This window comes from Buttiauxella sp. BIGb0471 (assembly GCF_024807715.1).
In the GTDB taxonomy this organism is placed as follows: Bacteria; Pseudomonadota; Gammaproteobacteria; order Enterobacterales; family Enterobacteriaceae; genus Buttiauxella; species Buttiauxella agrestis.
In genome coordinates this window covers 115,344-230,686 of record NZ_JANUEU010000007.1, presented here as the reverse complement: position 1 = coordinate 230,686, position 115,343 = coordinate 115,344, and the positions used below count along the sequence as shown (strand labels likewise).

The following is a 115,343-nucleotide window of genomic DNA, read 5'->3' as shown; positions in this document are numbered from 1 at the left end:
GTCTGTTGATGCGCCGCTTCTTTCCGAAACCGCACGCCGCTTTAATGTGAACAGCAATATCATCAGCGCGCAGATGGATTACGCCGGTGGTGTGAAGTTCGGCATTATGCTGTGCGAGCTGCATGGTGAACATCAGGATATGGACGCTGCAATCGCATACTTGCAGCAGCAACATGTAAAAGTAGAGGTGCTGGGTTATGTCTGAGCCGATGATGTGGTTACTCCTTAAAGGAGTGTATGAAACGCTGGCGATGACGTTTGTGTCCGGCTTCTTTGGCTTTGTTCTGGGTCTTCCTGTAGGCGTGCTTCTTTATATTACCCGCCCAGGCCAAATCAGCGCGAACGCGAAGCTTTATAACAGCCTGTCAGCGCTGGTAAATATCTTCCGTTCCATTCCGTTCATTATATTACTGGTATGGATGATTCCATTTACCCGGATGATTGTCGGAACCTCGATTGGTCTACAAGCTGCAATCGTGCCGTTAACAGTAGGCGCAGCACCATTTATTGCGCGTATGGTAGAAAACGCCCTGTTGGAAATTCCATCAGGCCTGATTGAAGCCTCACGTGCGATGGGCGCGACGCCAATGCAAATTATCCGCAAAGTATTGCTGCCAGAAGCACTGCCAGGTTTGGTGAATGCGGCGACCATCACACTGATTACTCTGGTTGGCTATTCTGCAATGGGCGGCGCCGTGGGCGCTGGCGGTTTAGGTCAGATTGGTTATCAATACGGTTATATCGGTTATAACGCTACCGTGATGAATACGGTATTAGTGTTATTGGTGGTATTAGTGTATTTAATTCAATTCTCAGGCGATCGTATCGTCCGGGCTGTAACTCACAAATAATACGTTCAACACAACATCGTTTTTACACATAGTAAGGAAGGGATATGTCTTTTAAATTTAAAACCTTTGCAGCAGTTGGTGCTCTGATTGGTTCTCTGGCACTCGTGGGTTGTGGTCAAGACGAGAAAGATCCAAACCATATTAAAGTTGGCGTCATCGTTGGTGCTGAACAACAGGTTGCAGAAGTTGCAGTGAAAGTCGCAAAAGAAAAATATGGCCTGGATGTTGAGCTAGTGACTTTCAACGATTACGTTCTGCCTAACGAAGCGCTGAGCAAAGGCGACATCGACGCTAACGCCTTCCAGCATAAACCATACCTGGACCAGCAGATCAAAGATCGTGGCTACAAACTGGTTGGTGTGGGTAATACCTTTGTTTACCCAATCGCTGGCTACTCCAAAAAGATCAAATCTATAGATGAGCTGCAAACTGGCGCGCAAATTGCCCTGCCAAACGACCCAACTAACCTTGGCCGTTCACTGCTGCTGCTGCAAAAACAAGGTCTGATCAAACTGAAAGATGGCGTCGGTCTGCTGCCAACTGTTCTGGATGTAACTGAGAACCCTAAAAATCTGAAACTGGTTGAACTGGAAGCACCACAGTTGCCACGTTCTTTGGACGATGCTCAGATTGCACTGGCTATCATCAACACCACCTACGCAAGCCAGATTGGCCTGACTCCAGCGAAAGACGGTATCTTCGTTGAAGATAAAGACTCTCCATACGTAAACCTGATCGTTTCCCGCGAAGACAACAAAGACGCTGAAAACGTGAAGAAATTCGTTCAGGCTTATCAGTCTGATGAAGTTTACGATGCAGCAAACAAAGTCTTCAACGGCGGCGCAGTAAAAGGCTGGTAAGTTTCCATTCTTCTATTTTTGCGTAAATAATCTAAGACGGGCTTATGCCCGTCTTGTTATTTGTACGAGAGCTTGGTTCAATAATCGCGTTTTATCATTCATTGAGGAAAAATTATGCGTGCTTTACCGATCTGTTTATTAGCAGTCATGCTCAGCGGCTGTACGATGCTAAGCAGATCCCCCGTTGAACCTATCAAAAGCACTGCAACACCGCCGAAAGCCGAGCCTGCAAAACCTAAGGCCGTGAAACCAGCACCCGTAAAAATCTATACCAATGCTGAAGAATTAGTCGGTAAACCATTCCGCGATCTCGGTGAAGTCAGTGGCGATTCATGCCAGGTTAGCAATCAGGATTCTCCACCCAATATCCCGACAGCTCGTAAACGCTTGCAAGTTAACGCATCAAAAATGAAAGCAAACGCGGTGCTGTTGCATAGTTGTGATGTGACTAGCGGCACGCCAGGTTGCTACCGTCAGGCGGTTTGTGTTGGGTCTGCGTTAAACGTATCCGCAAAATGACAGCCTTTAGTTTTGAGCAAATTGGCGTTATTCACTCTCCTTATAAAGAGAAGTTTGCCGTTCCCCGCCAACCCGGTTTAGTCACTGATGGCGGTGGCGAATTGCATTTACTGCCCCCGTATAATGTGGCAGATGCCGTTCGCGGCCTTGAAGGCTTCAGCCATCTATGGCTGCTTTTTGTCTTCCACCAAACGATGGAAGGTGGCTGGCGGCCCACGGTACGTCCGCCACGGCTCGGTGGGAACGCGAGGATGGGCGTATTTGCTACGCGTTCCACCTTTCGCCCGAATCCCATCGGCATGTCTTTGGTCGAGCTGAAAGGGATTCGTTGCCAAAAAGATCAGGTCATTTTGCAGTTGGGCAGTCTGGATTTAGTCGATGGTACGCCGGTCGTTGATATCAAACCTTATTTACCATTTGCCGAAGCGATACCAGAAGCCGTTGCGGGTTACGCGCAAAATGCTCCCGTTGCCGATATGTCGGTTTATTTCACGCCAGAAGTACAACAGCGATTATCGTTACTCGATAAACATTATCCGTACATTGAGCGTTTTATCCGCCAGGTACTGGCGCAAGACCCACGCCCGGCCTATCGTAAAGATGAAGACCCAGGTAAAAGCTACGCCGTTTTATTATTAGATTTTAATGTTCGCTGGCGTGTCACCGAGCACGGGTCAGAAGTGTTTGCCGTTGAGAACCGTTAATTTATCGCCCTTCTCTTTTGACATTCCTGCCACACTGGTAAACTAAAACACTTATTTTGCATCAGGCTACTCAGGTAGCCAGTTATCTGCCGTTCAAATGGAACCGTAACAACATGCGTACTAGCCAATATCTGCTCTCCACACTGAAGGAGACACCAGCCGACGCCGAGGTCATCAGTCATCAACTGATGCTGCGCGCCGGGATGATCCGTAAACTCGCTTCAGGTTTGTATACCTGGTTGCCGACCGGTCTGCGTGTCCTGAAAAAAGTCGAAAACATCGTGCGTGAAGAGATGAACAACGCCGGTGCCATCGAGATGTGCATGCCCGTGGTTCAGCCCGCAGATTTGTGGCAAGAAAGTGGTCGTTGGGAACAGTATGGCCCAGAGCTGCTGCGTTTTGTTGACCGTGGCGATCGTCCATTTGTCCTCGGCCCAACTCACGAAGAAGTCATCACTGACTTGATTCGTAACGAACTCAGCTCTTACAAACAGCTGCCACTGAACTTCTTCCAGATTCAGACTAAGTTCCGTGACGAAGTTCGCCCACGTTTCGGCGTGATGCGTTCCCGTGAATTCCTGATGAAAGACGCTTACTCTTTCCATACTTCTCAGGAATCCTTGCAGGAAACTTACGATGCGATGTATCAGGCCTACAGCAAAATCTTCACCCGTATGGGTCTGGATTTCCGCGCGGTAGAAGCGGATACCGGCTCGATTGGTGGTAGCGCTTCTCATGAATTCCAGGTGCTGGCACAAAGCGGTGAAGATGATGTCATCTTCTCGACCGAATCTGATTACGCAGCGAATATCGAGTTTGCAGAAGCGGTTGCTCCGGTTGGCGGCCGTGCAGCACCAGCCGTTGAAATGACGCAGATTGATACCCCGAATGCGAAAACCATCGCTGAGTTGGTTGAGCAGTTCAACCTACCAGTTGAAAAAACAGTCAAAACTCTGATGGTCAAAGCGGCTGAAGGTAGCGCTTACCCACTGGTTGCTTTGCTGGTTCGCGGCGATCACGAGCTGAACGAAGTTAAAGCCGAAAAACTGCCGCAAGTTGCTGCCCCGCTGACTTTCGCAACCGAAGAAGAAATTCGTGCGGTAGTTAAAGCCGGTCCAGGTTCCCTTGGTCCAGTTAATCTGCCAATCCCTGTGGTTGTTGACCGTACCGTTGCTGCGATGAGCGATTTCGCGGCTGGCGCAAATATCGATGGCAAACACTTCGTCGGTATTAACTGGGAACGTGACGTTGCGCTGCCAGAAGTTGCTGATATCCGTAATGTTGTCGAAGGCGATCCAAGCCCGGATGGTAAAGGTACGCTGCTGATTAAACGCGGTATCGAAGTTGGCCACATCTTCCAACTGGGTACCAAATATTCAGAAGCAATGAAAGCCTCTGTTCAGGGTGAAGATGGTCGTAACCAGACACTGACCATGGGTTGCTACGGTATCGGTGTGACTCGCGTAGTGGCAGCAGCCATTGAGCAGAACAACGACGAGCGCGGCATCCTGTGGCCAGACGCTATTGCACCGTTCCAGGTTGCTATTCTGCCAATGAATATGCACAAGTCTTTCCGCGTGAAAGAACTGGCTGAAGAGCTGTACTCCACTCTGCGTGCTAAAGGCATTGAAGTGCTGATGGACGACCGTAAAGAGCGTCCTGGCGTGATGTTTGCTGACATGGAACTGATTGGTATTCCACACACTGTTGTTATCGGCGATCGCAATCTCGATAGCGAAGAAGTTGAATACAAAAATCGCCGTGAAGGTGAGAAGCAGATGATCAAAACCAGCGAAATCATTGATTTCCTGTTGGCCCAGATCCAGCGCTAAAATTTAAGCAGTACAAAATAAAAAGCCCCGCTAGTCACCTGGCGGGGCTTTTTTTATGAAGATTTTATCAGTCGTGGCAGGTTTTCTTCGGCTCGAACTTTGCAGCCCGGTCAGCAACAACTGTTTTTCTCAGTTCGCCACTGTCTGGCGAGGCCTGCAAAGTAAAGTGCGCTTCTACCACCAGCAACACCGGCTGGTAATCTTCCCCGCGAGCTGCTGCGTAGCCACGCTCAAGTTCCGCGTTGCTGGCAACATCAAACGTTTTACCCGTGGCACAATCCTGGAAAATCGCCGCATCAGCCATGTATTTATACATGCCTTTCATGGCCATTGGGGTTGCAGGCAACGCCGCTTTCATTGGCTTCAAGGTGTAATTGAGTTGGGACTCAATAGAATTGCCGGAACGATCCAACATTTCCAGATCATCACCTTTCGGACGGAAGTAGAGCTTTTCACCGTTGCTTTCGGTCAACACTAATTTATCTGCCGTACGCGCCCAACTGCCATATGAGGCAAATACCGCTGGCTCTTTCGCGCCCTCGTAGCGCTGATTCATGACCCACGAGCCATCTTTTTCTAAAAACAGCGACGTTTCAATTCCTGAACAATCCGCACAAGGGAGTACACCTCGATAGCTTTGCTGCATCGGTTGTAGTTCTGCGGCTTGTGTTGGCTGCAAAGTTTGAACTTCAGCCCGGTTATTACAGCCAAAAAGTGCGAACAAGCTGCACACGGCTATAGCTGACAATAGAATCTTTTTCACCATCTCTTCCTTCTGCTGGTCAATTTCTTTGTCGTTAATTATTCGGGACGACGAACTTTTCCACGAAGCGATTTCGTCGTGGATTTTTGGGATTTAGAGGCCAGACGGCGCTCTTTTGACGCTCGCGTAGGGCGCGTCGCTCGTCGGCTTTTCTGCTCAACGGTTAATTCCTGAATCAGCGAAATTAATCTCGCTACCGCGGCTTCACGATTCATTTCCTGGCTGCGATATTCCTGCGCCTTAATCACCACCACGCCATCAGGCGTAATCAGGTGATGACTCGCTGCCAGCAAGCGCTCTTTATAATACTCTGGCAGGCTGGAGGTACGAATGTCAAAACGTAAATGGATAGCCGTTGAGGTTTTATTCACATGCTGGCCGCCCGCTCCTTGCGCGCGGATTGCCGTAATAGTGACTTCATTGTCCGGTATTGCTACCGCCCGGGAGACTTCTATCATCAATGATGCTGCCAGGCCGTAAAGTGAATTTCGAGATTATTCTCAGCATTAGACAACCAGATAGCGCCATCCTGGATGGTGGCCTGCAAGTTCATCGAACGCGTACCGAACTCACACAGTTTTGCCAGTTGTTCATCATCGAGATACCAGATTGAAAGGTTCTGATATTGTTTGAGTTTATTTTGATGCTGCTGCCACCAGATTTCAGCCGCACGGCTATTATAGGTAAACAACGCGACTTCACCTGACTGGCTACAGGCTTTTTTCAGGCGTTTTTCATCTGGCAGACCAAGCTCAATCCACAGGTCGATACCCATGTGATCATTACGCTGCCAGATTTCTGGCTCGTCTTCCGCACTTAAACCCCGACTGAATTGCAGCCGCTCGTTGGCATATTTAATCCACGCCAGTAAACGCAGCATCATACGTTCCTGAGTTTCCGAAGGATGGCGCGCAAGCGTCAGGTTGCTATCCAGGAATTGATTGCGATCGAGATCGGCAACATTCACCATCGCTTTATAAATTGTCGCTTTTAACGCCATCACACTTCTCCGAACTCAATTAGGCGCTCATTGTAACGAAAACCTCGCTAAAACGCTGTTATCTATTCACTCAACCAGAGAGTTGCACTGCTGATATCGGTTTCATCCCTGTGGTATAGTCACCTTGCTAAACAGAGTTTATCTTCGTAGGCTTAACTGCATCCCACAGTTAAGTCTGAGGTCGGGACTCTGAAAGGAGGGCGTGTGGAAAAGTATTGTGAATTAGTACGGCGGCGCTATGCGGAAATAGCCAGCGGAGATTTGGGTTACATTCCCGATGCACTGGGTTGCGTCCTGAAGGTGCTGAACGAAGTGGCTTCCAACGAAGCACAACCAGAATCTATTAGGGAACAGGCGGCGTATGCTGCCGCGAACTTACTGGTGAGCGATTATGTCAATGAATGATGCCTATCAACCCATCAATTGTGATGATTATGACAATCTCGAGCTCGCCTGCCAGCATCACTTATTATTGACGCTGGAGTTAAAGAGCGGAGAAGTTTTCAAGGCGAAAGCCAGTGACCTGGTGTCTCGTAAAAACATCGAATATTTGATTCTCGATGATGCCGGTGCCACACGCGAAGTTCGCCTCGATAAAATAGCCAGCTTCAGCCATCCTGAAATTGGCACTGTCGTAGTTAGCGAGTCTTGATACGCAAAGTATCCGCATAAGTGGGCAGCCCTGGGCTGCCCTTTTTTATGGCTTCATTGTGGCGTAATAAGCGGCAAGATTGCTGATGTCTTCATCTGACAAACCGCTAACGTAGGCTTTCATGATTTCCGCCTGGCCACCACTGCGCTCACCCTTTTTATAGGCGTGCAAAGAGTGCTCCAGATACGCCTCATTTTGCCCCGCAAGATTCGGGTACATTGGCACTGAAACTTTTCCCGCCACACCGTGACATGCCACGCACATCATGGCCTTTTGCTCACCCGCGCTGGCATCACCCTTAGCCAGTACCGGTTGGGCACACAATAAAACGCCCGCTAAAATAATCATCCTCTTCATTGCTTATTCTCCTTTTGCCAGTCGATACGCCAGCATGAGTTTTCCGTTGCTTTTCCATCCTGAGTGACAAAAACGCCCAGGGCGGCAATCAATTTATCGCCATAAAATAGCAGCGGTGTTCTTTCTCGAGCCCAGGGTGGAATGCCTGATTCTTGCCAGATTTTTTTCAGACTCCGGCCACGATCACGTCCCACAATATGAAACTGCCCGGATGCTTTAAAGCGCACGCTTACCGGTTCGTTTTCAAGCGGTGCTCGCACTTCAATCCCATCAACACCTAATTGCAGAATGCCTAAACCTTCTGGCAACGTTAATGGCTTAAAAGGCGCAGGCCACGGGAGAGTTTCATCCCCTAAACCCTGCATGACAGGCAGCCAGTATAATGCGCCCTGGTAACGACGAACTTCATGGTCACCAAATTTCAGGCGTGGATTCGCATCTTCACGGCTCGTTGCCACCTCATCCCACAAACGAACCAACGCGGCCCGCGAGGGCATAAGCGCATGTTGCCGGGCAAACCAGCGCCGCAGTAGGGCTGCACGCCGAATATCACTGAGCGCCTGCATAGGTTCAATGAGTAATGCTCCGTCAGCCCGAACCAGGTCATTAAGTTGCTCTGCCAATAGCTCATCGAGAAGTTGCTCTTGCTCACCACACAACTGCGCGCTGCGGGCCACGCTCTGTGGGAAATGCGGCCATCGCTGCTGGATTTCAGGAAGGATTTGCAGGCGCAAGAAATTGCGATCGTAACTGTCATCCTGGTTACTTTCGTCTTCAATCCACGTTAACTGATGTTCTTCCGCCCACGCTTCCAGCTCTTTGCGAGTTTGCCCCAACAAAGGCCGAATCAACTCCGTCTCACCAAAAGGCAAACGCTCTGGCATGGCCGCTAAACCGGCTGGCCCACTCCCCCGTTTCAGGGCAAGCAAAAATGTTTCGCACTGATCGTCCAGATGCTGTGCAGTGAGCAATACTTCATGCGGGCGTATAGTGTCGGCCAATGCCTGGTAACGCGCAGCCCTTGCATGGGCTTCAATACCTAATCCGTCATCAGCCAGCTTTACGCGTTTTACCTCAAGCGGCACGTTCCATTGCGTGCAAACATTCTGACAATGCAATGCCCATTCATCGGCATTTGAGCTTAACCCGTGATGAATATGCATGGCTCGAATATGAAAATTCGCACCATGATTATCGCGAAGCGTGACCAGTTGATGAAGCAAAACCGTGGAGTCCAGGCCACCACTAAACGCCACCAGCAAATGTGTGTGCGGTTGCAGTAATTTGATGAGAAAAGGAAGTGGCATAGTCAGTAATTAAAATAAGGATTTGCCCGGAACGTTACCGGGCAACATGAAGTGAGGCAAGCGTTACTGTTGGTAAAGTTCTAACGGCAGCCCATCGGGGTCATTAAAGAAAGTAAAGCGCTTATCCGTGAAAGGATCGATACGCACCGGCTCACATTTCACGCCATGCTTTTCCAAATGCGCGATCGCGCTGTCGATATCACCAACACTAAACGCCAGGTGACGCAGCCCGCAAGCTTCCGGGCGACTTGGCCGCGCAGGCGGGAAAGGAAATGAGAACAGCTCAATGACGTATTGACCATTTAACGCCAAATCCCCTTTCCACGAGTCTCGTTCTTCACGATAAGCTTCCGCTAGCAGCGTAAAACCGAGAACATCACAGTAAAAATGCTTACTGGTTGGGTAGTCCGACGCGATGATTGCGATGTGGTGAACTTGCTTTAAACCCAGCATAAATGCTCCTTAATCTTTTCTGCACGGTAACTATCAGGATTCTCTAAATCAAGACGTTAAACCGTTTTTAAGACTCGTACACGATAAATCCCATCCTCACCCAGTTTGGCTCCGTGAATGTCAGTTTCAAAGCCAGGGTAATGCTCACCCACCGAACATAACATCAGCAAGAAATCGAGTACTGCGCGGCTTTCATTGGTGATCATCTCACCCGGCATGACCACCGGCACGCCTGGTGGATACGGCAGAATCATGTTGGCTGACACTCGATTCAACAACTGTTCAATTTCAACGGTTTCAACATTACCTTTCACTTGCTGCTGATAGGCTTTATGCGGCGTCATTTTCATTTCCGGCAGCACATCAAAAGCACGCAACATCAGGTCAGAAAGATTGTGCTGCTTAATTAGCTTGTGAATACCCTGCGCTAAATCCTGAATACGCATATTACGATAAAAATCAGGGTCTTCAGCGTATAAGTCCGGCAGCATATTTTTCACACGCAGGTTGAGATCGTAGGAGCGTTTAAACTCTGTCAAACCACGAAGTAAGCTCAATGCTTTGGTTTTGTCGATACCAATACTGAACAGGAACAGCAGGTTATACGGCCCCGTTTTTTCGACGACGACGCCACGCTCATCGAGGAATTTTGCCACCAGTGCCGCCGGGATCCCCTCTTCTGCCATGCTACCCAGCTCATCCATCCCCGGAGTCAGAATGGTGACTTTTATCGGGTCGAGATACATATGATCGGCGTCAGCATCTTTGAATCCATGCCAGTCTTCTTCGCCAGGAGAAATCGGCCAGCAGGCCGCTTCGTCGATATATTCCGGCTGCCAGATATCAAAGAACCAATCCTCAGATTCTTCGCGCAAGCGTTGAACTTCACGGCGGAAATGCAGCGCTCGCTCCACAGAGCGGTTTATCAAACGCTTTCCCGGATTTCCCCGAAGCATGGCTGCAGCTGTTTCGATAGACGCCACTAGCGGATAGCTAGGCGAAGTGGTGGTGTGCATCATGTAGGCTTCGTTGAACGTCTCCTCGTCGTAATCCCCTTTGATATGGATTAGAGAGGCTTGCGACAGCGCCGCCAGAAGTTTGTGTGTGGACTGAGTTTCATAAATGACTTTACCCGGCACACGATCGCCGCTCATGCCACTTTTCCCCTGATAAATAGGATGGAAGTTGGTATAGGGCACCCAGGCAGAATCGAAATGAATCGAAGGCACATCGAGGGTTTGTTTGATGAACTCGGTGTTATAAAGCAAACCGTCATAAGTCGAGTTGGTGATCACCGCATGCACCGGCCACTGCGCATTTTCCGTCGCAGCGACTTTCTCCTCAATACTCGCGCGCATAAATTCACGCTTCGGGATGCCGCCCAAAATCCCCAGCGCGTTGCGCGTTGGCTTGAGCCAGATTGGGACCAGATCCGTCATCATTAACAAATGGGTCAGCGATTTATGGCAGTTACGATCGATAATGACTGTGCTACCGGAAGGAGCCGCGTACATGCCAACGATTTTATTCGACGTGGATGTCCCGTTGGTCACCATGTAACTCTGTTCTGCACCGAACGTCCGGGCGATATACTCTTCGGCTTCAAGATGCGGCCCGGTGTGATCCAGCAACGATCCCAGCTCAGTGACCGAAATAGAGACATCCGCTTTCAGCGTGTTCGCGCCAAAGAAGTCGTAGAACAAGCAGCCAACCGGGCTTTTCAGGTAGGCAGTCCCCGCCATATGGCCTGGCGTGCAGAAAGTATATTTCCCTTCGTTGACATAATTGAACAACGCTTTAGTCAGCGGCGGTGTGATGTTATCCAGATATTCATTGGTGTATTGACGGATGCGCAGGGCGATATCGTCGGCGGCACTGAGTGCATATTCAAAGAACCACAGCGCCATGCGCATTTCGTTGACGCTGACATCCAGTGAGGAATGCGTATTGATAAATGCATACAGGGGCAAATATTCATTCAGCGCGTTAATTTCACTGCATAAATCCAGGCTGTACTCGTCCCAGTCAAAAATGACTCCACAGATACGCGGATTATGTTCGATGAGTTTAAGCAAGTCGTTGCTGTTGGTGGGATAAATAAGCCGAAAACCTTGTACTTCCAACGCCTGATGCAGCTCTTTGATTGGCTCATCTTTATAGAAAACGCCATGCGCTCCCATGATTGCAATAATATTCAACACTCACCTCCTGGCAAAAAACCTTCAGGTAAGCATAGTTTATTGAAATGGGGTGGAGAACAAGCGCGGAGGTGTAAGGTTTCTTAAAGTGCGCTATTCAGGATGATTCACAGACAATAAAAAAAGGCCAGAATCTCTTCTGACCTTTTTCTTCAATATACCCTGCAGCTTGAAGGATTATGGGTATATCACGCGTAGCCGTAACTCATCAGACGATGATAACGACGAGCCAACAGCTCTTCGGTATTCAACACGTCCAGATCAGCCAGGTCAGCCAGCAGTTGCGCTTTCAGAGAAGCAGCCATCGCATCCACATTACGGTGTGCGCCGCCCAGAGGTTCAGGGATAACGGAATCAATCAGCTTCAGCTCTTTCAGGCGTGGGGCAATGATGCCCATCGCTTCTGCGGCAATCGGTGCTTTGTCAGCACTTTTCCACAGAATCGACGCACAGCCTTCTGGAGAGATAACGGAATAGGTGCTGTATTGCAGCATATTCACTTTATCGCCCACACCAATTGCCAGAGCACCACCAGAACCACCTTCACCGATGACGGTACAGATGACTGGCACTTTCAGACCAGACATTTCACGCAAGTTACGCGCGATGGCTTCTGACTGACCGCGTTCTTCCGCGCCCACACCAGGATAAGCACCTGGGGTATCGATGAAGGTAATGATTGGCATATTGAAACGCTCAGCCATTTCCATCAAACGCAGTGCTTTACGATAGCCTTCTGGTGCTGGCATACCGAAGTTACGGCGAATCTTCTCTTTGGTTTCACGGCCTTTCTGATGGCCAATAACCATCACCGGACGACCATCGAGACGCGCAATCCCACCAACAATAGCTTTATCGTCAGCATACGCACGGTCACCCGCAAGTTCATCGAACTCATCAAAAGCGAGACGCAGGTAATCAAGCGTATACGGGCGCTGCGGGTGACGCGCCAGTTGAGCAATTTGCCATGCTCCTAAATCTGAGAAGATCTTACGTGTGAGTTCTACGCTTTTTTCACGCAGACGCTGCACTTCTTCGTCCAGATTAATATCTAACTTTTCGTCCTGACGGCTAACTGCAGTCAGGGAATCAATTTTCGCTTCCAGCTCTGCAATCGGCTGTTCAAAATCGAGGAAATTCAGACTCATAATATTCCTGTATTAGTCAAACTCCAGTTCCACCTGCTCCGGGCCTATCAGCGAGCGAAGCTCATTGAGCAAACGATCGCTAGGAGATACACGCCATGCTGCGCCAAAACGCAAACGTGCTCGTGCATCCGCTCTCTGATAGTAGAGATGTACTGGAATGGTCCCCGAACGATGGGGTTCCAGAGACTGACGGAGACGGTTCAAAAGCTGGTCATCAATTTGCCTGTCCGTCAGCGAGATAGCAAGCCCACGCGCATACTTTTCGCGGGCCTCGTCTATGTCCATAACTTCGCGAGCGGTCATTTTAAGGCCACCGCTGAAGTCATCAAAGCTGACCTGTCCGCTGACGATCAGGATACGGTCTTTTTCCAACAGATGCTGGTACTTTTCTAACGCATCTGTGAATAGCATCACTTCCAGGCGACCAGAACGGTCATCCAGAGTGCAGATGCCAATGCGATTGCCACGTTTGGTAACCATCACCCGCGAAGCAATCACCAGACCCGCAGCCGTGGTCATTTTACCACGTTCTGTCGGGTGCATCTCTTTCAGGCGCATGCCGCCGACATAGCGCTCGATTTCTTTTAGATACTGAGTGATTGGGTGGCCGGTCAGGTATAAACCTAACGTTTCACGTTCACCATCCAGCACCACTTGTTCAGGCCACGGAGTCACGCTGGCGTAGGATTGTTCAACTTGCTCCGGCTCATCAGCCAGTACACCGAACATATCCACCTGGCCGATAGCTTCGGCTTTCGCGTGCTGATCGGCAGCTTTCAGCGCATCGGGCAGCGCATTCATAAGGGCTGCCCGATGCGGCCCAAGGCGGTCAAACGCCCCGGACATCACTAATTTTTCAAGGATACGTTTATTGAGTTTTTTAACGTCAGCACGCGCACAGAGATCGAACAATTCGCGGAAATAACCGCCTTCGTTACGCGCCTCAATTATCGCTTCAATCGGGCCTTCACCCACACCTTTAATCGCACCAATGCCGTAAACAATTTCCCCGTCGTCATTGACGTGGAAGTGGTATAGCCCGGAGTTAATATCCGGTGGCAAGATTTTCAGGCCCATGCGCCAGCATTCATCCACCAGGCCGACGATTTTCTCGGTGTTATCCATATCCGCAGTCATCACCGCGGCCATGAATTCTGCCGGATAGTGAGCTTTTAACCATAGAGTCTGGTAAGAAACCAGCGCATACGCAGCGGAGTGAGATTTGTTAAATCCGTAACCGGCAAATTTTTCAACCAGGTCGAAGATTTTAATCGCCAGCTCACCGTCAATGCCACGAGACTTCGCGCCATCTTCAAAACCGCCACGCTGCTTCGCCATCTCGACCGGGTTCTTTTTACCCATCGCACGACGCAACATGTCCGCACCGCCCAGCGAGTACCCCGCCAGCACCTGTGCAATCTGCATAACCTGTTCTTGATACAGGATAATGCCGTAGGTCGGTTCCAGCACCGGTTTCAGGCTTTCATGCTGCCACTGAATATCCGGATAGGAAATAGCTTCACGCCCGTGCTTACGGTCAATAAAGTTATCAACCATGCCTGATTGCAACGGCCCAGGGCGGAACAGCGCCACCAATGCAATCATATCCTCGAAGCAGTCGGGTTGCAGACGCTTGATCAAATCTTTCATGCCGCGAGATTCAAGCTGGAACACCGCAGTGGTTTCCGAGCGTTGCAGCATGTCGAAGCTTTTCTTATCCTCGAGCGGGATAGCGGCGATATCTATCGGCTCTAAACCCTGCTTCGCCCGACGCGGGTTGATCATCTTCAGCGCCCAGTCGATGATGGTGAGCGTACGCAGACCAAGGAAGTCAAACTTCACCAGCCCTGCATATTCCACATCGTTTTTATCAAACTGGGTGACCGGGTTTTGCCCCTGGTCATCACAATAAAGCGGCGCAAAATCGGTAATTTTGGTCGGTGCAATAACCACCCCACCGGCATGCTTACCGGCGTTACGCGTGACCCCTTCGAGCTTCCGCGCCATATCAATAAGCGCTTTTACTTCTTCGTCAGCTTCGTAAATTTCAGGAAGCTGCGGCTCAGCTTCAAACGCTTTTGCCAGCGTCATACCCGGATCTGGCGGGATAAGCTTAGAAATACGATCGACGAAGCCGTACGGGTGCCCCAGTACACGGCCCACATCGCGGATAACCGCTTTTGCCGCCATCGTACCAAAGGTAATAATCTGAGATACCGCTTCGCGCCCGTACATTTCTGCCACGTGATCGATAACGCGATCTCGTTTTTCCATACAGAAATCGATATCGAAGTCCGGCATCGAAACACGTTCCGGGTTAAGGAAACGTTCAAAAAGTAGATCAAACTCCAGGGGATCAAGGTCGGTGATCTTCAGGGCATAAGCCACCAAAGAACCGGCACCAGAACCACGGCCAGGGCCAACAGGCACGCCGTTGTCTTTCGACCACTGAATAAATTCCATAACGATCAGGAAGTAGCCCGGGAAGCCCATCTGGTTGATAACTTTAAGCTCAATATCCAGACGCTCATCGTACGGCACTCTTTTTACCGCACGCTCTTCAGGATCTTTGAACAAGAACTCCAGACGATCTTCCAGCCCTTCCTTCGATTTCATGACCAGGAAGTCTTCGGTAGACATTTCGCCCGTCGGGAATTGCGGCAGGAAGTATTCGCCCAGACGCACCGTGACGTTACAACGTTTGGCGATTTCTACACTGTTTTCCAACGCTTCCGGAATATCGGAGAACAGCTCGCACATCTCCTCTTCGGTACGCAGGTACTGCTGTGAAGAGTAATTGCGGGGGCGCTTAGGGTCATCCAGCGTAAACCCATCGTGGATAGCCACGCGGATTTCATGGGCGTCAAAGTCTGTGGACTCAATGAACCTTACGTCGTTGGTTGCAACAACCGGTAAGCCGCGTTCGTCTGCCAGAGCGACGGCGGCGTGCAAATAAGTTTCTTCATCAGGACGACCGGTACGAATCAGTTCCAGATAGAAGCGATCGGCAAAATACTGCTGGTAGAATTCCAGACACAAATCAAGCTGTGCCGTATTCCCACGCAACAAGTTTTTGCCAATATCCCCCATGCGCCCACCAGAAAGCAGGATCAGCCCTTCGTTTAACTCGGCAAGCCAGGTGCGGTCGATAACCGGTCCCGCAGCACCATAACCACGTTGATAGGCTTTCGAGATGAGCAAAGTCAGATTTTGATAACCGACATTATCAACAGCGAGCACGGTTAAATGGCTGAGTTCATCACCCAGCAATTCGTTTGCCACGTTAAAGTCAGCACCAATAATGGGCTTGAGGCCCACGCCATGCGCAGCACCATAGAACTTCACCAGCCCGCAAAGGTTGGTGAAATCGGTGATAGCAATAGCTGGCATCCCCATTTCCGCGGCTTTCTTTACCAGCGGAGCGGTTTTCGCCAGGCCATCAACCATGGAATAGTCACTGTGCACCCTGAGGTGTACGAAACGTGGTTCAGCCATTTCTCATTCCGTTTAGATGTATAACGTACGTCCGCAAATCAGGACGCCAGTCCGAGAGCGCGTTTGACCGGAGCAAAACTACGGCGATGGTGCTCAGTCGCACCATGCTCTGCCAGCTTTTCCAGATGGAAAGCGGTAGGGTAGCCCTTGTGTTGGGCAAAACCATATTGCGGAAAGGAGATATCAAGCTCTGCCATTTCACGATCGCGCGTCACTTTGGCAATTATTGATGCCGCGCTAATTTCTGCAACCCGGCTATCGCCTTTTACCACAGCCAGCGAAGGCATAGGTAATGCAGGGCAGCGGTTGCCATCAATCAATACATACTCAGGAACCACATGAAGGCCTGCAACGGCACGCTGCATCGCTAACATAGTGGCATGAAGAATGTTTAATTGGTCAATCTCTTCCGGCTCCGCACGCCCAAGGCTCCAGGACAGCGCTTTTTCGATGATTTCTTCGTAAAGCGCGTTGCGGCGTTTTTCAGAGAGTTTCTTGGAGTCTGCAAGACCAAGAATAGGTTTTGTAGGATCCAGAATCACCGCAGCAGTGACAACCGCACCAACAAGAGGGCCGCGCCCAACTTCATCAACACCAGCCACCAGGCGCGTGTGAGGATAAATAAATTCAATCATTGGGCAAGCTCCAATACAGCATCTGCGGCTTGTTCATCAGCATTACAACGAATCTGCTGATGCAGGTCGCGGAATGTATCGTGCATTTGATGGCTCTGCGCACCGTCTTCAAGCAGCGGTTCCAGTGCCTTCGCCAACGCGTGCGGCTCACACTCTTCTTGCAACAATTCTTTGACCAGTTCACGGCCTGCCAACAAGTTAGGCAGTGAAACGTAATCGGTTTTTACCAGGCGCTTCGCCAGCCAGAAGGTAAAGGGCTTCATGCGATAGCCCACGACCATTGGGCATTTTGCCAACATGCACTCAAGTGCAGCGGTGCCAGAAGCCAGCAATGCAGCATCACTTGCAACCATCGCTTCGCGCCCTTGCCCATTGAGCAGGTGCATCGTCAGATCGGGTGCCACTTCTGCTTTGATACGCTCAAACTGTTCACGCCGTTTGGCATTAACCAGCGGCACCACAATCTCAAGCCCTGGAAAACGCTCGCGTAGCAATAGCGCTGTTTTAAGGAAATCAGCACTTAGCATTTCAACTTCTGCGCCACGGCTACCAGGCAACAATGCCAGGCATTTAGCATCAGGCGAAATACCGAGTGTCATGCGTGCGGCATTTTTATCGGGATCAATCGGCATGGCATCAGCCATGGTATGACCGATAAAGCGGCACGGGACATTAAATCTATCGTAAAACGCTTTTTCGAAAGGCAGAAATGCGAGCACCAGATCCGTTGCTCTGCCAATTTTGAAAACACGTTTTTGGCGCCACGCCCAAACAGATGGACTGACGTAGTGAATGGTACGAATACCCTGCTTTTTAAGATTACCTTCCAGGGTGATATTGAAATCAGGCGCATCAATACCGACAAAAACGTCTGGCTGCAATTCAGTGAAACGGCGCGTGAGGTCCGCACGAATGTGAAGTAAACGACGCAGACGACCGAGCACTTCAACAATGCCCATCACTGCCAGTTCTTCCATTTCATACCAGGCTTCGCAGCCTTCAGCCTGCATCAAAGGCCCAGCGACCCCCACGAAGCGAGCATCAGGAATCCGGGCTTTGAGAGCACGAATCAGACCTGCACCAAGAATATCGCCGGAGGTTTCTCCGGCGACCAGGGCAATCGTAAGCGGGCGACCTGATTTCATCTAGCGAATCAAACCACGCGTTGAACGAGCGAAGAATTCAACAAATGCTTTCACTTCTGGATGTTGCTCGGCAATTTGAGCAATCTCAGGTTTGGCTTCTTCGAAGGTTTTACCGCTGCGGTAGAGAATCTTGTACGCATTACGCACTGCGTGGATGGCTTCTCTACTGAAACCACGGCGCTTCAGACCTTCGATGTTCACGCCAAATGGCGTTGCGTGGTTGCCCTGCGCAATAACATATGGCGGGACGTCTTGCGCCACGCCGGAACAACCGCCCACCATGACGTGTGCACCAATAATGCAGAACTGGTGCACTGCCGTCATGCCACCGATGATAGCGAAATCATCGACAGAAACGTGACCAGCAAGCGTTGCGTTATTTGCAAGGATACAGCGATTACCTACTGTGCAGTCGTGCGCCACATGCGCATTTACCATCAGCAAGTTATCACTACCCACCTTCGTCAAACCACCGCCCTGCTCTGTTCCGCGATGGATGGTAACGCTTTCGCGAATGCGGTTGCGATCGCCAATTTCCACACGGGTCGGTTCACCAGCATATTTAAGATCCTGGTTAACTTCACCAATGGACGCGAACTGGTAAATCTCGTTGTCACGGCCAATAGTCGTATGACCATTTACCACAACATGAGACTTCAGGACGGTACCTTCACCGATCTCAACATGCGGACCAACAATACAAAACGGACCAATATGGGCGTTAGCACCAATGACGGCACCATCTTCCACAATGGCAGATGGATGAATAAAGGCGGATTTATCAATCACGTATTAGCTCTCCCGGCTGCGGGCACACATCATAGTTGCTTCGCAGACAATTTTACCGTCAACGGTCGCCACGCCTTTGAAGCGAGTCAGACCACGGCGGGTTTTCTCGAAAGTCACTTCCATAATCATCTGGTCGCCTGGCACGACTGGACGTTTGAAACGAGCTTCATCAATACCAGCAAAGTAGTAAAGCTCACCAGGTTCCAGTTTGCCCACGCTTTTAAACGCAAGAATACCGGTGGCTTGCGCCATCGCTTCAAGAATCAGCACACCTGGGAAAATCGGTTTACCAGGGAAGTGGCCCTGGAAAAACGGCTCATTTACTGTGACATTTTTTACTGCACGTAAAAAACGCCCTTCTTCAAAATCCAGCACACGATCAACCAGTAAGAACGGGTAACGGTGCGGCAGAAGTTCTAAAATCTCTTCGATGTGCAGAGTATGAGTGTCGGTAGTCAAGATACTCTTCCTGTCTAAATGTACCAAATGACAATAATAACACGGCCTGCGACTATCTCGGGATAGCTAGCAGGCCGCAAATCAGTAAGCACTAACGCGTCTTGGGCGGGTGACTTTTAGTCTTGTTGATTGATTTTTTTCTCAACGGATTTCAAGCGTTTGCTGATCTCGTCGATATTCATCACCAACGCGGCTGTTTTACGCCACACTTTGTTCGGCTGTAACGGAATACCTGAAGAGTAAACCCCCGGCTCTGTGATTGGGCGCATGACCATGCCCATTCCCGTTACGGTGACTTTATCGCAGATTTCCATATGACCATTGATAACACTGGCACCACCAATCATACAGTAGCGACCAATTTTCAGGCTACCAGCCATAATCACACCACCAGCAACGGCAGTATTGTCGCCAATCACAACGTTATGTGCAATCTGGCATTGATTATCAATGATAACACCATTACCGATAATCGTGTCGTCCAGCGCTCCGCGGTCAATTGTGGTACAGGCACCGATTTCAACACGATCGCCAATGATCACTCGCCCAAGCTGGGGGATCTTCACCCAATTACCGCGATCGTTGGCATAACCAAATCCGTCAGAACCAATGACGGTGCCGGATTGAACCAGGCACTGCTCACCCATCTGGATTTCGTGGTAAATCGACACATTCGCCCACAAGCGAGTGCCAGAACCAATTTTGGTGTTTTTACCAACGAAGCAGCCTGCACCAATGACGACGTTATCACCCAGCACGACACCAGATTCAATAACCGCATTGGCACCAATAGCCACGTTAGAACCCAAGGTCGCAGTCGCATCAACCACCGCACTTGGTGCGATGTTCTGAGCTGGCTGCGGCGTGGAATCAAGAATTTGCGCCATGCGAGCGTAAGTCAGGTAGGGATTCTTCACTACCAATGCTGCGCTATGTGCGAAAGGGAGATCGGCTTCAGTCATTACGACGGCAGAAGCCTGGCAAACAGCCAATTGCTCACGGTAACGAGGGTTAACCATAAACGTAATTTGGCCAGCCTGGGCCGTTTGCATAGATGCAACGCCGGTGATGACGAGTTCGCCATCACCGTGCAATTTTGCATCCAACTGCTGGGCTAAATCAGCCAGTCGAATTGAAGACATTACTTATTTAACCTGTTTCAGAACATCTGAAGTGATGTCTTTAACACTGCTGCCAGCATAAGCAACGGTGTTAGCATCCAGAACTACGTCGTAGCCTTTGTCGTCAGCAACTTTCTTCACAGCACTCTGAATACGAGTAACCAGTTTGGCGCGTTCTTCGTTAGAACGACGACCACGGTCTTGTTCGAATGCCTGAGCTTTGGTCTGGAACTGTTGACGTTGAGCCATCAGGTCTTTTTCCATTTTGCTACGGTCAGCAGCTTTCATGGTAGAACCATCACGTTGCAGCTTTTGCATTTTGGACTGCAGATCGCCTTCCATATTCTGCAATTCGCTCGCGCGGCCTTTAAACTCATTTTCCAGAGTTTTGGACACACCGGTGCTCTGCGCAACCTGTTGGAACAGATTACCCATGTTTACTACAGCAATGCTGTCAGCTGCTTGAACGCTGGCTGATGCAGCCATAGCGAGGCCAAGACCTGCGGCAAATAACCACTTTTTCACAATAAACTCCTTACCATCCCGTATGTGTCCTGAGACACTCTTTTTTACGTGCGCCAGTTCTGCATATTGCGAACTGGCGTCAACGTTTACTGCTTTATGCAGTCCTTTGCACAGAACAATTACCAGGTTTTACCAATGTTAAACTGGAACTGTTCCGCTTTGTCGCCTTCGTATTTCTTGAACGGTTGAGCATAAGAGAACACCAACGGCCCCAGAGGCGACATCCATTGCAATGCGATACCTGCGGACATACGAATGTTGCTTGGGTCACTGTAATCAGGTACCCCTGCATTCTGCATAGCCGTATTGTTATCCCAGTTTGTATCCCAGACTGTACCCATGTCCATGAACACGGAAGTACGGACTGAGTTCGCGTATTTCTCGCTCAGGAACGGCGTTGGTGTGATAAGTTCGAAACTTGCCACTGCCATTGCGTTACCACCGACTGCATCATCAGATGAGCAATAGCCGCCAGACTGGTTACAGTTGTCATTTCCTGGCCCACCAATATAGACCGCTTTCGGGCCGATGTTGTTGGACTGGAAGCCACGCACGGTGCTCGAACCACCGGCGTAGAAGTTTTCATAGAACGGCATCTCTTTGCCGCCAAGGCCATCACCGTAGCCGACGCGAGTACGACCTAACATTACCCAAGTATGATCTTCATCTATTGGGAAGTAGCTCGCCGTATCCAGCGTAACCTTATAGAACTCGTTATCAGAGCCAGGAACGGTCACTTTACCGTTCAGGTTGACGCGGGAGCCTTCAGTTGGGAAGTAACCACGGTCAAGCTTGTTGTACGTCCAGCCGTAGTTCAGCGTGAAGTCATCTGCGGCAAAACCGTTATCATCAGAGCTCGTACTGGCCGTTTGACCAACAGAATCCAGATAACGCCACATCGCAACCTGCGGCTGCATATTGGACAGGTCGTTATGAACATAACCTAAGCCCAGACGCAGTGTGTTGTTTTCGTTAACCGGGAAGCCAAGCGTTCCATCCACACCGTAACTTGTGTTGGTGTAGTCAGAAAGGTCCGCATCGTCTGCTTTAAAGTCGTTGTAGAAGATACGGCCGCCGAGGCTCACCCCATCAACTGTAAAGTACGGGTCGGTTAACGACAATTCAGCATATGTCTGATAATCGTTTTTAGTCCCGTTGATGCCAACAGAGTAACCCGTACCTAACCAGTTATCCTGCTGAACACCGACCTGGAAGCTGATACCACTTTCTGTACCGTAACCGATACCAAAGTTGAAGCTACCGGTGTTTCGTTCTTTAACTTTGTAGACAACATCAACCTGGTCAGGGCTACCTGGTACACGCTGTGTATCAACGTCTACCGTTTCGAAGTAGCCAAGACGGTTCAGACGATCTTTGCCTGAATCGACAAGGTCGCTACCAAGCCAGGTGCCTTCCATCTGACGCATTTCGCGGCGCAGAACGGCATCTTTACTGGTGTCGTTACCTTCAAAGCGAATTTTACGCACGTAGTAACGGTTACCGGAATCAACGTTAACATGCAGTTTTACAGTCTTATCTGCATCATTGATTTCAGGCTGCGTTTGTACACGCGGGTAGGCATAACCATAACGACCCAACAATTTCTTGATGTCGTCTTCCATTTTGGTCACTTTGGTGCCGTTATAAAGCTCGCCGGGTTTTAGTTTAGTCAGCGTTTCAATTTCTGCTGAATGCCCAGCCAAATTACCATTCACCGTCACACCAGCAATCTTGTACTGATCGCCTTCTGTGATGTTGATAGTAACGTAAATATTTTTCTTATCAGGCGTCAGACTTACCTGAGTAGAATCAATATTAAAGCGAGCATAACCGCGATCCAGATAGTAACTGCGCAGGGTTTCTAAATCGCCCGCTAGTTTTTGCTTCTGGTATTTACGATCGCCCACCACGTTCCACCAAGGCACTTCATCACGCAACTGGAAGTGCGAGATCAGTTCATCGGTCGTAAACGCATGGTTGCCAACGATGTTGATTTGCTGAATTTTGGCTGAAACGCCTTCCTGGAATACCAGTTTCAGGTCAACACGGTTACGCGGCAATGGCGTAACAACGGCTTTAACGCTGGCACTGTACTTACCCACGCTGTAGTAGAAATCTTCCAGGCCTTTTTCAATATCGGCAAGGGTTGTGCGGTCCAGAGATTCACCGACACGCACACCAGAAGCCTCAAGGTTCTGTTTCAGCATGTCGTCCTTCACGGACTTGTTACCAGAGAAGGTAATACTCGCGATTGTCGGGCGTTCTTTCACCTGAACAACTAACGTTTCGCCATCACGAAGTACCCGGACATCTTCGAAGTTCCCGGTAGCAAACAGTGAACGGATAGTATTACTGATATCCTCGTCAGAGACGGTATCGCCTACGCGAACCGGCATGCTGAGGAGGGCCGCACCGACGGCGACTCGCTGCAGGCCTTCGAAATGAATATCCTTCACTACGAACCCGTCTGCACCGTATACGGTGGCGCTGCTAAACAGCAGCGACGCTATGAGCAACTTTTTCATCGCCATCGTTGTTATGCGTTCTTCCTAACCTATTCTCTCTAAAACCGAGAGAAATCATTGAAAAGTGCAAGCCCCATCAACAGCACCAGCAATATAGAGCCAATGCGGTAACTAAAGTCTTGAACTCGCTCGGAAACCGGCCCACCTTTCAGTTTTTCAATCGCCAAAAAGAGCAGATGCCCCCCGTCGAGGACGGGTAACGGAAACAGGTTGATAATCCCCAGATTGACGCTAATCAGCGCCAGGAACATCAGATAGTAAATCAACCCAGATTCCGCCGACATACCTGCACCTTGAGCTATGGAGATTGGCCCACTGAGGTTATTTAGCTTGATGTCACCGGTTATTAATTTCCCCAGCATATTGACCGTAAGCTTCATGAGTTGCCAGGTTTTATCCGTGGCTTCTGCAACTGCGGCAAACGGCCCATACTGGCGTACTGTTTTATACTCATCAGGCAGCGGGATAACTTTTGGAACCACACCCGCAAACCCTTCAGGCTTCGCATTACCCGGTTTTGTATCCGGTATCAGCGTTAAAGACAAGAGCGCCCCTTGTCTTTCTATTTCTAGCTCCAGTGGGTGACCTGGATTGTCACGCACCTGACTAACAAATTCTGTCCACTGCGTCAGAGCCGCACCGTTGACTTTAACGATCCTGTCCCCGGCTTGCAAACCTGCTTTATTCGCAGCGGAATTTGGCTGCACTTCTTGTAAAACCGTTTCAATTTGCGGACGGCGTGGCCCGATGCCTAGTGAAGTAATCGGATTCTGCTTTTCTGGCTCAAACTGCCAGTGGCGCAAATCCAGAGTTTTTTCACTGCGCAAATTCGAACCCAGCGGGGCCATTGACACCTTGACACTGTCATCGCCAATCTTCGCCATCAACGCGAGCTGAACTGATTCCCAATCAGGCGTTTCGATACCATCTATCGCTTTAAGTTCCATGCCTGGTGCAATTTGTGCTTCTGCTGCTATCGAGTTGGGCGTAATTTCACCAACAACCGGACGAACACCAGGGACACCAATAATAAACACAAGCCAATAGGCAAACACAGCGAAGATAAAGTTAGCAATCGGACCAGCAGCAATAATTGCGGCTCGTTGAGAAACGGTTTTGTTATTGAAGGCCTGGTGACGCAATTCCGGGGCGACTGCCTCGACGCGTTCATCAAGCATTTTGACATAACCGCCCAGAGGGATCAGAGCGATGACAAATTCTGTACCATGGCGGTCAGAACGGCGCCAGAGCGCTTTACCAAAACCAATGGAAAAGCGCTCTACTTTAACGCCACAGCGGCGAGCAACCCAAAAATGGCCGAACTCATGCACGGTAATTAATACACCCAGTGCAACGATAAATGCAGCCAAATTCCAGAGTAAGCTCAGCATATAACCTTCCGTTAAATCGTCCTGAATACCAGCAATAACAGACAGGCAAATACCGGTACTGCTGCTGTAAGGCTATCTATGCGGTCAAGGATACCACCATGACCGGGGATCAAGTGACCGCTATCTTTAATCCCTGCTTCACGCTTAAACATGCTTTCGGTTAAATCACCCAGCACTGATGCCAGAGCGGCGATGACCGAACAAGTCAACAGGATAACTGGCGCCACATCCAGATTTGCCCACATGCCAAACAGCAGAGAGATTATCGCAGAAGTGAACAGACCGCCAAAAAAGCCCTGCCAGGTTTTGCCCGGTGAGACTTTCGGCGCGAGTTTATGTTTACCAAACATTTTGCCAAACATATATGCACCGGAGTCAGCACCCCAGACCAAAACCATCACATATAACAGCCAGATTGAGCCAGTATAATGGTTGATATCATAATGCCAGTTACGCAGTACAATCATGCCCCAGAAGAACGGCACAATCGTTAAAACACCGAATATCAGACGTAGCGTTTTAGAGTTACGCCAGATTGATGCAGAGCCAGGATAGAAAAGCACCAAAAGCAATGCAGCAAACCACCAGGCTAAAGACGCCCAGAGTGATGCTTCAATGAGCGGGATATGGACCGTGCGCTGATATTCGGGTAATGCAAATAGCATCAGAGCCAATAACAACCCACACAAAACAGCAAGCCACACGCGCTGAGAGCGAGCTTTAAAACCTGCTAGTTGTCCCCATTCCCAGGCTGCGAGCATACAAACCACGAGGGTTGTAATGGCAAATCCTACTGGTGGAAGCCAGAATAACGCGGCTATGACCACCGGGATTAAAATAAACGCAGAAAGCAGGCGATACTTCAGCAAAAGTGACCCCCAACAGGCTTACTCACCACCAGGTGCCGTGCCACCAAAACGACGCTCTCGATTTGCAAAAGCATTTAGCGCACCTTCAAAGTCTTGTTCATCGAAATCAGGCCAAAGAACATCAGTGAAATAAAGTTCTGCATAGGCAATCTGCCAAATCAGAAAGTTACTGATACGATGCTCTCCCCCTGTCCTAATTACCAAATCTACGGGAGCCAGTTCATTCATGCAGATTTGCTTGCTCAGCAACTCTTCATCAATCTGCTCAGGACGCAATAAACCTTCCTGAACCTGTTCGGCGAGATGCCGCACTCCCTGAATAATATCCCAACGTCCGCCATAGTTCGCGGCGATATTGAGAGTCAAACCTGTATTGGTACTGGTTAAGGCTTCGGCTTTATTAATACGTTCTTGCAGGCGAGCATTGAACCGGCTGGTGTCGCCGATAATGCGCAGACGGACATTGTGACGATGCAAGCTTTTGACTTCACTATCTAAAGCCCACACAAACAATTCCATCAGCGCGCTCACTTCCTGAGCCGGGCGATTCCAGTTTTCACTACTGAAAGCATAAAGTGTCAGCGCATCAATACCATTATTTGCGGCAAAACTCACAGCCCGGCGAACAGACTTAGCTCCCGCTTTGTGACCGGAAACTCGCATCTTCCCTTGACGTTTTGCCCAACGACCATTGCCATCCATGATAATGGCAACATGACGCGCGCCATGCTCGGATTGTGTTTCGCTTATTTGTTGGTTTGCAGACAACATAACGCGTAATTATTCCCAGATATGGATTAAGCGGTACTCAAAATGATTTCAGCTTTTACATAAAAAAGCCGTGCTATAACACGGCTTACCAATCATTCAGCCAGTTTTTCCTGACTGAAAGATGGCGCAGACTATATCACTGAAGCACAGAGCTAACAAATACAGGTACATCAGCCGAATGAATAATCATCGGGTTGCGATACGTGTCACCAGATTTCGGGCAACCTCGCGCGCTTTTGCATCCACAGCCAGCACTTCTTCTACGCTCTTTGGCTCCGTCAGTTCCACACTATCAAGAACAGCACGGTTTAAGGAAGCAATGTCTGTGAATCGCAATTGCTCTTGCAAGAAAGCCTCAACAACAACTTCATTGGCTGCATTGAGCACGGTTGTCGCGGCCTGTCCTTGCTCAAACGCTTCCATCGCCAGCTTCAAACAAGGATAGCGGTGATAGTCTGGTTCCATAAAGGTGAAAGTCCCAATCTTACAAAAATCGAGCGGTTCCACACCTGACTGCACGCGCTCTGGAAACGCCATGGCGTGTGCAATTGGAGTACGCATATCTGGCGCGCCTAACTGTGCCAGAACGCTTCCATCACGATAGCGCACCATCGAATGGATGACCGACTGCGGATGGATCAGTACTTCCATTTGTTTAGCTGATGCATTGAATAGCCAGCGGGCTTCAATATATTCGAGACCTTTGTTCATCATGGTGGCCGAGTCGACGGAGATCTTACGTCCCATCGACCAGTTCGGATGGCTACAAGCCTGGTCCGGCGTCATTCCCGCAAGCTCGCTCAAAAGCGTCTCACGGAACGGGCCACCTGATCCGGTAAGAATAATCGACGAAACGCCATTACTCTCAAGTTCAGCGTACCCGAGGTTTTGCTGGATTGTTTCCGGTAAACTCTGAAAAATCGCGTTGTGTTCACTGTCGATAGGCAGCAACTGAGCTTTACTGCGTTGCACCGCGTCCATAAACAAACGCCCACACGTCACCAGTGACTCTTTATTTGCCAGTAGGACTTGTTTACCGGCAGCAATCGCAGCAAGCGTAGGTAACAGCCCAGCAGCCCCAACAATCGCGGCCATCACTTGATTCACTTCATCCAGTGCGGCCATTTCGCATGCTGCATGCTGCCCGGACAGAACTTCGGTAGCACTCCCCTGCTCTTTTAGCACACGATGCAAATGGCTAGCAGAAACCTCATCGTCCATCACCGCCCAACGTGGCTTGAACTCCAGGCATTGTTCAGCCATTCGCGTGACATTCTTCCCGGCAACTAATGCCACGACGGAGAATTTTTCAGGGTTATGACGCAAAACGCTAAGGGTACTGGTACCGATAGATCCGGTAGAGCCAAGAATGGTCAGTTGCTTCATGGGGCGCTCTGGAGTTTTAGTATGAATAATCAAATAAAAAACGCCGTAGACAATAATCGTGGCGTGAGCCACGGCTTGTATACGGCGTTTGACCCGTCATATCAACGGATTAGAACTGCATCAACTCAGCTTCTTTCTCAGCCAGAGCCGCGTCTACTTTTTTGATAGCAGCATCAGTCAATTTCTGAACGTCATCCTGGGAACGACGATCGTCATCTTCGCTGATTTCTTTATCTTTCAGCAGCGCTTTAACCTTGTCGTTAGCATCACGGCGAACGTTACGAACCGCAACACGCGCGCCTTCAGCTTCGCCACGTACAATTTTGATCAGATCTTTACGACGTTCTTCAGTCAGTGCAGGCAGTGGAACACGAATGTCAGTGCCGGCAGAGCTTGGGTTCAGACCGAGGTCGGAAGTCATGATCGCTTTCTCAACGGCCTGGCTCAGGGAGCGATCAAACACGTTGATCTTCAGTGTGCGAGAATCTTCAACCGTTACGCTCGCCAGCTGGCGCAGCGGAGTTGGTGTTCCGTAATACTCCACAATGATACCGTCCAGCAGAGATGGAGAGGCGCGGCCGGTGCGGATTTTACTGATTTGAGTTTTGAATGCTTCTACGCATTTTTCCATACGCACTTCGGCATCTTTTCTGATATCACTTATCACGTTACGAATCCTTGAAAACTGGTTTAGGGCAGACCACACTTCACGCTGCGATGCAGACGCTGCGAGCTAAGTATAGCCCTGTTTATTCATGGCGCCCGTTGGGGTTGCCTGCTACTCAATTAATCAGAGTAAGTAAAATCGAATCTTACCCTGATTTAGCATCGACTGAAATTATTCAGTGATCAATGTGCCTTCTTTTTCACCCATCACAACACGGCGAAGCGCACCTGGTTTGTTCATGTTGAAAACACGAATCGGTATTTTGTGATCGCGGGCCAGGGTAAATGCCGCCAAATCCATCACTTTCAGTTCTTTTTCCAGCACTTCGGTATAGGTCAATTGCTCACAAAGCGTGGCGGTAGGATCTTGAACCGGATCCGCAGTAAACACGCCATCTACTTTCGTGGCTTTCAGTACTACGTCCGCTTCAATCTCAATACCACGCAAACACGCAGCAGAGTCAGTAGTAAAGAATGGATTACCGGTACCGGCCGCCAGGATAACGACGCGGTTATTGCGCAGCAGGCTGATAGCTTCTGCCCAGCTGTAGTTATCACACACGCCATTCAATGGAATAGCGGACATCAAGCGGGCGTTCACATAGGCGCGATGAAGCGCATCACGCATTGCCAGGCCGTTCATGACGGTGGCCAACATGCCCATGTGGTCGCCCACAACACGGTTCATACCGGCTTTTGCCAGGCCCGCACCGCGGAATAAGTTGCCACCACCAATCACCACCCCGACCTGAATACCCAATTCAACCAGCTCTTTAATTTCCTGAGCCATACGATCAAGGATGCTTGCATCAATACCGAAGCCTTCGGTACCTTGCAGCGCTTCGCCGCTTAGCTTGAGCAGAATGCGTTTGTAGACAGGTTTTGCATTGGTAGCCATGATTCTTTCCTGGGAACAGTCAACGAATGGGGATGGTTAATTCAGACGACATCATGTCGCATATCAGCAAGTTCTGTATCAGAGCAGACTGATTTTTAAAGCCCGGCTTTTTAAATCCAGAGAAAAAGGAACCGCCAATTGGCGGCTCCCTTAAAAATTAAGACTGCTTGGACATTGCAGCAACTTCTGCTGCGAAGTCAGTCTCAACTTTCTGGATGCCTTCGCCCACTTCAAAGCGGATGAAGCCATTCACGTCGGCATTGTGCTCTTTCAGAATCTGACCAACAGTTTTGCTTGGGTCGATTACGAAAGGCTGACCAGTCAGAGAAACTTCACCGGTGAATTTCTTCATACGGCCTTCAACCATTTTCTCTGCGATTTCTTTTGGCTTGCCAGACTGCATAGCGATGTCCAACTGAACCTGGTATTCTTTCTCTACCACTTCAGCAGACACGTCTTCTGGTTTAACGAATTCTGGCTTGCTTGCAGCGATGTGCATTGCAATTTGCTTAACCAGATCTTCGTCAGCGCCTTTAGCTGCCACCAGAACGCCGATGCGAGCACCGTGCAGGTAGCTACCCAATACGTCGCCTTCAAGTACTGAAACGCGACGGATGTTGATGTTCTCACCGATTTTAGCAACCAGAGCAACACGTTCTTCTTCGAACTGTGCTTTCAGAACTTCAACGTCAGTCACTTTACCAGCAGCAGCTGCGTCCAGTACTTTGTCAGCGAATGCCTGGAAACCAGCATCTTTAGCAACGAAGTCAGTCTGGCAGTTAACTTCCAGAATCACAGCGTAGCCATCAGCAATCTTAGTTTTGATCACGCCGTCAGCAGCAACGTTACCTGCTTTCTTAGCCGCTTTGATCGCACCAGATTTACGCATGTTTTCGATTGCCAGCTCGATGTCGCCATTAGCTTCAGTCAGGGCTTTTTTGCAATCCATCATGCCTGCGCCAGTACGTTCACGCAGTTCTTTTACCAGAGCAGCAGTAATATCAGCCATTCTAAAATCCTCGGTTATCTCGTAGAGAGAGATAAGCCCTGGTTCACCTTAAAGACGAACCCTGGCTCAAAATAAAAAGGGGGCCTGAGACAGGCCCCCTAACCAAACTATTCAATACCTGGTTAATAAGGGCTCAAATAAGAGCGAACCTTATTATTCAGCTTCTACGAAGCTTTCTTCTGCCTGAGAAGCCAGATCCTGAGAACGGCCTTCACGAACGGTAGCAGCTACAGCACCCAGGTACAGGGTTACAGCACGGATTGCATCGTCGTTACCAGGGATAACGAAATCAACGCCATCTGGATCGGAGTTAGTATCAACGATAGAGAATACTGGGATACCCAGGTTGTTCGCTTCTTTGATTGCAATGTGTTCGTGATCGGCGTCGATTACAAACAGAGCATCCGGCAGACCGCCCATATCCTTGATACCACCCAGGCTGTTTTCCAACTTCGCCAGCTCACGGGTACGCATCAGTGCTTCTTTCTTGGTCAGTTTGTCGAAGGTACCGTCTTGAGACTGGATTTCCAGATCTTTCAAACGTTTGATGGACTGACGAACGGTTTTCCAGTTAGTCAGCATGCCGCCCAACCAGCGATGGTTCACGAAGAACTGATCGCAGCTCAGAGCAGCGTCTTTTACTGGTTCGCTTGCTGCGCGCTTAGTACCAACGAAAAGGATTTTGCCTTTACGAGAAGAAATCTTGCTCAGTTCAGCCAAAGCTTCGTTGAACATAGGTACAGTTTTTTCAAGGTTGATGATGTGAACTTTGTTACGAGCGCCGAAGATGAAAGGCTTCATTTTCGGGTTCCAGTAACGGGTTTGGTGACCAAAGTGAACACCAGCCTTGAGCATGTCGCGCATGGAAACAGTTGCCATGATTAAAACCTCTATATAAAAGTATGGGGTTAAGCCTCCACGTATCCCATATTACCGACCCCAAAGGGCACCCCGGAATATGTGTCGATACGTGTGTGTTATTTACACAAAGTGAGAGTGTTGGCTGTATCCGAAAAATCGGAATACAAGTCCGGCGCGCTTTATACCATAAAACACACCAGGACTCCAATAGTTGTTGGTAGATTGTGCGGACATTGATTCTCGATTTGGCACCGATCGTACGCCCTGATAACATTGCCCGACTCACTGCTCAATTATTGTCGATTATCACGACACCTGCGGACAGAATTAATGGCTATTTCAATTAAAACACCTGAAGAAATCGAAAAAATGCGCGTTGCGGGCAGACTTGCCGCTGAAGTGCTGGAAATGATCGAATCCCACGTAAAACCGGGCGTCACCACTGGCGAACTCGACCGTATTTGTAATGATTACATCGTTAACCAACAGCAGGCTGTTTCTGCTTGTCTGGGTTACCACGGCTTCCCTAAATCCGTGTGCATCTCAATTAACGAAGTCGTCTGTCACGGTATTCCTGATGACGCTAAAGTGCTGAAAGATGGTGATATCGTCAACATCGACGTTACCGTGATTAAAGACGAATACCATGGTGACACGTCAAAAATGTTCATCGTGGGCAAGCCGACAATCCTCGGTGAGCGTCTGTGCCGTGTGACCCAGGAAAGCCTGTATTTGTCGCTGCGCATGGTTAAACCAGGCATCCGTCTGCGTACCCTCGGCGCGGCTATCCAGAAGTTCGTTGAAGCAGAAGGTTTTTCCGTGGTTCGCGAGTATTGCGGACACGGCATTGGCCGTGTATTCCACGAAGAACCGCAAGTTCTGCATTATGACGCTGATGACGGCGGCGTGGTGCTGCAACCGGGTATGACGTTCACCATTGAGCCAATGGTGAACGCCGGTGATTACCGCATTCGCACCATGAAAGACGGTTGGACGGTGAAAACCAAAGATCGCAGCTTGTCTGCACAATACGAGCATACTATTGTGGTGACAGATAACGGCTGCGAAATTCTCACATTGCGTAAAGATGACACCATCCCGAATGTGATTTCGCATAACGAGTGATTCGCCTGGCGCAAGTCAGCAATCGAAGCCGGCATATTGCCGGCTTTTTTTATGGATGGCGACATGACACAGAGTTTACCCGAGCAGTACGCGACCACGGTGCTTCCTGAGATTTCCGGGCAACCTGACTACCCCGTCAACTGGTCTGATTCGGATCTTAACTGTGCCCAGATAAAAGCCCGTATCGACCTGTTCCAGCAATGGCTTGGAACAGCATTTGATGACGGTATTTCCGCCGAAAAGCTGATAGACGCGCGCACTGAATTTATCGACCAGCTCCTGCAACGTTTATGGCTCAGCTATGGCTTTGGAGATGTCGCCGAAACCGCACTGGTTGCTGTCGGGGGCTACGGGCGCGGCGAATTGCATCCCTTGTCTGATATTGATTTGCTGATTCTGAGCCGTAAGCGCTTAACCGAAATCCAGGCACAGAAAATTGGCGAGCTGCTCACATTATTGTGGGACGTAAAGCTGGAAGTAGGCCACAGCGTACGCACACTGGAAGAGTGTTTACTCGAAGGCCTGTCAGATTTAACCGTCGCGACCAACCTGATTGAATCGCGCTTATTAATTGGCGATGTCGCCCTCTTCCTCGAACTGCAAAAGCACATTTTTAGCGACGGTTTCTGGCCATCAGCCAAATTCTTTGCCGCCAAAATTGATGAGCAAAACGAGCGCCATCAACGCTATCACGGCACCAGCTACAACCTCGAGCCGGACATAAAAAGCAGCCCGGGCGGTTTACGCGACATCCACACGCTGCAATGGGTTGCACGTCGCCACTTTGGCGCCACGTCGATGAGTGAAATGGTCGGCTTTGGTTTTTTAACCGAGGCTGAACGCAACGAACTGGACGAATGCCAGCATCTGTTATGGCGCATCCGTTTTGCTCTGCACCTTGAAGTAAACCGTTACGATAATCGTCTGTTGTTTGACCGACAGCTCAGCGTAGCACAGCGCCTGAATTACAGCGGAGAAGGCAATCAGCCAGTGGAACACATGATGAAAGATTTTTATCGTGTGACCCGCCGCGTCGGCGAACTTAACCAGATGCTGCTACAGCTATTTGACGAAGCGATTCTTGCGCTCGACGCCAGCGAAAAACCCCGTCCACTCGACGATGATTTCCAGCTGCGCGGCACCTTGATTGACCTGCGCGACGAAACGCTGTTTATGCGCGAACCCCAGGCAATTCTGCGCATGTTTTACATGATGGTGCGTAACCGCGACATCAGCGGAATTTACTCGACCACATTGCGCCATCTGCGTCACGCGCGTCGCCATCTTGTACAGCCGCTCTGTTACATTCCGGAAGCGCGCGATCTGTTCCTCACGATATTGCGCCACCCCGGTGCCGTGAGCCGCGCTTTACTGCCAATGCACCGCCACAGCGTGTTGTGGGCATATATGCCGCAGTGGTCGCATATTGTCGGCCAGATGCAGTTCGATCTCTTCCACGCCTATACCGTTGATGAACACACCATTCGCGTGCTGCAAAAACTGGAAAGCTTCGCGAAAGAAGAAACTCGTCCGAAGCATCCATTATGTGTCGATCTCTGGCCGCGTCTATCGCATCCGGAGCTGATCCTGATCGCCGCACTGTTCCACGACATCGCCAAAGGACGTGGTGGCGATCACTCGGTGCTCGGTGCACAGGACGTTTTAAAATTTGCCGAGCTTCACGGGCTGAATTCTCGCGAAACGCAGCTCGTCGCCTGGCTGGTACGCCAGCACTTACTGATGTCAGTCACGGCACAGCGTCGTGACATTCAGGATCCAGAAGTCATTAAACAGTTTGCCGAAGAAGTGCAAACGGAAAACCGCCTGCGTTATCTGGTTTGCCTGACGGTTGCCGATATCTGCGCCACCAACGAAACCCTGTGGAATAGCTGGAAACAGAGCCTGTTGCGTGAGCTGTACTTCGCCACTGAAAAACAGCTGCGACGCGGAATGCAAAACAGCCCGGATATGCGCGAACGTGTGCGCCACCACCAGCTACAAGCGCTGGCGTTGCTGCGTATGGATAACATCAATGAAGAAGCGCTGCATAATATCTGGCGCCGCTGCCGGGCAAACTATTTTGTCCGCCACACGCCAAATCAAATCGCCTGGCATGCGCGTCATTTGCTAAAACACGATCTCAGCAAGCCGATGATTTTGCTTAGTCCGCAGGCCACGCGCGGCGGTACTGAAATCTTTATCTGGAGCCCGGACCGCCCTCACCTGTTCGCGGCAGTTTGTGCTGAACTCGACAGGCGCAACCTCAGTGTTCACGACGCGCAAATCTTTACCACGCGTGACGGCATGGCAATGGACACCTTTATCGTACTCGAGCCGGACGGTAGCCCGCTTTCCGCCGACCGGCACGATCTCATCCGCCATAGTATCGAACAAGCCATAACGCAGGTGAGCTGGCAGACGCCTCAACCGCGCCGCCAGTCAGCCAAACTTCGCCATTTTACTGTCGATACCGAAGTGAATTTCCTGCCCACTCACACTGACAGGCGCACATTCCTTGAGCTGATTGCACTAGATCAGCCTGGCTTACTGGCGCGAGTCGGGGAAGTGTTCGCTGACCTTGGGATCTCGCTTTATGGCGCAAGAATTACGACAATTGGTGAGCGAGTAGAAGATTTATTTATAATAGCCACCGCCGACCGGCGTGCTCTTAATGATGAGTTGCAACAGGAAGTACAGCAACGGTTGACAGCGGCCCTTAATCCAAACGATAAATAACAGTCTGTTAATTTCGTCACAATCAGGAAAACTTTAACAATGCAGCAGCTACAAAATGTAATTGAAACCGCTTTCGAGCGCCGCGCCGAAATCACTCCGGCAAATGCTGATACCGTTACTCGTGAAGCGGTAAACCAGGTCATCTCCCTGCTCGACAGCGGTGCGCTGCGCGTTGCCGAAAAAATTGATGGCCAGTGGGTGACTCACCAGTGGCTGAAAAAAGCTGTTTTGCTCTCTTTCCGTATCAATGACAACCAGGTTATTGATGGCGCTGAAAGCCGCTACTTCGACAAAGTACCGATGAAATTCGCTAACTACGACGAAGCACGTTTCCAGAAAGAAGGCTTCCGCGTGGTACCACCTGCGGCAGTACGCCAGGGTGCATACATCGCACGTAACACCGTGCTGATGCCTTCTTACGTCAACATCGGCGCATACGTTGATGAAGGCTCTATGGTTGATACCTGGGCAACAGTCGGCTCTTGCGCGCAGATTGGTAAAAACGTTCACCTGTCTGGCGGCGTCGGTATAGGTGGTGTTCTGGAGCCATTACAGGCAAACCCAACTATCATCGAAGATAACTGCTTCATCGGCGCACGTTCCGAAGTGGTTGAAGGCGTTATCGTTGAAGAAGGTTCCGTGATTTCCATGGGCGTATACATCGGCCAAAGCACGCGTATTTATGACCGTGAAACCGGTGAAGTCCATTACGGCCGTGTACCAGCAGGCTCGGTTGTCGTTTCCGGGAACCTGCCGTCTAAAGATGGTAAATACAGCCTGTACTGCGCTGTTATTGTGAAAAAAGTCGACGCGAAAACGCGCGGCAAAGTTGGAATCAACGAGCTGCTTCGCACTATCGATTAATAAAATGTGTAAAAGGCGGTTCACCCCGCCTTTTTAGCATTTCGGGCTAGCGGGAAAGGATTTTTCCGTTAATTATCTATAGGTTAATGGTATCGAAAAAGGTAACACTATGTACGATAACTTGAAAAGTCTGGGTATTACCAATCCTGATGAAATCGATCGTTATAGCCTCCGGCAGGAAGCCAACAACGATATCCTGAAAATCTATTTCCAGAAGGATAAAGGCGAGTTTTTCGCTAAAAGCGTGAAGTTTAAATACCCACGCCAGCGCAAAACTGTCGTTGCCGATGGCGTCGGCCAGGGTTACAAAGAAGTGCAGGAAATCAGCCCAAATCTGCGCTATGTAATTGATGAACTGGATCAACTGTGTCAGCGCGATCGCACTGAAGTCGATCTGAAACGCAAAATCCTCGACGATCTTCGCCATCTGGAATCTGTGGTTGCTCATAAGATCAGTGAAATTGAATCCGATCTTGATAAGCTAACCCGCGGTAAATAATGCCAAAGGGCCGGAATCTCCGGCCCTTTTCTTATCTCTGCTCATCTAACTGCAACGCAACATACAATAGCAATCTGTCGTCAAAATTCCCTAAATCTAACCCTGTTAATTCTGAAATTCGATTCAGGCGGTACTCCAGCGTATTGCGATGAATAAACAACGCCTTAGACGTTGCCAACGGTTGCACATTATGGCGAAACCATGCGCTAAGGGTGCGACGCAATAAGCCATTGTTATCCATTGATTTTAAACGAGCAAGCGGACGTGCCAGCTCGTTCGCCTGCCAGCCGCCGCGCAAACTATCCAGCAACACCGGCAACATCAAATCCTGGTAAAAATAACCCCGACTTTCCGGCATACGCTGTTTGCCGACCATCATGGTGGTACGAGCGGTGCGATACGAGCGCGCAATACTGCCAGGCCCGGTGAAATAGTTGCCGAGTGCGACACGAAAACGTAATTGACCATTCTCTTTCATGCGCAGAATAAGCTGCTCTACGCGTTTACGATGATCTTCTGCATCCCAACGGCCAAACTGGTTGAGCGCGGGTTTCAGGACCACCATTTCCGTTAACGAAATAATCGCTATCAGATTATTGCGCTCCGGAGTTGTCAGCGCAGTTTGCAGCTGTTGCAGCTCTTCCATGGCGCTGTCTACGCCAAGCTGGCCGCTATCGACTTCCACCACCGCTACGACTCGCGGCTGGTTAAGATCAATCCCCAAACGCTGCGCCCACTCACTCAATGCAGGCGTTTGTTCTTCCGCCTGAATCAAGTTCATTACCAGTTCTTCGCGCAGGCGTGTGTCCTGTGCGAGTAAATGCATCAGGCGTGATTGCTCAAGCATCATCTCAGCCGTCATACACACCAGCTCGCCGTATTTACGCAGCGATCCCGGCTCGCCGGTCAAACCAATAACGCCGACAATTTCCCCTTCAATGCGCAACGGCAGGTTAATCCCCTGGCGCACGCCGTGAAGATGACGCGCTACCGCATCATCAATATCTACAACACGTCCCTGAGAGAGCACCAGCAGCGCACCTTCGTGCAATTCACCAATACGTTCTTTATCGCCGCTACCAATAATCCGCCCACGTGCATCCATCACGTTGATGTTGGTATCAATGATGGTCATGGTACGCGCCACAATGTCCTGCGCCATTTTGGTATCAAGATGCCAGCCAGCCATGCTTCCTCCTGAATCGTGCTAATGGCCTAGCATAGGCGAGATGAATCCCCTCAGCATTGTGCGAATGCACAAAGCGCGGATGAAGTGTATGGAGTTGTGGAAAGGCTCACAAAAAAGGGCCGCAATAGCGGCCCTGATAGTGTTGAGATGAACTCGGTAACGATTACTGCATCAGAAGGTAGATGGTGGTATCACCACGCTGAATGTTCAGCGCCATTACTGATGGTTTAGTATCGAGAATTTTGCGCAGTTCAGCGATGTTATTCACCTGCTGTTGGTTCACACCGATGATAATGTCACCTTTTTTCAGGCCAATTCGCGCCGCTGGCGTATTCCCTTTTACGTTATTGACGATAACGCCCTTCTCACCTTTACCGCTGCGGTTGCTCATTTCAGCCCCTTCGATACCGGTAAAGATGGTTGCAGAATCAACCTGAGTCTGGCTGCTCTGTTGCAGTTCCAGGTTTACTGAAACCGGTTTGCCATCACGCAGCAGGCCGAGAGTCAATTTGCTACCCACCGGCATAGAACCGACTTCTGCACGCAATGCTGCGAAGCTGCTGATCGCTTTACCGTTCATCGAAACCACCACATCACCGGCTTTGACACCCGCTTTTGCTGCAGAAGAGTTCGGCATCACCTGGCTTACGAATGCGCCGCGTTGTGCATCGACTTTCATCGCTTTCGCCAGCTCAGAGTTCAGCTCAGTACCCATGATGCCCAGCTCGCCACGTTTAACCTGGCCGAACTCCACCATTTGTGCGGTGAGGTTTTTCACCATGTTGCTCGGGATGGCAAAGCCGATACCAATGTTGCCGCCGTCTGGTGCCAGAATCGCGGTGTTAATACCGATCAGTTCACCGTTGAGGTTAACCAGTGCGCCACCGGAGTTACCCCGGTTGATCGCCGCATCAGTCTGGATAAAGTTTTCATAGTTTTCGATGTTCAGGCCGCTACGACCCAACGCCGAAACAATACCGGAAGTCACGGTTTCACCCAGGCCATACGGGTTGCCGATTGCCACGGTGTAATCACCAACGCGCAGCGCGTCAGAGTCCGCCATTTTAATCGCAGTCAGATTTTTAGGATCCTGGAGCTGCAACAAAGCGATATCAGAGCGCGGATCTTTACCCACGACTTTCGCATCAAATTTACGGCCATCGCTCAGGGAAACCTGAATTTTTGTTGCGTTATCAACAACGTGGTTGTTTGTCACCACGTAGCCTTTCGCTGCGTCAATAATTACGCCAGAACCAAGAGCGGCAAACTTCTGTTGTTGACCGCCGCCCTGAGAGCCATCATCAGCCCCGCCGCCGCCCTGGCAGAATGGAGAACTCTGGAACGGAGAGCCTTCCTGACAGAATGGCGAATTATCACCAAAGAATTGCTGGAAGTTACGCCCCATACGCGGCGTATTTACGGTGGTGCTACCTTCAACGTTAATGCTCACCACGGAAGGCATCACTTTTTCCAGCATCGGTGCAAGGCTTGGAAGCGGCTGTGCAGCGGTAGCAGAAGACGCTGTTTCAGCCGCAATTGCAGATACAGGACCCAGCGCCAAACCCAGGCTAAGAGCCAGCGCGCTCATTGCTAAAGTTGTTTTTTTCATCGATTTAAGTCTCAAGTTAATAAGTCACGCAAAATTGCTGTGTAGGCCCATATAGAGTGACAATTGAGGCGCTAAGTTCCGCCGATAAGTCACTGGAAAAAGTAAAAATTTATTGTCCGTCTTTACAAAACTCAACGAGTCACTTATTCCACAGCCATCAGGCGTCGATACTCATCCCATGCGAATAAGTCCGTCATTCCACTGATATAATCCTGAATCAGGCGGCAGCGGTAGTAATATTCCCACACACCATAATCACTGGCTGACTTATCCAAATCATTGACAGCTTCAATGTACGCAAGCCGGTGTTTTGTCGATAATTTATGGAATAGACGTGTCTCAATTGGCAGACGACGTAAACTTTCTTTCTCCACCAGTTCAGCAAAATCCTCATTTGATATATGGAGTAAGGGACTGTAAATATCAAGTAAGCCACTGATTACACGATACCCCTGCAGTTCGAGCTGTTCGACCTCCGGATGACTAAATACGTGCTTAAACGCCACTTGCTTATAAAGCTCCAGCAAACGCGCAAAAGGGCTGTCGTCTTCAAGCAACGCGTGATTGAACTCGCCGCTATACATCTCAGCAATATTGTCGATGAAACGCTGGGCAGCGTAGGGAACTAATTGGTTTAGCGTGTTGACGCGCAAATACATAAAGAACTGATCTTCTGTACTGCGGCGCATCTGATTAGTACGGGATTTTTCCCAGGCTTCATTCACCACTTGCGCAAAAAGATCGCCGTCACAATGCTCGCCCCAGGCGTCGCATAAGTGCTGATAAAGCTGCTCAACGCTGAATATACTTTTCTCGACAGCGTCTTCCAGATCCGCCACGCAGTAAGAAATATCGTCCGCCGCTTCCATAATCCAGGTCAGCGGAAAACGGCTGTGCTCGCCAAGTTGCAGTTCTGAACGCAAGCGCGCGATATACGACGCTTCAGAAAGATAGTAACCGGGCTTTTTCATCAGATAAGCGTGGCTTTCAGGCGGCTCGCCAACAAACCAGGCAGGACGGGTATACTTGAGAATGCAGCCCACTTGCGCCCAGGTCAGATTCATCCGCAACAGACTGTGTACCAGACGAATGCCCTGCGCGTTGCCCTCAAACTGGCAAAGATCCTGGCGCACTTTACGGCGCAAACCGTTTAACTGATCTTCTCCTTCATGCAGACACAGCGCTGCTACCCTGCAGCGATCGTCACTGCGTGGCTGGCTTCCTGCATCCCCTGGAAACAAACGCTGGCGAAACCAGTCATTTATAGCTGATTCCCCAAAGTGGCCGAACGGCGGGTTGCCGATGTCATGCATCAGACACGCCATTTCAACGATACTTTCAAATGGACCGGTGAGTTCATGCAAGCCATAGCGTTCGAGGTCTTGCTGCTCTTTCAGGCGGCTCAACACTTCTTTGGCGATATAACGCCCCACCTGCTGCACTTCCATGGAATGCGTTAAACGCGTGCGGACAGAGGCATTTCGCTCCAACGGGAAGACCTGAGTTTTCTGCTGTAACCGGCGGATCGCCGGGGAATTGACGATCCGCCCACGATCGCTTTCAAAAATGCGCAGGATCTCATGTTCATTCTTTTGCCCTTCGGGCGAACGGAAACGGCGGTGCCAATTAATTTTCTTACGGAAATCTATTTCACTCATGCCTTCTCCTTCGCCCAGATTAAGAGCGGATTAATCCTTAATGCCTGCCATGATAGACTATGCATCTGATTTAACACTTTAGCGAGTATCACTATGAAAGCAGGCATTATTGGTGCAATGGAAGAAGAAGTTACGCTGCTGCGTGACAAAATTGAAAACCGTCAAACTCTGACCCTGGCCGGAAGCGAAATTTACACCGGCACGCTCAATGGCGTTGAAGTGGCGTTGTTGAAATCTGGCATCGGTAAAGTGGCTGCGGCAATGGGCGCAACGCTTTTGCTGGAACACTGCAAGCCTGATTTTATTATCAACACCGGTTCTGCGGGTGGCCTCGCGCCGACGCTGACAGTGGGTGATATCGTGGTTTCTGATGAAGTGCGTTATCACGATGCGGACGTCACCGCTTTTGGCTATGAATTTGGCCAACTGCCAGGCTGCCCGGCAGGCTTTGCTGCTGATGCAAAACTGATTGCTGCTGCTGAAGAGTGCATTGCCGAACTGAACCTGAATGCGGTACGCGGCCTGGTTGTCAGTGGTGATGCGTTCATTAACGGTTCTGTGGCCCTGGCAAAAATCCGCCATAACTTCCCACAAGCTGTTGCTGTAGAAATGGAAGCAACTGCGGTTGCACATGTTTGCCATAACTTCGGCACGCCGTTTGTGGTGGTTCGCGCTATTTCTGATGTGGCTGACCAACAATCTCACCTGAGCTTTGAAGAGTTCCTGGCGGTTGCGGCGAAACAGTCCACGCTGATGGTTGAAAACATGGTGCAGAAACTGGCCCGTGGTTAATAAGAAACTTTTAGTTAATAAGAAACTCTGGCGCGGGTTCACCGCGCTACTGTTTTGCATCCCGGCGCTGCTCATTGCCGCGCCGCGGGTGATTTCACTGTCACCGAGCAACACCGAACTGGCATTCGCCGCTGGGATCACGCCGGTCGCCGTCAGTGCATGGTCGAATTATCCAGAAGCCGCCAAAAAGATTGAGCAAGTCTCAAACTGGCAAGGGATGAACCTTGAGCGCATCGTGGCGCTGAAACCCGATGTGGTGCTGGCATGGCGTGGTGGGAATGCAGAACGACAAGTCAATCAGATGCAGGCGCTGGGGATAAAAGTTGTCTGGCTTGACCCGACGACGGTTGAAGGTGTAGTTGCAGCCCTGCGTCAACTGAGCCAGTACAGCCCAACTCCGCAAACCGCCCAAAACGCAGCCGATCAGCTGGCGAAAGCATTTGCAGATTTGAAAGCGAAATACGCCCATCGCGCACCGAAAAAAGTGTTTTTGCAATTCGGCCAGCAACCGCTGTTTACCTCAGGACGCGGTTCGATTCAGAACGAAATTCTGGAAGTGTGTGGCGGGCAAAATATCTTCGCAGACAGCCGCGTTCCCTGGCCGCAAGTCAGCCGTGAACAGGTGCTCAGTCGCCGTCCCCAGGCTATTATTATCACCGGCGATGACACCCAAATTCCTCCCGTTGAACAATTTTGGAATACCCAGCTAAAAATTCCGGTTATTGCAGTGAATGATGACTGGTTTAGTCGCTCAGGCCCACGTATTATCCTCGCCGCAAAACAGCTCTGTGAGGAGCTGGCAGAAAAATAACCTTTTTTATGAGGATAACACCCACATGCTCGTCTATTGGCTGGACATCATTGGCACAGCCGTCTTTGCAATATCCGGCGTGCTGCTGGCAGGAAAACTTCGAATGGACCCGTTCGGCGTGCTGGTGCTGGGCGTGGTGACCGCCGTGGGCGGCGGAACCATTCGCGATATGGCACTGGATAATGGCCCGGTATTTTGGGTTAAAGATCCCACTGACTTAGTGGTGGCGATGGTCACTTGTCTGCTGACCATTGTGTTGGTGCGCCAGCCGCGTCGTCTGCCGAAATGGATTTTGCCCGTATTGGATGCCGTCGGTCTTGCGGTGTTTGTCGGGATTGGGGTGAACAAGGCATTTCTGGCAGGTGCCAGCCCGCTGATTGCCATCTGCATGGGCGTGCTGACCGGCGTTGGCGGCGGGATTATTCGTGATGTTTTAGCCCGTGAAATCCCGATGATTTTGCGTACGGAAATCTACGCCACGGCCTGCATTGCCGGTGGTATTGTCCACGCCACCGCGTATTACACCTTCCACGTGCCGCTTGAACAAGCGAGTATGATTGGCATGGTCGTCACGCTGGCGATACGTCTGGCCGCGATTCGCTGGCATCTTAAACTGCCAACATTTGCGCTCGATGACAGGCAATAGAGAATAAAAAAGCCGGATGACGCTTTCGCTTATCCGGCCTACAAATCTTTTTACTATTTAAACCAAATAATTCGAGCTGCAGGAAGGCGACAAAGCCGTAAATCCCCAGGAGCATAGGTAACTATGTGACTGGGGTGAACGGGTGCAGTCAACGCACCTGCAGCTTGAAGTATGAAGGTTTAAACGCTGAAGGAAGAACCACACCCACAGGTGCTTTTCGCATTCGGGTTAGTCACCACAAAGCGCGAACCTTCCAGACCTTCGGTGTAATCCACCGCGCCGCCAACCAGATATTGCAGGCTCATCGGGTCAACAACCAGAGCAACACCTTGCTTCTCGATAGTCATATCGCCGTCGTTTATCTGATCGTCAAAGGTAAAACCATACTGGAAGCCGCTGCAACCACCACCGGTGATGTAAACGCGCAGTTTCAGATTCGGGTTCTCTTCATCCGCGATCAGGTGTTTTACTTTATTGGCTGCTGCTTCGGTAAACTGCAACGGCAGCACTGCTACGTCATCACTCATCATTTGCTCCCAACGAAATAAGAAGTCGGGTAAAGTTTAACCCGATCTTTAGGGCCATTATCTAATACCCGAGTAAATCGTTCAAGTATTCTCCCCGGCTGGGGTTTGCTGCTCTTTCGCCCGCTGTTCGGCTTCTTGTTTTGCCAGCGTGCGCTCAAGAATCGAGGAGTATAGCGGTTTCCCACCGAGAAATTGTGCCAATAGTGTCGCGCCAAGGCAGGTAATAATCATTGGCAGAATGAGCTGATAATTGTCTGTCATTTCCAGAACCAGCACAATTCCTGTCAGCGGCGCACGTACCGATGCCGCAAATAACGCGCCCATTCCGGCAATCGCAAATGTCCCAACTTCAAGGTGATACGCCGGGAACCAGGCGACACTAGCGGCTCCGAAAGCCGTTCCCAGCAACGTCCCCAATGCCAACATGGGGGCGAAGATCCCGCCCGGTGCACCGGATGCGAAACACAATAAGGTGGTAATCACGCGGGCAATAAAAATAAATAGCAGCATGCCGATAGTGTAGTTACCCGCCGCCGCGATAGGTATCAGGTTGAATCCACCGCCAGCAGCAGCCGGCTGAATCAGCCCTAAAACGCCACAAATTCCACCTAACAGGCCGCCGATAATCACCCATTTTTTAAGATTGCCGCCGTGGAAACGCTGAAACATATCCTGAGTACGGAACACCATTGCGTTAAAGAACACGCCAACGATGCCAAAGACCATTCCCAACACCAGATACAGCCATAATGTGTTAACCGGTGCACTAGCCAGTTTCCCGACTTCAATGACGGCACTTTCACCGTTGAAAATACGGAACACCACGCTCGACATAATCACGCCGATAAACACGGCTTTTATCGAAATCAGGTTGTAACGGAACTGCGGGCGCATCTCTTCGATGATGAACAAAATACCCGCCAGCGGTGCGTTAAACGCGGCCGATAAACCCGCTGCGGCCCCCGTCGCCAACAGTGAATGGCGCGCTTCGGCACCGCGCAGCCGGAAAATATCCAGCACCATGCGGCCGATATTGCCCCCCAACTGCACCGTTGGGCCTTCGCGACCCAGCACCATGCCCGCGCCCAGCGTTCCCATACCGCCGATGAATTTCACCGGGATAACGCGCCACCAGCGCACCGGGCGTAACTCCTCGAGCGCACCTTCAATTTCAGGGATACCTGAGCCGCCCGCTTCAGGTGCATAACGGCGCACCAGATAATAACCGAGCATCGCCAAAAGCATTGAACTGATGAATGCCAGCGGCCAGACAATCAGGCTGTAATCCGCCACATGCGCCAGCATCGCAAGGCGATTCTGTTGTACCCAGGTCACTGATTTTTCAAAAGCGACCCCAACTAAACCGGCTAACGTCCCTACTATCGCGGCCATGAAGAGAATAGCGACAGGCGTTTTATCCTGCCTCATAAGGCGACGCACCATGTCGCCCCTGCGTAAGCGCACAACTTGCTGTGCTTCGAAAGAGGGGTGGGAGTGATTCATTAGGCTAATCATTTATTGGTAATACAAATCGAGGGGGCATTCTACTCTCTCGACGCGTTTGGGCAAAACTTTCATAACTTCGAGAGTTTCCCTTAGAATAGCGTGTTGCCACTATTTCCACGAATCAGGAGCCGATTCATGAGTAAGTCTGAAAACCTGTACGCTGCCGCACGCAAAGTCATCCCTGGCGGGGTGAACTCACCGGTTCGTGCCTTTACCGGAGTCGGCGGTGTACCGCTGTTTATCGAACGCGCTGACGGGGCTTACCTGTTTGATGCTGACGGCAAAGCCTATATCGATTATGTCGGTTCATGGGGACCAATGGTTCTGGGTCATAACCATCCGGCTATCCGTAATGCGGTGATTGAAGCGGTGGAACGCGGCCTGAGCTTTGGCGCGCCAACCGAGATGGAAGTGAAAATGGCAGAACTGGTGACTGAACTGGTTCCAACCATGGATATGGTTCGCATGGTGAACTCCGGTACTGAAGCCACCATGAGCGCGATTCGTCTGGCTCGCGGTTTCACCGGGCGCGATAAAATCATCAAATTTGAAGGCTGCTATCACGGCCACGCTGACTGCCTGCTGGTAAAAGCGGGTTCTGGTGCACTCACCCTCGGCCAGCCAAATTCACCGGGCGTTCCGGCTGATTTTGCCAAACACACCCTCACCTGCACCTATAACGATCTCGCCAGCGTGCGTGCGGCATTCGAGCAGTATCCGCAGGATATCGCTTGTATCATCGTTGAGCCGGTTGCGGGCAACATGAACTGCATTCCACCAAATGCCGATTTCCTGCCGGGCTTACGCGCCCTGTGTGATGAGTTTGGCGCCCTGTTTATCATCGACGAAGTGATGACTGGCTTCCGTGTTGCCCTGGCGGGCGCGCAGTCTTACTACGACGTGGAGCCTGATTTAACGTGCCTGGGTAAAATCATCGGTGGCGGTATGCCAGTCGGTGCATTCGGTGGCCGCCGTGAAATCATGGACGCTCTGGCACCAACCGGCCCCGTTTATCAGGCGGGTACGCTTTCTGGTAATCCAATCGCAATGGCCGCAGGTTACGCATGCCTGACAGAAGTCTCTCAACCAGGTATTCACCAGACGTTGACTGAGCTGACTGAAATGCTGGCGCATGGGCTGTTGAAAGCCGCGAAAGAAGAAAACATTTCGTTGGTCGTCAATAACGTCGGCGGCATGTTCGGCTTGTTCTTCACCGATGCAGAGTCTGTGACGAGCTATAAGGATGTGATGGCGTGTGACGTTGAGCGCTTTAAGAAGTTCTTCCATTTGATGCTGGAAGAAGGCGTTTACCTGGCACCGTCTGCATTTGAAGCAGGCTTTATGTCAGTTGCGCATTCGAAAGAAGATATTCAGAAGACGATTGACGCTGCGCGTCGGGTGTTTGCGAAGCTGTAATCTTTTGCCCCTCACCCCGACCCTCTCCCTCAGGGAGAGGGTGAACACAAATCACCGTGTCTGTTTACGCAGCAAATAAACAAAATACGGCGCACCGATAAACGTCGCCAACAACCCGGCTGGAACCTGATCCGGGAACAAAATCATTCTCCCACACCAGTCCGCCGCGACCATCAGCATCCCACCGAATAACGCCGACATAATCAGTTGCGGCATTGCACGCCGGAAACCTAACATCCGGGCGATATGCGGAGCCATTAAGCCGACAAAACTCAACGGGCCAACGGTCATCGTTGCGGCTGCGGTCAACGTTGCAGCCAGCAAAAGCAGCGCAAAGCGTGATGGCGTCAGCGCCATACCAATTGCCCGAGCGGTCGCGCCACCTAATGGCAGAATCATCAACCAACGGCGGCAAAGCGGTGTCAGCGCGAATAAGATAACCATCAGGATCAGCGTTCTGACAGCCTGGTCGCCGGTCACGTTGTACGTTGAACCGGAAATCCAGGTGAGTATTCCCGCCATACGCGGATCGCCGCTTGCCATCAACAGCATCAGCAACATGGTAAACGCGGTACTCAGCGCCATCCCGGCCAGCAACATGCGCTGCGGGGAAAAACCGCCACGGCTGGCAGTGACCATAATCACCAGAAGCGTCACCGCAGCACCCAGACTGCCCGCCGGGAATAACCAGCCAAAGGCATTTCCAGGCACAATAAACAGCATCACCACCACGCCAAATGCCGCACCAGAACTGATGCCCAGGACTTCCGGACTTGCCATCGCGTTGCCGGTTAAACGCTGAATCACGCTCCCGGCGACGGCCAACATCATGCCCGCAGTGAGAGCAGCCAGCACGCGCGGCCAGCGCCACTGCAACAGGTCGTGGAATAACGAACCACTCACCCAATTCCAACCCTGTACGTCGCGCCCCATCGTCAATGCGGTGACGATAACCAACGCTAACACGCCGCTGCCAATCAACCCCCACCAGAGCAGATGCTGACGTTCAACCGGAACGTTATCGCCCTGGTTCATGGCAGGCGTACCCACCGTTCGCAGACGCGGCAGAAGCCAGAGCAGCAACGGCGCACCAATCAAAGCCGTCACAGTGCCGGTAGAAATTTCACGCCATGCGCTGGTGAGCCAGATAACGGATTGATCCGACAGCCAGAGAATTAATGCCCCGATAAGCGGCGCGAGGAATAGCCGAGCCACCAGGCGACGCGCCCCCAGCATTTTCGCCAGAAGCGGTGCAAACAAACCGATAAAACCGATAATCCCCACCGCATTGACCAGCATTGCGCTAATGGCAATCGCCAGCACCAGCGTCGCGAGGCGCACCATGGAAAGCGCCAGGCCAAGATTACGCGCCACGCCATCGTCGAGGCCCATCAGCGTTAGCGGGCGCAACAGCAACAGCGTTAATAACAATCCGCCAACCAGACGCGGCCACAGGCCATTCACGATATCCCAGTCCTGCTGGTTCAACGAACCGGTGCTCCACAGGAACATGTTCTGCAACTGGTCGTGGTGGAAAATCGCGAGTAATTGATTCACCGCGCCGCAATACAGGCTCAGTACCAAACCGGCGAGGATGAGCGTCACAGGTGATAAACGTTTACCCCAGGCGACACCGAATACCAGTAAACCGACGACGCCCGCCCCAACTAAGGCCGCAAATTGTTGCGTCGCGAAGCCACCGGGCAGCGCCCACAGCGTCGCGACAGTAACGCCAAGCTGCGCACCACTCGCCACGCCAAGCGTGGTGGGTTCAGCAAGCGGGTTTCGCAGCACTTGTTGGAATAGCACGCCCACCAATCCCAACCCTGCCCCGACCAATAAGGAAATGGCCAGACGAGGCAACAAGCTGTAGTGGAATAACATCTGATCGATGTCATCGATATTTGGCTGCCACCAGGCGGATACCCACAGGGCAGATGGAAGCTGAGCCTTGAGATTGTGCAGCGTCAACGCGCAGGCCATCACAAACAGCAGCAATAACAAGATCGCCGGGAACAAAGCATGACGATGCTTCACGCCTGGCTCCCTATGGCTTTCGCCAGCGTGTTCGTGAAGCTCATGGCCGAAAGCGTCGCGCCATAAAGCCAGACCGGAGGGACTCGTTGGAAACGATTCTGGCGCACGAAAGGCATCGCATTCCACAACGGAGTGGCGATCACGCGGGCCATTTCCGCGTCATTATTGTGATCAAAACAGATGACGTCGGCGTCTTTCACTTCGGCTAAACGCTCCAGGCCAACCACCGCGCTGCCCCAGAAGTTAGTTTCACCAGACCAGGCATTTTTCACTCCGAGCAAATCCATCACCTGTTGGAACAGGCTATTTTTGCCGATAATCAGCGCATGGCGGGAATCTAATAATGTCATCAGTAAAACGGGTTTATCACCACGCCCGGCAAAGCGGGGTTTCATCTGCTCGATAAACTGGTCAAATTTCAGTAAGTGATCTTTTGCTGCCTGCTGCATCCCCAGTTTTTCGCCCAGTTCTGTCAGAGACTTGCGAGCGACGGTCAGCGGTTTGCCTGAGCCATCGTTAAAACTAAAACCTAGACCGGGTGCGATGCGCGCCATTTTTTCAGGTGCCGGGCCGTAGCCTGCGGAATAGAGAATCAGCGACGGTTTTAGCTGGGTGAGAAGCTCGAGATTAGGTTCAGTTCGCAGCCCAACGTCGATAATGCCATCAGGCAATTTTGGCTCGCCGACCCAGGCTTGATAATTGGCGATATCGGCCATCGCATAGGGTTTTACACCCAGCGCCAGCATCAGTTCAACGGGCAACCATTCCAGCGCCACAATGCGGTGAGAGTCAATTGAAGACGCGTGAGCATTGCCCATTTTGAGCAGTAACGGCGAGAGCGCGAGTGCCGCCAGTAGCTGGCGACGGCTCATTGAAGGATTAATCAATTCACTCATTAGTAAACAAAGCTCACCGGAGCCGCACCCGCAGGATGTGGCAGAATCCCCATAGGAATACCGTAAATCTTCTCCAGCGTTTCGCTTTGCATTAATTCGGCAGGGGTTCCCTGAGCAATCATTTCACCGCCACGCAGCGCCACCAGGTTATCGCAATAGCGGGCGGCCATATTGATATCGTGCAGAACGGCAATCACCGTCAGACCGCGTTCCTGGCTCAGGCGATGGATAAGCGCGAGGACGTCAACCTGATGGGCAATATCCAGCGCCGACGTTGGTTCATCCAACAACAGGCAGCGGCTGTCTTGCGCGACTAACATCGCAATCCATGCCCGCTGGCGTTCGCCACCGGAAAGGCTATCAACCAGGCGATGAGCAAAAGGCTTCAGGCCAACCAGCGTAATCGCCTCATCAACCAGTTCCCTGTCCGCCACGCCAAAACGGCCCAGCGCGCCGTGCCACGGATAGCGACCAATCGCCACCAACTCACGCACGGTCATGCCTTCTGCTGCCGGAAGTTGCTGCGGTAAATAAGCGACTTTGCGCGCAAATTCTTTGCTGCTCCAGCTATCCAGCGGTTGGTCGTTAAGATTAATTTCCCCGGCAGAAGATTTCTGATGGCGGCCCAGCATTTTCAGCAGCGTCGATTTCCCCGAGCCGTTATGCCCAATCAGACCCGTTACTTTTCCAACAGGAAAGGTAATCGACAGAGGATGGAGAAGCGTGCGACCGGGTACGCGGAAGGTAACGTCAGTGAGGCTAAACGTGGTATCGGGATGAAGGTGTTTGTCCTGCATGGGAGCCATCTTTGTTGATGGGCACGGCGAACCGTGCCCGAATACACTTAGAAGCGGAATGTTGCAGTCGCAACAACCTGGCGCTCTGCGCCCCAGAAGCAACCATAGGTTTCAAAGCAGCTGGCAACGTATTCACGGTCAAGCAGGTTGTTCACGTTTACCGCAATGCTTGAACCATTCAGACCGAAACGACCGAGGTCATATTTGACCACTGCGTCCAGCACCGCTGCGCTGCCGACTTTGAAGGTGTTAGCCGGATCGCCGTAGCTTGAACCAATAAAACGACCGCCCGTCCCCAGAGTCAGACCACTCAGCACGCCATCGTTGAAGGTGTAATCACCCCACAGCGAAGCCATGTGTTCTGGCACTTGCGCAGGCGTGTTGCCTTGCAAAGTGGTGTCTTTGGTGTACTCCGCATCGGTATAGGTATAAGAAGCGGTGACGTTGATGTTGGCATTGAGAGCCGCTTTCGCTTCCAGTTCCACACCACGCGCACGAACTTCACCCGCAGGAACCTGGTTCAAAGCATTCGTTGGGTCAGTCATCAGCGTATCAGACTTGGTCAGCTGATAGACCGCACCGGTAATCACCACCGGCATATCTTTCGGTACATACTTCACGCCCGCTTCGTATTGCTCACCTTTGGAAGGTTCATAAGCGACACGTGGCGTGCTGTACAGGCTAAAGGCGTTAGGCTCGAAAGACTGGCTGTAGCTGATGTATGGTGAAATACCGTTATCAAACAGGTAGTTCACACCGCCACGCCAGGTAAATTGTTTGTCGTTACGCTCGATGTAACCATTGTCGCTGCGCACCGTGGTCGCTTGCTTAGACCAGTCGTAACGACCACCCAGCGTAAGCACCCATTTGTCCCACTCAGCCTGATCCTGAACGTAAAGACCGGTTTGCTCGCTTTCGTTCATCTGATAAGGCACAGCTTCGCCGAAATCAACCGGTTCCATTGGCGGCAGATTATTCAAATCCAGCGGAGGAGCATTACCAAACAAGGCGCTGATATCGTTACGCATACGCGAGTAATCCACACCGGTTAACAGGGTGTGCTCAACCGCGCCAGTCGCGAAGTTGCTTTGCAGTTGGGTATCAACGCTAAAGTTTTGCAGACGTTCTTTATCAACAACCGTGCCGCGACCCAAATAATGCGCCTGCTGCTCTGGTGACAATGCCTGACAGTAAACGTTGAAGGCATTCATGCTGTTGTTACACAGCCCGGTGCCGTACGCGCTTTGCTGATCCACTTTCATCTCAGCGAAACGCAGGTTCTGACGCACGGTAAAGGTGTCGTTAAAACCGTGTTCGAAGCTGTAACCGACCATTTTCTGGTTACGGGAATAGCTGTTGTTCGTGGCACCTTCATTGAAATCGGTTGGCAGGTGACCACCGCCTGGCAGTGGTTCCACCGTCCCTTCTTTTGGCAACCAGCCGTAATAACCGGTTTCTGGTTCATTCTGGAAATAGGACAAGAAGGTGAAATTAGTCTTGTCATCCGGACGCCATGAGAAAGAAGGCGCGATAGCATAACGCTGCGATTCTGCACCCTGCTGCTGTTCGTTACCTGAACGCGCAACACCGGTCAGGCGGTAGGAATACACGCCATCGTCGTCCAGCGCGTCGCTGAAATCAAAACCCGTCTGGAACAGGCTGTCTGTGCCCATTTTGAACTGAACTTCATGAAGCGGTTCTGTGGTCGGGCGCTTGCTGACCATAGAAACGATACCGCCCGGGCTGCTTTTTCCGTACAACACGGAAGTCGGGCCACGCATCAGTTCTACACGTTCCAGCATATAAGGGTCGATGACAGCATCATTATAGAAATCGCCCTGCATTTTCAGGCCATCCAGATAGTTGTTCTGGTTCAGGCCAACAGAGGAAAAGCCACGAATGATAACAAAATCATAGGTGTTCGAAGCGCCACGGCTGCTTACTGTCACGCCGGGGGTGTAACCCAGAGCTTCTTTCACCGACTGGAATTGATGCATCTGCATCTCTTCGTTGGTCACAACCGAAATAGACTGCGGCGTCTTTTCGATTGGGGTGTCTGTTTTAGTCGCGGTCGCGCTGCGTTTAGCCGCGATAGTTGGGGACGGGCCCCACGCGCTTTCATCAGCCGCAGCGTTTGCGGAAACGGTGATGGTGTCTTCTTTAGTTGTTGTGTTGTCTGCTGCAAAACTTGATGCACTCACACCGCTCACGGTGGCCGCAACAAAAAATGCAAGTTTACGGAGAGAGGTGTTGACTGGTTGTCCAGTTCTTAAACGCGCCATTATGGTTTCTCTGATGAAGTGACGAATGATAACGTAAACGATAATTATTATTATGCCCGCAGAATAATAGACGAAACGGAAAGTGCATAGCAAGCAGATCACACCCCTAACGAGTGCGAGGGAATAATAATTAACCAGAGTAATTGCATGGACTTAACAAAAAAGAAAAGCCCCCGTTACAAACGGAGGCTTTTTCAGAATACAGCGAGGATTAGTTACCGCCGAACATGTCCTTAATCCACCCAGCAACGCCATCACTTTTTTCTGGCTGTTGCTGCGGTTGTTGCTGTTGTTGCTGCTGCTGCTGCGGCTGCTGTTGTTGAGGCTGCCCCTGCGACTGGCTAAACGGATTGTTGTTTTGCTCAGCCTGCTGGCTTTGCTGACACAAACCGTCTGGATTCGTCGTCCACACTGGCAACGTACGATCGCCACCACCGCCGCACTGGAAGTAACCCGCGCTATCCACACTCATATCGACGATATCTTCCGGTGGATTGAGCACCAACGGAATTGGCGTCTGGTTAGCAAGGTAGCGCTGATACAACGACATCGCACCGCTTGCACCGTACAGCTTAGTCGGCTGGTTGTTATCACGCCCAACCCAGGTAATCGCCACTTCTTTGCCATCAATACCGGCAAACCAGGTATCGACGTTATCGTTGGTCGTCCCCGTTTTACCTGCCAGATGCAGGTTCGGATATTTGCCACCCAACGCACGCCCCGTACCGCGAGCCATAACCTGCTGCATGGTAAACAGCGTCATGTACGCCGCCTGAGGTGGAACAGCTTGTTCCGCCTGCGGGAAGCTTTGATACAACACGGTACCGTCTTCAGCAATCACCGAGCGTAACGCCGACAGCGTTGCGCGATTACCGCCGCTGGCAATGGTCTGGAACGCCTGAGCCACTTCGATTGGCGTCAGGTTCAGCGCCCCCAGCAACATAGCCGGAACCGGGTGCAACTGGTTCTGCGGCACGCCGAGTTTGACCCAGGTATCGGTTACTGCTGGCAAGCCCAGCGCCATACCCAGGTTGACGGTTGGCACGTTCATCGAACGCGTCAGCGCGTCCACGAGCATGACCTTACCACTCTCACTGTAACGACGGTCATCGTTTTGCGGCGACCACACTTGCCCGTTTGGCTGTTTCAGCGCGATTGGCGCATCGGCAATCCAGGTATTCAGACGGTACGCATCCGGCTGGCTTAGAGCCGTCAGATACGTCGCTGGTTTCGCCAGAGAACCAATGGAACGACGGGCCTGCATCGCACGGTTAAAGCCTGCGAATTGCGTTTCTGCCCCGCCGACCATGGCACGAACTTCGCCGGTCGAACGGTCAACAATGACCATGGCCGCTTCGAGATCTTTGAGCTTACGGGAGGCACGCAGTACCGGAACCCCTTCGCTCACCGCTTTTTCTGCCGCATCCTGGGACACGGAGTCAAACGTAGTAAAGATCTTCACCCCAGACAGGTCTTTAACTTTATCGCCAAGTTTTGTCTGGAGTTCATTGCGCACCATCTGCATAAACGCAGGCTGCGGCGAAATCACACCACCACGCGGTTGCACACCCAGCGGGCGAGCACTCAGCATGTCGTACAATTCCTGGTCGATCACCTTCTGCTCTTGCAGCAGGCGCAACACAAGGTTACGTCGCTCCAGCGCCAGTTTCGGGTTACGCCATGGGTTGTAAATCGACGCCCCTTTCACCATCCCCACAAGCAACGCTTGCTGGTCAAGGCTCAGTTCTTCAACCGGGCGACCGAAGTAGTACAGACTCGCCAGTGGGAAACCGCGAATTTCGTTATCGCCGCTCTGGCCGAGATACACTTCGTTCAGGTACAGCTCAAGAATGCGATCTTTGCCGTAACGCGCATCCATGATTAGCGCCATGTACGCTTCGTTCGCTTTACGCCAGTAAGAGCGTTCGCTCGACAGGAACAGGTTCTTAACCAACTGCTGCGTCAGCGTACTCGCGCCCTGCACGGTACGACCGGCAGTGAGGTTCGCCAGCACCGCACGACCAATAGAGTAGAAGCTGATGCCATCGTGCTCATAGAAATGACGGTCTTCAGTGGCAATCAGGGTATCAACCAACAGCTCCGGGAAACCGGTGCGCGGCACAAACAGACGCTGCTCGCCATTAGGCGAAGACAACATAGTGATCAGGCGCGGATCCAGACGGAAGAAGCCGAAGCTACGGTTGTTATCCATATTCTGGATAGAATCCAGATGGTCGCCATCAAACACCAGACGTGCGCGGATCTGCCCTTCTTTACTGTCAGGGAAATCGAACGGACGACGGATCATCTCGATGCTATTGCCCTGCACCGTAAACTCACCAGGACGCGTCATTTTAGTTACCTGACGGTACTGAGTCGCTTCCAGCAGGTTGACCATCTCTTTTTTGCTGTAGGGCATATCCGGCTCAAGGTTCACCATACGGCCATAAACTGCCGCCGGGAGCTGCCAGACTTTGCCATCAATACGCGTGCGAATCTTCTGGTCAAGGTAGACGCCGTAAATCACAAACAGCACCACGAAGACCACAAACAGTTTTACTAAGAACCACAACCAGCGGCGCTTTTTACGTGGCGGACGGCCATTGCCGCTGCCTTTTCCTTTACGTGGCGGCATCGGTTCCTCGTCATCGTAATCATCGTCATAATCCGCGTCGTATTCCTCTTCCCGGACTCGACGACGGCTGACTTTCTCTTTTGCGGGACGTGAAGGTTTGCCTTTACGTCCAATAGGTTCGCGGTCATTCCCCGCCATTGCTTTCTCCACCAAAATAAGGCGCACGGCCTGATTTTCCTTTCTTTCGCTCAACGCAAAAGAGGAAATCTCTCAAAGTTATTGGTACTTTTTAGTGCGCCGCGTTGGCAGCGCATCTGCTGGCGAATCCGGCCAGACGTGCTTTGGATAACGTCCTTTCATCTCTTTTTGCACTTCCCGGTATGCACCGTTCCAGAATGCGGTTAAATCACGCGTTATCTGCAAAGGGCGCTGCGCCGGGGAGAGCAGTTCCAGAACCAGCGGCACACGACCATCGGCAATCACCGGTGTTTGTGCCTCGCCAAACATTTCTTGCATACGAACCGCAAGAACAGGCGGGTTTTCATCGTCATAGCGAATCGCTATCTGGCTTCCGGTCGGCACAGTGTAATGAGTTGGCAGCGCACTATCCAGACGTACGCGCGCGTTCCAGTCGAGCAAGTTCTGTAACGCACGTGTGACATCAATGTTTTTTAATGCCCGCAGCGAGTGTACACCATGCAGTTCAGGTAATAACCAGCGATCTAGCGCTCCGAGCAAGGCGTTATCTGAAACTTCAGGCCATTTCATTTCGGGCAGCCATTTTGCCGCACAGGCCAGACGTGTTCTGAACTGTTGCGCCTGAGGCGACCAATTCAAAACGGCCAAACCTTTATCACGAATGCCGTTAAGCATCGCCTGATGCAGCTCGTCTTCGGAGGGTTTTGCCAGCGGCTGAACTTTCAGCACCAGTTTGCCAATCTGCGTGCGGCGAAATGCTTTGAGGGTGCCTTGCGTTTCATCCCATTCCACGGAGTCGCTTTGCGTTAGCAAAGCCGGACACTGCGCCGCAAGTGCGTCGATGTCCAGAGGAATGGCCTGCAAAATACGGGCGTCGGGCGTATTGCTCCCCTGCAACAATAGCGGCGCTAATAGCCATTCGTAACGCGTTAACGGATCGTCCTGGTTGAGCATCGCCCCCATGCCGTTGGCTAACTGGTAGCGACCATCCAGGCCCCGGCGGCGAGCAATTCTGTCGGGGAAGGCCTGCGCCAATAACGGTGCGGCAAGAGAAAAATCGGCTTCGCCGCCACGACTGTTCAACCTTTTTAACAATTGCCCGCTGCGCTGCTGCCAGTTTTCCTGACGACGGCTAAACGCGTTCCGCAAATCGCTGTCCTGGCCTCGCGGTGGCTCTTCAAGAATCGCCGTCATGCGGGCAGCGGTCGCCTGTTCATCTGCCGTTTTCGCATTGACTAACATGGCGGCAAAACGCGGGTCGTTACCAAGGCTCGCCATTTTCTGGCCTGTGGGCGTAAGCCGGTTTTGGTCATCAAGCGCGTTGAGCTGGCGTAATAAAGTGCGTGCAGCGGCAATGTTGGCGGCAGGAGGCGTATCAAGCCAGGTCAGTTGATTCAGGTCAGAGCAGCCCCATTGCAGTAAATCGAGCAGCAAACCGGAGAGGTCACTTTGCAGGATTTCCGGCTCGCTTTGAGTGCTCGCACGCTCAGCCTGCTCCGCGCTGATAAGATGCAAACAAATCCCCGGCTCCAGACGCCCTGCTCGCCCGGCACGCTGAATCATCGATGCCTGGCTAATGCGCTGAGTGACAAGGCGCGTTAACCCGGTGCGCACATCAAAACGGGCGACGCGCTCTTGCGCGCAGTCCACGACCAGGCGAATGCCTTCGATGGTCAGACTGGTTTCGGCGATATTGGTCGCCAGTACCACTTTGCGCATGCCGTTCTGCGCAGGCAAAATCGCTTTGCGCTGCTCGCCCAAAGGCAATGCACCATATAACGGGCAAAGCTGAACATCGCTTGCGACGCGCTCTTGCAGTTGCTGCGCGACACGCTGAATTTCACCCACGCCGGGCAAAAACAGCAACAACGAGCCTGACTCTTCACGCAGCAAATTCGCCACCGCTATGGCGACGGCTTCATCAAAACGTTGGTGAGTTGAAAACGGGCTGTAGCGACGATCTACCGGAAATGCCCGCCCTTCAGAACTGATAACCGGCGCTTGAGGTAAACAGTGCTGCAAGCGTGAGTTATCAAGCGTTGCCGACATAATCAGGAGTTTGAGATCGTCACGTAAGCCTTGCTGCACGTCGAGTAACAGCGCCAGCGCCAGATCGGCTTGCAGACTGCGTTCGTGGAATTCATCGAGGATAACCAGCGCCACCCCGGTGAGTTCAGGATCGTGCTGAATCATGCGCGTCAAAATACCTTCGGTTACCACTTCAAGCTGCGTATTTGGCCCAACACAGGTTTCGGCACGCATCCGGTAGCCGACTGTTTCACCGGGCTTTTCACCCAATAACTCAGCCAGACGCTGTGCAACATTACGTGCCGCCAGGCGACGAGGTTCCAGCAGTAAAATGCGTCCACCTAAGTTTGCCTGCTGTAAAATCTGCAACGGCAACCAGGTTGATTTACCGGCACCCGTTGGCGCGCTCAGTAAAACCTGCGGCGCGTTTTGCAAGGCGTTAAGAATATCGGGTAGCACTGCGGCAACCGGTAATGACGACACAGACGGCTCCAAACGGGTATGATGCGAAGTTCGCTATTGTAGCATTACGACAAGACATTATTGAGAGAACCAATATGGCTGAGACTCGCCGTCTGTTTTTTGCCCTTGAGCTACCCAAAGAGGTGCAACAACAGATTATCCACTGGCGCGCCACACAGTTCCCTGAAGATACCGGACGCCCGGTGGCCGCCGAAAACTTGCATCTGACGCTGGCCTTTTTGGGTGATATCAGCGCGGATAAACAAAAAGCGTTGAGCCAACTCGCCGGGCGCATTCGACAGAAAGGTTTTACCCTGGCGATAGACGATGCCGGGCAATGGCTGCGCTCGAACGTGGTGTGGATTGGCCCGCGTCACGCACCTTTAGGATTAATTCAACTGGCGAATATGTTACGTTCCCAGGCGGCGCGTAATGGCTGTTACCAAAGCCCGCAGCCGTTTCATCCGCATATCACGCTTTATCGCAACACGCCGCGAGCGGTCACCATCCCACCACCTAATTTTCGCTGGCAGTTTAAGGTCGATGAATTTGCCCTGTATGAGTCTGTATTCAGACAGGGCCGCACTCGTTACCAGGAATTACAACGCTGGACACTAAGTAATAAGGAAGAGTGAATGGAATTTACCCCGCCGTTGCAGCAGGCCACGCTGCTCAAACGCTACAAACGTTTTCTGGCCGACGTCGTTACCTCTTCCGGTGAAGAATTGACGTTACATTGCCCAAACACAGGGGCAATGACCGGTTGTGCAACGCCCGGCGACACTGTTTGGTATTCCACCTCAGATAGCCCGACCCGCAAATATCCTCATACCTGGGAAATAACGCAGACGCAAAACGACGAGTTTATTTGTGTGAATACGTTGCGTGCAAACGCCGTCGTGAAGGAGGCGCTAAGCACAGAAAGCATAACGGAATTAACGGGTTACACCACCATCAAAAGCGAAGTGAAATACGGCGCTGAGCGCAGCCGCATTGATTTTATGTTACAAGCAGATTGCAAGGTTAACTGCTATATTGAAGTGAAATCAGTCACGTTATCACAACAAGGATGTGGCTATTTCCCAGACGCCGTCAGCCTCCGTGGCCAGAAGCATTTGCGGGAATTGATGAGCGTGGTTTTGCAGGGCGAACGCGCGGTATTGCTGTTTGCAGTATTGCATTCTGCTATTACTCAAGTTTCCCCGGCACGCCACATCGACGCAAAATACGCGCAACTGTTATACGAGGCGCAACAGTGCGGAGTAGAAATAATTGCTTATAAGGCCGAACTTTCTGCCCGAGGGCTTACTCTAATTTCGCCGTTGCCTGTCTGTTTATAATTTCTTAATAAAGAGCAGTTAACGTTTGTCTGTTTTGTGTGCTGGCGGCTCGCGTAAATACGCTTTTCTTCACAGGGTTGTCAAGAGAGGAATTTATATAATTGCCATCCTGAAAAGCATCTGCTATTTATAGCGGCCTGATTTTCCCCCGAACAGGGGACCGATAGTGCGTGTTAAGGAGAAACAACATGCAAGAAGGGCAAAAGCGTAAAACATCGTCCCTGAGTATCCTCGCCATCGCTGGGGTGGAGCCATATCAGGAGAAAGCGGGCGAAGAGTATATGAACGAAGCCCAGCTGTCGCACTTCAAGCTTATTCTTGAAGCCTGGCGTAGCCAACTTATGGATGAAGTTGATCGCACGGTGACGCATATGCAAGACGAAGCAGCAAACTTCCCGGACCCGGTAGACCGTGCAGCCCAGGAAGAAGAGTTCAGCCTCGAACTGCGTAACCGTGACAGGGAACGTAAACTGATCAAGAAAATCGAGAAGACCCTTAAGAAAGTAGAAGACGAAGATTTCGGCTACTGCGAATCTTGTGGCGTTGAAATCGGCATCCGCCGCCTCGAGGCTCGCCCGACAGCTGATTTGTGCATTGATTGCAAAACGTTGGCAGAAATCCGCGAAAAACAAATGGCTGGCTAACAGCTCGCGATTTCATCACTTTCAAAGGCGGGAGTCTCTCCCGCCTTATTCATTTCTAGCTCCCTGAAAAATGACCACATCTCACTACATTGGGCGCTTTGCACCCTCGCCCTCGGGTGAACTCCACTTCGGTTCGTTGATTGCCGCACTCGGCAGTTACCTGCAAGCTCGCTCTCAACACGGCCTGTGGCTGGTGCGTATCGAAGATATCGACCCGCCGCGCGAAGTGCCGGGAGCCGCGACCACCATATTGCAGCAATTAGACCATTACGGTTTGCATTGGGATGGCGAGGTTTTATGGCAATCACAACGCCATGAGGCTTATCGTGAAGCCCTTTCGTTTTTACAAAAACAAGGTTTGAGTTATTACTGCACCTGTACTCGCAGCCGAATTCAACAAATCGGCGGGTTTTACGATGGCCATTGCCGCACGCTAAATCACGGGTCAGATAATGCGGCACTGCGTTTTGTGCAACGCCATCCGGTATTAAGTTTTGAAGATAAACTATACGGAACGTTAATTGCTGACGAATCCCTGGCGCGTGAAGATTTTATCATTCACCGTCGTGATGGGTTATTTGCGTATAATCTTGCTGTAGTGGTGGATGATAATTTCCAGGGCGTGAGCGAAATTGTGCGCGGTGCCGATTTAATTGAGCCAACCGTTCGACAAATTTCGCTGTATCAACAATTTGGCTGGAAGGTTCCAGATTACGTTCATTTGCCTTTGGTGCTTAATGAACATGGCGCAAAATTATCGAAGCAAAATCACGCGCCAGCCCTTCCACAAGGCGATCCGCGTCCCGTAATCCATGCTGCGCTAACATTTTTGAATCAGCCGGAAATCGCTCATTGGCAAGATTTGACGTTGAGTGAGTTACTCACTCAAGCGGTCCAAACCTGGTCGCTGAAAGCCATTGTGCCAGGCTCGTCGTGAATACGTCGTTCTCAAATGCCACACACTGAGCTATGATTAGCCGCTGTTTTTTTTGTCCCTATGATTGACACTGCCGAGGTGTACTATTTTTACCCGAGTCGCTAATTTTTGCCGCAAGGTGCTTAACCGCGATGATGTCGTGGTCGAGGAGAATGAAGATCTCCCGCTAATCACGGTAATTCCGCGTGACCAGCACGCTCTGTCCCGCAAAGATATCAGTGAAAATGCCCTCAAGGTGCTCTATCGTCTGAACAAAGCAGGCTATGAGGCTTACCTCGTGGGTGGCGGTGTTCGTGACCTTTTGCTTGGCAAACGCCCGAAAGACTTTGATGTCACCACCAGCGCAACACCGGATCAGGTTCGTAAACTGTTCCGCAACTGCCGCCTGGTTGGCCGCCGCTTCCGTCTGGCTCACGTCATGTTTGGGCCGGAAATCATTGAAGTCGCCACTTTCCGTGGGCACCACGAAGAGCAGAAGTCTGATAAACAGACTTCCCAGACCGGCCAGAACGGTATGTTGCTGCGCGACAACATTTTTGGTTCTATCGAAGAAGATGCCCAGCGCCGCGATTTCACTATCAATAGCCTCTATTACAGCGTGGCTGATTTCTCAGTGCGTGATTATGTCGGTGGCCTGCGTGATTTACGCAACGGCGTTATCCGCTTAATTGGCGACCCTGAAACCCGCTACCGCGAAGACCCGGTGCGTATGCTGCGTGCTGTGCGTTTCGCCGCCAAGCTGAATATGACGATTAGCCCGGAAACCGGCGAGCCGATTCCGCGTTTAGCTACCCTGATTAATGATGTGCCGCCAGCTCGTTTGTTCGAAGAATCACTGAAACTTCTGCAAGCTGGCCACGGTTACGCGACCTACGAATTACTGCGCGAATACCAGCTGTTCCAGCCGTTATTCCCATCCATCACCCGCTACTTTACCGAGCAGGGTGACAGCCCGATGGAACGCATGATCGACCAGGTGCTGAAGAACACCGACAATCGCATTCATAACGATATGCGCGTCAATCCGGCCTTCTTGTTCTCTGCCATGTTCTGGTATCCGCAGCTTGAGATGGCTCAGAAGCTGACTCAGGAAAGCGGCCTTGCTTATATGGACGCATTCGCACTGGCAATGAATGAAGTGCTGGATGAAGCCTGCCGTGCGCTGGCGATTCCAAAACGCATTACCACACTGGTGCGTGATATCTGGGGCTTGCAACTTCGCCTGTCGCGCCGCCAGGGCAAACGCGCATGGAAACTGATGGAGCATCCTAAGTTCCGTGCGGCGTACGATTTACTGGCGCTGCGTGCAGAAGTAGAAAATAACCAGGAATTACAACGCCTGACTAAATGGTGGGGTGAATTCCAGGTCGCGGCTCCCCCTGCGCAAAAAGATATGCTCGATGTGTTAGGTGATGAGCCAGCCGTCCGCCGCCGTCATCGTCGCCCGCGTAAGCGTGCACCGCGCAGCGGTGGAAGTGCATGACGCTTGCGTACATCGCGCTAGGCAGCAACCAGGCGTCTCCGCTTGAGCAAGTGACTCACGCGCTTGACGCCATTGCAACCATTCCGCAAAGCCGGGTGGTTGCCATTTCCTCTTTCTACCGCACCCCGCCACTCGGCCCACAAGACCAACCTGATTACTTAAATGCTGCCGTCGCACTGGAAACTGAACTGTCTGCGGAAGACTTACTGGCTCATACTCAACGTATTGAGTTAGAGCATGGTCGTGTGCGCAAAGCAGAACGTTGGGGGCCGCGTACGCTCGATCTCGATATTATGCTGTTCGGTAATCTGACTATCGCAACACCTATGCTTACCGTGCCGCATTACGATATGAAAAACCGCGCATTTATGTTGGTTCCTCTGCTGGAAATTGCGCCTGATTGCGCGTTCCCTGGTGGACAGCGCGTGGCTGACGTTTTAAAACACCTCTCCCAGGATGGGATTAGTTTGTGGTAACCAGGGATGTGTTCATTTAATTAATATCATTCCGGGACTGCCATGAAACCAACCACCATGTCTCAGTTGCGCCAGTGGAAACAGGCTCAACGCAAATTCGCGACAATCACCGCCTACGATTTCAGCTTTGCAAAACTGTTTGCCGATGAAGGCATTGGCGTGATGCTGGTTGGCGATTCGTTAGGGATGACCGTTCAGGGCCACGACTCCACTCTGCCCGTCACCGTGCAGGATATTGCCTACCACACACGCGCCGTGCGCCGTGGTGCGTCAAATTGCCTGCTGCTGGCCGACCTGCCGTTTATGTCTTACGCCACGCCTGAACAAACCTTTGCCAACTCCGCCGAACTGATGCGCGCCGGTGCCAATATGGTCAAGCTCGAAGGCGGTCGTTGGCTGGCTGACACTGTCAAAATGCTGACCGAGCGTGCCGTACCCGTTTGCGGGCATTTGGGTCTGACGCCGCAATCGGTCAACATCTTCGGTGGCTATAAAATTCAGGGACGTGATGAGGCTGCCGCTCAAACGCTGTTTGATGATGCCGTTGCTCTCGAAGCCGCAGGAGCACAATTGTTAGTGCTGGAATGCGTGCCGGTTGCACTGGCGAAACGCATCACCGAGGCGCTGACCATTCCGGTTATCGGCATCGGTGCAGGCAACGTCACTGACGGGCAGATTCTGGTGATGCATGATGCATTTGGCATTACTGGCGGCCATATTCCAAAGTTTGCGAAGAACTTCCTCACCGGAACCGGTGATATGCGCGCTGCGGTGCGACAGTACATTTCCGAAGTTGAGTCCGGCACCTATCCAGGTGAAGAACACAGTTTCCACTGACAGGAGAAGGGTTGTGTTGATTATCGAAACCATACCGCTGTTACGTCAGCAAATTCGCCGCTGGCGCCAGGAAGGCAAACGCATCGCGCTGGTGCCGACGATGGGCAACCTGCACGACGGGCATATGAAGCTGGTCGATGATGCCAAAAGCCGCGCCGATGTGGTGGTCACCACTATTTTTGTTAATCCAATGCAGTTTGACCGTCCGGACGATTTAACCCGATATCCGCGCACCTTGCAGGAAGATTGCGAAAAACTGAATCGTCGCAAAGTGGATTTGGTATTTGCACCTGCTCCTGCCGATATTTATCCGCAAGGCCTGGATTCTCAGACCTTTGTCGAAGTGCCAGGCCTTTCGACAATGCTTGAAGGCGCAAGCCGCCCTGGGCATTTCCGTGGCGTTTCGACCATCGTCAGCAAGCTGTTTAATATGGTGCAGCCTGACATCGCTTGCTTCGGCGAAAAAGACTTCCAGCAAGTCGCCGTGATTCGCAAAATGGTGGCGGACATGGGCTACGACATTGAAATCATCGGCGTGCCAACGGTGCGTGCAAAAGATGGTCTGGCGCTGAGTTCACGCAATGGCTACTTGACCGCCGAGCAGCGCAAAATCGCACCCGGTCTGCACAAGGTGATGCAATCCCTTGCCGATAAACTGCGTGCCGGTGAGCGTGATACCGAAGAGATGCTGGCGATTGCCGCAACCGAGCTTAACGAAAAAGGCTTCCGTTCCGACGACCTGCAAATCCGCGATGCCGATACCCTGCTGGAGCTGAATGTTGAGAGCAAACGCGCGGTTGTGCTTATGGCCGCGTGGCTAGGCCAGGCGCGTTTGATTGATAATATGCAGGTCGAGCTGGCGCAGTAGACAGCGTCATAAAATCGGGCAATACTGCCCGACTAAATTCCGGTGGCAAGCATTCTGGCTTGCTGCTTACGTAACTCTAGTGATGAAGGTTTAAGCTATGATACGCACCATGCTGCAAGGCAAACTTCACCGTGTCAAAGTGACGCAGGCGGATTTGCACTATGAAGGCTCCTGCGCCATCGATCAGGACTTCCTTGAGGCGGCAGGCATTCTGGAATATGAAGCCATTGATATTTATAACGTCACCAACGGTAAGCGTTTTTCAACTTACGCTATTGCTGGCGAACGTGGTTCTAAAATCATTTCGGTAAATGGCGCAGCGGCACATTGTGCCGATGTTGGTGACATTCTGATTATCGCGACTTACGTCACCATGCCGGATGAGCAAGCGCGTAGCTGGCAGCCAAAAGTGGCCTATTTCGATGGCGATAACGAAATGAAACGCCTGGCGAAAGCCGTACCGGTTCAGGTGGCGTAGCCATTGAGGAATTGTAGGTCGGGTAAGCGAAGCGTCACCCGACATAATTGACGTTTTGGTGGATGACGCTTTCGCTTATCCACCCTACAAAACCATTACACCCTTCAAGACTGCGGCTGGTTACTGATAAGCCGCGACATCGTTTCCAGCGAATCAGTACGCAGAATATAAAGCCGTTTTAGCAAAAACGGATTATCTCCCGGTTTCACCTTCCCGCGCACCGTTGTCACCGCCATATGGAACCCCGCATCATTCGCAGCTTGTACCGCTTTATCGTTGTAGCCGCCAAACGGATACGACAGGTATAAAACATGCGGATTAAACTGGGCCAGCGCGCGTCTTGAATGCTCAAAATCGAGCAGAATATTGCGATAGGTTCGGCGTAGAAGTGTCGGTTGGCGGTTGGCGTCAACGCGATGCAAAAAATGCGTATGCGACTGGATATCAAACACATCCTGACTGCCCTGCAATTCCGAGAGGCTCATAAATTGCAGCGATTTTGGGTTCCAGAGTTGCGGGTGCGCTTTTATGCGCGACGAAATAATAAAGGACGTCGCTTTAAAGCCGTACTCTTTAAGAATCGGGTAAGCGTAGCGATAAACCGATTTCAGACCATCATCAAACGTAATCACCACCGCCCGCGCTGGCAGGTTCATACGGTTACGCACATAGCCTTCAAGCTGGTACATCGTGAGTGTGGTGTAACCCGTATCGCGCAGCCATGTCATTTGGTTGCTGAATGCAACAACCGAGGTAGTGGTTGAGGTATGACGGAAGCGGGTGTTCTCTTCATCGCGCAAGATGTGATGATAGGTGAGCACCGGAATGCCGTTATCGGGCTGTGCATCAAGGCTGCTGACATACCCAAGACGATTGCCAATCCGGATTTGATACCAGGTCTGGTTCAACCTGTCTTTCAGTTTAGCAATAATCGGGTAACGCAAATTATCTGCCAGCGTGCCAAACGGTGCGCTGCCGTTGTCGGGTGCGTTGTATACGGTGACATCGCGGAAAGTGACCAGATTTTGATTACTGAGTGGCTTGTTCAAATCACCCAGTCGGTCTTCGACGCGCTGTTTACCCGACACCGGTTCCAGATGGGTTTTATCAATAAAACCGGTACCAAAACCGAAACTAAACTCATAATAATCCGCGGCAATTGGCACGACGGCCAATATCTGCCCTTCCTCAATTGTGCCAACAGAAATGACTTTGTCCCCAACCTGCGCCCAGATATCGGCGTCTTCGGTGGTCTGCATGTATTGCGCGGGGGTGTGATGGCTGCTGAGCAGGCTGGCATTCGCACTGCTGCCGCAAATTAGCATCAACACGGAAAAAAGAAGGCGAGTTAGCATAACGAGTTTGATTGCACTGAGTGTCTCAATGGCGGAAAGAGTCGCCATTCTAACAAAAGCTCACTCAATACCAACCTCTCAAATCAATATTGGTGGAGTAGGACGAACGGGGGATTCTTTTGTTGTTGATGCCAAAGGCTGGTGATATCACCGCCACCTTGCTCAACAATGCGGTCGCGAAATTGTTCGCTGGTTAGCGTTTCGCGCTGGGCGCGCATCGCAAATAACGTGGGAAGCGTAACGCCAGAAATCACCTCGCAATGAGAATGTTGGTGGCTCATCAGCGCCGCAGTACGGTATGGCGCCGCACCGGTTTGGTCGGTCAGAAAAATAACGCCATCGCCGGAATCGCAGTTATACAACGCATCGCACATCATTCGGCTCAGCATATTGGTGCTCAACCCTTTCCAGTAATTCACCGCGCAGCATTGCGGCTGTGGGCCAAAACGTCGCTCGATCGCATCCAGCATATCCTGAGCATAGTAGTCATGACCGGCAATAACCCAACCTAACATGGCGTTCTCCTTTTCGCAGAGCGCAAGTGTGCCAGAGCGAAAAGTAAGCTCCCTGATGCTAATCAAAACTGAGTAAGAAAATTCTTCGATAACCCCCCATTTCGGGGGGGGTATATGTTAGCTGCGCAGGCCGCGACCGCGTTGAATCAGATACCAGCACAGAATGTAGAAGGCCAGGATAAAGCCCACCAGCACCGCAACGGTAAACAACAGCGGCACGTCATTGATGCCGAGGAAACCATAACGGAAGCCGCTAATCATATACACCACCGGGTTAAGGTGAGACAGCGCTTTCCAGAAAGGTGGCAGCAATGAAAGAGAGTAGAACACGCCGCCTAAATAGGTCAGCGGAGTCAACACGAAGGTGGGAATCAGGCTGATGTCGTCAAAGGTTTTGGCAAACACGGCGTTAAGCAAACCGGCCAGCGAGAACAAAATGGCGGTCAGTAACAGCGTCAACGCGACAAACAGCCACGAGTGAACCTGGAATGGCACGAAGAACAATGAAACTGCCGTCACCAGAATGCCGACACACAGGCCACGCGCCACTCCACCGCCAACGTAGCCCGCGATGATAATGTGCGTTGGAACCGGAGCCACCAGCAACTCTTCAATGTTGCGCTGGAATTTGGCGCTAAAGAATGAAGAAGCCACGTTGGCATAAGAGTTGGTGATCACCGCCATCATGATCAAACCCGGCACGATAAATTGCATGTAGGTGAAACCATGCATGGAGCCGATCTGCGAGCCAATCAGATTACCAAAGATAATAAAATACAACGTCATGGTGATGACTGGCGGCACCAAAGTTTGAATCCAGATACGTGTGAAACGGTGAATTTCTTTGGTCCAGATACTTTTTAACGCGACCCAATAGAGATGCATCATGCCTTTCCTCCTTTCGGGCCGTTAACCAGCGTGACGAACAACTCTTCCAGACGGTTAGCTTTGTTACGCATACTTAACACCTGAACTCCTTGCGAGCTTAACTGGCTGAATACGCTATTAATCCCTTGCTCACGCAGCACTTCCACTTCAAGTGTTGAGGTGTCCACCAGGCGATACTGGTAGCCATCGAGTTTTGGCAGCGGGCTTTTCGGCGCAAGATCGAGAATAAACGTTTCTGATTTCAGCTTTGAAAGTAATGACTTCATCGAGGTGTTTTCTACCAGCTCGCCGTTTTGAATAATGCCGATATTGCGGCAGAGCATTTCTGCTTCTTCAAGGTAGTGAGTGGTCAGAATGATGGTGGTGCCTTTATCATTCAGATCCTTCAGGAAGCCCCACATAGAACGGCGAAGTTCGATATCAACACCCGCTGTTGGCTCATCGAGGATCAGCAGTTTTGGCTCATGCATTAAGGCACGGGCAATCATCAAACGGCGCTTCATGCCGCCGGATAACATACGCGCACGTTCGTTGCGTTTTTCCCACAGATCGAGCTGTTTCAGATACTTTTCGCTACGCGCGATGGCATCCGCACGTTCGACGCCGTAATAACCCGCCTGATGCACCACAATTTGCTGCACGGTTTCAAACGGGTTGAAGTTAAATTCTTGTGGCACCAGTCCGAGCTGACGTTTAGCGTTAACCACGTCTTTTTCCAGGTCGTAACCAAACACACGAACCCGGCCAGAAGTTTTGTTAACCAGCGAACTGATGATACCGATGGTGGTGGATTTCCCTGCGCCATTCGGCCCCAGCAGCGCATAAAAATCACCTGCTTCAACACGAAGATCTATGCCACGCAGCGCCTGAACACCGCCGGGATAGGTTTTCGTTAACTGTTCCAGTTCTAATGCAATTGTCATGGATATACGGTTACCTTGTCCGGTACAAAAAAGTTAAGCTGTTTAAAAATTATTTCAGTTGCACTATCAGTTGCCCTATATTACCTCAACGCACTTCTTCCGTTACAGGTTGTTAACTTCCATGAAAGACATAGATACCCTCATCAGCAATAACCAGGTCTGGTCAAAACTGATGGAGGACGAAGACCCGGGCTTTTTCGAACGTTTGTCTCAAGCCCAAAAGCCTCGCTTCTTGTGGATTGGCTGTTCTGATAGTCGTGTACCCGCAGAGCGTCTGACCGGCCTTGAGCCTGGCGAGTTGTTTGTTCACCGTAATGTCGCAAACCTGGTTATTCATACGGACTTGAATTGCCTTTCCGTTGTGCAGTATGCGGTTGATGTTCTTGAAGTTGAACACATTATTATTTGCGGTCACTACGGATGTGGCGGTGTACAAGCGGCGGTTGAGAACCCGGACTTAGGGCTTATCAACAACTGGTTGCTACACATTCGCGATATCTGGTTCAAGCATAGCTCGCTGCTGGGAGAACTCCCGCCGGAGCAGCGCCTGGACACACTTTGCGAGCTGAATGTGATGGAGCAGGTTTATAACCTCGGTCATTCCACCATTATGCAGTCTGCGTGGAAACGCGGGCAAAAAGTGACAGTTCACGGTTGGGCTTACGGTATTCACGATGGTCGCCTGCGCGATTTAGAAGTCACCGCTACCAGCCGCGAATCGCTGGAGCAAGGTTACCGCAGCGGGATTTCAAACCTGCAAAACTCCCATATCAGCCATAAGAATAGAACACCTTCGCAGTAAGTCAGATAGCAAAAAGGGCCTTAATGGCCCTTTTTTAATGGATGCTATCGACTTATTCGTCCAGCAGAACCACTTTGCCGACGTACGGCAGATGGCGATAACGCTGAGCGTAATCAATACCGTAGCCGACTACGAACTCGTCAGGAATGGCGAAACCAACCCACTCAACATTCACGTCTACTTCGCGGCGTTCCGGTTTATCCAGCAGCGTACAAATAGCCAGTGATTTTGGCTCACGCAGACTCAGGATCTCACGCACTTTGCTCAAGGTATTACCGGAGTCGATAATATCTTCGACGATCAGCACATCTTTACCGCGAATATCCTCATCAAGGTCTTTCAGGATTTTCACATCACGGGTGGTAGACATGCCGCTGCCGTAACTCGATGCGGTCATAAAATCGACTTCGTGGGGCACTTGCACTTCACGGCACAAATCCGCCATGAACATAAATGAGCCACGCAGCAGGCCAACCAGCACCATATCACTACCGCTATCACGATAATGTTCAGTGATCTCACGACCCAGTTCAGCGATACGGGCTTTGATCTCCGCTTCGGGGATCATCACTTCAACAGTATGTTTCATAGTTATAACCATATGATTTAAAAATAAATCATTCGATGTCGGTCAAATATCAGCCAACACAAAATATTCAGGCCAGCAGTATAACAGCAAAACCCATTCCCGTGCCCAATTGGTAAAAAAGCCATTTATGTGATGAATATCACACTTGTTAATAACTATAATGAGTTGCTATCAAACTTTTAAGAGCGTGATAATTGTGAAAACAAATAACAGTGGTTCGCGAGTCATCGCAACCTTAACAGTCCTGTTTGCGGTACTGAGCGGACTGTATTTATTTATTGGCGGGATATGGTTAGTAGCAATTGGTGGGTCCTGGTACTACCCAATTGCAGGCGCGGTGATGCTCATCACCGCATGGTTACTTTGGCAACGTAAAGCTCTGGCACTTTGGATTTACGCCGTATTACTGCTTTGCACCGTCGCGTGGTCTGTCTGGGAAGTCGGTTTCGATTTCTGGGCATTAACCCCGCGTTTAGACGTACTGTTCTTCTTCGGCGTGTGGTTACTGCTGCCGTTTGTGTACCGTCAGCTGATTAAGCCATCAGCGGGTGCGGCTCCGGCATTGGGCGCGGTACTCGTGCTCACCGTGATTGGGCTGGTCTGGGCGGTATTTAACGACCCGCAAGAGATCAACGGCACGCTCAGTGCTGATGCTCAAACGCCTCCGGCGGCGAGCGCCACCATTCCGGATGCCGACTGGCCTGCGTATGGTCGCAACCAGGAAGGCCAACGCTACTCTCCTTTAAAGCAGATCAACGATAAAAACGTCGGTGAGCTTAAAGAAGCGTGGACCTTCCAGACTGGTGATGTGAAACGCCCTACCGATCCGGGTGAAATCACGAACGAAGTGACCCCGATTAAAATCCGCGACACGCTGTACCTGTGTACTGCGCACCAGCAATTATTTGCGCTGGATGCAGCCACCGGTAAGCAGAAGTGGAAGTTCGATCCGCGTCTGGATACCAACCCTTCGTTCCAGCACGTGACCTGCCGTGGTGTTTCTTACCACGAAGCAACAGCGGCTAACTCAAGCCCGGATGTGGTTTCAGACTGCCCACGTCGAATCATTCTTCCGGTGAATGATGGCCGCCTGTTTGCGATTAATGCCGATAACGGTCAGCTGTGCGAAAGCTTTGCTAACAAAGGCATTCTGAATCTACAAACCAACATGCCGGTCACTACACCAGGTATGTATGAGCCGACTTCGCCGCCCATCATCACCGATAAAGTGATCGTGATTGCAGGTGCTGTGACCGATAACTACTCGACGCGCGAGCCGTCTGGTGTGATTCGTGGCTTTGATGTGAACAGCGGCAAGCTGCTGTGGGCATTTGACCCAGGTGCGAAAGACCCGAATACCGTTCCGGGCGATGAACACCACTTCACCATTAACTCGCCAAACTCCTGGGCACCTGCGGCCTACGACGCGAAGCTTGATTTGGTGTACCTGCCGATGGGTGTTACCACGCCAGATATCTGGGGCGGGAATCGCACACCTGAACAGGAACGTTATGCCAGCAGCATTCTGGCGCTGAACGCCACCACCGGCAAACTGGCCTGGTCTTATCAAACAGTTCACCATGACTTGTGGGATATGGACATGCCGTCGCAGCCAACACTTGCGGATATTACCGTTAAAGGCGAAACCGTTCCGGTTATCTACGCGCCTGCGAAAACCGGTAACATTTTTGTGCTCGACCGCCGTGACGGCAAACTGGTGGTTCCGGCTCCGGAAAAACCAGTGCCACAAGGCGCTGCGAAAGGTGATTACGTGACGCCAACTCAGCCGTTCTCGGATTTGAGTTTCCGTCCCAAAAAAGACCTGAGCGGTGCGGATATGTGGGGTGCAACGCTGTACGACCAGATGGTCTGCCGCATTATCTTCCACAAGCTGCGTTATGAAGGCATTTTCACTCCACCTTCCGAGCAAGGCACGCTGGTGTTCCCTGGCAACCTGGGGATGTTCGAATGGGGCGGCATTTCCGTTGACCCGAATCGTCAGGTTGCGATTGCTAACCCAATGGCGCTGCCGTTTGTTTCCAGGCTGATGCCTCGCGGTCCTGGCAACCCGATGGAGCCGCCGAAAGATGCCAAAGGTTCAGGCACTGAAACGGGCATCCAGCCACAATACGGCGTACCGTATGGCGTGACGCTGAATCCGTTCCTCTCTCCGTTTGGTCTGCCGTGTAAGCAACCGGCGTGGGGCTACATTTCTGCGGTAGATTTGAAAACCAACGAAGTGGTGTGGAAGAAACGAATCGGTACTGTTCGCGACAGCTCACCGCTCCCACTGCCGTTTAAAATGGGGATGCCGATGCTTGGCGGCCCAATTTCTACCGCCGGGAACGTGTTGTTTATTGGCGCAACCGCAGATAACTACCTGCGTGCATACAATATGAGCAACGGTGACAAGCTGTGGGAAGCACGTCTGCCAGCTGGTGGACAGGCAACGCCGATGACTTATGAAGTGAATGGCAAACAGTACGTGGTCATTTCTGCGGGCGGCCATGGTTCGTTTGGAACGAAGATGGGCGATTACATCGTCGCTTACGCTTTGCCGGACGACGCTAAGTAAAAAACTGGCGGATGAACAGACTTCTGTTCATCCGCCTTTTTTACGCTACCGTAAACCCAAGCATCATGCCGGTATCTTCATGTTCCAGCAGATGGCAATGCGCCATATACGCCTGATCTTTCGCAGCCGCATGTTCAAAGCGCACTAACACTTCACTACGTCCGCCTTCCACACGAACCGTATCTTTCCAGCCCTGACGATGAGCCTCAACCGGCTTACCATTTTCGCTCAGAATGCGGAACTGCGTGCCGTGAATATGGAACGGGTGCAGCATCATGTCGCCTTCACCGGAAATCGTCCATTTCTCGTACTTGCCTTTCTCGACCGCAAACGCAGGCGTGTTCATATCAAATGCTTTGCCGTTAATCTTATTGGCATTATGGAAATCAAAGCCCTGCTGGCCGTGATTCATACCACCATGATTCATTTTGCCATGGTCCATCTTTCCGTGGTCCATATTGCCCATCATGCTGCCATGCCCGGCCATGTTCATGCCCGCCATCGCCTGCTGGCCATATTTGTCCATCAGCGCTTGCATCCCCATCATGTCCAGCATCGGGTCCATCATCAGCTGTAACCAACGCTCGGTAACACCGTCCAGAGCAGGAATTGCGGGAACGTTAGCCAGCTTGTCAGGCATATCACCGGATGCGGCAATAATCAGCGGTTGAATACGCACCACAGGCTGCGGTTTGTCGAACGGCGCAACCGTCATGCCCATTTGTTTAACCGGCAGTGTGACGATATCGAACGCTTTGCCGTCGCGGGTATCGACCAGCACTTCGAAACGCTCACCCATCAGCATTGGCAGTTCGGTCACTTTTACTGGCTCCGCCAGTAAGCCACCGTCGCTGCCAATCACATAAAGTGGGCGGTTGTCGCTGGCGGCAATATTCAGAGAACGGGCATTACAGCCATTGAGCAGACGTAAACGCAGCCAGCCGCGCGGGTTAGCATGTTGCGGATACACCGCGCCGTTGCACAGCAATGTATCGCCAAACCAACCGACCGCAGCACTCATTACGTCCAGTTGGTAGTCAATTTCACCGTCAGCAGCAAAACGTTTGTCCTGAATAATTAATGGCACATCGTCAATGCCCCACTGTTTTGGCAAACGCAGCGCACGGCTTTCAGGATCGTCAATCAGCACCAATCCCGCCAGCCCCATAGCCACCTGATGGCCGGTTTTGCCATGCTGATGCGGGTGGAACCAGCAAGTGGCGGCACGTTGCTGCGGAGTGAATTTCACGGTGCGTTTGCCACCAGCGGCGATCACGCCTTGTGGCCCACCATCGATATCACCAGGAACTTCCAATCCATGCCAGTGAACCGTAGTTTCTTCAGCAAGTTGGTTATTAATCTCGACCGTGACTTCTTCGCCCTGCGTCAGTTGCAAAGCCGGCCCAAGTAAATTGCCGTTATAGCCCCACGTGGTGGCCGTCTTGCCATTAAAAGTGCTTTTGCCCGCTTGCACGGCTAAACGGATGCTATTCTTTGCATCGGGGGCGAGAATTTCGGGGATCGGTAATGCGGGTCTGTCGGCTGCCAGTGCCGCTTTACTCCAGAGCGGCAGCGCGCTAAAAGCGCCAATAGCAGCAGAATATTTTAGAAAATCACGGCGTTGCATATTCAGTTCCTTTCATTAGCAGGCGTGATAGTGAGCATAAACTCTGCCCTTAGGGGAAGGTCAAGTTTTATACGGGTTGCAGGGCAGATAATAAATCTCGTCGCACCATATTTAACTGTGTTAACGTTTCGTATCTGATAAAAAGTGGTAGATGTGATGAAGATGGGAGTTAGGGCATTAATCCTGGGCTTGTTGATGGCTTTTTCCACCAGCAGTCAGGCACTTAGCGAGTCTGAAGCAGAAGATATGGCCGATCTTACTGCAGTGTTTGTGTTCCTGAAAAATGATTGTGGCTACCAAAACCTGCCGAACGGACAAATTCGCCGTGCACTGGTCTTTTTTGCCCAGCAAAACCAGTGGGATTTGAGCAATTACGACACCTTTAATATGAAGGCGCTCGGTGAAGATAGTTATCGTGACTTAAGTGGTATCGCTATCCCTACCGCGAACAAATGTAAATCCCTTGCCCGTGACTCGTTAAGTTTGCTCGCCTACGTGAAGTAATTCACGCCTCCCAGATATCCAATGGCAAAATAGTCTATAAATATCAGACTATTTTGCCATAGCACAAAATATTTACCCCCTAAATATAAAACACCTTAAATATATTATTAAACAATAATAACAACCCAATCAAACAATGATTAACATAAAACCAATGAATGCATCCCGATCAACCAATGTGATAATTGAATTGATTTAAATCAAAAGTAACAGGAAATTCTTATTTCTCCGGCAAAGAATTGAAAGATCTTATTGGCTGTGATAAAACGGCGAAATTATCATTTTAAATATGCACTCTACATTTTTGGATTAAACATCTTGAAAAAGAACTTACTCAATCATCTGTGTGTCATAGCTATTATTTTATTAGCAGGCTGTAGCTCTAATTCAAACTCACGCACACAGAAATCAGTAGTCAACAAAGCGCCACAGCAACTGGTATCACCACCAGTTGAACAGAAGTTAAAGCAACCAGAAAATATCGATGAGCAAGTTACAGCAATCAATAGTTGCCGTAATGCATTGGATTCTTTAAAACAGATAAATTCAGGCCGCGCACAGAAATATAATGAGAGCTTTAATTCGTTAGTCAATGCCGCCTCTCAGTATAATTCAGTACGTGCACAGATAAGCGATACCACACGCCAGACCGTTGATTCTATGTATCAGTTTAAAACGCTAAAGCTATGCTCAGATATCAATCAGGCACTAATGGATAGCCTGGTTGCCAGCGGAGAGAAAGCAATAAGATGAAACCCCTCACTTTTGCGCGACTGCGAATCCCTTGCGTGCTGATCAGCTTACTCACATTGCCGTTTATAACTAATGCGCAGGAAGATGCCCTGGAAAATGTTACCGCGCGCTCAAACGATAACGATTCTATTCCTGCAATTCTTAATTATGTTCAATCACAAGAAAAAAATGGAAACAATAGCATAGAGCCCAAAACGGTCACTCGTCCGGCACAAAACAATAATGCAGCCCAAAAATTGCGGGCCAAAGTTAATATTCAGAAATCCTGGCTTACGGAAAAGGACGAAACTATTCGCCAATTACAGGCGCAGCTAGACATGAAATCAGCGCGTTTAAATTCAGAATCTGATAATGAAAAAAAATTACATGAACAAGTAAAAGAGTTGCAGGCGAAATTGGACGCAGCAAATTCACATCAACAGACAGCCCAACAAGCTCAGACAAAACTTACAGAGTCGCAACTAAGTATTATCGAACTGCAAAAACAAGCAAAAACTGCAGAAGATAAACTTGCTGAAACCAGTAAAAAACTACAAGACAACCAGCTAGAATTATCGCAACTCGGAAGTGAAAAGCTTCAACTGGTAACCTCACTTGAGGCGTTGAAAGCTGAGCAAAATAAAACCAAAAAACAATTGAACGACAAAGCAGATATTATAACAAAAATTTCCACGCAAAAAGAAGATGCTGTTAAGCAGTTACAAGCTCAGCTGGATATAAAATCCTCCGCCATACAAACCGCGTCCGAAAGTGAAAAAGCATTACGTGAGCAACTCAAACAGTTGCAACTAAAACTGGATTCTGCAGACGCAGGCAAAAATCTGGCATTGCAGACTCAAGAGCAGCTGAAAGAGTCACAACAGAAAGTCATTGATCTGCAAAAGGTTGAAAAATCTACCAACGATGCACTGGCAGATGCCAATAAAAAGCTAAGTGACAATGAACAATTGCTCCTCAAAAGTGGGCAAGAGAAAGAACAGCTAGCTTCATTGCTGGAAGCGCAGAAAAATCAGGGCAGCGAAATTCAAACGCAGTTGGATGCAAAAACCAGTGATATCACCAAACTAACAGAGCAAATCGCGAAGATGCAGAGTGCGGATGCCAATAAAGTCGAGCTCGATCTTAAACAGCCCAAACAACAGCAAGCGTATGCTATCGGTTTATCACTTGGTGATGACGTTCTCCAGGAATTGACCACCCGTGCGGCTCAAGGAGTGCCGATCGAGCGAGACGTGGTGTTACGTGGCATTGAGGATATCTTCGCAGATAAAGTTGCACTTGATGAGGTGTCGCGGAATAAAGCGTTGGAAGAAGCCACTCAAAAAGTCTACCAAAACCTGAATAAGATTGAGCAACAAGCCAGAGATGAAGGCAAAAAATATCAGGATAAGTTTGCCAAACAGAAAGGTGTGGAATTCAAAGATGGTGTTTACAGCAAAATTGATTATGCCGGCCAGGGAGCCATTAAACCTGACGATATTGTCACTATTGTGATGAAAGAAACACTGCCAGATGGCACCATCATTACTGATATGGAAGTGGCAGATAAAGTCTGGTCGCAACCACTAAGCGCTTATCCGCCTATTTTCAAAGGCCCATTACAGCGGTTAGGTAACCACGGTTCGATTACGATTGTCGTACCGCCTGAGCTAGCCTACGGCAGCCAGGGGCAGCCGCCGAAAATTCCACCGGGTGCAACAATGACGTATAACGTCAGGATTGTGGAAGTCGATAATAAGTAACATCAGTCAGACCCAAATGGGTCTGACTTTTTTTAATGGTTACTGACAAAATCCCGATAAGCCGTGATGACCAGCATGAAATCTTCAACGCCGCAGAAGGACAAGCTTTCTTCATCGTAGTAGTTCATCCCCTCTTCCATTTCATCACCTGAAATTTCCAGCTGATTAGCGCGAATCATCACTTCTTCACCATCGAGCAACACAGTGTATTCATGCCCGACACGTTGCCACTGGCGCTCGCTACCTTTGACTGAATTTACCGCCTCTTCGACTTCGTCGAGCAGCCCGAGATTTTCTTTTACTTCTTCATTAAACCAATGGCCCACCACTTCGTGCCCCATCGACATACGCACTTTCACCAACCCGGTGACATCACGCAAAAATTCATATTCCATGGTGTTTTCCTCTACCTTGCCTGGGGAAATGCAGTACCCCTTAGCGTATAGAGTAAGTATCGCAGCAAAGTCGGCGAAAAACAGCGTTCAGGTCCATGGGTGGCAAATAAAAAGGGAGGCCTAAGCCTCCCTTGTCGCAGATTGGGTAAATGTTATACCGCAGTCTGGAAAATCACGCCGTCTGCTTTCTCGGTGTACTGAGAAAGTTTGTCAAAGTTCAGGTAACGGTAAGTATCAACAGCCGTCTTATCAACCTGCGCCATAAAGGTCTGGTATTCGTCAGGCGTTGGCAGTTTGCCCAGCAGTGAAGCCACTGCTGCCAGCTCTGCGGATGCCAGGTAGACGTTAGCGCCAGTACCTAAACGGTTAGGGAAGTTACGCGTAGACGTTGAAACCACGGTTGAACCATCTGCCACACGCGCCTGGTTACCCATGCACAGTGAACAGCCAGGGATTTCGATACGCGCACCGCTCTTACCAAACACGCTGTAGTAGCCTTCCTCAGTCAACTGAGCGGCATCCATACGCGTTGGTGGCGCAACCCACAGGCGAGTCGGCAACTGGCCTTTGTGGCTATCAAGCAGTTTACCTGCCGCACGGAAGTGGCCGATGTTAGTCATGCAAGAACCGATAAACACTTCATCGATTTTCTCGCCCTGAACATCAGACAGCAGACGTGCATCATCAGGATCGTTTGGCGCACACAGAATTGGCTCTTTGATATCGTTCAGATCAATTTCGATGATCTCTGCGTATTCCGCATCGGCATCGGCTTCGAGCAACTGAGGATCGGCCAGCCATTTTTCCATACCCTGGATACGGCGCTCAAGCGTACGACGATCGCCGTAACCTTCTGCGATCATCCACTTCAGCAGCACAATGTTAGAGCTCAGGTATTCTTCGATCGGCTCGCGATCCAACTTAATGGTACAGCCGGCAGCAGAACGTTCAGCGGAAGCATCGGTCAGCTCAAACGCCTGCTCGACTTTCAGCGTTGGCAGGCCTTCGATTTCCAGGATGCGACCAGAGAAGATATTTTTCTTACCTTTCTTCTCAACGGTCAGCAGGCCTTGTTTGATGGCATACAGCGGAATCGCGTGAACCAGGTCGCGCAGAGTAATCCCCGGCTGCATTTTGCCTTTGAAGCGCACCAGCACCGATTCAGGCATATCCAGTGGCATCACGCCGGTTGCCGCAGCAAACGCGACCAGACCAGAGCCCGCCGGGAAGGAAATACCAATTGGGAAACGGGTGTGGGAGTCACCGCCCGTACCGACGGTATCCGGCAGCAGCATACGGTTCAGCCAGGAGTGGATAACGCCATCGCCCGGACGCAGCGACACGCCGCCACGATTCATGATGAAGTCCGGCAGCGTGTGGTGAGTGTTCACATCCACCGGCTTAGGATAAGCGGCAGTGTGGCAGAAAGACTGCATCACTAAATCAGCCGAGAAGCCCAGGCATGCGAGGTCTTTCAGCTCATCACGGGTCATTGGACCTGTGGTGTCCTGAGAACCGACAGACGTCATTTTTGGTTCGCAGTACTGGTTCGGACGGATGCCGTCCACGCCACAGGCGCGGCCAACCATTTTCTGCGCCAGAGAGAAGCCGCGAGTACTGGCGACAACATCTTTCGCCTGCACGAAGACTTCGCTGCGTGGCAGATCCAGCGCTTCACGTGCTTTAGTCGTCAGACCGCGACCGATGATCAGCGGAATACGGCCACCGGCACGAACTTCGTCCAACAGCACGTCAGTTTTCAACTCGAAGTTTGCGATAACGTCGTTGGTTTCGTGGTTACGCACTTCGCCTTTGTATGGATAGATATCAATGACATCGCCCATGTTCAGGTCGTTTACGTCAACTTCGATTGGCAGCGCACCCGCATCTTCCATGGTGTTGAAGAAGATTGGCGCAATTTTGCCGCCGAGCACCACACCGCCGCCGCGCTTGTTCGGCACGTTCGGGATGTCATCGCCCATAAACCACAGCACGGAGTTAGTCGCAGATTTACGCGAAGAACCGGTACCGACAACGTCGCCCACATAAGCCAGCGGGAAACCTTTTTTGTTTAACGCTTCGATCTGTTTGATCGGGCCAACGCTTCCAGGCTGGTCCGGCTCGATACCTTCACGGGCGTTTTTCAGCATCGCTAATGCGTGCAGAGGAATGTCCGGACGTGACCAGGCATCAGGCGCTGGGGACAAGTCATCGGTATTCGTTTCACCGGTGACTTTAAATACGGTAACGGTGATTTTGTCAGCCAGTTTTGGACGAGACAGGAACCATTCGGCGTCAGCCCAGGATTTCAGCACTTGTTGCGCGTGGGTATTACCCGCTTTGGCTTTTTCTTCCACATCGTAGAAGTTATCGAACATCAGCAGCGTGTGGGACAGTGCTTTAGCGGCAATCGCTGCCAGCTTTTCGTTATCCAGCGCGTCAATCAGTGGATGAATGTTGTAGCCACCTTGCATGGTGCCAAGCAGTTCTACAGCTTTCTCTGGGGAGATTAACGGGGAGGTCGCCTCACCTTTAGTGAGGGCAGCCAGGAAACCGGCTTTAACATAGGCGGCTTCATCGACGCCTGGCGGAACACGATTGGTAATAAGATCTAAAAGGAATTCTTCTTCACCCGCTGGCGGGGATTTCAGCAGCTCGACCAGTGCGGCCATTTGGGATGCTTCTAAAGGTTTTGGAACAATCCCATCTGCAGCACGTTCGGCTACGTGCTTACGGTATTCTTCTAGCACGACGGTTCTCCTCGCTCTCATTGTCATTTCGGTTCCGGCTATTCTCTTCACGCTCCTGTGAGACAGCAGTTTGTAGGGTAAATGCCCGGTACCGCGACGGGCAGCATAGCAGGATTTTCAGGGAGGGTGAATGTGTTTACAAAAAAGCAACATTAAATACTTGCTGAATCGTTAAGGACAAAACATTCCTTTTCGATATGACCTAATGACACAAAAAAACGACGTTCAGACCCGAGGTTTTGTACAGAATTTGTATAGCCAGAAATAATATTTCACGGTTTCGGACAACATTTACGGCAAGAATCACCGTTTAAGTCAAAAATTAAACTATCAGCTCCCTATACTCGCCAGACACAGCCGCCTTACGGCATAGCTCTCTACTTCTGAATACCAGGAGAAGTTAAATGAAGTTGCCCTTTAAGCCTCATATTCTTGCCCTCATTTGCAGTGTCGGAATTTTAGCGGCATCTGGCGTTGTGTATGTGAAAAGCCAGACAACGCCTGTAGCAACATCCGCGGCACAGACCACACAACCGGCTCCAGCGGCACCAACTGCTCCAGCTACAACGCCTGCACCGACCGCAGCGGCAGTCGCGCAACCGGCCTACAGCACAGCTCAACTCGACCAATGGGTTGCACCTGTAGCGCTCTACCCTGACCCACTTTTGTCTCAGGTATTAATGGCGGCAACTTACCCTGCGAACGTGGTTCAGGCGGTGCAATGGTCGCGTGATAACCCAAAACTTGAAGGGGATGCGGCGATTCAGGCTGTGGCAAATCAACCATGGGATCCGAGCGTAAAATCTCTGGTCGCCTTCCCGCAGTTAATGGCCTTGATGGGTGAAAATCCGGAATGGGTACAAAATCTGGGGGATGCATTTTTAGCCCAGCCGCAAGATTTGATGGATTCAGTGCAGAAGTTGCGTTTGCTGGCGCAGCAAACCGGCGCTTTAAAAACTACACCACAACAAACAGTCACGAGTACGCCTGTCACGGTAAACCAGAATACGACGGTCGCCGCGCCTGCGAGTTCCGGCTCCTCTTCGTCTTCATCAAAAACCGTCGCAGCGGCTCCAGCGCAGACGGTGATTAAAATCGAGCCGACTGACCCGCAAGTGGTGTATGTCCCGACCTACAATCCATCCACGGTATACGGCACCTGGCCTAATACCGCTTATCCGCCGACGTATCTCCCACCACCTCCGGGGGAACAATTCAGCAACAGTTTTGTGAATGGCCTCGGGTTCAGCCTGGGTGTTGCAACCACCTATGCGATATTCAGCAATATCGACTGGGATGATGACGATTATCACCATCATGATGATTACCATGGTGGCGGCAACGGCAATAACATCAATATTAACAACGTTAATAACTTCAACCGTATCTCCGGGCAAAATATTCAGGATCGCAATAATATTGCCTGGCAACATAACCCGGCTTATCGAAATGGTGTGCCTTATAACAACAGCAATGTTGCCCAGCGCTACCATCAGACCAACGTCGCGGGCGGTTTGAGTTCCACTCAAAGAGCGCCCGTTAACCGTGATGCCCAACGACAAGCAGCAGCCACACAGTTGCAGCAAAACAAGGGGAGAATTGATGCGGCAGCGCCGCAATTAGCTTCTCGTGATGCCCAACGTAAGGCTTCATCGCAACAATTGAATCAGATTGCCCAGCGCAATAATTACCGTGGATATGATTCGCAAAATGCGGATTCACGCCGCAATACTGCGAAGCAACAGTTCAACCAATCCGCGAATCAGCAGCAACGCCGGGACACAGCTAAAACTCAGTTGCACAACCCGACAGCACAGCAACAACAGCGCCGCGATAATGTGAAATCGCAAGAACATCGTCAGACTTCACAGCAGCAGCAACAGCGTCGCGAAACGGCTCAGCAACACCGCAGCAGTAACAATCTCGGCCAGACACAACGTGCGGTATCGCGTCCGAATGCGTTTAGTGGGAATGAAAGCCGCTCTCCTTCGTGGCAGGCGCAAAACCAGCGTGGGCAGCAAAGTCTGAATCGCTCATCGGCTCATCGTGAGCAACGTAGCCCGTCAAGAGAACACAGTTCAGGGCATCGTGAATTTAATCGCCGCTAAAAGGAGGCATCATGAAAAATCGTATGAAGTTAAGTGCATTAGTAATGCTTATGCTGCCTGCTTTCGTTCAGGCACAGCAGTTATTCAACACACCTGAGTTAGCGGCCCAGTCATTTGCCACGGCAGTGATAAGCCAGGATGAAGCGGCGCTGACGGAAGTGCTGGGTGATAACTGGCGGCAATATCTGCCCGATGAAAAAGCCGATCCTGAAGCCGTCGCCCGTTTTGTTCGTGACTGGAAAGTCAGCCACAACATTGAGGAACAAGGTGAAACCGCGCATTTGAATGTCGGACAAGAAAACTGGCAGTTGCCGATTCCGATGGTGAAAACACAGGAGGGCTGGCATTTCGACATGCAGCGAGCGGCAGATGAAATTCTTACCCGCACTATCGGTCTGAACGAACTTTCTGCCATTCAGGCAGTGCAAGCCTACGTTGCGGCGCAGCAGGATTATTATCAGCTAGACCAGCAGTACGCTCAGAAGTTTGTCAGCACCGAAGGCAAGAAAGATGGGTTGTACTGGCCCGCAGTGCCAGGCGAAGCGCCAAGCCCTCTCGGCCCAAGTTTCAGCCCGGTACAACCGGGCATGGGCTACCACGGCTACCATTTCCGGATCCTGACCGCTCAGGGGGCTGACGCTCCGGGTGGTGCTAAGAACTATATTAGCGACGGGAAAATGGTTGAGGGTTTTGCGTTGATCGCCTGGCCTGTTGAATATGGGGAAACTGGCGTCACAACCTTTATGGTGAATAACCAGGGCGTGGTTTATCAAAAAGATTTTGGGGAAGAGACGGCTGAGAAAGTGCAGGAAATAAAAGAATTCAATCCGGATAAAAGCTGGCAGGAAGAGCAACAGTAACCCAATAAAAAACCCGCCTCGGCGGGTTTTTTTACCATCAGGCGATTACTTCTTTTTCGCTTTCGGGTTTGGCAGGTCGGTGATGCTACCTTCAAAGATCTCAGCAGCCAGACCTACAGACTCGTGCAGAGTCGGGTGCGCGTGGATGGTAAGCGCGATGTCTTCAGCGTCACAACCCATTTCGATAGCCAGACCGATTTCACCCAACAGCTCGCCGCCGTTAGTCCCGACAATCGCACCACCGATAACACGGTGAGTTTCTTTGTCGAAAATCAGTTTGGTCATACCGTCTGCGCAATCGGAAGCGATAGCACGGCCAGAAGCAGCCCACGGGAAGGTGGCGGTTTCGTAGCTGATGCCTTTTTCTTTCGCTTCTTTCTCGGTCAAACCAACCCATGCAACTTCTGGTTCAGTGTACGCGATTGAAGGAATCACTTTCGGGTCGAAGTAGTGCTTCATGCCGGCGATAACTTCTGCAGCAACGTGGCCTTCGTGAACACCTTTGTGAGCAAGCATTGGCTGGCCGACGATATCGCCGATAGCGTAGATGTGCGGCACGTTAGTGCGCATTTGCTTGTCAGTACGGATGAAACCACGGTCGTCAACTTCAACACCAGCAGCGCCTGCATCCAGCAGCTTACCGTTAGGTACGCGGCCGATTGCCACCAGAACCGCGTCGTAACGCTGTGGTTCAGCTGGGGCTTTTTTGCCTTCCATGGTGACGTAGATGCCATCTTCTTTGGCTTCAACGGCAGTCACTTTGGTTTCCAGCATCAGGTTGAATTGCTTGCTGATACGTTTGGTGAAGACTTTAACAACGTCTTTGTCGGCAGCCGGGATAACCTGGTCGAACATTTCAACCACGTCAATCTCTGAACCCAGCGCATGGTACACAGTACCCATTTCCAGACCGATGATACCGCCACCCATAACCAGCATGCGTTTTGGTACAGATTTCAGTTCCAGTGCGTCGGTAGAATCCCATACGCGTGGATCTTCATGCGGAATGAATGGCAGCTGAATCGGACGAGAACCCGCCGCGATAATTGCGTTGTCGAAAGTGATAGTCGTTGGACCATTTTCACCTTCAACAACCAGGGTGTTAGCGCCGGTAAATTTGCCCAGGCCATTCACCACTTTAACTTTACGACCTTTCGCCATACCAGACAGGCCACCAGTCAACTGGTTGATAACCTTTTCTTTCCAGGTACGGATTTTGTCGATGTCAGTTTTCGGTTCGCCGAAAACAATGCCGTGCTCAGCCAAAGCTTTTGCTTCTTCGATAACTTTAGCAACATGCAGCAGGGCTTTAGAAGGGATACAGCCAACGTTCAGACAAACACCGCCGAGGGTGCTGTAACGTTCTACAATGACGGTCTCCAGACCTAAATCAGCGCAACGGAAAGCAGCAGAGTAACCTGCCGGGCCTGCCCCAAGTACGACGACCTGAGTTTTGATTTCAGTACTCATCATGACCTCTTTATTATTCTCCGCCTGCAGTCTACAAAATTGTTAACAATTTTGAAACAAAAACGGCAAGCGAATTGTCCTTTGCATCAGATAATCTCGAACTACATCACGAGATTACCAGAAAAAAGCCGACCGAAGGGTCGGCTTTTTGGCTTACATCACCAGGCGGCGAATATCGGCCAGCGTGTTGTTGATGATGGTGATAAAGCGCGCACCATCAGCACCGTCAATCACGCGGTGGTCGAAGGAAAGAGACATCGGCATCATCAGACGCGGAGTGAACTCTTTACCATTCCAGACCGGCTCGATAGCGGACTTGGAGACACCCAGGATGGCCACTTCCGGCGCATTAACGATTGGCGCGAAGTGAGTCGTCCCGATACCGCCGAGGCTTGAGATAGTGAAGCAACCGCCCTGCATTTCGCCAGCAGTCAGCTTGCCATCGCGAGCTTTCTTAGAAATAGCCATCAGTTCACGGGACAGCTCAGAGATGCTCTTCTTGTTCACATCTTTGAAGACCGGAACAACCAGACCGTTTGGCGTATCAACCGCCACACCGATGTTGATGTATTTCTTCAGCGTTAGCTTCTGGCCGTCTTCGGACAGGGAGCTGTTGAAGCGAGGCATTTGCTCAAGAGCAGCAGCTACCGCTTTCATGATGAACACTACAGGAGTGAACTTCACGTCCAGCTTGCGCTTGGCAGCTTCGTCGTTCTGCTGTTTACGGAACGCTTCCAGATCGGTGATATCCGTTTTGTCGAAGTGCGTAACGTGCGGGATCATCACCCAGTTACGGCTCAGGTTCGCACCAGAGATTTTCTGGATACGGCCCAGTTCAACTTCTTCGATTTCACCAAACTTGCTGAAGTCAACTTTCGGCCATGGCAGCATGCCAGGCAGACCGCCGCCCGTTGCCGCAGCTGGTGCAGTTTCTGCACGCTTAACAGCATCTTTCACGTAAGTCTGAACGTCTTCGCGCAGGATACGACCTTTACGGCCAGTCCCTTTCACTTTCGCCAGGTTCACACCGAACTCACGCGCCAGACGGCGAATCAGTGGGGTGGCGTGAACGTATGCGTCGTTTTCAGCGAATTCAGTTTTGCCGGAAGCCGCAGCTGGCGCCGCAGTTGGTTTCTGAGCTGCTGCCGCAGGAGCCGGAGCTGCTGCTTCTTGCTTAGCGGCAGGAGCTGCTGGTGCGGCGCCTTCCACTTCAAAGACCATAATCAGAGAACCGGTAGACACTTTGTCGCCAGTGTTGATTTTGATTTCTTTTACAACGCCTGCGAACGGCGCCGGGACTTCCATAGAAGCTTTGTCGCCTTCTACGGTGATCAGTGATTGTTCAGCAGCAACTTTGTCGCCCACTTTAACCATCACTTCAGTCACTTCAACTTCGTCACCGCCGATGTCTGGCACGTTAACTTCTTTTGAGCCAGAAGCCGCAGGTGCAGCAGCCGGAGCCGGAGCCGCTTCAGCTTTAGTTTCTGTAGCAGCAGGTGCAGCACCCGCTACTTCGAAGACCATAATCAGAGAACCGGTAGACACTTTGTCGCCAGTGTTGATTTTGATTTCTTTTACAACGCCTGCGAACGGTGCCGGAACTTCCATAGAAGCTTTGTCACCTTCAACGGTGATAAGAGATTGCTCTGCTTCTACTTTGTCGCCAACTTTAACCATGATCTCGGTAACTTCTACTTCGTCACCGCCGATGTCTGGCACGTTCACTTCTTTAGCCGCAGCTGCTGCCGGAGCGGCCGCTGGCGCTGCTTCTTTCTTCTCTTCAGCCGGAGCTGGTGCAGCTTGCGCTGCACCTTCGGCGGATTCGAAAATCATAACCAGTTTGCCGGTTTCAACTTTGTCACCAACCGCAACTTTGATCTCTTTGACCACGCCTGCTTGCGGAGAAGGGACTTCCATTGAAGCCTTGTCACCTTCCACGGAGATGATGGACTGGTCAACTTCAACCTTGTCGCCCACTTTCACCATGATTTCGGTCACTTCAACTTCGTCTGCACCGATGTCCGGTACCTTGATTTCGATAGCCATTTTATTCTTTACCTCTTATGCCAGACGCGGGTTGACTTTATCTGCATCGATGTTGAATTTGGTGATAGCGTCTGCCACCACTTTCTTATCGATTTCGCCACGTTTAGCCAGTTCGCCAAGTGCCGCAACAACCACATATGATGCGTCCACTTCGAAGTGGTGACGCAGGTTTTCGCGGCTGTCTGAACGACCGAAGCCATCAGTACCCAGTACGCGGTAATCGCTTGCTGGGATGAAGTTACGGATCTGCTCAGCGAACAGTTTCATATAGTCAGTAGATGCCACTGCTGGTGCATCACTCAGAATCTGAGCAACGTACGGTACACGTGGTTCTGCCGTTGGGTGCAACATGTTCCAGCGCTCACAATCCTGACCATCACGCGCCAGTTCAGTGAAGGAAGTTACGCTGAATACATCAGAGCCAACGCCGTAATCTTTAGCCAGGATCTGTGCTGCTTCACGAACGTGACGCAGGATAGAACCGGAGCCCATCAGCTGAACTTTACCTTTGCTACCTTCAACTGTTTCCAGTTTGTAGATACCTTTACGGATGCCTTCTTCCGCGCCTTCTGGCATGGCTGGCATGTGGTAGTTTTCGTTCAGCGTAGTGATGTAGTAGTAAATGTTCTCTTGCGCTTCACCGTACATACGCACCAGGCCGTCATGCATGATGACTGCAACTTCGTAAGCGTAAGCTGGATCATAAGAGATACAGTTAGGGATAGTCAGAGACTGAATATGGCTGTGGCCATCTTCATGCTGCAGACCTTCGCCGTTCAGAGTCGTACGACCGGAAGTCCCGCCGACCAGGAAGCCACGCGCCTGTTGGTCACCCGCTGCCCAGCACAGGTCGCCGATACGCTGGAAACCGAACATGGAGTAGTAGATGTAGAACGGGATCATTGGCAGATCGTTGGTGCTGTAAGAGGTCGCAGCAGCCAGCCAGGAAGAACCTGCGCCCAGCTCGTTGATACCTTCTTGCAGGATCTGGCCTTTCTCGTCTTCTTTATAGTAAGCAACCTGCTCACGGTCCTGCGGGGTGTACTGCTGGCCGTTCGGGCTGTAAATACCAATCTGACGGAACAGACCTTCCATACCGAAAGTACGCGCTTCATCGGCAATGATTGGAACCAAACGGTCTTTGATAGACGGGTTCTTCAGCATGACGTTCAGGGCACGAACGAAAGCGATAGTGGTGGAGATTTCTTTGTTCTGCTCATCTAACAGAGAGCTGAAGTCAGCCAGGGTAGGCAGTTCCAGTTTCTCGGTGAATTTAGGCAGACGAGTCGGCAAGTAGCCGTTCAGTTTTTCGCGCTGACCATGCAGATATTTGTACTCTTCGCTGCCTTCTTCGAACTTAATGTATGGCAGTTTTTCGATATCAGCATCAGCAACAGGCACATTGAAACGGTCGCGGACATAACGCACGCCGTCCATGTTCATTTTCTTAACCTGGTGCGCGATGTTTTTACCTTCGGCAGTTTCACCCATGCCATAACCTTTAACGGTATGAGCAAGGATTACAGTTGCTTTGCCTTTGGTTTCTTGTGCATTTCGCAGTGCAGCGTAGATTTTCTTCGGATCGTGGCCGCCACGGTTCAGTGCCCAAATCTCATCGTCGGACATATCTTTAACCAGTGCAGCAGTTTCTGGATAACGACCGAAGAAGTGCTCGCGAACGTATGCACCGTTTTTGGATTTGAAGGTCTGGTAGTCACCGTCAACGGTTTCGCCCATCAGTTGCAACAGTTTGCCGCTGGTATCTTTACGCAGCAGTTCGTCCCAACGAGAGCCCCAAATCACTTTAATCACGTTCCAGCCAGCACCCGCGAAGATACCTTCCAGTTCGTTAATGATTTTGCCGTTACCGGTTACTGGGCCATCAAGACGCTGCAAGTTACAGTTGATGATGAAGCACAGGTTGTCCAGTTTTTCACGGGTAGCGATAGTGATCGCACCTTTAGATTCTGGCTCATCCATTTCACCGTCGCCCAGGAACGCGTAAACACGCTGTGCGGAGGTGTCTTTCAGGCCACGGTGTTCCAGGTATTTCTGGAATTTAGCCTGATAGATTGCACCGATTGGACCCAGACCCATAGATACGGTCGGGAACTGCCAGAATTCAGGCATCAATTTCGGGTGCGGATAAGAGGACAGACCATTACCGTGAACTTCCTGACGGAAATTGTTCATCTGGTCTTCAGTCAGGCGGCCTTCAAGGAAAGCACGTGCGTAAACGCCTGGGGAGATGTGGCCCTGGAAGTACACCAGATCGCCGCCATCTTTCGCATTGCGTGCGCGGAAGAAGTGGTTGAAACACACGTCATACACGGTTGCAGAAGACTGGAAAGAGGACATATGGCCGCCCAGATCGAGGTCTTTTTTAGACGCACGCAGGACGGTCATGATGGCGTTCCAACGGATAGCAGAACGAATACGGCGTTCCAGCTCCAGATTCCCCGGGTATTCCGGTTCATCTTCAACGGCGATGGAGTTTACGTACTGGCGGGCTGCAGAACCTGCTGCGATTTTAACTCCACCTTTACGGGCTTCGCTCAGTAACTGATCAATCAGGTACTGTGCGCGCTCAACACCTTCTTCACGGATGACCGATTCGATCGCCTGTTGCCAGTCGCGAGTTTCGATCGGATCCACGTCATTTGGGAAACGTTCTGACATGGGTGGTATTCCTTATCTGTGTCTAATACGTTGATTATCTGGAACCTGTCCCATTGTGCTTTCCTTGGAAAAACACAATAAGACAGGTTCTGCGTTTAGTTGCCGCGCTCTAAAAATTGGCGCTTTTGAGAACCTGAAATTTCAGACTCTTATTCCTTACGTTGCTGTAAGCGCCGCAGAGAACGTTCTCGACGACTCTGTTCGCGGCTGCGATCCAGCAATATTTCTTCGATAAATGCCAGGTGACGGTGCGACGCTTCGCGCGCCTGCTCCGGCTGACGAGCCATAATCGCCGCAAAAATGCTGGCGCGATGGCTGCTCACTTGCGCCAGCATTTCACGGCGCGCATAGAGCAATTCAAAATTCTGACGAACGTTTTGTTCGAGCATCGGTGACATGCAGCGCAACAAGTGTAGTAGCACAACGTTGTGGGCGGCTTCCGTCACGGCGATTTGATACTGCATAACCGCATCGGACTCAGCGTCCAGGTCACCAGATTCTTGCGCTTGTTGAATAGCAAAATGGCAGTCGCCAATACGTTTGAGATCTTCGTCCGTACCACGCAATGCCGCGTAATACGCCGCGATACCTTCAAGTGCGTGGCGGGTTTCGAGCAGATCAAACTGGGATTCAGGATGGTCAGACAGCAGTTCGACCAGCGGGTCGCTTAAACTTTGCCAAAGACTGTTCTGGACAAAAGTACCGCCGCCCTGACGACGAAGCAGGAGTCCTTTCGCTTCGAGACGCTGAATGGCCTCGCGCAGTGAAGGACGAGAAACGTCGAATTGTTTCGCCAATTCGCGTTCTGGTGGGAGTTTTTCGCCGGGACGCAAGGTTCCCTCGAGGATTAGAAACTCCAACTGCTGCTCAATCACATCGGATAATTTTGGTTGGCGGATTTTGCTGTAGGCCATGTGTTCCCTGTTTCTGCCATTAGCGCTTATGCCCTTCAAACTTGAAATTATTCGGGCAAAGTCAATTGGTATGACCAATTTCACATTCTTGACGCTAAAGTAACAAAGTATTCACCTTCTGTCCATATTGGTTTTGATTGAAATCATTAAACCCGGCACATTTTAACAACATTACAGAAATGACGTTTCAAAGTTGTAACCTTGCACAAATGTCACATTTACTCACATGCAGACGCATTTAACTTTTACGAAACAGCCAAAAGTGCCTTTTCTTGCAAATTGAACCGATTCATCAGTTTAAAATATGAATATTAATTCAACGATCTCGCTTAAATTGAAGAAATAACATGCGAAATAAATAACGTGATCGATCTGACGATTGATTTCTTTTTATTCAACTCGTCACGACAGGAATAGAAAGCAGGTGCAAACACTGGCGCTTACCACTATTCTTTGCGCTGCGGAAGTCTGGTTTGCAAAATACTGGAATTGAAAACCGTAAAATAAAGACTACACATTACGGAATCACAAACTTACAGAGGCGCGTTCAGCGCCCTGAATATGACCACATGAGGTTAAACGATGGAACAAGGCGACACGCTTAAACGCGGCCTTAAAAACCGCCATATACAGCTCATCGCGCTGGGTGGAGCAATTGGGACAGGCCTGTTTCTTGGCAGTGCGTCTGTTATCCAGTCCGCCGGACCAGGGATAATTCTTGGTTACGCGATTGCAGGCTTTATTGCCTTCTTGATCATGCGCCAGTTAGGCGAAATGGTCGTTGAAGAGCCTGTGGCAGGTTCATTTAGCCACTTTGCTTACAAATATTGGGGTGGTTTCGCCGGTTTCGCTTCTGGCTGGAACTACTGGGTGCTGTATGTATTAGTTGCCATGGCAGAATTGACCGCCGTCGGTAAATACATTCAATTCTGGTATCCGGAAATCCCAACCTGGGCTTCTGCTGCTGTCTTCTTTGTCGTGATCAACGCCATTAACCTGACTAACGTAAAAGTGTTTGGTGAGATGGAGTTTTGGTTCGCCATCATTAAAGTCATCGCTGTTGTTGCCATGATTGTGTTTGGTGCCTGGTTGCTGTTTGGCGGCCATGCTGGCCCACAAGCGACCGTGCGTAACCTTTGGGAACAAGGCGGGTTCTTGCCACATGGCTGGACCGGGCTTGTGATGATGATGGCAATTATCATGTTCTCCTTCGGTGGGCTGGAACTGGTGGGCATTACTGCTGCCGAAGCCGACAACCCGCAGGTCAGTATTCCTAAAGCGACCAATCAGGTTATCTACCGTATTCTGATTTTCTATGTGGGCTCCCTGGCCGTTCTGCTGTCTCTGATGCCGTGGACTCGCGTTACCGCGGATACCAGCCCGTTCGTACTTATCTTCCATGAACTGGGTGATACTTTTGTCGCAAACGCGCTCAACGTGGTCGTACTGACCGCCGCACTGTCCGTTTATAACAGCTGTGTTTACTGCAACAGCCGTATGCTGTTTGGTCTGGCTCAGCAAGGCAATGCACCGAAAGCACTTCAGAAAGTCGATAAACGTGGCGTGCCGGTTAATACCATTATGGTATCTGCCCTCTTCACCGCGTTGTGTGTCTTGATTAACTACCTTGCACCAGCAGAAGCCTTTGGTTTGCTGATGGCACTGGTGGTCTCTGCCCTGGTGATTAACTGGGCGATGATTAGCCTTGCGCACATCAAGTTCCGTCGTGCAAAACAGCAACAAGGTGTGAAGACTCGCTTCCCAGCGCTGTTCTACCCGATGGGTAACTACCTCTGCCTGCTGTTTATGGCAGCAGTGCTGGTTATTATGGCAATCACCCCAGGCATGGCCATCTCCGTATGGCTGATTCCGGTTTGGGTTGTGATCCTCGGCATTGGATACTTCATCAAACAGAAGAACCTGAAAAGCGTAAAAGCGTAAAAGCGTAAAAGCGTAAAAACTCAGGCGCGTAACGTAGGTCGGATTAGCGTGGCGACATCCGACCTACAAATTCATTCAACAAATTAGTTAACTGCTTCACACTTCTTCGACAATGACAGAATTGTCCATCCCTGCAACGAATTACAGACACGCAATTAATCTCAAACAGCTCAATACTCTTGTCCATATACTGGTCAGGAGCATTTCCAATGGAAAGCGGCAAATTATCAATTAAAGAAAAGATTGGCTACGGGATGGGTGACGCCGGATGCAACATCATCTTTGGCGCCATTATGTTGTTTGTTAACTATTTTTATACCGATATTTTTGGACTCGCCCCAGCGCTAGTGGGGGTTATGCTACTTTCCATCAGGGTGATTGATGCGATAACCGACCCTATTATGGGCGCCATTGCGGACAGAACTCAGACCCGATGGGGGCGTTTTCGTCCATGGATATTATGGATGGCGGCACCCTTTGCCTTCTTCAGTTACCTGATGTTTACCACACCTGACTGGGCTTATAGCAGCAAAGTTATCTATGCCTTCGTCACTTACTTCCTGCTCTCATTAACCTATACCGCAATCAACATTCCCTATTGCTCTCTGGGAAGCGTGATTACCAACGATCCAAAAGAACGCGTGGCCTGCCAGTCGTATCGCTTTGTGATGGTTGGCATTGCGACGCTGATTCTTTCGCTTTCCCTGTTGCCGATGGTTGACTGGTTTGGCGGCGGCGACAAAGCCAAAGGTTATCAGATGGCAATGGGCGTTCTGGCGGTACTGGGCATGTGTATGTTCCTGTTCTGCTTCTCAACCGTCAGAGAGCGTGTTCGCCCGGCAGTACCAAGCAATGACGATCTGAAAGCTGATCTGAAAGATGTGTGGAAAAACGATCAGTGGGTGCGCATCCTGCTTCTGACGCTGTGCAACGTCTGCCCTGGTTTTATCCGTATGGCGGCAACCATGTACTACGTCACCTGGGTCATGGGGCAAAGCACCAGCTTCGCCACCTTGTTTATCAGCCTCGGCGTAGTCGGCATGATGGGCGGCAGTATGCTGGCGAAAGTGCTGACCGACCGCATCTGCAAACTGAAAGTGTTCTTCTGGACCAACATCGTCCTGGCGATTTTCTCCAGCGGGTTCTACTTCCTCGACCCGCATGCCACCACGCTGATTGTGGTGATGTACTTCCTGCTCAACATCCTGCACCAAATCCCATCGCCGCTGCACTGGTCGCTGATGGCTGACGTAGATGACTATGGCGAGTGGAAAACAGGTAAACGCATCACCGGTATCAGCTTCTCCGGTAACTTGTTCTTCCTCAAATTAGGGCTGGCGATTGCTGGCGCAATGGTTGGCTTCCTGCTTTCATGGTACGGCTACGATGCCGGAGCTAAACAGCAAAGCCCTGAATCAATCAACGGTATTGTGATGTTGTTTACCATCATCCCAGGCGTTGGATACCTGATTACCGCAGGCGTCGTGCGTCTGTTAAAAGTTGACCGTGAAATGATGCAACGTATTCAGGCAGACCTTGAAAAGCGTCGCATCAACTACCGCGAATTGAATGAATATCACGACAGCAAACCTGTTGAAGCCAAACTTTAAGGAAGCGTTATGAACCAGGAGCAATGGCCTAATCCCTTTATTGAACAGCGTGCTGATCCGTTTATTTTGCAACATGGCGATGGTTACTACTTTATTGCGTCAGTGCCGGAGTATGACAGGCTTGAGATTCGTTACGCGCCAACATTGAATGAGTTGCCCAATGCGCAACCCTCCGTGGTGTGGCGCAAGCCAGAAAGCGGCCCCATGAGTAAACTGATTTGGGCGCCGGAACTGCATCATATCAACGGCAAGTGGTACATCTATTTTGCCGCGACCCATACGCAAGAGCTGGATAAGTTAAATATGTTCCAGCACCGCATGTTTGCGCTGGAGTGTGCAGATGCAGACCCGATCACCGGGAAATGGGTTGAAAAAGGTCAGGTCAAAACGCAGTTCGACAGCTTCTGTCTTGATGCCACCACCTTTAATCATCAAGGCAAGCAGTGGTATTTATGGGCGCAGAAAGACCCTGACATTGCCGGTAACTCGAATATCTATCTGGCCGAACTGGAAACGCCGTGGGCTATCAAAGGCACGCCGGTGATGTTGAGTAAGCCCGAGCTGGACTGGGAATGCAGAGGCTTTCTGGTTAATGAAGGTCCGGCAGTGGTGGTTCACGGCGATAAACTTTTCGTCAGCTATTCAGCCAGCGCCACCGACGAAAATTACTGTATTGGATTGCTGTGGATAAACCTGAAAGCTGACCCAACCGACCCAGCAAACTGGCATAAATCATCACAACCTGTCTTTACTACCAGTTATGAAAACAAGCAATTTGGCCCAGGCCATAACAGCTTTACCAAAACCAAAGATGGGAAAGATGTGCTGGTGTATCACGCCCGGAATTACACCGAAATTGAAGGCGATCCCCTGTATGACCCGAATCGTCATACACGCCTGAAAACAATCGAGTGGGATGAAAATGGTATGCCGGTATTTGGCATACCGCCTGCAGACAACCGCTAAAATCTTTATCAGTCCCTTCCAAACGGAAGGGATTTTTTGGTTTGAAGTAACCAAAATTGGAGTAATTTCTGTTAGACCAATTTATTCTTGTTATGTGACAACTTTCTCAATCAGTAAAAAACATAACTCCCGGAGCAAATATCACAATAGCGTAATAAACCACCAGTCCATAGAGTGAATAAATAACACACTCAATGCTGGAGAAATAAAATGAGTACAGCAAGGAAACTCTCCGTTGCCGAAAAAATTGGCTTCGGTATGGGCGACGCTGCCTGTGGAATAGTTTATTCCTCAGTCACCATGTTTTTAACGTATTTCTATACTGATATTTACGGGCTATCCGCTGCCGCAGTGGGAATAATGTTCCTGGTTACCCGCGTGCTTGATGCAATTACCGACCCACTTACCGGATTAGTTGCTGACCGGGTGAGAACACGCTGGGGGCATTTCCGACCATGGTTAATTTGGTTTGCGATACCTTATGCGGTGCTGGCGGTATTAACCTTCACCACACCAAATTTTGGTGAATCAGGAAAGCTGCTTTATGCTTATATTACCTATACGTTATTAATGCTTTGCTACACCTTTATTAACATTCCGTATTGTGCACTGGGTGGCGTGATTACCACCGATGAAAAAGATCGTTTATCAGCCCAATCTTATCGCTTCACTATTTCGTCACTCGCCGGATTAGTTGTTTCTATCGCAACATTATTTTTAGTCGACTGGCTGGGTAAAGAAAATAAACAATTCGGCTTTCAGGCGACCATGGCGATTATGGGAACACTCGCCGTCATCATGCTATTTTTCTGCTTCTTTAGCACCTCTGAACGTGTTCGCCCAAAAGTTGAAACCAACAGTAGTATGATGGATGACCTGCGAATTTTACTGGCGAATGACCAGTGGCGTATCGTGGCAGTGATCACCTTTTTCTCAAGTATGGCAGGCGTAATGCGCAGTGCAGCAACATTGTACTACGCTACTTACCTGATGCTCGGTGGCATCGAAAGTGCTGCTGGAACTGCGATGAAATCCGCATTTGTTTCCACAAGTGTGGTTGGCACTATTATCGGCAGCATCGCCGCAGGTTATTTGGCACAACGCTATCGTGCTGTATCATTATTTAAAAATATTAACTTATTGCTGGTTGTTATCGGTGTGGTGATGTTCTTTGTTCCACCAACCTGGCTTGCCGTCGTTTTCCCACTTTATTTCCTGGTGGGATTCTTCCATCAGATGTATCAACCATTCAAATGGAACATGATGGCTAACGCGGCTGATTACGGCGAATGGAAGTTTGGCCGACGAATTACAGGGTTATCGTTCTCCGGAAACCTATTTGCATTAAAAATGGGCATGGCTGTTGCTGGGGCATTTGTCGGTTTCTCCCTCGGATGGTTTGGATATCAGGCGGGTAACCCAACGCAAACAATGCTTGCTACCAATGGTATTATTGGTTTATTAACCATCGGCCCGTCTATTTCCTATTTCATTCTTTACTGGCTAAGCCGCTTCTATACTCTCGATGATAAAATGATGAGTCAAATTCAGCGTGATCTCGCTCATCGTGAACAAGCCGAAGAAATAAACACCCCAGAAGTTACACCCGCTTTAATTTCCACAGGTGCAAATAATCATGGTTAATATCACAACTCGCCCTGGATATTACAAAAACCCAATTCTCCATGCAGATTATTCAGACCCAGATATTGTGCGCGCAGGCGATGATTTTTATATGGTTTCATCGAGCTTTAACCATTTTCCCGCGCTTCCCATTCTGCATTCGAAAGACTTAGTAAACTGGAAAATTATCAACCACGTATTTTCTCGCTTTGATAACAATACTTACGACACCGTGCAACCGGGAAAAGGCGTCTGGGCACCGTCGGTTCGCTATCACGATGGTAAGTTCTGGGTATTTTTCAGCACTCCTGATGAAGGCATTTTCATGTCGTTTACGGAAGATCCCCATGGAGAATGGAGCGCCCCACACTGCGTGAAAGCCGCGAAAGGTTGGATTGATCCCTGCCCGCTTTGGGACGAAGACGGGCGAGCCTGGCTGGTTCATGCTTTTGCCCACAGTCGCTCCGGGAAAAAACATCAATTGCAACTTATTGAGATGTCACCGGATGGCCGTTCACTGATAGGCGATGAGCAAATTGTCTATGATGGCGCACTGGATCTGCCCACGCTTGAGGGGCCAAAGTTCTATAAACGCAACGGCTGGTATTACATCTTTGCTCCCGCAGGTGGCGTAGAAACGGGTTGGCAGTGCGTACTACGCGCGCGAAACCTACAAGGCCCATGGGAAACGCAAATAGTATTACAACAGGGGGAAACTCATGTTAATGGCCCGCACCAGGGCGGCTTTGTTGAACTTGAAAGCGGAGAATGTTGGTTTGTGCATTTTCAGGATGCTGACCTCTACGGACGCATTGTACATTTACAACCCATGCGCTGGCAGAATGATGGCTGGCCAACTATCGGTGAAAAACACACGCTGCATGGAACCTGGCAGCCCGTCATCGAACATCCACTCCCGTCGATTGCAACAAAGCAACAAGGCGTTGAACAGCCACAAACCAGTGATGATTTTACTGATGGAATTCCAGGACTACAGTGGCAATGGCAGGCTCATCCTCAGCAAAAATGGCTACAATCCGCCACAAATATGCTGGCACTAACCTGCCAGATAATGCCGGAATACCAGGGCGTGCAGGCGTTGTACGCTCAGCCAAATCTGCTACTGCAAAAATTTCCTGCACGTGAGTTCTGCGCAACCACCAGACTAGAATCGGCGTTCGTTCAACCGGGTGAACTCAGTGGCCTGATAATTTACGGCGAACGCTACGCGGCGCTGGCGCTTGAGCAGTGTGAAGGAAAGCGCAAAATTACTTTTATCTCCGCCTGGATGAGCGATACCGGCGTACTTCATCAGCAACAACGTGATATTACCAACTGGCCGCAAAACACGCCACTTTGGCTAAAGGTGGATGTAAAACCTGGCGGAATTTGTCATTTCCGTTTTAGCGAAAATGGCACTGACTGGCAAAGCGTCACGCCTTATTTTGCTGCCGGAAAAGGTAAATGGGTTGGCGCAAAAGTGGGGATTTTCGCCGCTTCACGCCAGGCGGTTGCACAACCTGGCGTGGGTTTTTATTCGCACTTTACTATCGAGGTTTAAGTTTGAGAAACCCGGTGGCGTAACACTTGCCGGGAATCCCTTTAAATAAAGAGCATTAAACCAGAGTGCCGTAAATCGTCAGCAAGGCCACCACCACCAAAATCACCATTGATGTTTTCTTCGCCATCGAAACTGCTGCTTTCGGCGTTTTGATTTTATCGAGATGCGGTTCGCGCGCGAGTGAATACTGAGCCAGCTGGGTTAATACCTGATATTGCGAGGTATGCCTGTCCGCCAGGGAAGCAAACCACGCGGGCAACGCTCTTTCACCGTGGCCAAGTAACGCATACGCAACCCCAAACAGGCGTACCGGGATCCAGTCCAGAATATGCAAAATGGCATCAATCCCTGAGTGCAAACGTTCTTGCGGGGAATGGTGTCGAGCAAGCCAGGTTTGCCACGCGCGTAAGAAAGCATAGCCCGTAAGCGTGACCGGCCCCCACACACCGCCTACAATAAACCAGAAAAGCGGAGCCAGATAAAAACGGAAGTTAATCCACAGCAGCGCGTTTTGCAGTTCCTTCAGATATTCACGTTCGTCGCAATCTGGTGGGATCCCGTGAATAAGCGTCAGTTCGCTCGCCATCGCGTCGCGCGCGTGGCTGTCGTCATGACTCGCTGCCTGCAAATAAGCATGGTAATGCAGACGTACCTGGCCTGCGCCAATGCACAACACGCCAAGCGCAATCCAGAAAACTAATAGCGGGACATTAAAGAACAGACCTTGAAGCGCACGGATACACAGGAAAACCACCAGCATACATACAGCGGTCATCAGGATTGTGCGCATCAACGAAAAGTGTTTTACCCGCCGAAAAAGCGCTTCCAGACGGTGATCTAACTGCCAGTGTTCGCCGAGCTTGAACAGCCGCTCCCAAATCATCACCAGCAGCAATGTAAACAGCGTCATTTCATCTCCTTATTTGACGTTACCTCGACCGAATGGCGAAAACGCGCCCAGTCAAATGCAGGACCAGGGTCAGTTTTACGCTCCGGCGCAATATCACAATGTCCCGTCATATGATCAGCAATTACCGGCCAGGCGTGAACCAGGGTATCAGTAATCGCAGTAAGCTGTTGATATTGTTTATCAGTATAGGGCAGCGTATCGGTGCCCTCCAGCTCAATACCAATGGAAAAATCGTTGCAGCGCTCGCGTCCCTGGTACAAAGAAACACCAGCATGCCAGGCTCGCTTATCAAAAGGAATATACTGCACGATTTCACCATCACGGCGAATAAGACAATGCGCTGAAACTCGCAGATGCGCGATACCCGCGAAGTACGGATGAGCTTCAGCGTCCAGTGTTCCAGTAAACAACGCATCAATCCATGGCCCACCAAATTCACCTGGTGGCAGACTGATGTTATGCACCACCAGCAGCGAAGGTGTTTCATCCTCCGGTCGGCAATCGAAATGTGGGGAAGGAACGTGCTTTACACCCACCAGCCAGCCGTTTTTTAGCTGCATTCGCGGTCTCCTTAGAGTGGTACTTGAGGTCGCATCAATGTAGCATGTTTCGACATTAACTAAGCCATTTCGGAGTTTTATCATGCCACCTCGCCGTTACAACCCTGACCGCCGACGTGACGAGCTTCTCGAACGTATTAACCTTGATATTCCGGAAGCCGTTTCCCAGGCTCTGCGCGAAGATCTCGGTGGTGATGTTGACCCCAATAACGATATAACCGCGCAATTGCTGGATGCTGAACATCGTTCTCATGCCGTGGTAATTACCCGTGAAGATGGCGTTTTCTGTGGTAAGCGCTGGGTTGAAGAGGTCTTTACTCAGTTAGGAGGCGACGTAAAAGTTGTCTGGCACGTGGAAGATGGCCAGACAGTGACTGCCGATCAGCCACTATTCGAATTGACCGGCCCGTCACGCGTGCTGTTAACCGGCGAGCGTACTGCGTTGAATTTCGTGCAAACACTCTCGGGCGTTGCCAGCGAAGTACGCACTTATGTCGACTTGCTGGCAGGAACCCAAACGCAATTGCTTGATACCCGAAAAACCCTGCCAGGTCTGCGTACTGCACTGAAATACGCCGTATTGTGCGGTGGCGGAAGCAACCACCGTCTCGGGCTATCGGATGCATTCCTGATTAAAGAAAACCACATCATCTCTTCCGGCTCTATCCGTCAGGCAGTAGAAAAGGCTTTCTGGTTCCATCCGGATGTTCCTGTGGAAGTCGAGGTTGAATCGCTGGAGGAGCTGGAACAAGCGCTGCACGCCGGAGCGGACATTATCATGCTCGATAACTTCACCGTTCAGGATATGCGCCAGGCTGTTGCAATCACTCAAGGTAAAGCGCAGCTGGAAGTTTCCGGTAACGTCACCAAAGAAACTATCCGCAAATTTGCCGAAACTGGCGTCGACTTTATCTCGGTTGGCGCGCTGACCAAGCATATCCGCGCACTCGATCTCTCCATGCGTTTCCGCTAATTCCTGTCAGGCAGAGTACGTAAAAAAACCTCTGCCTTTTTCTTCTTCTTTCGTCACTGCTCGCATTTTCTTTGTGACTTCCTGCAAACCTGTTAACCCCCCTGGAACCCTGCTTCCTGATACCTGAAATCGCCCTCGCCTGAGGGATTTAAACGGAGCAAAGTGCCGCCATCTCAATCAGGAGCGGCACATGAACAAACAACAAGGATTCACACTTATTGAGCTGATGGTCGTCATCGGCATTATTGCGATTCTTAGCGCCATTGGTATTCCTGCGTATCAGGGTTACTTACGCAAAGCTGCGCTCACCGACATGTTGCAAACCTTTGTCCCTTATCGCACCGCGGTAGAGCTTTGTGCAATTGAACGAGGGGGAATCAGTGAATGCGATGCGGGCAGCAATGGTATTCCCTCGCCGAAAACCACGCGCTACGTGAGCGGTATGAGCATTGAACAAGGCGTTATCACACTTACAGGACAAGAAAGTCTGAACGGGCTCACCGTTTCGCTAACTCCTCGCTGGAGTGATGCGGAAGGTGTGGAAGGTTGGTCACGAACTTGTGCAGCAACCAACGGTGGTTCCCTCCAACAAGCATGCGAAGAAGTGTTCCGCTTTGATAACAATCAGGCGGTAAATTAAACCATGATCAATCAGCAGATCCTCGCACTCTGTAACCAGTATCAGGCGTTATTGCTTGCAGAAGACCCAGCGCTACATATCGCTATTGCCCCTAACCCACCGGCTCAGTTCTTTGAAGCTTTACGTTTCATCTGCGATAAACCGGTCAACGTCGAATACTGGCCGACTGAGCAACTCGAAAAAGCCCGGCATTCACGACTGCCAACCAGCCCGGATGAAGCGCAAGAAAACACGGCTCCAGTGGTACAACTGCTCGAGGAAACGCTGCTAAAAGCGATACAACTCAGAGCATCAGATATTCACTTTGAGCCCATGGAGCAAGGGTATCAGATTCGTTTTCGTGTCGATGGTGTGTTGCAATTACAGCCCCTGCTGCCCACGCATCTGGCGGCACCACTAACCGCACGGCTAAAAGTTTTAGGTAATCTTGATATCGCGGAGCGTCGACTTCCGCAGGACGGGCAAATGGCGATAGAAATTGAGCAACATAAATGTTCATTTCGCATCGCAACCTTGCCGGTCTATCACGGCGAAAAAGTCGTCTTACGTTTAATGTCACAGACAGAACAAACTTTTGAGTTAACGCAGTTGGGCATGTCGTCTGACGACTGCGCCCGATTTCAGCGTGCGCTTGCCAATCCACAAGGAATGATTCTGGTCACTGGCCCCACAGGAAGTGGAAAAACCATCACGCTTTACAGCGCTTTGAAAATCCTCAACCAGATATCGAGCAATGTGTGTAGCGTTGAAGACCCGATAGAAATCCCGATGCATGGGCTTAATCAAACGCAAATTAACAGTAAAGCGGGGCTGAGTTTTCAGAGCGTGTTACGCGCATTACTGCGCCAGGACCCGGATATCATCATGGTGGGTGAAATCCGGGATGGAGATACCGCAGAGATCGCTATCAAAGCCGCGCAAACCGGGCATCTGGTGCTTTCAACGTTGCATACCAATTCCACGGCTGAAACAGTCGTGCGACTTGAACAAATGGGCATCGAGCGCTGGATGCTGGCTTCTGCGTTAAACATCGTGGTGGCACAACGATTAGTACGTAAACTCTGTCCCCACTGCAAGCAGCAACTCCCTGATGACATCATTCTTCCCTCAACACTTTGGGGAAATGCTCTGCCCCATTGGCGGGCGGTTGGCTGCAAAAGGTGTTATTGCGGTTTCTACGGTCGAAGCGCTTTGTTTGAAATACTCCTTGTCGACCCTTCTCTACAATCAGCGATCGCTCGGGGCATTTCTGCAACCGAGATCGAGACCCTGGCACGCAAACTGGGTATGAAAACCCTTTTCGAACGTGGCTGCGAGGCTGTAGAACAAGGACTCACGACACTAGAGGAGCTGTACCGGGTACTTGGTGTTCCCCATGGCTAAGTTTGTTCTCTGGCGCTGGAAAGCCGTCGATCAGCATGGCCAGATGCAACAAGGCGCTTTGCTGGCTGATGATGCTGCCTCAGTGAGTGAGCAATTGCTTAATGCCAATCTTCAACTTTTGCAGCTGCGAAAAACATCCAGTGTTCGCCGCGGTTGCTGGCATATTCAGCAAAAAATCCAGGTTTTTCGCCAACTCGCCACGCTGCTTCAGGCGGGAATATCATTATCTGACGGGCTGTTACTCATAGCCCAGCAGCATCCATTCGATGAATGGCGAGCGCTGCTGAAAGACCTGGAACAACGCGTATCTAACGGTATTCCCTTTTCCTCGGCATTACAGCAATGGCCGGGAGTTTTTCCCGCGCTATTTATCGCTCTGATTCATATTGGTGAGTTAACAGGGAAGCTGGATGAGTGCTGTAAACGGCTGGCTGACCAGCAAGAAAAGCTCTACCGACTGCGCAAAAAAGTGATGAAAGCACTGCGATACCCGCTGTTTATTATGGTAGTCGCGTTGGTAGTGACTGTCGGAATGATGGGTTTTGTACTGCCTGAGTTTGCCAATATCTACCGCTCTTTCAATGCTCCATTACCGGCAATTACGCTAGCTGTAATGGCTGTTTCGCATTGGGTAACGACACAAGGAGTATGGTGGTTCCTGGCAGGTAGTGTACTCGTATCAAGTGGTTATTTTTTGCGAAAGAAAAAACCACACTGGCAAGAATATGAACAGAAACTATTGCTGCGCATTCCTCTTGTTGCCCCCCTTTGGCGAGGGCAAATTCTAAGTCAAATCTACACCACATTATCATTGGCTCAACAGGCAGGGATCCCGCTATTACAAGGCCTCGAAGCGGTTGAAAACACCTTAACGCAATTGATGTGGAAAAAGATTATCTCGCAGATAAGCGTCAAAGTGACTGAGGGTATTCCGCTTTGGCATGCGCTCTCACAGAGTGGATGCTTTACATCTTTGTGCTGCCAGCTTGTGCGTATCGGGGAGGAATCAGGAGCTTTAGATTTGATGCTGGAAAAACTCGCAACCTGGCATCATAGCCATACCGAAGAATTGGCAGATAACCTTGCCGCTGCTCTTGAGCCAATAATGATGTTAGTTGTGGGAGTGATCATTGGAACGCTGGTCATCGCGATGTATCTGCCGATTTTCCAGTTAGGAGATGCGATGAGTGCAGGATGACGGCGTGGACGAAGCCACGCCGACTATCGTCAATAGCTTAGAGGCTATTGAAAACGCGGTTTTCCTGCTCATTCACACGAATGAACGTGGTGCGTTTGGTCAGCTCTTTCAAACGAGAAGCACCAACATAAGTACAGGCAGAACGCAGGCCGCCCAAAATGTCGCGAGCGGTGTTTTCTACAGGGCCACGCAATGGCAGCTTAACGGTTTTGCCTTCAGCAGCACGGTATTTTGCAACACCACCCACGTGGCGAGTCATTGCAGACTCGGAGCTCATGCCGTAGAACAGCATGAATTTCTCACCGTTTTCTTCAACGATTGTGCCGCCGCTTTCGTCATGACCTGCCAGCATACCGCCCAGCATCACGAAATCTGCGCCGCCACCGAAGGCTTTAGCCACATCGCCTGGCATAGTACAACCGCCGTCGCTAACAATCTGGCCACCAAGGCCATGCGCTGCATCAGCACATTCAATAACAGCGGAAAGTTGTGGGTAGCCAACACCGGTTTTGACACGAGTCGTACAAACAGAACCCGGACCGATACCGACTTTGACGATGTCCGCGCCGGAAAGAACCAGCTCTTCGCACATTTCACCCGTCACAACGTTACCTGCACAGATAACTTTATTTGGCCACGCATCACGCGCTTTGGAAACGAACTGAGTGAAGTGTTCAGAATAACCATTTGCCACATCGATGCAGATAAATTGCAGCGCTGGGTTAAGGTTCAGAATTTGTTTGGTTTTCTCGAAATCAGCGTCTGATGTACCGGTTGAAACCATGACAAATTTCAGGATGCTTTCTGGCGTGGATTTCACGAAGTCGCTCCACTCTTCAAAAGAGTAGTGCTTATGAACGGCGGTGAGGATATCAAACGAAGCCAGTGCCTTGGCCATGCCGAATGTACCAACGGTGTCCATGTTAGCAGCAATGATCGGAACACCTGACCATGCAATACCGGAGTGTTTGAAAGTGAACTGGCGCTCAAGCTCTACATCAGAGCGGCTTTTCAGAGTGGAACGTTTTGGACGAATAAGAACGTCTTTAAAACCTAACTTCAAATCTTCTTCAATACGCATGTTGCAGATTCCTGGGTCGAATGGCGAAGGACGCGTGAACGCAATTGGTGATTTAGACACCAATTCCAGTGACGCTATCATACGCACTATTAATACCGCTGCAAGACTGCGAAAACAGTCTTTTTTACGCTACAATCGTTAAAATTTACCTAAGAAATGTGTAATCGCTTTAGGGTCTGGTTTTTATGGTTTATACGGTGGCATTAACGGGTGGGATTGGCAGCGGAAAAAGCACTGTCGCTGATAACTTTTCCCGATTAGGTATTACCGTTGTCGACGCGGATATCATTGCGCGCCAGGTCGTTGAGCCAGGACAGCCCGCCCTTAACATTATTTCTGAACATTTCGGTCCAGAGATCCTCCTTCAGGATGGCACTCTGAATCGCCGGGTTCTTCGCGAAAGAATCTTTTCTTCTCCAGCGGAAAAGCAGTGGCTTAATGCTTTACTGCACCCGCTTATTCATCAGCGTACCCAAACTGAAATCAACCAGGCACTATCTCCTTATGTACTATGGGTTGTTCCGTTATTAGTCGAGAATAATCTGCAACAAAAGGCCGATCGCGTTTTGGTCGTTGATGTGTCGCCAGAAGTGCAAATCGCACGTACTATTGCGCGCGATAAAGTCAGTCGTGAACATGCGCAACAAATTATTGCTGCACAAGCGACACGCGAGGCACGTTTGAACGCTGCCGATGATGTAATTAATAATGATGGTGCCCCCGAAAAGGTGGCCGCACATGTTGACCGTCTGCACCGCCAGTACCTGGAACTGGCGTCGCAGGCCGCACAGCAGGAAAATGAATAATGAGCACCCAGATTCTTTTTGAGCACCCATTGAATGAAAAAATGCGTACCTGGCTGCGTATCGAGTTCTTAATTCAACAACTCGAAAGTTCATTACCGGTAGAGAACACTTCCAAAGCGCTACACTTCTTCCGCAACGTCGGCGATCTGCTGGATGTCTTTGAACGCGGTGAAATTCGTACCGATATTCTTAAAGAACTTGAGCGCCAGCAGCGCAAATTACTGAGTTGGGCGGAAGTTCCGGGTGTAGATATGCAGCGAATCGACTCACTGCGTAGCCAACTTAAAGAACATGGCAGCCTGTTAATGGCGGCACCACGTTTAGGACAGGCTTTGCGCGAAGATCGTCTGATTGCACTGGTTCGTCAGCGTCTTAGCATTCCTGGTGGATGCTGTAGCTTTGATTTACCGACATTGCATATCTGGCTGTATTCCCCGCAAGCACAGCGTGATGCACAGATTAATCAGTGGTTGGCGAGTTTGCAGCCGTTAAAACAATCTTTGGATCTGGTGTTGGATATTATTCGTAATTCTGCTCCATTCCGTAAGCAAACTAGCTTGAATGGTTTTTATCAGGATAACGGCGATGACGCCGATTTGTTGCGTTTAAAGCTGGATTTGTCTTGTCAGCTGTACCCGCAAGTATCTGGTCATAAAAGCCGTTTTGCGATCCGTTTCTTACCACTTGATAGCGAAAATGGGGTCATCCCCGAACGTCTTGATTTCGAACTTGCATGCTGCTGAGGAGCTAACGTGTCTGAATCCATTAGTGTAAATTGCCCTGGCTGCGGTAAAACAGTTATCTGGAATGAAACTAGCCCGTACCGACCATTTTGCAGCAAACGCTGCCAGCTGATTGATTTAGGTGAATGGGCCGCCGAGGAAAAACGAATTCCGAGCAGCGGCGATTTGTCAGACAGCGACGGCTGGAGTGAAGAAGACCTGCGTTAACGTTGCTGTCGTTCGTCAATTACTAGTTTGGTAATAACCGGTTCATTGGCTGGTGGAAAATCTGCAGCCACCAGCGCATTTTGCGCAATCCATTGACCCGGTTGCCCTTCTTTACCCCACGGCTCGCCTTCCCAACTTTCCACCAGGAAAAACCACAACGTGATATGCCTGTCCGGGAACTGATAGGCTAGTTTCTCAAACAGCGTAAATTCAGTCGCTGTAATACCTGTTTCTTCCTGAAGTTCACGGACTAACGCCTGCTCTGGCGTTTCACCCGCTTCGATTTTCCCACCGGGAAATTCAAGCTTATTCGCCATGTGAGCATCAGCGGCTCGCTGGGTAATAAAAATTTCGCTCTTAGGGTTACGAATAATGCCCACGGCGATTTCTAATTGTTTCATTTTTGTGCAGGTGCTCCATATAAAAAAGGCGCAGCAAGCTGCGCCTTCATCGACAATTAAGTGCTTAGCTTAAACGGCCATGACACTGTTTGTATTTTTTACCGGAACCACATGGGCATGGGTCGTTACGGCCCACTTTACGCTCACCCGTTTCTGAAGCCAACTCTTGTACGGCGATCGTCTCGTCATCCTGGTGACTCAGTTGCTGCATCTGAGCTAAACGCTCAGCTTCTTCTCGGCGTTGTTGTTCCATCGCTTCTACTTCTTCAGGCATACGAACCTGTACTTTGCTCAGCGTACTGATCACTTCATATTTCAGTGATTCAAGCATTGCGGCAAACATAGAGAAGGATTCACGTTTGTATTCTTGCTTAGGATCTTTTTGCGCGTAGCCACGTAAGTGAATACCCTGGCGCAGATAATCCATTGCAGCCAAATGCTCTTTCCAAAGCGAATCAAGAGTTTGCAGCATGACGCCTTTTTCGAAGTGACGCATCATTTCAATGCCAACCACTTCTTCTTTACGCTTATACACTTCGATAGCGTTTTCCAAAATACGCTCGCGCAGTGTTTCTTCGTGCAGTTCAGGCTCTTTATCCAGCCACTCTTTAATTGGCAGTTCAAGATCGAAATCGTTTTTCAGACGCTCTTCCAGACCTTCAACATCCCACATTTCTTCCAGGGATTGTGGTGGAATATGCGCATCAATAGTCACTTTGAACACATCTTCGCGAATGCTGTTGATGGTTTCGCTTACGTCGCTCACATCCAGTAATTCGTTACGCTGGGTGTAAATGGCACGACGCTGATCATTCGCCACATCATCGTATTCAAGAAGTTGTTTACGGATATCAAAGTTACGGCTTTCAACTTTACGCTGTGCGTTAGCAATCGCTTTAGTAACCCATGGGTGTTCAATCGCTTCACCCGGTTTCATACCCAGTTTACGCATCATGCCGGAGACACGATCCGATGCGAAAATACGCATCAGTGAATCTTCCATCGACAGATAGAAACGAGATGAACCCGCATCACCCTGACGACCAGAACGGCCACGCAGCTGGTTATCAATACGGCGAGATTCGTGACGCTCAGTACCGATGATATGCAGACCACCAGATGCCAGAACCGCGTCATGACGAATCTGCCAGTCAGCTTTAATCTGCGCGATTTGCTCAGGCGTTGGGTCCTCAAGCTCAGCAACTTCTGCCTGCCAGCTACCACCCAGCACGATATCCGTACCACGACCTGCCATGTTGGTTGCGATGGTTACAGCAGCAGGGTAACCCGCCTGAGCGACAATACCGGCTTCGTTGGCGTGGAACTTGGCGTTCAGAACGTTGTGCTTGATGCCCGCCTTGGTCAATTCGGCAGAAACCACTTCGGATTTCTCGATAGAAATCGTACCAACAAGAACAGGCTGACCGTTGATGGTGCGTTCTTTAATATCTTCAATGATTGCCATAATCTTGTCTGCTTCAGTCATATAGACCAGATCAGGCATGTCTTTACGGATCATTGGACGGTTAGTCGGAACAACGATGGTATCGAGTTTGTAGATAGAGCTGAATTCGAACGCTTCGGTATCCGCAGTACCCGTCATACCGGCCAGTTTTTCATACAGACGGAAGTAGTTCTGGAAGGTAATAGAGGCCAGAGTCTGGTTTTCGTTCTGAATGTCGACGCCTTCTTTAGCTTCAACAGCCTGGTGCAGGCCATCAGACCAACGACGGCCTTGCATGGTACGGCCTGTGTGCTCATCAACGATGATGACTTCGCCATCTTTTACAATGTAGTCAACGTCACGGGTGAACAACACATGCGCGCGAAGTGCAGCAGTCACGTGGTGCATCAGCATGATGTTCGTCGGAGAGTACAGAGACTCACCTTCTTCCATCATGCCTTCGCGCACCAGCAGTTCTTCAACCAGTACCAGACCGCGTTCAGTAATGTTTACCTGGCGAGATTTCTCATCCACGGAGAAGTGACCTTCGCCCTGGAAAGTATCGGAGTCTTCTTTTTCCTGACGGATCAGGCTTGGGATGATTGTATTTACTTTTCTGTATAGCTCGGAGCTATCTTCCGCTGGACCAGAGATAATCAGCGGAGTACGCGCTTCATCGATAAGGATTGAGTCAACCTCATCCACCAACGCGTAGTGAAGCTTACGCTGTACGCGTTCTTCAGGGCTGAACGCCATGTTGTCACGTAAGTAGTCGAAACCGTATTCGTTGTTAGTGCCGTAAGTAATGTCCGCCGCGTACGCTTCGCGTTTTGCCGGTGCAGGCATGCCAGGCAAGTTGATGCCGACACTCAGGCCAAGGTACTCGAACAATGGACGGTTGTTTTCCGCATCACGCTGGGCCAGATAGTCGTTCACGGTAACAACGTGAACACCACGGCCGCTTAATGCGTTCAGGTATGCAGGCAGAGTTGCAGTCAGGGTTTTACCTTCACCTGTACGCATTTCTGCGATACAGCGATCGTTCAGTACCATACCGCCAAGCAGCTGTACGTCGAAGTGACGCATACCGAACACACGCTTACTTGCTTCACGGACCACAGCAAAAGCTTCTGGGATCAGGTTTTCCAGCACTTCGCCTTTTTCAAGACGTGCACGGAATTCACCGGTTTTTGCTTTTAATTCGTCATCGGAAAGCTTTTCAATTTCCGGTTCCATGCTGTTGATAAGAGTTACAACTTTACGCATACGACGCAGTGTACGGTCGTTACGGCTACCGAAAACTTTAGTTAATAATTTGATTAGCATAATAAATTCTCAAACGCCTACCGTCAGGGTAGAGCTAAAATAACGTTATAATTAAAGGGAATAGTTTTAGCTGAGGCGTAGTGGGCCGGCGCGGATACCGTGAACCTGGCTAATCCAGATGGCAGGACTAAAAGTCTCGACAGCTGGCGGTTGCCAAAGCGCAATGTGGCGCACAATTACGGGCTGTTTGCTTTCCTGGGTAAGTAGCGCGGTGAGCGTATCCAGTAAAGCGAGTTTATGTGCCTGAAGTGGCAAGCTCTCTTCCGCGACAGGTAGCGTTTGAGGCACCATAGCAAAAGAAAGGTGGCGTATTACTGTACGAATTGCATGTTGATGCCAGTAATCGACACTAAATGATGGTCGCCGGGTACTTTCCTGCAATAATGCCAGACTATTGAAGCTGACTTTGTTCAGGTAGTCGTGACTGCTGGTAGAGGTTTCTGCCGGGGCTGTAGGCTCGGTATTTTGGCTGAGCGCAGGCATGCCAAAACTCGCCGCGACCATCCCCAATAAGAGATGCGGCCAGAAGTAACGTCTGCCAAACTGTCGCCAACGATTTAGAATACCAATCACTTTTTCCGCCGGAGCATTATGTATGCGTGATAGTCGCCCACAATCTTTAGATCATTTGTTCGATGATGCTGGTGCCGAAAGCGTGCTGCAAAACGTGCAACAACGTGCCACTGCGCTACTTCGGCTCAACAGGGCGGTGAAAGGAATATTACCCGCTCAACTACATCCCTGGTGCCGGGTCGCAAATTTTCGACAAGGCATTCTCGTACTTGAAACTGCAAATGCTAGTTGGCTGATGCGCTTACGCTATGAACAAGCCACACTATTGAGTGCATTACGTGCGCAAATATTACCATCATTGACATCAATCGACATCAGGATTAATCCATCACTGGCTGCAATTGGGCAAGAATCCGTACAAGAAAACAGCATTCAGACAGCGAAAGGAAAAACTGAAGGGGTTAACAGAGTGTTGAGCCAGCAAAGTGCTGAGGCATTAAGAATGGTGGCTGAACGTAGCCCTGAGAAATTGAAGGCAATAATAGAACGACTGGCATCATTGGCCGGAGAGAGTACCAATGAAACCAGTCGCAATAAATAATTCTGGTGTTATGCCAGAACCATTTTTGGTGCTTTGAACGCTAACGGAAGTTCGGCATCGTCTTCGAAGGTTGCCCATTCCCAGGCTTCCTGCTTCGCCAGAACCGCCTGAAGCAATTTGTTATTCAGTGCATGACCTGACTTATAGGCGGTAAACGCGCCGATAATGTTATGGCCGCACATGAACAAGTCACCAATCGCATCGAGCATTTTGTGACGAACGAATTCGTCTTCAAAACGCAGACCGTCTTCGTTCAGTACGCGATAATCGTCAACAACGATGGCACAATCGAAGCTGCCGCCCAGGCACAAACCACGGGACTGCAGATATTCGATATCACGCATGAAACCGAAAGTACGAGCACGACTGATCTGGCGCATAAATGCGTCGGCAGAGAAGTTCATGCTGTAACGTTGAGTACTGGCATCAATCGCCGGGTGGTTAAAGTCGATGGTGAAATCCAACGAGAAACCATTGTACGGCTTGAATTCAGCCCATTTGTCGCCGTCTTCAACGCGAACCGTTTCTTTGACGCGTACAAATTTCTTCGCACAGTTTAATTCGTCAATCCCGGCATCAAGCAGCAGGTAGACGAATGGCGCTGCACTACCATCCATAATTGGGATTTCTGGGGCATTGACTTCAATAATGATGTTATCAATACCTAACCCAGCCAGGGCGGCGTTCAGGTGCTCAACGGTAGAAATCCGCACATCGTGCTCGTTCACCAGGCAAGTACAGAGCATGGTATCACGCACAGATTTGGCATCTGCCGGAAAATCTACCGGAGGATTCAAGTCGGTGCGACGATAGATGACCCCGGTATTTGCCGGCGCAGGGCGCAACGTCAGTGTGACTTTCTTGCCGGTATGTAAACCGACGCCAGTCGCCTGAACGATACGTTTTAATGTCCTTTGTTTGATCATCGTATAATCTCGCCAAATTACCTATCCAACCGAAGTGTATATCACAATCGGTGGACCAGTTTAGCACAAAGAGCGGAGATCCCCAACTTCCGGTTTATTCTTAATCAGCTTGCTTGCGCAAAAACGCTGGAATATCCAGATAATCAGGCTCTTTCGTCGTTTGTGGCGTGTTGTCGTTAACTACTTTGGCAGCAGGTTTCTGCTCTTGCTGAAGCGGAGCCATGCCGTGCTGCTGGTAGCGATCCATGACAGGTTGCTGAGTTTGTTTGTTGGTCACCAGGGTGATTTCTGGACGTTTGTCCATACCAATACCGGTTGCAACAACAGTAACACGCAGTTCGTCGTTCATCTCTGGGTCCAGAGAAGTACCGATAACTACAGTGGCGTTATCAGATGCGAACGCACGGATGGTGTTACCGACAGTTTCAAACTCGTCCAGACGCAGGTCGAAGCCAGCAGTAATGTTGACCAGAACACCACGTGCGCCAGAAAGATCGATATCTTCCAATAGCGGGCTGGAAATTGCCATTTCAGCCGCTTCTTCTGCACGGTCTTCACCACTTGCCACACCAGAGCCCATCATGGCATAACCCATTTCGGACATTACGGTGCGCACGTCAGCGAAGTCGACGTTCATCAGACCCGGACGGGTAATCAACTCTGCGATACCCTGCACTGCGCCTTTCAGTACATCGTTTGCTGCGCCAAAAGCGTCAAGCAAAGAGATACCGCGACCCAGTACTTTCAGTAATTTGTCGTTAGGAATAGTGATCAAGGAGTCAACATGCTTAGACAGCTCGGCAATACCCTGCTCCGCGAAAGCCATGCGCTTCTTGCCTTCAAAGTTGAAAGGCTTGGTCACAACGGCAACGGTCAGAATGCCTAAGTCTTTAGCGACTTCAGCCACGACAGGTGCTGCACCTGTACCAGTACCGCCACCCATACCTGCGGCGATAAATACCATGTCTGCGCCTTCAAGGGCTGCACGTAACGCGTCGCGGTCTTCTTCCGCAGCGGTACGACCCACTTCAGGGTTCGCTCCAGCACCCAGACCTTTGGTAATTCCATTACCAATCTGGATTGTCTGGCCTACAGCAGTTTTGCGTAACGCCTGAGCGTCGGTATTCACTGCAAAGAATTCAACACCCTCGATGCGTTCACGCACCATGTGTTCAACGGCATTGCCGCCGCCACCACCGACGCCGATGACTTTAATCACCGCGTCGTTGGTCAGTTCCATAGGTTCAAACATAGTTTCTCTCCGTTTTGTGCCTGTCGCCTGAGACCACTAATTTTGTCTGGTCTCTTATAAAAATTAAAACTCTTTTCTCAGCCAGCTGTTGATTCGCTTAATCCATGAGCCGACAGAGGAGCGTTTTTCCACTTCAGCTTCACCACTGAGATGTGTTTCTTTCCCGTAGTGCAGCAAGCCGACTGCTGTGGAGTAATAAGACTCCTGGGCATAATCAGTTAGGCCTGTAATATTTAACGGTTGTCCAATACGAACTTGCGTATGGAACACACGTTGCGCACAGGCTGCCAGCCCTTCAATTTGCGCCGCGCCGCCCGTTAGTACAATCCCCGCCGCCAGGTGGTGCTTCACACCTTGCTGGCGAAGTTGTTCTTGTAATTGCAAAATCTCTTCGTTTACCAGATTCAGAAGTTCGGTATAACGTGGCTCGATAACTTCTGCGAGCGTCTGACGTTGCAGGCTACGTGGCGGACGTCCGCCTACGCTTGGCACTTCAACGTTTTCATCTTTACCAACAATCGAACCCAGAGCGCAGCCATGACGCACTTTAATGGCTTCTGCATCACTCGGCGGTGTGCCGAAGGCATAAGCGATATCACTGGTCACCACGTTTCCTGCATAAGGAATAACTTTGGTGTGACGCAATGCGCCGCCAGTGTAGACCGCAATATCCATTGTACCACCACCGACATCGACTACGCAGACCCCTAATTCACGCTCATCTTCAGTCAAAACTGCATAGCTTGCAGCAAGTCCTGCAAAGATCAGTTGGTCAACTTTCAGACCACATCGTTCAACAGCTTTGACGATGTTTTTAGCCATGTCGTTATGGCAGGTAATCAAGTGCACTTTAGCCTGCATGCGCACACCAGATAAACCTACAGGATTTTTGATGCCTTCCTGGTAGTCAATTGCATATTCTTGCGGGATTACGTGCAAAACACGATGCTCGTCACGTACGCGTACTGATTTCGCGGTGTGAACAACGTTCTCAACGTCTTCCTGCGTCACTTCTTCTTCGGAAATTGGCACCATGCCAATCTCGTTTTGACAGCTAATATGTTTACCTGACAGCGCAAGGTAGACCGAAGATATCTGGCAATCCGCCATTAATTCGGCCTGATCTATCGCACGCTGAACGCATTTTACGACTGATTCGAGATCGTTTACGCCACCTTTGTCCATACCACGCGATGGGCAACTACCCACGCCAATAATATTGACCATACCGTCAGGCAGAACTTCCCCTACTAAAGCGGCAACCTTTGCGGTACCGATCTCCAGTCCTACTACCAGTTTTCTGTCCGTCGCCTTGATCATTGTTATTCTGCCTGTGCCTGATTCTGTTGCTGATTAGGATTAGATTCCTCTACGGGAGCGGGCTGCCAGCCTACTGCCGCGCCGGAGTCATAACGCAGGTCGACGTAACTAATCCTTTTATTGTCGGCTTGCTCTTGCTGCTGCAGAACCGGGTAAAGTTCTACAAAACGACTCAGGCGTTTCATTGTATCGCCCCGACCTAAATTAAGTTTGATGCCATTATTTAGCGTCAATTGCCAGGAGCGCCGAGCGGTCATTGCCGCTTCTTTCAATGTAAATTTATCCTTTGCCAGCACGTCGCCCATTGCGCGATAACCTTGCAATACTTCACCTTCACTGCCTTCTGGCCCGGATAACATAGGTAAAGTCTGCTTTGTTGCACGTTCTGCTGGAACACTGAACGCATTTCCTTGCGCATCAATCATATGTTGATCATTCCAGCGTGCTATGGGCACGTATTCAACCAGATGAATCTTCAATTCGTCTGGCCATTGCTTTCTCACGCTCGCCTGCTTGATCCATGGCAAACGTTCAATTTGCTGCTGGATGATATTCACATCCTGGGTCATAAAGGTGCCCGGTGGCCCCAGTGCCAGAATTGACTGGCGAATATCATCGTTACGGGTGTAATGCCGTTCACCAGTAACCACTAACTTAGACAATGGCAGCCGCTGTGCATCTTCCATCCAGCCGACCACAATCCAGCCGCCGATAAATACCGTAAACAGTACTGCGCTCAGGAAAATAATCCCGGCCAGTCGCCCACCGTTACTGCGACGAGAACTGGTTTCTTCTTCTTCTTGGCGATTACGCGTATTCAGAGCTGCTTGCGACATATCAGTCTGCCAACTCCAGAATCCGCACTACCAGTTGAGAGAATGTCATCCCTGCCTGACGTGCCGCCATTGGCACCAGACTGTGGCTGGTCATGCCCGGAGAAGTGTTCACTTCCAGTAAA

The 115,343-nt window shown here is 50.6% G+C and carries 102 protein-coding genes and 1 pseudogene (2 of these 103 cut by a window edge); 45 read left to right on the top strand and 58 right to left on the bottom strand.

Annotation, left to right across the window (positions count from 1 at the left end; genetic code table 11):
• From metN to proS, 6 genes are all read left to right on the top strand, one after another.
• Positions 1 to 205, top strand: the 3' portion of a protein-coding gene (gene metN / locus M2371_RS19745; protein WP_259268512.1) for a methionine ABC transporter ATP-binding protein MetN. Its footprint begins 827 nt before the window's first position; 205 of the gene's 1,032 nt are visible here — the last part of the coding sequence; the start codon falls outside the window, past its left edge; its stop codon occupies positions 203 to 205.
• The gene (locus M2371_RS19740; RefSeq protein ID WP_034493533.1) at positions 198 to 851 is read left to right on the top strand and encodes a methionine ABC transporter permease MetI; all 654 of its coding nucleotides are present in this window, start codon (positions 198 to 200) and stop codon (positions 849 to 851) included. The genes metN and M2371_RS19740 overlap by 8 nt, the downstream gene beginning before the upstream one ends.
• A gap of 44 nt (positions 852 to 895) precedes the next feature.
• On the top strand, positions 896 to 1,711 hold the full coding sequence (locus M2371_RS19735; RefSeq protein WP_034493531.1) for a MetQ/NlpA family lipoprotein: 816 nt from the start codon (positions 896 to 898) through the stop codon (positions 1,709 to 1,711).
• A 114-nt stretch (positions 1,712 to 1,825) separates the two neighbouring features.
• The gene (gene rcsF / locus M2371_RS19730; protein ID WP_034493529.1) at positions 1,826 to 2,230 is read left to right on the top strand and encodes an Rcs stress response system protein RcsF; all 405 of its coding nucleotides are present in this window, start codon (positions 1,826 to 1,828) and stop codon (positions 2,228 to 2,230) included.
• Complete coding sequence (gene tsaA, locus M2371_RS19725) at positions 2,227 to 2,934, top strand: tRNA (N6-threonylcarbamoyladenosine(37)-N6)-methyltransferase TrmO (protein ID WP_259268511.1); 708 nt, start codon at positions 2,227 to 2,229, stop codon at positions 2,932 to 2,934. The genes rcsF and tsaA overlap by 4 nt, the downstream gene beginning before the upstream one ends.
• A gap of 113 nt (positions 2,935 to 3,047) precedes the next feature.
• Positions 3,048 to 4,766, top strand: a complete 1,719-nt coding sequence (proS, locus tag M2371_RS19720; protein ID WP_259268510.1) for a proline--tRNA ligase — start codon at positions 3,048 to 3,050, stop codon at positions 4,764 to 4,766.
• Between the two features lie 67 nt (positions 4,767 to 4,833).
• Here proS and nlpE read toward each other — a convergent pair whose 3' ends face one another.
• Genes nlpE through M2371_RS19705 form a run of 3 tightly spaced genes read right to left on the bottom strand, consistent with a single transcriptional unit; the run spans position 4,834 to position 6,529 of the window.
• Positions 4,834 to 5,529, bottom strand: a complete 696-nt coding sequence (gene nlpE / locus M2371_RS19715) for an envelope stress response activation lipoprotein NlpE (RefSeq protein ID WP_172895485.1) — start codon at positions 5,527 to 5,529, stop codon at positions 4,834 to 4,836.
• A 38-nt stretch (positions 5,530 to 5,567) separates the two neighbouring features.
• Positions 5,568 to 5,987, bottom strand: a complete 420-nt coding sequence (gene arfB, locus M2371_RS19710) for an alternative ribosome rescue aminoacyl-tRNA hydrolase ArfB (protein ID WP_259268509.1) — start codon at positions 5,985 to 5,987, stop codon at positions 5,568 to 5,570.
• Positions 5,987 to 6,529 (bottom strand): YaeQ family protein, encoded by a 543-nt coding sequence (locus M2371_RS19705; RefSeq protein WP_259268508.1) that lies wholly within the window; start codon positions 6,527 to 6,529, stop codon positions 5,987 to 5,989. The genes arfB and M2371_RS19705 overlap by 1 nt, the downstream gene beginning before the upstream one ends.
• A gap of 204 nt (positions 6,530 to 6,733) precedes the next feature.
• Here M2371_RS19705 and M2371_RS19700 point away from each other — a divergent pair, with 204 nt between their 5' ends.
• Both M2371_RS19700 and rof read left to right on the top strand, forming a co-directional pair.
• Positions 6,734 to 6,934 carry a YaeP family protein gene (locus tag M2371_RS19700; RefSeq protein WP_034460828.1) on the top strand — a complete coding sequence of 67 codons (201 nt, stop codon included), beginning with the start codon at positions 6,734 to 6,736 and terminating at the stop codon, positions 6,932 to 6,934.
• Complete coding sequence (rof, locus tag M2371_RS19695; protein WP_115630721.1) at positions 6,921 to 7,181, top strand: Rho-binding antiterminator; 261 nt, start codon at positions 6,921 to 6,923, stop codon at positions 7,179 to 7,181. The genes M2371_RS19700 and rof overlap by 14 nt, the downstream gene beginning before the upstream one ends.
• Positions 7,182 to 7,226: 45 nt before the next feature.
• On the opposite strand, the gene M2371_RS19690 is transcribed toward rof, so the two are convergent.
• The 21 genes from M2371_RS19690 to rpsB form a co-directional block, all read right to left on the bottom strand.
• Positions 7,227 to 7,538 (bottom strand): cytochrome c, encoded by a 312-nt coding sequence (locus tag M2371_RS19690; protein WP_172895489.1) that lies wholly within the window; start codon positions 7,536 to 7,538, stop codon positions 7,227 to 7,229.
• Positions 7,535 to 8,845 (bottom strand): tRNA lysidine(34) synthetase TilS, encoded by a 1,311-nt coding sequence (tilS, locus tag M2371_RS19685; protein WP_259268507.1) that lies wholly within the window; start codon positions 8,843 to 8,845, stop codon positions 7,535 to 7,537. Before tilS ends, M2371_RS19690 begins: the two co-directional genes overlap by 4 nt.
• Positions 8,846 to 8,908: 63 nt before the next feature.
• On the bottom strand, positions 8,909 to 9,298 hold the full coding sequence (locus M2371_RS19680) for a VOC family protein (protein WP_259268506.1): 390 nt from the start codon (positions 9,296 to 9,298) through the stop codon (positions 8,909 to 8,911).
• A 56-nt stretch (positions 9,299 to 9,354) separates the two neighbouring features.
• Positions 9,355 to 11,496 carry a lysine decarboxylase LdcC gene (locus tag M2371_RS19675; RefSeq protein ID WP_259268518.1) on the bottom strand — a complete coding sequence of 714 codons (2,142 nt, stop codon included), beginning with the start codon at positions 11,494 to 11,496 and terminating at the stop codon, positions 9,355 to 9,357.
• A gap of 188 nt (positions 11,497 to 11,684) precedes the next feature.
• Entirely contained in the window at positions 11,685 to 12,644 is a 960-nt protein-coding gene (gene accA, locus M2371_RS19670; protein ID WP_259268505.1) for an acetyl-CoA carboxylase carboxyl transferase subunit alpha, read from the bottom strand.
• A 12-nt stretch (positions 12,645 to 12,656) separates the two neighbouring features.
• Complete coding sequence (dnaE, locus tag M2371_RS19665) at positions 12,657 to 16,139, bottom strand: DNA polymerase III subunit alpha (protein ID WP_259268504.1); 3,483 nt, start codon at positions 16,137 to 16,139, stop codon at positions 12,657 to 12,659.
• A 38-nt stretch (positions 16,140 to 16,177) separates the two neighbouring features.
• Positions 16,178 to 16,774 (bottom strand): ribonuclease HII, encoded by a 597-nt coding sequence (rnhB, locus tag M2371_RS19660; protein ID WP_172895492.1) that lies wholly within the window; start codon positions 16,772 to 16,774, stop codon positions 16,178 to 16,180.
• Positions 16,771 to 17,919 carry a lipid-A-disaccharide synthase gene (lpxB, locus tag M2371_RS19655; RefSeq protein WP_034493504.1) on the bottom strand — a complete coding sequence of 383 codons (1,149 nt, stop codon included), beginning with the start codon at positions 17,917 to 17,919 and terminating at the stop codon, positions 16,771 to 16,773. Before lpxB ends, rnhB begins: the two co-directional genes overlap by 4 nt.
• Entirely contained in the window at positions 17,920 to 18,708 is a 789-nt protein-coding gene (gene lpxA / locus M2371_RS19650) for an acyl-ACP--UDP-N-acetylglucosamine O-acyltransferase (RefSeq protein WP_034493502.1), read from the bottom strand.
• Between the two features lie 3 nt (positions 18,709 to 18,711).
• The gene (gene fabZ / locus M2371_RS19645; RefSeq protein ID WP_034460847.1) at positions 18,712 to 19,167 is read right to left on the bottom strand and encodes a 3-hydroxyacyl-ACP dehydratase FabZ; all 456 of its coding nucleotides are present in this window, start codon (positions 19,165 to 19,167) and stop codon (positions 18,712 to 18,714) included.
• 116 nt (positions 19,168 to 19,283) lie between these two features.
• Entirely contained in the window at positions 19,284 to 20,309 is a 1,026-nt protein-coding gene (gene lpxD, locus M2371_RS19640) for a UDP-3-O-(3-hydroxymyristoyl)glucosamine N-acyltransferase (RefSeq protein WP_259268503.1), read from the bottom strand.
• A gap of 3 nt (positions 20,310 to 20,312) precedes the next feature.
• Positions 20,313 to 20,813 (bottom strand): molecular chaperone Skp, encoded by a 501-nt coding sequence (skp, locus tag M2371_RS19635; protein WP_034493498.1) that lies wholly within the window; start codon positions 20,811 to 20,813, stop codon positions 20,313 to 20,315.
• A gap of 119 nt (positions 20,814 to 20,932) precedes the next feature.
• Entirely contained in the window at positions 20,933 to 23,344 is a 2,412-nt protein-coding gene (gene bamA, locus M2371_RS19630; RefSeq protein WP_034493496.1) for an outer membrane protein assembly factor BamA, read from the bottom strand.
• Positions 23,345 to 23,376: 32 nt separating this feature from the next.
• On the bottom strand, positions 23,377 to 24,729 hold the full coding sequence (gene rseP / locus M2371_RS19625; RefSeq protein WP_259268502.1) for a sigma E protease regulator RseP: 1,353 nt from the start codon (positions 24,727 to 24,729) through the stop codon (positions 23,377 to 23,379).
• A gap of 11 nt (positions 24,730 to 24,740) precedes the next feature.
• Positions 24,741 to 25,598, bottom strand: coding sequence for a phosphatidate cytidylyltransferase (cdsA, locus tag M2371_RS19620; RefSeq protein ID WP_034493492.1), 858 nt, complete (start codon positions 25,596 to 25,598; stop codon positions 24,741 to 24,743).
• Between the two features lie 18 nt (positions 25,599 to 25,616).
• Entirely contained in the window at positions 25,617 to 26,369 is a 753-nt protein-coding gene (ispU, locus tag M2371_RS19615; protein ID WP_034493491.1) for a (2E,6E)-farnesyl-diphosphate-specific ditrans,polycis-undecaprenyl-diphosphate synthase, read from the bottom strand.
• A 186-nt stretch (positions 26,370 to 26,555) separates the two neighbouring features.
• Positions 26,556 to 27,755: a 1-deoxy-D-xylulose-5-phosphate reductoisomerase gene (gene ispC, locus M2371_RS19610; protein ID WP_259268501.1), complete on the bottom strand. Its 1,200-nt coding sequence runs from the start codon at positions 27,753 to 27,755 to the stop codon at positions 26,556 to 26,558.
• Positions 27,756 to 27,864: 109 nt separating this feature from the next.
• Positions 27,865 to 28,422: a ribosome recycling factor gene (frr, locus tag M2371_RS19605; protein WP_034493489.1), complete on the bottom strand. Its 558-nt coding sequence runs from the start codon at positions 28,420 to 28,422 to the stop codon at positions 27,865 to 27,867.
• 171 nt (positions 28,423 to 28,593) lie between these two features.
• Positions 28,594 to 29,319: a UMP kinase gene (gene pyrH, locus M2371_RS19600; RefSeq protein ID WP_064516322.1), complete on the bottom strand. Its 726-nt coding sequence runs from the start codon at positions 29,317 to 29,319 to the stop codon at positions 28,594 to 28,596.
• 157 nt (positions 29,320 to 29,476) lie between these two features.
• The gene (gene tsf, locus M2371_RS19595; RefSeq protein ID WP_115630749.1) at positions 29,477 to 30,328 is read right to left on the bottom strand and encodes a translation elongation factor Ts; all 852 of its coding nucleotides are present in this window, start codon (positions 30,326 to 30,328) and stop codon (positions 29,477 to 29,479) included.
• Positions 30,329 to 30,481: 153 nt separating this feature from the next.
• Positions 30,482 to 31,207 carry a 30S ribosomal protein S2 gene (rpsB, locus tag M2371_RS19590; RefSeq protein WP_034493483.1) on the bottom strand — a complete coding sequence of 242 codons (726 nt, stop codon included), beginning with the start codon at positions 31,205 to 31,207 and terminating at the stop codon, positions 30,482 to 30,484.
• A 312-nt stretch (positions 31,208 to 31,519) separates the two neighbouring features.
• On the opposite strand from rpsB, the gene map reads away from it, so the two are divergent.
• From map to M2371_RS19570, 4 genes are all read left to right on the top strand, one after another.
• Positions 31,520 to 32,314 carry a type I methionyl aminopeptidase gene (gene map, locus M2371_RS19585; protein ID WP_034493481.1) on the top strand — a complete coding sequence of 265 codons (795 nt, stop codon included), beginning with the start codon at positions 31,520 to 31,522 and terminating at the stop codon, positions 32,312 to 32,314.
• 63 nt (positions 32,315 to 32,377) lie between these two features.
• Entirely contained in the window at positions 32,378 to 35,050 is a 2,673-nt protein-coding gene (glnD, locus tag M2371_RS19580) for a bifunctional uridylyltransferase/uridylyl-removing protein GlnD (RefSeq protein WP_034493539.1), read from the top strand.
• A 39-nt stretch (positions 35,051 to 35,089) separates the two neighbouring features.
• Positions 35,090 to 35,914 (top strand): 2,3,4,5-tetrahydropyridine-2,6-dicarboxylate N-succinyltransferase, encoded by an 825-nt coding sequence (gene dapD, locus M2371_RS19575; protein WP_034461055.1) that lies wholly within the window; start codon positions 35,090 to 35,092, stop codon positions 35,912 to 35,914.
• 109 nt (positions 35,915 to 36,023) lie between these two features.
• Positions 36,024 to 36,413: a DUF3461 family protein gene (locus tag M2371_RS19570; RefSeq protein WP_034493480.1), complete on the top strand. Its 390-nt coding sequence runs from the start codon at positions 36,024 to 36,026 to the stop codon at positions 36,411 to 36,413.
• Positions 36,414 to 36,444: 31 nt separating this feature from the next.
• On the opposite strand, the gene M2371_RS19565 is transcribed toward M2371_RS19570, so the two are convergent.
• The 3 genes from M2371_RS19565 to dgt form a co-directional block, all read right to left on the bottom strand.
• On the bottom strand, positions 36,445 to 37,602 hold the full coding sequence (locus M2371_RS19565) for a CdaR family transcriptional regulator (RefSeq protein ID WP_034493478.1): 1,158 nt from the start codon (positions 37,600 to 37,602) through the stop codon (positions 36,445 to 36,447).
• Between the two features lie 163 nt (positions 37,603 to 37,765).
• Positions 37,766 to 39,211, bottom strand: a complete 1,446-nt coding sequence (gene degP / locus M2371_RS19560; protein ID WP_172895496.1) for a serine endoprotease DegP — start codon at positions 39,209 to 39,211, stop codon at positions 37,766 to 37,768.
• Positions 39,212 to 39,354: 143 nt separating this feature from the next.
• Positions 39,355 to 40,869, bottom strand: coding sequence for a dGTPase (gene dgt, locus M2371_RS19555; RefSeq protein WP_172895497.1), 1,515 nt, complete (start codon positions 40,867 to 40,869; stop codon positions 39,355 to 39,357).
• Positions 40,870 to 40,962: 93 nt separating this feature from the next.
• Between dgt and mtnN the strand changes: the two genes are divergently transcribed.
• The 3 genes from mtnN to M2371_RS19540 are packed head-to-tail and all read left to right on the top strand — an operon-like array spanning position 40,963 to position 43,118.
• On the top strand, positions 40,963 to 41,661 hold the full coding sequence (mtnN, locus tag M2371_RS19550; RefSeq protein ID WP_259268500.1) for a 5'-methylthioadenosine/S-adenosylhomocysteine nucleosidase: 699 nt from the start codon (positions 40,963 to 40,965) through the stop codon (positions 41,659 to 41,661).
• Complete coding sequence (gene btuF / locus M2371_RS19545) at positions 41,654 to 42,472, top strand: vitamin B12 ABC transporter substrate-binding protein BtuF (protein ID WP_259268499.1); 819 nt, start codon at positions 41,654 to 41,656, stop codon at positions 42,470 to 42,472. The genes mtnN and btuF overlap by 8 nt, the downstream gene beginning before the upstream one ends.
• A gap of 25 nt (positions 42,473 to 42,497) precedes the next feature.
• Positions 42,498 to 43,118 (top strand): TRIC cation channel family protein, encoded by a 621-nt coding sequence (locus M2371_RS19540; RefSeq protein WP_034493472.1) that lies wholly within the window; start codon positions 42,498 to 42,500, stop codon positions 43,116 to 43,118.
• 179 nt (positions 43,119 to 43,297) lie between these two features.
• On the opposite strand, the gene erpA is transcribed toward M2371_RS19540, so the two are convergent.
• Together erpA and clcA are read right to left on the bottom strand one after the other, a co-directional pair.
• Entirely contained in the window at positions 43,298 to 43,645 is a 348-nt protein-coding gene (gene erpA, locus M2371_RS19535) for an iron-sulfur cluster insertion protein ErpA (RefSeq protein ID WP_034493470.1), read from the bottom strand.
• An 81-nt stretch (positions 43,646 to 43,726) separates the two neighbouring features.
• On the bottom strand, positions 43,727 to 45,148 hold the full coding sequence (gene clcA / locus M2371_RS19530; RefSeq protein WP_034493469.1) for a H(+)/Cl(-) exchange transporter ClcA: 1,422 nt from the start codon (positions 45,146 to 45,148) through the stop codon (positions 43,727 to 43,729).
• Between the two features lie 138 nt (positions 45,149 to 45,286).
• Between clcA and hemL the strand changes: the two genes are divergently transcribed.
• Positions 45,287 to 46,567 (top strand): glutamate-1-semialdehyde 2,1-aminomutase, encoded by a 1,281-nt coding sequence (gene hemL, locus M2371_RS19525; protein WP_259268498.1) that lies wholly within the window; start codon positions 45,287 to 45,289, stop codon positions 46,565 to 46,567.
• A 51-nt stretch (positions 46,568 to 46,618) separates the two neighbouring features.
• Here the strand turns inward: hemL and fhuB are convergent, their stop codons facing one another.
• From fhuB to hrpB, 6 genes are all read right to left on the bottom strand, one after another.
• Positions 46,619 to 48,604, bottom strand: a complete 1,986-nt coding sequence (gene fhuB / locus M2371_RS19520; protein ID WP_259268497.1) for a Fe(3+)-hydroxamate ABC transporter permease FhuB — start codon at positions 48,602 to 48,604, stop codon at positions 46,619 to 46,621.
• On the bottom strand, positions 48,601 to 49,491 hold the full coding sequence (gene fhuD / locus M2371_RS19515; RefSeq protein WP_232062631.1) for a Fe(3+)-hydroxamate ABC transporter substrate-binding protein FhuD: 891 nt from the start codon (positions 49,489 to 49,491) through the stop codon (positions 48,601 to 48,603). The genes fhuB and fhuD overlap by 4 nt, the downstream gene beginning before the upstream one ends.
• 8 nt (positions 49,492 to 49,499) lie before the next feature.
• Positions 49,500 to 50,297 (bottom strand): Fe3+-hydroxamate ABC transporter ATP-binding protein FhuC, encoded by a 798-nt coding sequence (gene fhuC, locus M2371_RS19510; protein WP_172895504.1) that lies wholly within the window; start codon positions 50,295 to 50,297, stop codon positions 49,500 to 49,502.
• 47 nt (positions 50,298 to 50,344) lie between these two features.
• Positions 50,345 to 52,579 carry a ferrichrome porin FhuA gene (fhuA, locus tag M2371_RS19505; RefSeq protein ID WP_172895505.1) on the bottom strand — a complete coding sequence of 745 codons (2,235 nt, stop codon included), beginning with the start codon at positions 52,577 to 52,579 and terminating at the stop codon, positions 50,345 to 50,347.
• 211 nt (positions 52,580 to 52,790) lie between these two features.
• Complete coding sequence (gene mrcB / locus M2371_RS19500; RefSeq protein WP_259268517.1) at positions 52,791 to 55,352, bottom strand: bifunctional glycosyl transferase/transpeptidase; 2,562 nt, start codon at positions 55,350 to 55,352, stop codon at positions 52,791 to 52,793.
• 78 nt (positions 55,353 to 55,430) lie between these two features.
• On the bottom strand, positions 55,431 to 57,863 hold the full coding sequence (hrpB, locus tag M2371_RS19495; RefSeq protein ID WP_259268496.1) for an ATP-dependent helicase HrpB: 2,433 nt from the start codon (positions 57,861 to 57,863) through the stop codon (positions 55,431 to 55,433).
• A gap of 74 nt (positions 57,864 to 57,937) precedes the next feature.
• On the opposite strand from hrpB, the gene thpR reads away from it, so the two are divergent.
• From thpR to panD, 9 genes and pseudogenes are all read left to right on the top strand, one after another.
• Entirely contained in the window at positions 57,938 to 58,477 is a 540-nt protein-coding gene (gene thpR / locus M2371_RS19490; protein WP_034493445.1) for an RNA 2',3'-cyclic phosphodiesterase, read from the top strand.
• A complete protein-coding gene (sfsA, locus tag M2371_RS19485) occupies positions 58,478 to 59,182 on the top strand; it encodes a DNA/RNA nuclease SfsA (protein WP_172895507.1) in 705 nt (234 codons plus the stop codon).
• Positions 59,183 to 59,370: 188 nt separating this feature from the next.
• Complete coding sequence (gene dksA, locus M2371_RS19480; protein ID WP_034493443.1) at positions 59,371 to 59,826, top strand: RNA polymerase-binding protein DksA; 456 nt, start codon at positions 59,371 to 59,373, stop codon at positions 59,824 to 59,826.
• A 70-nt stretch (positions 59,827 to 59,896) separates the two neighbouring features.
• Positions 59,897 to 60,792: pseudogene (gene gluQRS / locus M2371_RS19475) on the top strand (tRNA glutamyl-Q(34) synthetase GluQRS).
• A 56-nt stretch (positions 60,793 to 60,848) separates the two neighbouring features.
• On the top strand, positions 60,849 to 62,246 hold the full coding sequence (pcnB, locus tag M2371_RS19470; RefSeq protein WP_210434936.1) for a polynucleotide adenylyltransferase PcnB: 1,398 nt from the start codon (positions 60,849 to 60,851) through the stop codon (positions 62,244 to 62,246).
• Positions 62,243 to 62,722 (top strand): 2-amino-4-hydroxy-6-hydroxymethyldihydropteridine diphosphokinase, encoded by a 480-nt coding sequence (folK, locus tag M2371_RS19465; protein ID WP_259268495.1) that lies wholly within the window; start codon positions 62,243 to 62,245, stop codon positions 62,720 to 62,722. The genes pcnB and folK overlap by 4 nt, the downstream gene beginning before the upstream one ends.
• Positions 62,723 to 62,764: 42 nt before the next feature.
• Complete coding sequence (gene panB / locus M2371_RS19460; protein WP_259268494.1) at positions 62,765 to 63,559, top strand: 3-methyl-2-oxobutanoate hydroxymethyltransferase; 795 nt, start codon at positions 62,765 to 62,767, stop codon at positions 63,557 to 63,559.
• A 13-nt stretch (positions 63,560 to 63,572) separates the two neighbouring features.
• Complete coding sequence (gene panC, locus M2371_RS19455) at positions 63,573 to 64,427, top strand: pantoate--beta-alanine ligase (RefSeq protein ID WP_259268493.1); 855 nt, start codon at positions 63,573 to 63,575, stop codon at positions 64,425 to 64,427.
• A gap of 97 nt (positions 64,428 to 64,524) precedes the next feature.
• Positions 64,525 to 64,905, top strand: coding sequence for an aspartate 1-decarboxylase (gene panD, locus M2371_RS19450; RefSeq protein ID WP_034493438.1), 381 nt, complete (start codon positions 64,525 to 64,527; stop codon positions 64,903 to 64,905).
• A gap of 104 nt (positions 64,906 to 65,009) precedes the next feature.
• Here the strand turns inward: panD and M2371_RS19445 are convergent, their stop codons facing one another.
• The 4 genes from M2371_RS19445 to M2371_RS19430 form a co-directional block, all read right to left on the bottom strand.
• Positions 65,010 to 66,260, bottom strand: a complete 1,251-nt coding sequence (locus M2371_RS19445; RefSeq protein WP_115631898.1) for a polysaccharide deacetylase family protein — start codon at positions 66,258 to 66,260, stop codon at positions 65,010 to 65,012.
• 83 nt (positions 66,261 to 66,343) lie between these two features.
• The gene (locus tag M2371_RS19440; protein ID WP_115630791.1) at positions 66,344 to 66,775 is read right to left on the bottom strand and encodes a PTS sugar transporter subunit IIA; all 432 of its coding nucleotides are present in this window, start codon (positions 66,773 to 66,775) and stop codon (positions 66,344 to 66,346) included.
• A 117-nt stretch (positions 66,776 to 66,892) separates the two neighbouring features.
• Positions 66,893 to 67,663, bottom strand: a complete 771-nt coding sequence (locus M2371_RS19435; RefSeq protein ID WP_034493435.1) for an ABC transporter permease — start codon at positions 67,661 to 67,663, stop codon at positions 66,893 to 66,895.
• A complete protein-coding gene (locus tag M2371_RS19430; protein WP_034493432.1) occupies positions 67,660 to 68,586 on the bottom strand; it encodes an ABC transporter ATP-binding protein in 927 nt (308 codons plus the stop codon). Before M2371_RS19430 ends, M2371_RS19435 begins: the two co-directional genes overlap by 4 nt.
• 121 nt (positions 68,587 to 68,707) lie before the next feature.
• On the opposite strand from M2371_RS19430, the gene can reads away from it, so the two are divergent.
• Positions 68,708 to 69,388, top strand: a complete 681-nt coding sequence (gene can, locus M2371_RS19425) for a carbonate dehydratase (protein WP_034493430.1) — start codon at positions 68,708 to 68,710, stop codon at positions 69,386 to 69,388.
• Between the two features lie 52 nt (positions 69,389 to 69,440).
• Here the strand turns inward: can and hpt are convergent, their stop codons facing one another.
• On the bottom strand, positions 69,441 to 69,977 hold the full coding sequence (gene hpt, locus M2371_RS19420) for a hypoxanthine phosphoribosyltransferase (protein WP_034460899.1): 537 nt from the start codon (positions 69,975 to 69,977) through the stop codon (positions 69,441 to 69,443).
• A 160-nt stretch (positions 69,978 to 70,137) separates the two neighbouring features.
• On the opposite strand from hpt, the gene M2371_RS19415 reads away from it, so the two are divergent.
• A complete protein-coding gene (locus tag M2371_RS19415; RefSeq protein ID WP_404979413.1) occupies positions 70,138 to 72,552 on the top strand; it encodes a glucose/quinate/shikimate family membrane-bound PQQ-dependent dehydrogenase in 2,415 nt (804 codons plus the stop codon).
• A gap of 40 nt (positions 72,553 to 72,592) precedes the next feature.
• Here M2371_RS19415 and cueO read toward each other — a convergent pair whose 3' ends face one another.
• On the bottom strand, positions 72,593 to 74,179 hold the full coding sequence (gene cueO, locus M2371_RS19410; RefSeq protein ID WP_259268492.1) for a multicopper oxidase CueO: 1,587 nt from the start codon (positions 74,177 to 74,179) through the stop codon (positions 72,593 to 72,595).
• Between the two features lie 156 nt (positions 74,180 to 74,335).
• Here cueO and M2371_RS19405 point away from each other — a divergent pair, with 156 nt between their 5' ends.
• From M2371_RS19405 to M2371_RS19395, 3 genes are all read left to right on the top strand, one after another.
• On the top strand, positions 74,336 to 74,683 hold the full coding sequence (locus M2371_RS19405) for a YacC family pilotin-like protein (protein WP_034493417.1): 348 nt from the start codon (positions 74,336 to 74,338) through the stop codon (positions 74,681 to 74,683).
• A 318-nt stretch (positions 74,684 to 75,001) separates the two neighbouring features.
• A complete protein-coding gene (locus M2371_RS19400) occupies positions 75,002 to 75,436 on the top strand; it encodes a hypothetical protein (protein ID WP_259268491.1) in 435 nt (144 codons plus the stop codon).
• Positions 75,433 to 77,178: an FKBP-type peptidyl-prolyl cis-trans isomerase N-terminal domain-containing protein gene (locus M2371_RS19395; RefSeq protein ID WP_259268490.1), complete on the top strand. Its 1,746-nt coding sequence runs from the start codon at positions 75,433 to 75,435 to the stop codon at positions 77,176 to 77,178. Before M2371_RS19400 ends, M2371_RS19395 begins: the two co-directional genes overlap by 4 nt.
• A gap of 32 nt (positions 77,179 to 77,210) precedes the next feature.
• On the opposite strand, the gene yacL is transcribed toward M2371_RS19395, so the two are convergent.
• The gene (gene yacL / locus M2371_RS19390; protein WP_259268489.1) at positions 77,211 to 77,573 is read right to left on the bottom strand and encodes a protein YacL; all 363 of its coding nucleotides are present in this window, start codon (positions 77,571 to 77,573) and stop codon (positions 77,211 to 77,213) included.
• Positions 77,574 to 77,725: 152 nt separating this feature from the next.
• Positions 77,726 to 80,323, bottom strand: coding sequence for a bifunctional aconitate hydratase 2/2-methylisocitrate dehydratase (acnB, locus tag M2371_RS19385; RefSeq protein WP_172895517.1), 2,598 nt, complete (start codon positions 80,321 to 80,323; stop codon positions 77,726 to 77,728).
• Between the two features lie 404 nt (positions 80,324 to 80,727).
• On the opposite strand from acnB, the gene M2371_RS19380 reads away from it, so the two are divergent.
• Together M2371_RS19380 and M2371_RS19375 are read left to right on the top strand one after the other, a co-directional pair.
• Positions 80,728 to 82,431 (top strand): DUF3300 domain-containing protein, encoded by a 1,704-nt coding sequence (locus M2371_RS19380; protein WP_259268488.1) that lies wholly within the window; start codon positions 80,728 to 80,730, stop codon positions 82,429 to 82,431.
• A gap of 11 nt (positions 82,432 to 82,442) precedes the next feature.
• Positions 82,443 to 83,291 (top strand): DUF2950 domain-containing protein, encoded by an 849-nt coding sequence (locus tag M2371_RS19375; protein WP_259268487.1) that lies wholly within the window; start codon positions 82,443 to 82,445, stop codon positions 83,289 to 83,291.
• A gap of 45 nt (positions 83,292 to 83,336) precedes the next feature.
• Here M2371_RS19375 and lpdA read toward each other — a convergent pair whose 3' ends face one another.
• From lpdA to pdhR, 4 genes are all read right to left on the bottom strand, one after another.
• On the bottom strand, positions 83,337 to 84,761 hold the full coding sequence (gene lpdA, locus M2371_RS19370) for a dihydrolipoyl dehydrogenase (protein WP_167455953.1): 1,425 nt from the start codon (positions 84,759 to 84,761) through the stop codon (positions 83,337 to 83,339).
• A 153-nt stretch (positions 84,762 to 84,914) separates the two neighbouring features.
• Positions 84,915 to 86,807, bottom strand: coding sequence for a pyruvate dehydrogenase complex dihydrolipoyllysine-residue acetyltransferase (gene aceF / locus M2371_RS19365; RefSeq protein ID WP_259268486.1), 1,893 nt, complete (start codon positions 86,805 to 86,807; stop codon positions 84,915 to 84,917).
• A gap of 15 nt (positions 86,808 to 86,822) precedes the next feature.
• Entirely contained in the window at positions 86,823 to 89,486 is a 2,664-nt protein-coding gene (gene aceE / locus M2371_RS19360) for a pyruvate dehydrogenase (acetyl-transferring), homodimeric type (protein ID WP_172895521.1), read from the bottom strand.
• Between the two features lie 149 nt (positions 89,487 to 89,635).
• Complete coding sequence (gene pdhR / locus M2371_RS19355; RefSeq protein WP_034493407.1) at positions 89,636 to 90,400, bottom strand: pyruvate dehydrogenase complex transcriptional repressor PdhR; 765 nt, start codon at positions 90,398 to 90,400, stop codon at positions 89,636 to 89,638.
• Between the two features lie 582 nt (positions 90,401 to 90,982).
• On the opposite strand from pdhR, the gene aroP reads away from it, so the two are divergent.
• The 5 genes from aroP (at position 90,983) to M2371_RS19330 (ending at position 98,101) form a co-directional block, all read left to right on the top strand.
• Positions 90,983 to 92,341 (top strand): aromatic amino acid transporter AroP, encoded by a 1,359-nt coding sequence (gene aroP / locus M2371_RS19350; protein WP_172895522.1) that lies wholly within the window; start codon positions 90,983 to 90,985, stop codon positions 92,339 to 92,341.
• Positions 92,342 to 92,550: 209 nt separating this feature from the next.
• Positions 92,551 to 93,951, top strand: a complete 1,401-nt coding sequence (locus M2371_RS19345) for a glycoside-pentoside-hexuronide (GPH):cation symporter (protein ID WP_172895523.1) — start codon at positions 92,551 to 92,553, stop codon at positions 93,949 to 93,951.
• 9 nt (positions 93,952 to 93,960) lie between these two features.
• Entirely contained in the window at positions 93,961 to 94,917 is a 957-nt protein-coding gene (locus M2371_RS19340) for a family 43 glycosylhydrolase (RefSeq protein ID WP_259268485.1), read from the top strand.
• Between the two features lie 210 nt (positions 94,918 to 95,127).
• On the top strand, positions 95,128 to 96,561 hold the full coding sequence (locus M2371_RS19335; RefSeq protein WP_259268484.1) for a glycoside-pentoside-hexuronide (GPH):cation symporter: 1,434 nt from the start codon (positions 95,128 to 95,130) through the stop codon (positions 96,559 to 96,561).
• Positions 96,554 to 98,101 (top strand): glycoside hydrolase 43 family protein, encoded by a 1,548-nt coding sequence (locus M2371_RS19330; protein WP_259268483.1) that lies wholly within the window; start codon positions 96,554 to 96,556, stop codon positions 98,099 to 98,101. The genes M2371_RS19335 and M2371_RS19330 overlap by 8 nt, the downstream gene beginning before the upstream one ends.
• Positions 98,102 to 98,156: 55 nt before the next feature.
• On the opposite strand, the gene ampE is transcribed toward M2371_RS19330, so the two are convergent.
• Together ampE and ampD are read right to left on the bottom strand one after the other, a co-directional pair.
• Positions 98,157 to 99,011: a beta-lactamase regulator AmpE gene (ampE, locus tag M2371_RS19325; protein WP_172895527.1), complete on the bottom strand. Its 855-nt coding sequence runs from the start codon at positions 99,009 to 99,011 to the stop codon at positions 98,157 to 98,159.
• Positions 99,008 to 99,571: a 1,6-anhydro-N-acetylmuramyl-L-alanine amidase AmpD gene (ampD, locus tag M2371_RS19320; protein ID WP_259268482.1), complete on the bottom strand. Its 564-nt coding sequence runs from the start codon at positions 99,569 to 99,571 to the stop codon at positions 99,008 to 99,010. The genes ampE and ampD overlap by 4 nt, the downstream gene beginning before the upstream one ends.
• An 82-nt stretch (positions 99,572 to 99,653) precedes the next feature.
• Between ampD and nadC the strand changes: the two genes are divergently transcribed.
• The 4 genes from nadC to hofC all read left to right on the top strand — a co-directional run bounded on the left by nadC (position 99,654) and on the right by hofC (position 103,765).
• Positions 99,654 to 100,544, top strand: a complete 891-nt coding sequence (gene nadC / locus M2371_RS19315; RefSeq protein ID WP_034493395.1) for a carboxylating nicotinate-nucleotide diphosphorylase — start codon at positions 99,654 to 99,656, stop codon at positions 100,542 to 100,544.
• A gap of 190 nt (positions 100,545 to 100,734) precedes the next feature.
• On the top strand, positions 100,735 to 101,184 hold the full coding sequence (gene ppdD / locus M2371_RS19310; protein WP_034493393.1) for a prepilin peptidase-dependent pilin: 450 nt from the start codon (positions 100,735 to 100,737) through the stop codon (positions 101,182 to 101,184).
• Positions 101,185 to 101,187: 3 nt separating this feature from the next.
• The gene (gspE, locus tag M2371_RS19305; RefSeq protein ID WP_259268481.1) at positions 101,188 to 102,567 is read left to right on the top strand and encodes a type II secretion system protein GspE; all 1,380 of its coding nucleotides are present in this window, start codon (positions 101,188 to 101,190) and stop codon (positions 102,565 to 102,567) included.
• A complete protein-coding gene (hofC, locus tag M2371_RS19300) occupies positions 102,560 to 103,765 on the top strand; it encodes a protein transport protein HofC (protein ID WP_172895530.1) in 1,206 nt (401 codons plus the stop codon). Before gspE ends, hofC begins: the two co-directional genes overlap by 8 nt.
• A gap of 37 nt (positions 103,766 to 103,802) precedes the next feature.
• On the opposite strand, the gene M2371_RS19295 is transcribed toward hofC, so the two are convergent.
• Positions 103,803 to 104,846: a GMP reductase gene (locus tag M2371_RS19295; protein WP_115630827.1), complete on the bottom strand. Its 1,044-nt coding sequence runs from the start codon at positions 104,844 to 104,846 to the stop codon at positions 103,803 to 103,805.
• A gap of 185 nt (positions 104,847 to 105,031) precedes the next feature.
• On the opposite strand from M2371_RS19295, the gene coaE reads away from it, so the two are divergent.
• From coaE to yacG, 3 genes are read left to right on the top strand one after another with little or no spacing between them, the layout of a single operon-like run.
• Positions 105,032 to 105,652: a dephospho-CoA kinase gene (coaE, locus tag M2371_RS19290; RefSeq protein ID WP_172895531.1), complete on the top strand. Its 621-nt coding sequence runs from the start codon at positions 105,032 to 105,034 to the stop codon at positions 105,650 to 105,652.
• Positions 105,652 to 106,395 carry a cell division protein ZapD gene (gene zapD, locus M2371_RS19285; RefSeq protein ID WP_172895532.1) on the top strand — a complete coding sequence of 248 codons (744 nt, stop codon included), beginning with the start codon at positions 105,652 to 105,654 and terminating at the stop codon, positions 106,393 to 106,395. Before coaE ends, zapD begins: the two co-directional genes overlap by 1 nt.
• A 9-nt stretch (positions 106,396 to 106,404) precedes the next feature.
• Complete coding sequence (gene yacG / locus M2371_RS19280; protein ID WP_034493382.1) at positions 106,405 to 106,602, top strand: DNA gyrase inhibitor YacG; 198 nt, start codon at positions 106,405 to 106,407, stop codon at positions 106,600 to 106,602.
• On the opposite strand, the gene mutT is transcribed toward yacG, so the two are convergent.
• From mutT to secM, 3 genes are all read right to left on the bottom strand, one after another.
• Positions 106,599 to 107,003 (bottom strand): 8-oxo-dGTP diphosphatase MutT, encoded by a 405-nt coding sequence (gene mutT / locus M2371_RS19275; RefSeq protein ID WP_034493380.1) that lies wholly within the window; start codon positions 107,001 to 107,003, stop codon positions 106,599 to 106,601. The two genes, yacG and mutT, sit on opposite strands and share 4 nt — an antisense overlap.
• A gap of 64 nt (positions 107,004 to 107,067) precedes the next feature.
• Complete coding sequence (gene secA, locus M2371_RS19270; RefSeq protein ID WP_259268480.1) at positions 107,068 to 109,773, bottom strand: preprotein translocase subunit SecA; 2,706 nt, start codon at positions 109,771 to 109,773, stop codon at positions 107,068 to 107,070.
• 66 nt (positions 109,774 to 109,839) lie between these two features.
• Positions 109,840 to 110,346, bottom strand: coding sequence for a secA translation cis-regulator SecM (secM, locus tag M2371_RS19265; protein WP_115630837.1), 507 nt, complete (start codon positions 110,344 to 110,346; stop codon positions 109,840 to 109,842).
• A gap of 22 nt (positions 110,347 to 110,368) precedes the next feature.
• On the opposite strand from secM, the gene M2371_RS19260 reads away from it, so the two are divergent.
• Positions 110,369 to 110,887: a DUF721 domain-containing protein gene (locus M2371_RS19260; protein ID WP_034493375.1), complete on the top strand. Its 519-nt coding sequence runs from the start codon at positions 110,369 to 110,371 to the stop codon at positions 110,885 to 110,887.
• Between the two features lie 8 nt (positions 110,888 to 110,895).
• Here the strand turns inward: M2371_RS19260 and lpxC are convergent, their stop codons facing one another.
• The 5 genes from lpxC to M2371_RS19235 all read right to left on the bottom strand — a co-directional run.
• The gene (gene lpxC, locus M2371_RS19255; protein WP_034493373.1) at positions 110,896 to 111,813 is read right to left on the bottom strand and encodes a UDP-3-O-acyl-N-acetylglucosamine deacetylase; all 918 of its coding nucleotides are present in this window, start codon (positions 111,811 to 111,813) and stop codon (positions 110,896 to 110,898) included.
• Between the two features lie 100 nt (positions 111,814 to 111,913).
• The gene (gene ftsZ / locus M2371_RS19250; RefSeq protein ID WP_034460939.1) at positions 111,914 to 113,065 is read right to left on the bottom strand and encodes a cell division protein FtsZ; all 1,152 of its coding nucleotides are present in this window, start codon (positions 113,063 to 113,065) and stop codon (positions 111,914 to 111,916) included.
• A gap of 63 nt (positions 113,066 to 113,128) precedes the next feature.
• Positions 113,129 to 114,385, bottom strand: coding sequence for a cell division protein FtsA (gene ftsA / locus M2371_RS19245; protein WP_034493371.1), 1,257 nt, complete (start codon positions 114,383 to 114,385; stop codon positions 113,129 to 113,131).
• A 2-nt stretch (positions 114,386 to 114,387) separates the two neighbouring features.
• The gene (ftsQ, locus tag M2371_RS19240; protein WP_172895534.1) at positions 114,388 to 115,221 is read right to left on the bottom strand and encodes a cell division protein FtsQ; all 834 of its coding nucleotides are present in this window, start codon (positions 115,219 to 115,221) and stop codon (positions 114,388 to 114,390) included.
• A 1-nt stretch (position 115,222) separates the two neighbouring features.
• Positions 115,223 to 115,343, bottom strand: partial view of a D-alanine--D-alanine ligase gene (locus tag M2371_RS19235; protein ID WP_259268479.1) — the 3' end only. It continues 800 nt past the right edge of the window; 121 of the gene's 921 nt are visible here — the last part of the coding sequence; its start codon lies off the right edge, out of view — the gene reads right to left on this strand; its stop codon occupies positions 115,223 to 115,225.

Coding starts and splice junctions, on each gene's coding strand:
- hpt (WP_034460899.1), bottom strand. CDS start 69,977: ATGAAACATACTGTTGAAGTGATGATCCCCGAAGCGGAGATCAAAGCC.
- rnhB (WP_172895492.1), bottom strand. CDS start 16,774: ATGATTGAATTTATTTATCCTCACACGCGCCTGGTGGCTGGTGTTGAT.
- mutT (WP_034493380.1), bottom strand. CDS start 107,003: ATGAAACAATTAGAAATCGCCGTGGGCATTATTCGTAACCCTAAGAGC.
- M2371_RS19395 (WP_259268490.1), top strand. CDS start 75,433: ATGAAACCCCTCACTTTTGCGCGACTGCGAATCCCTTGCGTGCTGATC.
- M2371_RS19445 (WP_115631898.1), bottom strand. CDS start 66,260: ATGCTAACTCGCCTTCTTTTTTCCGTGTTGATGCTAATTTGCGGCAGC.
- degP (WP_172895496.1), bottom strand. CDS start 39,211: ATGAAAAAAACAACTTTAGCAATGAGCGCGCTGGCTCTTAGCCTGGGT.
- M2371_RS19540 (WP_034493472.1), top strand. CDS start 42,498: ATGCTCGTCTATTGGCTGGACATCATTGGCACAGCCGTCTTTGCAATA.
- coaE (WP_172895531.1), top strand. CDS start 105,032: ATGGTTTATACGGTGGCATTAACGGGTGGGATTGGCAGCGGAAAAAGC.
- tsaA (WP_259268511.1), top strand. CDS start 2,227: ATGACAGCCTTTAGTTTTGAGCAAATTGGCGTTATTCACTCTCCTTAT.
- gspE (WP_259268481.1), top strand. CDS start 101,188: ATGATCAATCAGCAGATCCTCGCACTCTGTAACCAGTATCAGGCGTTA.
- ftsQ (WP_172895534.1), bottom strand. CDS start 115,221: ATGTCGCAAGCAGCTCTGAATACGCGTAATCGCCAAGAAGAAGAAGAA.
- tilS (WP_259268507.1), bottom strand. CDS start 8,845: ATGCCACTTCCTTTTCTCATCAAATTACTGCAACCGCACACACATTTG.
- folK (WP_259268495.1), top strand. CDS start 62,243: ATGACGCTTGCGTACATCGCGCTAGGCAGCAACCAGGCGTCTCCGCTT.
- dapD (WP_034461055.1), top strand. CDS start 35,090: ATGCAGCAGCTACAAAATGTAATTGAAACCGCTTTCGAGCGCCGCGCC.
- panB (WP_259268494.1), top strand. CDS start 62,765: ATGAAACCAACCACCATGTCTCAGTTGCGCCAGTGGAAACAGGCTCAA.
- hofC (WP_172895530.1), top strand. CDS start 102,560: ATGGCTAAGTTTGTTCTCTGGCGCTGGAAAGCCGTCGATCAGCATGGC.
- dgt (WP_172895497.1), bottom strand. CDS start 40,869: ATGAGTGAAATAGATTTCCGTAAGAAAATTAATTGGCACCGCCGTTTC.
- M2371_RS19735 (WP_034493531.1), top strand. CDS start 896: ATGTCTTTTAAATTTAAAACCTTTGCAGCAGTTGGTGCTCTGATTGGT.
- M2371_RS19340 (WP_259268485.1), top strand. CDS start 93,961: ATGAACCAGGAGCAATGGCCTAATCCCTTTATTGAACAGCGTGCTGAT.
- rseP (WP_259268502.1), bottom strand. CDS start 24,729: ATGCTGAGCTTACTCTGGAATTTGGCTGCATTTATCGTTGCACTGGGT.
- lpxB (WP_034493504.1), bottom strand. CDS start 17,919: ATGAAATCAGGTCGCCCGCTTACGATTGCCCTGGTCGCCGGAGAAACC.
- ampD (WP_259268482.1), bottom strand. CDS start 99,571: ATGCAGCTAAAAAACGGCTGGCTGGTGGGTGTAAAGCACGTTCCTTCC.
- accA (WP_259268505.1), bottom strand. CDS start 12,644: ATGAGTCTGAATTTCCTCGATTTTGAACAGCCGATTGCAGAGCTGGAA.
- M2371_RS19690 (WP_172895489.1), bottom strand. CDS start 7,538: ATGAAGAGGATGATTATTTTAGCGGGCGTTTTATTGTGTGCCCAACCG.
- M2371_RS19380 (WP_259268488.1), top strand. CDS start 80,728: ATGAAGTTGCCCTTTAAGCCTCATATTCTTGCCCTCATTTGCAGTGTC.
- M2371_RS19570 (WP_034493480.1), top strand. CDS start 36,024: ATGTACGATAACTTGAAAAGTCTGGGTATTACCAATCCTGATGAAATC.
- ispU (WP_034493491.1), bottom strand. CDS start 26,369: ATGTTGTCTGCAAACCAACAAATAAGCGAAACACAATCCGAGCATGGC.
- M2371_RS19345 (WP_172895523.1), top strand. CDS start 92,551: ATGGAAAGCGGCAAATTATCAATTAAAGAAAAGATTGGCTACGGGATG.
- M2371_RS19295 (WP_115630827.1), bottom strand. CDS start 104,846: ATGCGTATTGAAGAAGATTTGAAGTTAGGTTTTAAAGACGTTCTTATT.
- mrcB (WP_259268517.1), bottom strand. CDS start 55,352: ATGGCGGGGAATGACCGCGAACCTATTGGACGTAAAGGCAAACCTTCA.
- bamA (WP_034493496.1), bottom strand. CDS start 23,344: ATGGCGATGAAAAAGTTGCTCATAGCGTCGCTGCTGTTTAGCAGCGCC.
- M2371_RS19260 (WP_034493375.1), top strand. CDS start 110,369: ATGCGTGATAGTCGCCCACAATCTTTAGATCATTTGTTCGATGATGCT.
- rcsF (WP_034493529.1), top strand. CDS start 1,826: ATGCGTGCTTTACCGATCTGTTTATTAGCAGTCATGCTCAGCGGCTGT.
- aroP (WP_172895522.1), top strand. CDS start 90,983: ATGGAACAAGGCGACACGCTTAAACGCGGCCTTAAAAACCGCCATATA.
- M2371_RS19440 (WP_115630791.1), bottom strand. CDS start 66,775: ATGTTAGGTTGGGTTATTGCCGGTCATGACTACTATGCTCAGGATATG.
- proS (WP_259268510.1), top strand. CDS start 3,048: ATGCGTACTAGCCAATATCTGCTCTCCACACTGAAGGAGACACCAGCC.
- cueO (WP_259268492.1), bottom strand. CDS start 74,179: ATGCAACGCCGTGATTTTCTAAAATATTCTGCTGCTATTGGCGCTTTT.
- arfB (WP_259268509.1), bottom strand. CDS start 5,987: ATGATAGAAGTCTCCCGGGCGGTAGCAATACCGGACAATGAAGTCACT.
- map (WP_034493481.1), top strand. CDS start 31,520: ATGGCTATTTCAATTAAAACACCTGAAGAAATCGAAAAAATGCGCGTT.
- pdhR (WP_034493407.1), bottom strand. CDS start 90,400: ATGGCCTACAGCAAAATCCGCCAACCAAAATTATCCGATGTGATTGAG.
- tsf (WP_115630749.1), bottom strand. CDS start 30,328: ATGGCTGATATTACTGCTGCTCTGGTAAAAGAACTGCGTGAACGTACT.
- nadC (WP_034493395.1), top strand. CDS start 99,654: ATGCCACCTCGCCGTTACAACCCTGACCGCCGACGTGACGAGCTTCTC.
- hemL (WP_259268498.1), top strand. CDS start 45,287: ATGAGTAAGTCTGAAAACCTGTACGCTGCCGCACGCAAAGTCATCCCT.
- can (WP_034493430.1), top strand. CDS start 68,708: ATGAAAGACATAGATACCCTCATCAGCAATAACCAGGTCTGGTCAAAA.
- mtnN (WP_259268500.1), top strand. CDS start 40,963: ATGAAAGCAGGCATTATTGGTGCAATGGAAGAAGAAGTTACGCTGCTG.
- ftsA (WP_034493371.1), bottom strand. CDS start 114,385: ATGATCAAGGCGACGGACAGAAAACTGGTAGTAGGACTGGAGATCGGT.
- ampE (WP_172895527.1), bottom strand. CDS start 99,011: ATGACGCTGTTTACATTGCTGCTGGTGATGATTTGGGAGCGGCTGTTC.
- M2371_RS19405 (WP_034493417.1), top strand. CDS start 74,336: ATGAAGATGGGAGTTAGGGCATTAATCCTGGGCTTGTTGATGGCTTTT.
- panD (WP_034493438.1), top strand. CDS start 64,525: ATGATACGCACCATGCTGCAAGGCAAACTTCACCGTGTCAAAGTGACG.
- aceE (WP_172895521.1), bottom strand. CDS start 89,486: ATGTCAGAACGTTTCCCAAATGACGTGGATCCGATCGAAACTCGCGAC.
- M2371_RS19375 (WP_259268487.1), top strand. CDS start 82,443: ATGAAAAATCGTATGAAGTTAAGTGCATTAGTAATGCTTATGCTGCCT.
- secA (WP_259268480.1), bottom strand. CDS start 109,773: ATGCTAATCAAATTATTAACTAAAGTTTTCGGTAGCCGTAACGACCGT.
- rpsB (WP_034493483.1), bottom strand. CDS start 31,207: ATGGCAACTGTTTCCATGCGCGACATGCTCAAGGCTGGTGTTCACTTT.
- ppdD (WP_034493393.1), top strand. CDS start 100,735: ATGAACAAACAACAAGGATTCACACTTATTGAGCTGATGGTCGTCATC.
- M2371_RS19565 (WP_034493478.1), bottom strand. CDS start 37,602: ATGGCTGGCTGGCATCTTGATACCAAAATGGCGCAGGACATTGTGGCG.
- fhuC (WP_172895504.1), bottom strand. CDS start 50,297: ATGCAGGACAAACACCTTCATCCCGATACCACGTTTAGCCTCACTGAC.
- M2371_RS19705 (WP_259268508.1), bottom strand. CDS start 6,529: ATGGCGTTAAAAGCGACAATTTATAAAGCGATGGTGAATGTTGCCGAT.
- ftsZ (WP_034460939.1), bottom strand. CDS start 113,065: ATGTTTGAACCTATGGAACTGACCAACGACGCGGTGATTAAAGTCATC.
- clcA (WP_034493469.1), bottom strand. CDS start 45,148: ATGAATCACTCCCACCCCTCTTTCGAAGCACAGCAAGTTGTGCGCTTA.
- lpxC (WP_034493373.1), bottom strand. CDS start 111,813: ATGATCAAACAAAGGACATTAAAACGTATCGTTCAGGCGACTGGCGTC.
- M2371_RS19330 (WP_259268483.1), top strand. CDS start 96,554: ATGGTTAATATCACAACTCGCCCTGGATATTACAAAAACCCAATTCTC.
- rof (WP_115630721.1), top strand. CDS start 6,921: ATGTCAATGAATGATGCCTATCAACCCATCAATTGTGATGATTATGAC.
- thpR (WP_034493445.1), top strand. CDS start 57,938: ATGGCTGAGACTCGCCGTCTGTTTTTTGCCCTTGAGCTACCCAAAGAG.
- M2371_RS19415 (WP_404979413.1), top strand. CDS start 70,138: ATGAGTTGCTATCAAACTTTTAAGAGCGTGATAATTGTGAAAACAAAT.
- M2371_RS19430 (WP_034493432.1), bottom strand. CDS start 68,586: ATGACAATTGCATTAGAACTGGAACAGTTAACGAAAACCTATCCCGGC.
- sfsA (WP_172895507.1), top strand. CDS start 58,478: ATGGAATTTACCCCGCCGTTGCAGCAGGCCACGCTGCTCAAACGCTAC.
- dnaE (WP_259268504.1), bottom strand. CDS start 16,139: ATGGCTGAACCACGTTTCGTACACCTCAGGGTGCACAGTGACTATTCC.
- lpxD (WP_259268503.1), bottom strand. CDS start 20,309: ATGTCTTCAATTCGACTGGCTGATTTAGCCCAGCAGTTGGATGCAAAA.
- M2371_RS19680 (WP_259268506.1), bottom strand. CDS start 9,298: ATGCTGGGTTTAAAGCAAGTTCACCACATCGCAATCATCGCGTCGGAC.
- M2371_RS19740 (WP_034493533.1), top strand. CDS start 198: ATGTCTGAGCCGATGATGTGGTTACTCCTTAAAGGAGTGTATGAAACG.
- yacL (WP_259268489.1), bottom strand. CDS start 77,573: ATGGAATATGAATTTTTGCGTGATGTCACCGGGTTGGTGAAAGTGCGT.
- aceF (WP_259268486.1), bottom strand. CDS start 86,807: ATGGCTATCGAAATCAAGGTACCGGACATCGGTGCAGACGAAGTTGAA.
- M2371_RS19335 (WP_259268484.1), top strand. CDS start 95,128: ATGAGTACAGCAAGGAAACTCTCCGTTGCCGAAAAAATTGGCTTCGGT.
- ispC (WP_259268501.1), bottom strand. CDS start 27,755: ATGAAGCAACTGACCATTCTTGGCTCTACCGGATCTATCGGTACCAGT.
- dksA (WP_034493443.1), top strand. CDS start 59,371: ATGCAAGAAGGGCAAAAGCGTAAAACATCGTCCCTGAGTATCCTCGCC.
- glnD (WP_034493539.1), top strand. CDS start 32,378: ATGACACAGAGTTTACCCGAGCAGTACGCGACCACGGTGCTTCCTGAG.
- zapD (WP_172895532.1), top strand. CDS start 105,652: ATGAGCACCCAGATTCTTTTTGAGCACCCATTGAATGAAAAAATGCGT.
- fhuA (WP_172895505.1), bottom strand. CDS start 52,579: ATGGCGCGTTTAAGAACTGGACAACCAGTCAACACCTCTCTCCGTAAA.
- pyrH (WP_064516322.1), bottom strand. CDS start 29,319: ATGGCTACCAATGCAAAACCTGTCTACAAACGCATTCTGCTCAAGCTA.
- erpA (WP_034493470.1), bottom strand. CDS start 43,645: ATGAGTGATGACGTAGCAGTGCTGCCGTTGCAGTTTACCGAAGCAGCA.
- lpdA (WP_167455953.1), bottom strand. CDS start 84,761: ATGAGTACTGAAATCAAAACTCAGGTCGTCGTACTTGGGGCAGGCCCG.
- M2371_RS19435 (WP_034493435.1), bottom strand. CDS start 67,663: ATGATGCATCTCTATTGGGTCGCGTTAAAAAGTATCTGGACCAAAGAA.